The following is a 114,603-nucleotide window of genomic DNA, read 5'->3' as shown; positions in this document are numbered from 1 at the left end:
CGAGCGCTGCGTGCAGGCCCTGGGCATTGCGCCCGGCCAGGCCGAGAGCTATGGCAAGGCCGCCATCGTGGGCGAAGGCGGCGAGCTCGAGCATGCTGCGGCCATCCTGCACCCCAAGCTCGGCGCCCCGCTGCGCCTGGCGGTGGAAAAGGGCGCAGCCCTGGTGCCTTCAAGCAAGAAGATCGGCGGCCTGGGCGCTGCCATCGACGTGCCGCTGGGCCACAAGGACGCCGCCTACGTGCGCAGCCACTTCGATGCCATGGAGGCCCGTGTGGCCGATGCGCCACGCGCCAACGAGATCGTGGTGGCCGTGGTGGTCACGGCCGGCGGCCGCCCGCTGCCGCGCATAGGCGGGCTCACCACCGCAGAAGTCCAGGGCCAGGACGGCCTGCGCTGAGCGCACCGCCACACCCGTGACCCGCTGTCTCCCCCATACTGTTCGCCACCGCTGTTTCTCTCCCATCCAATCCATCAGGAGTGTTTCCATGACGATGCTTAAGACCCTCATGCGTGCTACGGCCGCTGCCGCGCTGGCCGCCACAATCGCTCCCGCGATGGCCCAGGATGTCATCAAGATCGGTGAGATCAACAGCTACAAGGCCCAGCCCGCCTTCCTGGAGCCCTACAAGAAGGGCATGGAGCTGGCAGTGGACGAGATCAACGCCGCAGGTGGCCTGCTGGGCAAGAAGGTCCAGCTCGTGATCCGCGACGACAACGGCAACCCCGGCGATGCCGTGCGCGCCGCCGAGGAACTGGTCTCGCGCGAGAAGGTGGATGTGCTCACCGGCTCCTTTCTCTCGCACGTGGGCCTGGCGCTGACCGACTTCGCCAAGCAAAAGAAGTTCTTCTTCCTGGCCGGCGAACCGCTGACCGACAAGATCGTCTGGCAGAACGGCAACCGCTACACCTACCGCCTGCGTCCCTCCACCTACATGCAGGTGTCGATGATGGTGCCCGAGGCCGTGGCCCTGAAGAAGAAGCGCTGGGCGCTGGTCTACCCCAACTACGAATACGGCCAGTCGGCCGTGGCCACCTTCAAGCAACTGCTCAAGGCCGCGCAGCCGGACGTGGAATTCGTCGTCGAGCAGGCGCCCCCGCTGGGCAAGGTCGACTCGGGCAGCGTGGTGCAGGCCCTGGCCGATGCCAAGCCCGATGCGATCTTCAACGTGCTGTTCGGCGCCGACCTGTCCAAGTTCGTGCGCGAAGGCAACACGCGTGGCCTGTTCAAGGACCGTGAAGTGGTCAGCCTGCTGACCGGCGAGCCCGAGTACATGGACCCGCTCAAGGACGAGGCCCCCAACGGCTGGATCGTGACCGGCTACCCCTGGTACGGCCTGCAGACGCCCGAGCACAAGGCCTTCCAAACGGCTTACCAAGGCAAGTTCAACGACTACCCGCGCCTGGGCTCGGTCGTGGGCTACAGCGCCATCAAGTCGCTGGCCGAGGGCATCAAGAAGGCCGGCTCCACCGACACCGAAAAGCTGGTCGTTGCCTTCAAGGGCCTGCAGGTGCCCACGCCGTTCGGCCGCATCACCTACCGCCCCGAGGACAACCAGTCCACCATGGGCGGCTACGTGGGCCGCACCAAGAACGAGGGTGGCAAGGGCGTGATGGTCGACTACCGCTACGTGGACGGCGCCAAGGTGCAGCCTACGAACGACGAAGTCAAGAAGATGCGCCCGGCCGACTGACGGCTGGTCCCCGGCCTGAGGCGGCTGCGGACACTTGCGTCCGCTAGCCCCTGAGGCCATATTGCTACCCCACATGCACGCGAACGGGCAGACGGACATGCCCGAGGGACAAGTGTTGCCGAAGGATCTGGAATGAGTTTATCGAGTTTTATCGTTCAGCTGCTCAATGGACTGGCGGGGGCCTCCTCGCTGTTCCTCGTGGGCGCCGGGCTTTCGCTGATCTTCGGCGTCACGCGCATCGTGAATTTCGCGCATGGCTCGTTCTTCATGGTGGGCATCTACGTCGCCTACTCCATGGTGGCCAAGCTGGGCACCGGCCTGGGCTTCTGGCCCGCGCTGCTGCTGTCGGCCGTGGTGGTCGGCGCGCTCGGTGCCCTGGTGGAGGTGGTGCTGCTGCGCCGCATCTACAAGGCACCCGAGCTGTTCCAGCTGCTGGCGACCTTTGCGCTGGTGCTGGTGATCAAGGACGCCGCGCTGTGGATCTGGGGCCCCGAGGAACTGCTCGGCCCGCGTGCGCCGGGCCTGTCGGGCTCGGTCAGCATCCTGGGGCGGCAATTCCCCTCGTACGACCTGTTCCTGATCGTCGTCGGCCCGGTGGTGCTGGGCCTGCTGTGGCTCTTGCTCACCCGCACCCGCTGGGGCACGCTGGTGCGTGCCGCCACGCAGGACCGCGAGATGGTCAGCGCCCTGGGCGTGAACCAGGCCTGGCTGTTCACAGCGGTGTTCGCCCTGGGCGCCTTGCTGGCGGGCCTGGGCGGTGCGCTGCAGCTGCCGCGCGAACCGGCCACGCTGGAGATGGATCTGAACACCATCGGCGCCGCCTTCGTGGTGGTGGTGGTGGGCGGCATGGGCTCCATCCCGGGCGCCTATGTGGCCGCGCTGCTGATCGCCGAGATCAAGGCCATCTGCATCTGGCTCGGCGTGGTCGAAATCTTCGGCTACAGCGTGTCGTTCTCCAAGCTCACGCTGGTGGTCGAGTTCCTGGTGATGGCCGTCGTGCTCGTGGTGCGCCCCTGGGGGCTGATGGGCAAGCCACAGGCTGCCAGCCGCAACACCGGTATTCCCGAAGCGCCTCTGCGCGCCTCGCCGCCCTGGTACAAGATCGGTGCGGCCGTGCTGGTGGCCGCGCTGGTGCTGCTGCCCTTCGTCACCACCGGTTCGCCCTATCTCACCGTGCTGATGATCGACCTCTTGATCGCGGCGCTGTTCGCGGCCAGCCTGCACTTCATCATGGGGCCGGCGGGCATGCATTCGTTCGGCCATGCCGCGTACTTCGGCCTTGGGGCCTATGCGGCTGCGCTGCTGGTGCGCTCGGCCGGCATCCCGATGGAAGCGGCGCTGTTGCTGGCCCCGCTGGCCGCGGCGGCCGGTGCGTTGATCTATGGCTGGTTCTGCGTGCGCCTGTCGGGCGTGTACCTGGCCATGCTGACGCTGGCCTTTGCGCAGATCACCTGGGCCATCTGCTACCAGTGGGATGGCTTCACCGGCGGCAGCAACGGCCTCACGGGCGTGTGGCCGGCCGAGTGGCTGTCGGACAAGCGCAACTACTACTTCCTCACGCTGGCCCTGGTGGTGGGCGGCGTGCTGGCGCTGCGCCGGGTGCTGTTCTCGCCCTTTGGCTATGCGCTGCGCGCCGGGCGCGACTCGGTGCTGCGCGCCGATGCCATCGGCATCGACGTCAAGCGCATGCAGTGGACGGCCTTTGTCATCGCCGGCCTGTTCGCGGGCCTGGGCGGTGCGCTGTTCGCCTTCTCCAAGGGCAGCATCTCGCCCGAGGCGCTGCACGTGGGCAAGTCGGTCGACGGCCTGGTGATGGTGCTGCTGGGCGGTATCCAGACGCTGGCCGGCCCGGTGGTGGGTGCGGTCACCTTCACCTGGCTGCACGACACCGTGGCACGCAACACCGACTACTGGCGCGCCATGCTGGGCGCCATCATCCTGATCCTGGTGCTGCTGTTCCCGCAGGGCATCGCGGGGGCCATCAAGCAACTCTTCGATAACAAGCGCGAAGCCAAGGAGGCAGCATGAGCCTGCTCAAAGTCACCGGCCTGGGCAAGTCCTTCGGTGGGGTCAAGGCCGTCGACGGCATCCACTTCGAGCTGGCGGCCGGCGAGCTGCTGGCCCTGATCGGCCCCAACGGCGCCGGCAAGTCCACCACCTTCAACATGGTCAACGGCCAACTGCCGGCCGACGTGGGCTCGATCCAGCTCAACGGCCAGGAGCTGGTGGGCCGCAAGCCGCGCGATATCTGGCGCATGGGCGTGGGCCGCACCTTCCAGATCGCCGAGACCTTCTCCTCGCTGACCGTGGTGGAAAACGTGCAGATGGCGCTGATCTCCAACGACAGCCGCCTGTTCTCGATGTTCCGCAAGGCCTCGGAGCACAAGCGTGATGAGGCCCTGGCCCTGCTTGAGCAGGTGGGCATGAAGGCCCAGGCCGACCGCCCCTGCAGCGTGCTGGCCTACGGCGACGTGAAGCGCGTGGAGCTGGCCATCGCCATGGCCAACGCGCCCAAGCTGCTGCTCATGGACGAACCCACGGCCGGCATGGCGCCCAAGGAGCGCAACGAGCTCATGGCGCTGACCAAGCAACTCGTGATCGACCGCGGCATGGCCGTGCTGTTCACCGAGCACAGCATGGACGTGGTGTTCGCCTACGCCGACCGCATGATCGTGCTGGCGCGCGGGCGCCTGATCGCCGAGGGCAAGCCCCTGGAGCTGCGCGACCACCCCAAGGTGCAGGAGGTGTACTTCGGCACCGGCAAGACCTTCGAGAAAAAGACGGCCGGTGCAGCGATTGCTGCTGGGCCTGCGGAGACCGCATGATGACGACGACGATTGATTCCAAGGACGTGTTGCTGGAGGCCAAGGGCCTGCAGGCTTGGTACGGCGCTGCGCAGATCCTGTACGACGTGGACCTCAACGTGCGCCGCGGCGAGGTCGTGGCGCTGATGGGCCGCAACGGCGCGGGCAAGTCCACCACGCTCAAGACGCTGATGGGCATGCTGGCCAAGCGCAAGGGGCAGATCCGCTTCATGGGCAAGGACATCTCCAAAAGCGACCCACACGATGCGGCGCGCCTGGGCCTGGGCTTCGTGCCCGAGGACCGCCGCGTGTTCACCGACCTCACGGTGATGGAGAACCTGGCCGTGGGCCGCCAGCCCGCGCGCCACTGGCCCGACGGCACGGCAGCGCCGCTGTGGACGCCCGAGGCCCTGTTCAAGCTGTTCCCCAACCTGGGCGAGATGCCCCAGCGCCCCGGCGGCCGCATGAGCGGCGGTGAGCAGCAGATGCTGACTGTGGCCCGCACGCTGATGGGCAACCCCTACCTGGTGCTGCTCGACGAACCCTCCGAAGGCGTGGCCCCGGTCATCGTCGAGCAGATGGCGCAGATGATCCTGGAGCTCAAGGCCCAGGGCGTGAGCATCCTGCTGTCCGAACAGAACATGCATTTCGCCGAACTCGTGTCCGACCGTGCCTACGTGCTCGAAAAGGGCCAGATCCGTTACCAGGCGTCCATGGCCGAGCTGGCCGCCAACGACGAGGTGCGCAGGTCCTACCTGAGCGTTTGAAGGATTTTCCCGGCGCGGGCCTGTTGGGCCCGTACCGATCTGCCAGTGCGTTCCCAACCGGAGTGTCCGCCATGATGATCCCTGCCCAGCGCCGTTTCTTCCTCCAATCCGCCGCCGCCCTCACCCTCGCGGGGGCCGGCATGCCCCTGGCCTTTGCAGCGGGCAAGATCAAGCCCGGCGAACGCGCAGCGCTGATCGTCGTGGACGTGCAGAACTGCTTCGTGCCCGGTGGCACGCTGCCCGTGGCCAAGGGCGACGAGGTGGTGCCGGTCATCAACCGCATCGCCACCGCGTTCGAGAACGTGGTCGTGACGCAGGACTGGCACACGCCGGGCCATGCCTCGTTCGCCAGCACGCATGCCGGCAAGAAGCCCTTCGAGAACACCAAGCTCAGCTACGGCCAGCAGGTGCTGTGGCCCGACCACTGCGTGCGCGGCACCGACGATGCGGCCCTGCACAAGGATTTGAAACTGCCCCAGGCCCAGGTGATTCTGCGCAAGGGCTTCCACGAGCATGTGGACAGCTACTCGGCCTTCGAGGAGGCGGATCGCAAGACCTCCACGGGCCTCGCGGGCTACCTCAAGCAGCGCGGCATCAAGACGGTGTTCGTGACCGGCCTGGCCACCGACTTCTGCGTGGCCTGGACGGCCCTGGACGCCAAGCGCCTGGGCTTCGAAACCTATGTGGTGGAAGACGCCTGCCGCGCCATCGACCTCAACGGCTCGCTGGAGGCGGCCTGGAAGCAGATGAAGGCCAAAGGCGTCAAGCGCATCCAGTCGAGCGACCTCGACATCGCCTGAGCCATGGGCACGGGACTTGCAAACCATCGGTGGCTGCCGCATGGCCGGCAGCGTGGGAATCCGTCTTTGACGGTTTCGCAACACCCCCTGTAAATGGTTGCACAGTCCCTCGTGTTGCGGGGAAACTGCCACCTTTGATGTAAGGAGCGTTTCATGAAGTACCGTGGGATGAGGGATGGGCGCACCGACCGCAGGGCCGTGCTGATGGCCATGGCGGCGACGGCCCTGGGCAGTTCGGCGACGACGGCCATGGCGGCAGAGACCGGGGTGACGGACAAGAGCATCAAAGTGGGGCAGTCCGCTGTTTTCACCGGGCCCGCCAAGGACTTCGGCGTGGACTACAAGGCCGGCATCTCCCTGTACTTCGACCGCACCAACAAGGCCGGCGGGGTGTTCGAGCGCAAGCTCGAACTCGTCTCGCTCGACGACGCCTACGAGCCCAAGAAGACCGCCGAGAACACGGCGCGCCTGATCGACGAGGAAAAGGTCTTCGCCCTGATCGGCTACGTGGCCACGGGCAACCTGATCGCCGCCATGCCGCTGGCCGAGAAGGCCGGCGTGCCCATGTTCGCGCCGCTGGTAGGCACTACCTCGTTCCGCACCACGCACAACCGCTACCTGTTCCACGTGCGCGCCAGCTACGAGACCGAGCTGCGCAAGATCGTGGGCCACCTGGCCACGCTGGGCATCACCAACATCGCGGTCGCCTACCAGAACAGCGCGTTCGGCAAGTCCAACCTTGAGACCTGCCTGCAGATCGCCCAGGGCCTGAAGGTCAAGGTGGTCGAGTCGGTGCCTCTGGAGATTGCCGCCACCGACGCCAAGGCCCAGGTGGCCCAGCTCACCAAGGCCCAGCCCGGCGCGGTGGTGATGATCATGGCCGGCAAGATGGTGGAGGTGTTCCTGCGCGACTACCGTGCCGGTGGCGGCGCCGCGCCGCTGTACACCATCTCGGTGGGCATCACCGATGCGCCGGGCTCGGCCCAGCGCCTCAATGGCGGCATCGAGGGCCTGGTCACGGCCAGCATCGTGCCCTCGCCGCAGGCCAGCCGCCTGCCCATCGTGGTCGACTACCGCAAGGACCGCACCGATGCCGGTGCCAAGATCGACAGCTACACCATGCTCGAAGGCTATATCGCCGCGCGCGTGTTCGTCGAAGGCCTCAGGCGCGCGGGGCGCAACCTCACGCGCGAGGCCTTCATCAAGGCCATGGAAGACATGGGTACCACCAAGTTCGGCGATTTCCCGGTGCAGTACGGTCCGAACAACCACAATGGGTCCAACTTCGTGGACCTGGAGATGTACACCCGCACCGGCAGCCTGCGCCGCTGACGTTTCATTCAGGATCCATGCAGACCCCAGCCACCGTTCTCACCCTTTCCGTCAATGGCCAGCCATGTGAGCTGCCAGCAGGTGCCCCGGGCGCGGGCGCCACGCTGCTGCATGTGCTGCGCAACGACCTCTCGCTCAACGGCCCCAAGTACGGCTGCGGCCTGGGCCAGTGCGGCGCCTGCACGGTGCTGGTGGACGGGGTGGCGGCACGCGCCTGCGTGATCCCTGCGCACGGCGTGGCGGGGCGGGAGGTGACGACGCTGGAGGGCCTGCCCGCGCGCCGCCATGGCGGCAGCTGTGAGGGAGGGCTGCATCCGGTACAGCAGGCCTTCGTGGACGAGCAGGCGGCCCAGTGCGGCTACTGCCTGAGCGGCATGGTGATGATGGCCGTGGCGCTGCTCGAACGCAACCCCGACCCCGACGAGGCCGCCATCCGCCGCGAGCTTTCGGGCAACCTGTGCCGCTGCGGCACGCATGTGGAAATCATCCGCGCCGTGCAGCGCGCGGCGGTGCTGGTGCGCGGGGTGGCCGCATGAACGCGCCCCTGGTACCGCTGCGCGCGCACAGCCCGCTCACACGCGCCGACTTCCATGCCGCACAGGGGGTGCTGCTGGTCGTGCGCAACCCGCCGCCCGCACCCCCGCCTGTGAAGGGCCAGCCCGCGCTGGTGGCCGGCAACCCGGCCGAGGGCGTGGAGATCCTGCTGGCCGTGTGGGACGATGGCAGCGTGACCGCCCTCAATGGCCACGTCGACCTGGGCACCGGCATCCGCACGGCGCTTGCGCAGATCGTGGCCGAGGAGCTGGACGTTCCCCTTGAGCGCGTGAACATGGTGCTGGGCGATACCACGCGCGCGCCCAACCAGGGCGCGACCATTGCCAGCGCCTCGATCCAGATACACGCCAAACCCCTGCGCACCGCCGCAGCGCAGGCGCGCCACTGGCTGGTGGCCCAGGCCGCCGAGCGCCTGGGCGTGGCGACCGATGCGCTGCAGGTGCAGGCCGGCGTGGTGCAGGTGGCGGCCGACCCAGCCCGCCGGGTGGCCTATGGCGAACTGCTGGCTGGCGCGCACACCGCGCTGGAGCTCGCCGAGGCCACGCCCACCAAGCCAACGGCCGACTACACCGTGGTCGGCCAGTCGGTGCCGCGCGTGGACATACCGGCCAAGGTCAGCGGCGAGCTGGTCTTCGTGCACGACATGCGCGTGCCCGGCATGCTGCACGGCCGCGTGGTGCGCCCGCCCTATGCCGGGGCCGACCATGGCGACTTCATCGGCAACACGCTCGAATCGGTGGACCAGTCGTCCATCGCGCACATCCCGGGCATCCGCGCGGTGGTGGTGGTGCGCGATTTCGTGGGCATCGTTGCCGAGCGCGAGGAACAGGCCGAGGAGGCGATGCGTGCGCTGCGCGTGCACTGGAAGCCCTGGCCCGGCTTCCCGCGGCAGGACAGCCCGGACGCCCTGGCCCAGGCCATCCGCGCCAACCCCTCCACGCAACGCCGCCTGGTGGACGAGGGCGACGTGGACGCCGCGCTGGCCGCAGCCGCGCAGTCCATGCCGCGCACCTATGTCTGGCCGTACCAGCTGCACGGCTCCATCGGCCCCTCGTGCGCGGTAGCCGAGTGGCGGCAGGACGAAACCTCGGGCCGCCCGCGCATGGCCGTCTGGGCCGGCACGCAGAACCCCCATGTGCTGCGCGCCGACCTGGCGCGCCTCATGGGCATGGCCGACGTGGACATCGACCTGGTGCGCATGGAGGCCGCGGGCTGCTACGGCCGCAATGGAGCCGACGACGTGGCGGCCGACGCCGCGCTGCTCTCGCGCGCCGTGGGTGCTCCCGTGCGCGTGCAGCTCACACGCGATCAGGAGCACCTGTGGGAGCCCAAGGGCACGGCCCAGCTCATGCAGGTGCGCGGCGGGCTCAATGCCGATGGCTCGGTAGCCGCCTACGACTTCGAGGCGTCCTACCCCTCCAACGGCGCGCCCACGCTGGCCCTGCTGCTCACGCGCACCATCGAGCCCGTGGCCCAGGCCTATGAGATGGGCGACCGCACCGCGCGCCCGCCCTACGATTACGACAACCTGCGCGTGGCCGTGAACGACATGGCACCCATCGTGCGCGCCTCCTGGCTGCGCGGCGTGTCGGCCCTGCCCAACTCGTTCGCGCACGAATCCTATGTGGACGAGTTGGCCACCGCGGCCGGCGTGGACCCGGTCGAGTTCCGCCTGCAGCTCTTGAGCGACCCGCGCGCGGCAGAACTCGTGAAGGCCACGGCCGAGAAGGCTGGCTGGTTGCCCCATACCGGCCCGCGCGTGCCCGGCCCCGGCGAGCTGCAGGGCGCCGACGGCGACTGGGTGCAGGGCCAGGGCTTTGCCTACGCGCGTTACATCCACAGCAAATGGCCCGGCTTCGGCGCCGCCTGGGCCGCCTGGGTGGCCGACGTGGACGTGAACCGGAAGACCGGCGAGGTGCATGTGCGCCGCGTCGTCGTGGGTCACGATGCGGGCATGATGGTCAACCCCGCAGGGGTGCAGCACCAGGTGCATGGCAACGTGGTGCAGACCACCAGCCGGGCCCTCAAGGAGCAGGTGCGCTTCGACCCGGTCACGCAGGCGGTGGACACACGCGAGTGGGGCAGCTACCCCATCCTGAGCTTTCGCGAGGTGCCGGTCATCGAGGTCATGCACATGCCCCGGCAGGACGAGGCGCCGCTGGGCTCGGGCGAGTCCTCGTCGGTGCCCGGCACGGCGGCCATTGCCAACGCCATCTTCGACGCCACGGGCGTGCGCTTCCGGGCGCCGCCCTTCACGCCCGAGGTGGTGCGCGCGGGGCTCAACCCGCTGGGCGCAGCAGCTGGGCAGGGCGGTGCCGCCCCTGCAGGGTCGCCGGCAGAGCCGGCCGACGTGCTGCCCACACTGGAGCTGCCCGCCCCGGCCGTTCCCGCCACGGCCACCTGGCCGCGCCGGCGCAGCCACTGGGCGCGTGCATTGGCCCTGGCTGCCGGCGGCCTGGCCATGGGGGCGGCGCTGCTGGGCTGGCGCCCGGCCATCGCACCGGTCGCACAGACGGCAGGTGCTTCGGTCTACAACGCCGCCACCATAGAACGTGGGCGCCTGGTGGCGGCTGCCGGCGACTGCGTGGTTTGCCACACGGCCCCGGGCGGAACGCCGAATGCCGGTGGGCGCGCCATGGACACGCCCTTCGGGACCGTCACCACCACCAACCTCACGCCCGACGCGCAGACCGGCCTGGGCCTGTGGTCCTTCAGCGCCTTCCAGCGCGCCATGCGCGAGGGCATCTCGCGCGACGGCAAGCACCTGTACCCGGCCTTTCCCTACACATCCTTCGCGAAGATGGACGACGACGACCTGACCGCGCTGTACGCCTGGCTCATGGCCCAGCCGCCGGTGCGCTCCGAAGTGCCGGCCACGCAGCTGGCCTTTCCGTTCAGCGTGCGCCCGCTCATGGCGGGCTGGAACGCGCTGTTCCACGACGCCACGCCCTGGAAGCCCGACCCCGCGCGCCCGCCCGAATGGAACCGCGGCGCCTACCTGGTGCAGGGCGTGGGCCACTGTGGCGCCTGCCACACACCGCGCAATGCGCTGGGTGCGGAGATGGGCGGCGCGGCATTCCTTTCGGGCGCGCTGGTCGATGGCTGGGAGGCGCCCGCCCTCACCGGGCTGTCGAAGGCGCCCGTGCCCTGGAGCAGCGAGGCCCTGTACAGCTACCTGCGCAAGGGCCACAGCCCGGAGCACGGCAGTGCCTCCGGCCCCATGGCGCCCGTGGTGCAGGAACTGGCAAAGCTGCCCGACGAGGACATCCGCGCCATGGCTACGTACCTGGCCTCGTTCAACGCGACCCCGGAGCCTGCTGCCGAAGCATTGACGAAGGCGCAGGCCGCTGTGGCACAGGCGGCCGCACTGGCGCCCCAGCCCGGCCAGGCGCAGCGCCTGTTCGACGGCGCCTGCGCCGCCTGCCACCATGACGGCAACGGCCCCAAGCTCCTGGGCGTGAACGTGCCGCTGGCGCTCAACAGCAACCTGCACAGCGACCGGCCAGACAACCTGCTGCAGGTCATCGTGCACGGCATCCGCGAGCCGGCTTCGCGCGAGCTGGGCTTCATGCCCGGCTTTGGCGACGCGCTCAGCGATGCGCAGATCGCAGAGCTCGCGGGCTATATGCGCCAGCGCTATGCGCCAGGGCGCCCCGCATGGAACGATGTGCCGGCCGCGCTGGCACGTGTGCGCGCCGGCCCGGCCCATCCATAGCCTTCAGAAATGCAATGAATCCGTGTCGGCGCCCATGGCATCGGCAATCAGCCGCATGTCATGGTCGCTGATGGCGAAGAGCCCGAAACGGAACGCATAGCCCCAGCGCGCGCGGTCCTGCACGAACTCGAAGTGATCGAGCAGCGGTGCGATGGCCGCCTCGCGGGCCGGCACGTAGTCCACGCCCTTGCGAAACGGCACGAACCCGCCGCCCATGTCGAAGGCATAGGGCTCGCCGGGCTTCACCAGCCCCAGCGAGACGAAGGCCTGCAGCTTGTCGCTGCCGCCCATGGTGACCGTGGGCGCGTAGTACGCGACCCTGTCGCCGGGCTTCACACGCCGCAGCGGGGCGACCTTGCCGTGGCACACCTGCATGTAGCCGGCTTCGGGCTCGACGCAGCCGCGGCGGGCGTGGTTGGCGCTGGCCACGGCGATCCAGTTGCCGCGTGGCGCGGCCATGGCGGGCTGTGGTGCGTCGGCCCACAGGGTCGGCTGAGCCAAGGCGCTTGCTGCTGCCATGCCCATGCTCCTCAGGCCTCGGCGTGCAGACCGACGCGGTTGCCATCCAGGTCATGGATGTGCGCGAAGAAGCCCATGCCCGGCGGCAGTGCCTGGCGCGGCAGGGCTACCTTGCCGCCTTGCGCCACCACCCGCTCCAGGGCCGCATCGAGCGAAGGCGAAGCATCGAGGTAGACGAGGGTGCCAGCGCCTGCTGCCAGCTGCGGCGCGGTCGGCCCCATCATCAGCGCACCACCCGCTCCGTCGGATTCCGGGTCGTACGAGAACACCGCGCCTTCGCTCGGGCCCATGGACTCGCGGCGCATGGCTTGGCCCAGCACGGCCTCGTAGAAAGCCTGGGCACGGTCCAGTTGGGTGGTGGGGATTTCGAACCAGCTGATGGCGTTTTTCATGAAGGGCTCCTGGTGTGCAAATGAAGAAGCCCCGATGGTGATGACCTGCTGCTGACAGCGGTTTGTCAGCAGGCTTGCAGCAGCGCCCTCATTCCCTGGCGCGGTTCATTTCCATCGAAAACTTGAACCGGTCCGCCGGGTGCAGCGAGACCGAGATCTCGAACACCTGGTCGGCCGGGTCGATGTAGTGCCGCGTGATCTTCAGGGCCGGCGCACCTGCCTCGGCGCGCAGGGCCTCGGCATGCTCGCGTGGTACCAGCACGGCCTCGATGTCCTGGCGGATGCGTACGATGCGCCGGCCGTAGCGCTCCTCGATGATGGAGCTGGCCAGCGTCTCGGGCGCATCACGCACGATGGGGCCGATGTCGGAATACGCCGGGTCGATGTACAGGTCCAGCCAGCAGATCGGGCGTGCCCGTGTGCTGCCTCCTTCCATGCGCAGGCAGGCGATGTGCAGCCAGCGCGTGCCGCCGGGGCAGGCCAGGTCCTTGGCGAGCGTCAGGTCCGCGACCACCGTGTTGATCGACTGCACCGTGCGCACATGTTCGGCACCGAAGCGTGCCAGTTCTTCCACCGTGGCGATGGACTGCGTGAAGCCGGCACGCGGCCGCATGGCCTCCACGCGCGTACCCACGTTCTTGCGCCGCGAGATCAGGCCCAGCTCCTGCAGTTCGTCCAGCGCTTTGCGCACGGCATAGCGGCTCAGGCCGTACTGGTCGCACAGCTCGAACTCGGTGGGCAGCAACGTGCCCACGGCGAAGCGGCCCGAGGCAATGCCCTCGGACAGGTCGCGGGCGAGGTCGGTGTTTTTGGCGGCGGTCATGCGGACAGGCTCCTGCTCAGGGAAAACCCCAAATCGAGTTTTGTTCGAACATATTTACAGTCTATTTGTTCGAACATTTATATATGTTCGTATTTTATCAACATATCCAGGCCGCCATGTCCTCCTCCTCGTTTTCCCCTGCCAGCACGGTGCTCGACTCGGTGCTGTTCCGCGACGCCTTCGGCACGCCCCGCATGCGCGAGGTGTTCTCCGACCACACCCTGATCGCCCGCTACATCGAGGTGGAGGTGGCGCTGGCGCGGGCCGAGGCGCGCTGCGGCGTGATCCCGGCCGAGGCGGCCGAGGCCATCGCGCGCGACTCGCGACTGGACCGCGTGGACTTCGACCACATGCGCCACGAGACCGACATCGTCGGCTACCCCATCCTGCCGCTGGTGCACCAGTTGGTAGAGATGTGCGGCGAGGCCGGGCGCTACGTGCACTGGGGCGCCACCACCCAGGACATCATGGACACGGCCAACGTGCTGCAACTGCGCGACGGGCTGGCGCTGGTGGAGGCCGACATCCGCGCGCTGCGCGGCATCCTCGCCGCGCTGGCCGCGAAGCACCGTGACACGCCCATGGCCGGCCGCACCCACCTGCAGCAGGCGCTGCCCGTGACCTTCGGCTACAAGGTGGCCATCTGGCTGGCCATGTTCGACCGCCACCAGGAGCGCCTGGCCGAACTGCGCAAGCGCGTGCTGGTGGTGCAGTTCGCCGGGGCTGCCGGCACGCTGGCATCGCTGGGTGACAAGGGCTTCGAAGTGCAGGCCGCGCTGGCCGACGAACTGGGCCTGGCCGTGCCCCTGACCACCTGGCATGTGGCGCGCGACGGCTTCGCCGAGGCCGTCAATCTGCTGGCCCTGGTCACCGGCTCGCTGGGCAAGATCGCGCTGGACATCATGATCATGGCCTCCACCGAGTTCGGCGAGGTCTACGAGCCCTTCGTGAAGGGCCGGGGCGCTAGCAGCACCATGCCGCAAAAGCGCAACCCGATCTCCAGCGAGCTGATGCTGGCGGCCTCCAAGGCCGTGCGCCAGCACGCGGGGCTGATGGTCGATGCCATGGTGCAGGACTTCGAGCGTGCCACCGGCCCCTGGCATGCCGAGTGGCTGGCGCTGCCCGAGAGCTTCATCCTCACCGCCGGCGCGCTGCACCAGGCGAAGTTCGCGCTCGGCGGCCTCATCGTGGACGAGGCGCGCATGCGCGGTAACCTGGGGATCAGCCGGGGCCTGATCGTGGCCGAGGCCGTGATGATGGGCCTGGCGCCGGCCATGGGTCGCCAGCAGGCGCACGACGTGGTCTACGACGCCTGCCGCACCGTCAACGAACATGGCGGCACGCTGGCCGAGGCGCTGGCCGCGCTGCCCGAGGTCATGCGCCACGTCGACCGCGCCACCATCGACCGGCTCACCGACCCCGCCAACTACCTGGGCCTGGCGCCCGCCATGGTGGACCGCGCCCTGGCCGCCTCGGCCGCGCTCGGCCACTGAGCCCCGCCTGATTCCCCGCTTGCGCTTTCCGTTCCATCCCACAACCATTGCAGGAGACAAGTCCATGAACACCGCCCAAGTCCTCGGTGCCGCCGCCGCATTGCTGTGCGCCGCCGCCTTCGCCCACGCCCAGCAGGCCTGGCCCGCCAAGCCGCTCACCTGGGTCGTGCCGTTCGCGGCGGGCGGGCCCACCGACGCCATGGCGCGCGACATCGCCGACAAGGTGGGCCGCCAGATCGGCCAGTCCATCGTCATCGAGAACGCGGCGGGCGCGGGCGGCACCATCGGCGCCGCCAAGGCGGCCAAGGCCACGCCCGACGGCTACACCTTCCTGGTCGGCCACATGGGCTACATGGGCGCGGCGCCGTCGCTCTACAAGAAGCTGGCCTACGATCCGGTCAAGGACTTCGATGCGGTGTTCCGCTTCCCGGACACACCGCTGGTGCTGCTGGTGCCCAAGAGCTCGCCCTACAAGACGGCGGCCGAGTTGATCGCGGCGGCCAAGGCCAATCCGCGCAAGATCAACTTCGGCAATGCCGGCGTGGGCTCCACCTCGCACCTGATCGCCGCGCTGTTCGAGTCGCGCGCCGGCATCGAGGTCACGTCCATCTCGTACAAGGGCGCGGCCCCGGCCATGAACGACCTGGTGGGCGGGCAGGTGGAGGCCATGTTCGACCAGAGCAACACGGCGCTGCCCCAGGTCACGGGCGGGCGGCTCAACGCGATTGCGCTGACCTCGCTCACCCCCATGCCGCAGCAGTACCCCAACGTGCCCGTGCTGGCCGACAAGACCCTGCCCGGCTTCGAGGCCGCCACCTGGTACGGCCTGTACGCACCCAAGGGTGTGCCCAAGGACATGGTGCAAAAGCTGCACCAGGCCTACATCAAGGCCCTGGCCGACAAGCCCTGGACGGCGCGCATGGTGGCGCAGGGCATCCACCTGCTGCCCGAGGCGCAGTACGCGCCCGAGGCCTTTGCCAAACACACGGCAGCCGAGGTGGAGAAATGGCGCAAGGTGGCGACCGACGCCAAGATCCAGATCGACTGAGCCATGACCCGCATCGCGCAGGAAGACTTGGCCACCAGCATCGCCCAGGCGCTGCAGTTCATCAGCCACCGGCATCCGCCCGACTTCGTGCGCGCACTGCGGCGCGCCCATGCGGCCGAAACCCATGCCCCGGCGCGCGCGGCCATGGGCCAGTTGCTGGTCAACAGCCGCATGGCGGCGCTGGGCCGCCGCCCGCTGTGCCAGGACACGGGCGTGGCCCAGGTGTTCCTGCGCCTGGGTGCCGGCGTGGCTTTCATCCGGCACGACGGCGCGCCGCTGCGCAGCCTGCAGGCCGTGGTCGACGACGCGGTGCGCACCGCCTATGGCGACCCTACGAACCCGCTGCGCGCCACCATGGTGGCCGACCCGCTGGGCGCACGCACCAACACGCGCGACAACACGCCCGCCATCGTGCATTGCGAACTCGTGGAGGGCGATGCGCTGGAGCTGCTGGTGGTGGCCAAGGGCGGCGGCGGCGACGTCAAGGCGCGCTTTGCCACGCTGAACCCCAGCGACAGCGTGGCCGACTGGGTGCTGGCGCAGCTGCCAGGCATGGGCGCCGGCTGGTGCCCACCAGGGGTGCTGGGCATCGGTATCGGCGGCAGCCCCGAGCAGGCCATGCTGCTGGCCAAGCGGTCGCTGTTCGATGCCATCGACATCGACGAACTGTGTGCGCGTGGCGCAGCCACGCCCGAAGAGGCACTGCGCCTGGACTTGCATGCGCGCAGCAATGCCCTGGGCATCGGCGCCCAGGGGCTCGGCGGCCTGTCGGCCGTGCTCGACGTGAAGGTACGCACCGCGCCCTGCCATGCGGCCACGATTCCCGTGGCGCTGATCCCCAACTGCGCCGCCACGCGCTACCTGCGCCTCACGCTCGATGGCACGGGGCCGGCACCCCTGCCGGAGCTGTCGCTCGATGCGTGGGACGGCATTCCCGATAGCTTCGTGGTGCAAGACGCGGTGCGCGTGGACCTCGATGCGCTGGACCGCGCCGAGGTCGGCCAATGGAAGGTCGGCCAGACCCTGTTGCTCACGGGCACCCTGCTCACCGCGCGCGACGCGGCGCACAAGCGCTTGGTGGACCTGCTGCAGCGTGGCGAGCCGTTGCCGGTGGACCTGCGCGGCCGCACCATCTACTACGTGGGCCCGGTGGATGCCGTGGCGGGCGAAGCCGTGGGCCCGGCCGGCCCGACCACCGCCACGCGCATGGACCGCTTCGTGGAGCCGCTGCTGGCGCAGACCGGGTTGCTGGCCATGGTGGGCAAGGCCGAGCGCGGGCCCGAGGCCATTGCCTCCATTCGCCGTCATGGGGGTGCCTACCTGGCGGCGACGGGCGGCGCGGCCTACCTGCTGTCGCGCTCCATCCGCAAGGCACGCGTGCTGGCCTTCGCCGACCTGGGCATGGAGGCCATCCATGAGTTCGAGGTGGTGGACTTTCCGGTGACCGTGGCGGTGGACTCACAGGGGCGGAGCATCCACCGCTTCATGCTGGTCTGAGGGCGCCAGGGCGTGTCATCATTCATTTCACCCCCGCGCTGCAGGCTTTCCCTTCGGGCTGGCCCCGGCATGCGGTGCCTGCCTTGTCGCACGGCTTGCCAATAGCCCGGCTATTGGCAAGTTACATCACCGGCAGCTGAAGCTGCTAGCGCTCTCCACATCTCCCGTGCCGTTGTAGCGCGCCACCTTGGGGTAGACGCACAGCGGGCGGGTGCGGTTGGCCGACCAACTGGCGGGCAATTCGGTGTTGACCACATTGGCACCGGCGCCGCGGGCCTGGGCCAGCACGGTATCGGGCGCCTTGCCCTGTTCCACCCACTGCACCAGCGGCGCCAGCATGTCGAACTGGTCGGTGGCGGGGCCACCCGAGCAGTGGTTCATGCCGGGCACCATGTACAGGCGTGCAAAGCTGGCGGCATCGCCCTTGTGGTTGGCCTGCAGCCGGTCCATCCAGTTGGCGGTGTCCACGGGCGAGAACACGCCGTCGGCCACACCGTGGTAGACCATCATCTTGGCACCGCGTTCCTTCAAGGCGCCCAGATCGGCCTCGTTGGGTGGCGTCATGAAGGACCAGGGCGACTCGGGGTAGAGCGCGCTGGTGGCGAACATCTTCGGGTAGTCGGTCTCCATGCTGAAGTTCAGCGCGTACTGCAGGCCCGTGGTGGCACCGAAGGCCGTCACGGAGGAGGGCGGCGAAGTGAAGATGAAGGCCACGGCGCCGGCATCGCGCGTGGCGGGCGAGCCCAGGTGCCACTGTGCGAAGTTGACGCCGCCCACGCCCGGGTCGAACCAGGTGCCGGTGTACAGCGCCTCGCCCTTGCTGTTCTTCGGGCCGGCGAAGATGTCGGCCAGCACGTTCTTCTGCGCTGGCGTCAGGCAGGTCCCGTCCCGCGCGGCACCGGCGCTGCAACTGGGCACGTCGGTTTGCAGGTTGAAGGCGCCCTGGCAGGCCGCCACGTCGTTCACCTGTCCGTCGGTGACACCGTCCAGCGCATCGCACTTGGCGAGGATGCGGCTACCCAGCAGCCTGTACTCGGCTGCGGTCACCGAAGTGTTCAGGTCGGGCTGGCCGCTGGCGTCCGGGGTGGAGACCTTGGCGTACTGCTGGGCCTTCCACAGCTGCGTGGTGGCGGCCTTGGGCAGGTGAAAGCCCGGGTTCCCGGCCAGGATGCCGTCGTACTGGTCCGCATAGCGTGATGCCGCCACCATGGCGTGGCGCCCGCCGTTGGAGCAGCCCGCAAAATACGAGCGGTCGGGTGCCTTGCCGTAGGCGCTCTTGATAAGGTCCTTGGCCATGGGCGTGAGGCTGCCCACGGCCTGGTAGCCATAGTCCAGCCGGGCCTGCGGGTCCACGCCGAAGAAGGGCGTGGGCGCGCTGTGGCCCGCGTCCGAGCTGAGCACCGCGAAGCCCTGGCTCAGCGCCGGCGCGACGGGTGCCGCGCCGCTGGTCGCGCCCAGGGCCGTGACCACGCTGCCATCGAGCCCGCCGTTGGCCTGGTAGAGGAAGCGGCCGTTCCAGGCCACGGGCATGCGCATCTCGAAGCCGATGGCATAGCTCGCGCCATCGACCGCGCTGGTGCGCTGGTTCATGGCCCCCTTGACCAGGCAGTGCGCCGGGATGGGGGTGTTCACGCCGGTGGCCTTGAGTTCGCCCTCGGCCACGGGCACGGCGGAGGCGATGCGCGTATTGGGCAGGGCCAGCGTGGTGGCCAGGTTCGCGCAGGACTGCAGCGTGCCTGGCGAGGCCGCCGAGAGCTGCCGCAGCCCCCCGTCGGATCCGCCGCAGCCGGCCAGCAGCAGCGATACCGCGGCGGGCAGGGCGGCCAGTGCCAGGGGGCGGCCCAGGCCACGGTGCATTCTCCAGATACCCTCATTCGTCTTCATGGTGTTGTCTCCTCGTGTGTTGTCGCAAGGCGCAGGCAGGCAGACCCGCAGCGCGGCCTCGAAGCGCTGTGGGATGGGGAAAGCAAAGAGAGAAAAGGCGTGGACCGTCAGGCGGCAGCCATGGCGGGCGCAGTATGTCGGTGAACGTCGGCAGCAGCGGTGGACAGGCGCTGGCGAATGATGGCCAGGCGCATGTCGAATTCGGGCAGCACCCAGGTCTTGCATGCCTGCGCCGGTTCAGTCCAGCGCGGCCCATGGCTGGCGGGTGCCGCGGCGACACGCGCCCAGGCCCACTCCAGCAGCACCAGGGCCACGGCCCGCAGGTAGTCGTCGGCCACCCAGTAGGGCAGCTCGGGGTGGGTGGCGGCGGCGGCGGCCAGCGCGCGCGTGGTGTCGGCCAGGGCATTGCGCCGGGTGTTGGCGGCTTCGTCGGGGGGCAGGCCGGCACGCAGGGATGCGAGCAGCGCACACAGGCCCTGGCCGCCATCGGCCAGCACCTTGCGGACCAGCAGGTCGATGGCCTGGATCTCGTTCGTGCCCTCGTAGATCATGGCCACGCGCGCATCGCGCACGATCTGCTCGATGCCCCATTCGCGCACGTAGCCGTGGCCGCCGAAGACCTGCAGGCAGGCGCTGGCGCCGTGGAAGGCCTGGTCGGTCAGCGCGGCCTTGAGCACGGGCGTGACCAGCGCGCACCAGCGATGGGCCACGGCGCGCTCGGTCGCGTCGGGGTGGTGGCGCGCCACGTCAAGCTGCAGGGCCGTGTGGTAGGCCAGCACGCGCCCGCCGTCGATCCAGGCGCGCTGTGTCTGCAGGATGCGGCGCATGGCCGGGTGTTCGGCAATCGGATCAGGGCCCGGCGATGCCGTTGTGCCCATGGGCCTGGGAGCGCGCATCTGCCGGCGCTCGTGCGCATAGGCGCTGGCCTTCTGCCAGGCCGCCTCGAGCAGGCCCAGGCCCTGCAGGCCCACGTGCAGGCGCGCGGCGTTCATCATCACGAACATGGCGGCCAGGCCCTTGTGGGGCTCGCCCAACAGCCAGCCCGTGGCGTCGTCGAAGCGCATCACGCAGGTGGGGCTGCCGTGCAGGCCCATCTTCTCTTCGATGCGTTCGCACACCACGGCATTGCGCTCGCCGCTCGGCAAGACCTTGGGCACGAGGAACAGCGACAGCCCCTTGGGGCCCGCCGGTGCATCGGGCAGGCGCGCCAGCACCAGGTGCACGATGTTGTCGGTCAGGTCGTGCTCGCCGCCCGAGATGAAGATCTTGCTGCCGTTGACGCGCACGCTGCCATCAGGCTGGGGCACGCCGCGCGTGCGCACCAGGCCCAGGTCGCTGCCCGCATGGGCCTCGGTCAGGCACATGGTGGCCAGCCACTCGCCGCTGGCGATCTTCGGCAGGTACTGCGCCTTCAAGGCCTCGCTGCCATGGTGGCGCAGGCACTCGTAGGCGCCGTGCAGCAGGCCGGGTGCCATGGTCCAGCCATGGTTGGCACCAGCCAGCCATTCGAACAGCACGCATTCGAGCACCGCGGGCAGGCCCTGGCCACCGTCTTCGGGCGCGCAGGCCAGCGAGGGCCAGCCGGCCTGCCAGAAGGCCTGGTAGGCCGCGCGAAAACCGGCGGGCGTGGTGACGGTGCCGGCCTCGAAGTGGCAGCCCTCTTCGTCGCCCGTGCGCTGCAGCGGGGCGATGGCGCTGTCCACGAACTTGGCGGCCTCCTCCAGCACCTGCGCCGCCAGCCCGCCATCGGTGTCGGCAAACGGCGCCAGCGCCTGCCACTGCGAAGGCGCCTGGAGCACTTCGGTCAGCAGGTGCTGGATATCGGCCAGGATCTGGTGTGCTTGCATGCTGATCGTGCGTCCTTGTCCGTCGTTAACCCATGGCCTTCGCAACTGGCGCGGCCAAAGGCCAGCGCCACCGTGGAACCGGCTTTGCCGGGCCACCGGGGGCGTCCCCCTCAGGGGGAAGGCGCGCCAGCGCCTCAGGGGGGAGCCAATCCAGAGTCAAGACTCTGAAGTGAACCCGATCTGTTTGACCAGCGGGCCCCAGCGCTCGAACTCGGCCTTCTGGTCGGCCAGCATCTCCTGCTGCGTGCTGCCGTGGGCCACCAGGCCAACGATGCCCAGCGCGTCGATCACGGTCTTGTCCTTGAGCGCGCCGGTGATGGCGGCATTGGCGCTGGCCAGCGTGGCGGCGGGCGTCTTGGCCGGCGCGTAGAAGCCGAACCATTCCTCGGACGTCACGTCGGGGTAGCCCAGTTCGATGAAGGTGGGCACATCGGGCAGGTAGGGCGAGCGCTTCTTGCCCGAGGTGGCCAGCACGCGCACGCGGCCGGTCTTCATGTACTGCAGGTAGTCGCCGCTGGGGTTCATGGCGGCAGCGATCTGGCCGCCCACCAGGTCGGTGATGCTGGGCACGGTGCCACGGTAGGGAACGTGCTTGAGCTCCACTGCCGCACGGATGCCCAGCAGCGCGCCCAGCAGGTGGGGCATGGAGCCCGCGCCGGGCGAGCCGTAGCTGGCCTTGTCCGGATTGGCCTTGGCCCAGGCCAGGAAGTCCTTGAGCGTCTTCACCTCGGCCGGCACGGCCGGGCCCACGGCCAGGCCGTGGTGCATGATCGCGCCGATGGAGACAGGCACCACGTCGTCGGGCTTGTAGCTGAGCTTGGGGTAGATGTGCGGATACACCGACAGGGCCGATACCGGTGCCAGGGTGAGCACCGAGCCATCGGCGGGGGAGTTCTTCAGCGTTTCCACCGCAATGCGGCCACCGGCGCCGGGCTTGTTCTCGACGAAGCCCGGGTTCTTGCTGTAGGCCGTGCCGCCCAGCTTCTCGGCCACGCGGCGGGCCACGCTGTCGCCCGCGCTGCCGGCCGGAAAGCCGTACATGATCTTGACCTGGTCCAGCGCCTGCGCGAAGGAGGACAGGGGATAAAGCGCTGCGAGGGCTGCGGCGCTGCCCAGGGTGTGAACAAAGTGGCGTCGTGTCGTCGTCATGGTTGTCTCCGGTATAGGTATGGTGTGTTGACGGGGCAGGGAACGGGGGCGCTATCTGGGTGCCATGCGCAGGGCACCGTCGAGGCGGATGACTTCGCCGTTGAGGTGTCCGTTGGTCACGATGTGGGCCGCCAGCTCGGCGAACTCCTCGGGCTTGCCCAGGCGCGGGGGGAAGGGGATGCTCGCCGCCAGCGACTGCTGCACGGCCTCGGGCAGCTCCTTCATGAGCGGCGTGGCGAACAGGCCCGGCGCCACGGTACACACGCGGATGCCGTGCTGCGCCAGGTCGCGCGCCATGGGCAGCGTCATGCCCACCAGGCCGCCCTTGGAGGCGCTGTAGGCCTGCTGGCCCACCTGGCCGTCGAAGGCGGCCACCGAAGCGGTGAACATCATCACGCCCCGCTCGCCGTTGTCGAGCGGCGCCAGCTTGGCGCAGGCGGCTGCGAACAGCCGGCTGATGTTGTAGCTGCCGATGAGGTTGATGCCCACCACGCGCGCAAAGTCTTCCAGCGGCGCCGCGCTGCCGTCGCGCTGTACCACGCGCTTGGCGCTGCCGATGCCGGCCACGTTCATCAGGATGCGCGCCGGGCCCAGGGCCGCCTCGGCCTGGGCCAGTGCGGCGGCCACGCTCTCGGTCTGGGTGATGTCGCAGGTGCAGGCCACGGCCGTTCCGGCGCCATGCTGTGCGTTGATGCTCTCGGCCACCTGGGTGGCCAGGGCGGTGTTCACGTCGAGCACCGCGACCTTGGCGCCCAGGCGGGCCAGCTCGCGGGCGGTGGCCTCGCCCAGGCCCGATGCGGCGCCGGTGACGAGGGCGGTCTGTCCTTGTATCTGCATGGATGGCTCCTTGGGTAGTGCGTTTCAGGCCGCGGGCACGATGGTGCCGGGGGCGTTGCCGTCGTGCAGGGCCTGCACCAGGGCATCCCGGTGCTTGAGCACGGCGCGTTGGTTGATCGAGCCCTTGTCGGTGATCTCGCCCTTGTCGAGCGAGGGCGGCTCTGCCATCAGCAGTGCGCGCGCCACGCGGCTGGCACTGCCCGTGGATTCGCGCGCCAGGTGGTCGATGACGGCCTGGATGCGCTGGCGCACCCCGGTGCTGGCGATGACCTCGGCCCAGGGGGCGTCGGCATCCAGCCCGCTCACCTCACGGCAGGCGGGTGAAAGAAACAGCAGGGCGCCCACTTCCTTGCGGTTCAGGCCGGTGAGCACCGCGTCCTGGATGTAGGGGGCGCCGGCCACGACGATCTTGGCGCGCATGGGGCCCACGCTCACGAAGGTGCCGGTGGAGAGTTTGAAGTCCTCTGCAATGCGGCCATCGAAGCGCAGGCCGCGGTGGATGTCGTGGTCGTCGATCCACAGCACCGCATCGCCGGTGCACAGGTAGCCCTCGTCGTCGAAGGCCTCGCGCGTGGCGGCGTCCGAGCGCCAGTAGCCGGGCGTCACGTTGGGGCCGCGGTAGCGCACCTCGGTCTTGCCGTCCACGTCCACCAGCTTGAGCGTCATGCCCGGCACGGGCGCGCCGATGTGGCCCGAGCGCACGTCAGGGCTGTTGCAGAACATGGCGGAGGGGGCCGACTCGGTCATCCCCAGGCCCGTGGACATGACGATGCGCTCGCCCAGCTCGGCTTCCTGCGTGGCGTGCAGGCTGTCCCAGATGGGCTGGGCCAGGCCTGCGCCCGAGTAGAAGAACATGCGCACCCGCGACAGCAGCGTGCGGCGCAGCACGGCATCGGTCTTCATCGCCTCGGCGATCATCTCGAAGCCGGTGGGCACGTTGAAGTACACCGTGGGCGCGATCTCGCGCAGGTTGCGCAGGGTCTCGCCGATCAGCGCTGCCGTGGGCTTGCCGTCGTCGATGTAGAGCGTGCCGCCGTGATGCAGCGTGATCCCGAAGTTGTGGTTGCTGCCGAAGGTGTGGTTCCACGGCAGCCAGTCCACCAGGATCGGCGGGGCTTCGGCCAGCACGGGCAGCGACAGGGTGATCTGCTGCAGGTTGGCGCACCACATGCGCTGGGTGTTGATCACCGGCTTTGGCATCTTGGTGGAGCCGCTGGTGAACAAGAACTTCACGATGGTGCCCGGCCCCGTGGCATGCATGGCCGCGTCCACTGCCGGCGTGGCCAAGGTATTGCGCAGGCTCTGGAAGGTGGTGGCCGGGCGGCCTTCGATGGCGCCCTGGGCCAGCACGACCTCCACGTCCGCCGCCACGGTGGCCTTGATGGCGCGGCCGAAGCGCGCGCCATCGGCCGCGAACACCAGGCCCGGCGTCAGTGTGTCCAGCACGTGGCGCAGCTTGTCGTAGTCCTGGCTCACCGTGGCGTAGGCGGGCGAGACGGGGCAGTAGGGCACACCCGCGTAGATGCAGCCCAGCGCCATCAGCGCGTGCTCCAGGCTGTTTTCGCTGAGCACCACCACCGGGCGTTCGGCGTTCAGCCCCCGGTCCAGCAGCGCCTGGCCGATGCTGCGCGCGGCGTCCAGCGCCTGGGCATACGTCACGTGCTGCCAATCGCCGGTATTGCCGGTGCTGCCGTCGGCATGCTGCACCCGGCGCGCGAGAAAGCTGCGCTCGGGCTCTACCTCCGCCCAGTGCACCAGGTAGTCCGTGACCCGGCGCGCGTATGCGCCCAGGGGCAGGTCGGCTTGCAGGTAGCGCACGCCGGGTGCGCCCTCGCGCAGGTTGACGCGGGTGACGCCAAAGGGCACCGGGCGGTAGCGCGGCGGGGCCAGGGGGGTGGAGAGATCGCTCATGGGTGGAGGTCCGGCGGTGTGGAAATGCGGGGCTCAGTCTTTGCGCACTTTGGCGGCGCGGCCTTCCAGGAAGTCCGCCAGGCGCGACTTGGCCTCGGGTGCGCTCTGGGCAATCGCGGCCATCATGGCTTCGGTGAAGAAGCCTTGGTCGGCCGGTTGCTCGGCAATGCGCGGCAGGGCGTGCATCAGCGCGTAGTTGGTCAGCGGCGCGTTCTGCGCCACGCGCTTGGCCAGCTCCAGTGCCTTGTCGAAGGCCTGGCCTTCGGGCACCAGGTACTGGGCAAAGCCGACCTTCTCGCCGTCTTGTGCGTTGTAGACGCGGCCGGTGAGCATCATGTCCGCCATGCGCGCAGCGCCGATCAGTTTGGGGATGCGCACGGCGCCGCCGCCGCCCACGAAGATGCCGCGCGAGCCCTCGGGCAGCGCGTAGAAGGTGGATTCATCGGCCACGCGGATGTGACAGGCGCTCGCCAGCTCCAGCCCGCCGCCCACCACGGCGCCGTGCAGCGCGGCAATCACGGGCACGGGGCCGTACTGCACGCGCTCCAGCGCGGCGTGCCACATGCGCGAGTGGTACAGGCCCTGGCCCGCATCGCGCTCCTTGAGCTCGGACAGGTCGAGCCCGGCGCAGAAGTGCGGGCCTTCGCCGTCGATCACGGCAGCGCGCACGCCGGCGGGCATTTTCTCGAACAGGTCGCGCAGGGCCAGGATCAGGCCGTCGTTCAGCGCATTGCGCTTGGCGCTGCGCGTCAGGCGGATCACGGCAACTTCCTGCTCGTCGCCGGCAAGCTCGAAATGGATGTCTGGATGGGTCATGGTGGCTTTCTTGATAGGTGAATTGTGGTTATAGTTCATAACCAATTCAAGCAAGCCAGACCGGTTTTTCATCAGTAGTTACCCTTGATCTGCGCCACGTGCCGTGGTGCATGCTGACAGGGATACCGTGAAAGACCGGCCACCATAGGAGACAGATATGGACCACGAGAACCTGATTGCCATCGACATCCACACGCACGCCGAGGTGAGCTGCTGGAACCCTTTCGACAACTACGGCGAGGAATACGACCGCGCCGCCGACAAATACTTCAAGAACGGCCGGCGGCCCACCATCGCCGAGACGGTGGCCTACTACCGCGAGCAGAAGATCGGGCTGGTGATGTTCACCGTAGACGCCGAGTCCAAGATGGGCCGCCGGCGCATCCCCAACGAGGAGATCGCCGAGGCCGCCAAGGCCAACAGCGACATGATGATGGCCTTTGCCAGCATCGACCCGCACAAGGGCAAGATGGGTGCGCGCGAGGCGCGCCGGCTGATCGAGGAGCATGGCGTCAAAGGCTTCAAGTTCCACCCCACAGTGCAGGGCTACCACCCCTACGACCAGATGGCCTGGCCGATCTACGAGGTGATCGCCGAGTACGGCATGCCGGCCATCTTCCACACCGGCCACAGCGGCATCGGCAGCGGCATGCGCTGCGGCGGCGGCCTGCGCCTGGAGTACAGCAACCCCATGCACCTGGATGACGTGGCCATCGACTTCCCGGACATGCAGATCGTCATGGCGCACCCGAGCTTCCCCTGGCAGGACGAGGCGCTCTCGGTCGCCACGCACAAGCCCAACGTCTGGATCGACCTGTCGGGCTGGAGCCCGAAATACTTCCCCAAGCAGCTGGTGCAGTACGCCAACACCCTGCTCAAGGACCGTATCCTGTTCGGCAGCGATTACCCGCTGATCACGCCCGAGCGCTGGATGAAGGACTTCCAGGAGGCCGGCTTCAAGCCCGAGGTGATGCCCGGCATCCTCAAGGGCAATGCGGTGCGTCTGCTGGGGCTGGACAAGGCGGCCAAGGCCACGCCTGCGGCAACCTGATCCAGACGGGCCGGCACGGGCCCGTCAGTCGTAGACTTTTTGCAGAAGCCGGATCAGCGTCTTGCGCTCGGTGGCGGTCAGGCGCGCGGTGGCGTCGATCTCCAGCGTGGCCGCAGTCTGCTCGGCCTGGGCGCACAGGTCTTCGCCGGCGGGCGTCAGGTGCAGGCCCATGGCGCGCCCGTCGCTCGGGTGCGGGCGGCGCTCTATCAGGCCGCGCCGGTCCAGCGCCGCGATCAGGCCCACCAGGTTGGGCGGCAGCACGCCCAGCGTGGCGCACAGTTGGCGCGAGGTGATGCCGGGGTTGTGCGCCACCAGCGAGAGCACCGAGAAATCCACCACCTTGAGCCCATAGACCGCCATGCGCTCCATGAACACCTCGATGATGGACAGCGAGGCCCGGCGCGCGTTGTAGCCCACCAGCGTGCGCAGGTAGCTGTTGTCGACCACGTCGGTGGCGGTGGGGGTGATGGTTGGGAGTGAAGCGCTGGCCATGGAGTGATGCTGCTGGAAGTGGCGAGACTATAGCGATGGGCGGGGGCTCAGGCCGGGCTGCGCAGCACGCGGCGGTACTGGACGGCCTCGGCCACATGGCCCACGGCAGTGGTCTGCGAACCCGCCAGATCGGCGATGGTGCGCGCCACCTTGAGCGCGCGGTGCGTGCTGCGGGCCGACCAGCCCAGGCGCGCGCCTGCCGTGTTGAGGAACTTGGCGGCCGCATCGTCGAGGTGCAGGTGTTCGTCGATCTCCTGGCCCTGCAGCGCCTGGTTGGTCTTGCCCTGGCGTGCCAGCGCCCGGGCCCGGGCCTGCATCACACGCTCGCGGATCGCGGCGCTGGATTCGCCAGGCGGTGTCTTGAGCAACTGCTCCGAGGGCACAGCAGGCACCTCCACATGCAGGTCGATGCGGTCCAGCAGCGGGCCGCTGAGCTTGCCCTGGTAGCGCGAGACCTGGTCGGGCGTGCAGCGGCAGGCGCGCTGGGTGGAGCCGAGAAAGCCGCAGGGGCAGGGGTTCATCGCCGCGATCATCTGGAAGCGTGCCGGAAATTCCGCACGCTGCGCCGCCCGCGAGATGGTGATGTGGCCGGTCTCCAGGGGTTCGCGCAGCGCCTCCAGCGCGGCCCTCGTGAATTCGGGCATTAGGTTGCGTGAGTTGTCTGTATGTGTTTTCATGCTCGTCTCCTCGCTAAGGTGCAGTGAACTAGGAGCATTGCATGCGAATCGAACTGATCCGACCGTCTCGATCCTTCCGTGATGCGGAAGAAGTGGTTGCTTTCGCCTCCGGACTTCCTGACGACCTGGCCCTGTTGCACTCGATCGACTTGCAGATTTTACCGGTCCTCTTGGATGAGACAGGACTTCCGCTTGATTTGCCAAATCAGTTCATCACCTCTGTAGCGATACTCCGACCCAGCACCACTGGTGACACGCCGCGAACTTACGCGGAATGTCTGCTCTGCTGGTTGAGATTTCTGGAATCGAAGTCTACCGAAATTAGGGATGTCACGGAGGAAACACTTGCCGCCTTCAGAAATTCTTTATCTGGTGAGGCTGGGCCTGGCGGAGTCCAAGTTTACTCGGTCAACACGATTAATTTGAGAGTCACAGTTGTAGAGAGTTTTTATGGATGGATGCATAGTAGAAAATTTCTATTTACTCCATTGGGTGAATTTGTCACCACAAGAAACCTACAACGTATGCCCTACAGGGGTGAAAATGGCAGCCGGAGAAGATCGCTCGAAAGTATTCTAGTTCCGAGGGCGGAAACACTTCCTAGACCACTTGGATTTGAAGAGATATCGCGGCTCTTCGCCATTACCCCACAGCCCTTTCGCTTAATGTTTCGCTGGGGATTGGCTACAGGCCTTCGTCGATTTGAGGTTGTAAATCTTAGAATCAGCCGTTTGATGTCACCTGAGCAGATCTCTTCAAGTGGGCTCGACCCAGTTCCAGTTGATATTGTTCGAAAAGGTGGAAAAACTGCAACAATTTACGCACCTGCAGCGTTGGTGGAAGAAACCCACTGGTATTGTTTAGTCGACCGACCAGTCGTGCAAGATGATAACTCCTTCGACTTCGTATTTTTGAATAGGAACGGCCGATCTTACAGTCCGGGAACTTTAAGCCGTACGTTTAGAAAATACGCCAACATAATTGGCTCGTCTGCCACGCTTCATCATTTGCGTCACTCGTTTGCAATTCTCACGTTAGGGTATCTCGAATCTCTTGAGAGCAAGGGAAAGAAGGTCAATCCCGTAAAGATTGTTCAAACGCTTCTGGGTCACTCTAATGTGACGACTACTGAGGTTTACCTGCGAACGCTGGAGGTGAGTTCGGATGAGGTACGTGAGGCATTGGCTTTCCTCTACGGGAGTACGCTGTGAGGAACTTGGCAGTTAAACATAAGTGCGTGGGGGCGACGGTAGAAATCTGGTTGGGGGATGGTCACAATCCTGCGCTAATTCGAGACTTCTCCGCTGCGGGGTTTTCGCCTGAAGTTGCTGAGGTGATGGCTCGAGCCTATGTTTCGCTTCAAGGTGGTAACACTCTGGAATCACAGAATGCAAATTGGATACTTATAAAGCGGTTTGGAAAATTCATCAGCGAGAATTATGGATATCTGAGAATATTTCCAGTGGATGTTTTATCAAAATACGCAGATCATTTAGAGGCCACGGTTGCGCTAAAAACGGCGGGAGCCGCTTACAACACTGCGCTTCGTATGCTCAAATGGCTGGTAAGAAACGCTCCAGAGCGAGTAGATAAAAAAATAAGATTGGATCGAGGGCATGCAGCTTCCCAAGCAATGGCGAGCCTAACCGCACGAGAGGATGCACCAGACGAGGTGCTGGTATCACAGATATTGAGATGCTGCTATGAGGAGATTGAAGCTGGCGAAGCTGCAAGGGAGAAGATCAGGCTTTTGCCACTCACGGAAAATCCGGATCGCTTTGCAGATTTTCTTCTATATCTTCTAATGGTTGGTGACGGGTCAATTCCAACCGTAAAGCAGATGGAGGCCTTTCCGAGTGGATATAATTTGAAAAGAGTTGCTCAAGAGTTTGGCGGGATTCGAGAGATATTCTGCCAGTACTATATTTCTATAAGAGAGCTCTTTCCATACTACCTAGCGATGTTGACACAAGCATCTGCCAATCCACAGTCCTTTCGCCAGGCCGATATGAATTGCATCATGAGTGTACCCTTTCGGGAAGATCTCGAACGCCTTGTATGGGATAAAAAGAGGTCTCGGCGCATGCAGATTCCCGATTTCCCAAAAAATAAAGAGTGGGCCGCGCCGAATATAGCTCGGAGATTGCTGGCGGCTAACTCTGAGATGAGACATTTGGCACCCCTGCGGTACAGGAATTCACTGTTTATCTGTCGAACTAACGGAATGAACGTTTCAGTTCCAAGCTGGCAATCTCTGCATAACTGCCTCAGCGCTTTTCGAGCAGAGCATCAACTGCCACACTTTAGCCTGACTGATCTTCGACGTGCCGGCGGCGTGCTGCATCATCGGGCGGGACGCAGTATTGCGAGCGCGCAATTACGCATGCAGCATCGTAGCTCGCGGGTAACTCAAGGCTATACGCCGTTAGAGGATTTGGCGGCTCATCATCAAGAAAAAATACGCATTTTTCAAGGATGGATGTTAGAAGAAGCAAAGAAAACTAAGCTGAAAAAAAGTGCATCCGATCCAGGACTGAAGACCTTCGAATCGAAAGCTGAAACTCTTTTTGGATTTCAATGCAAAGACCCTTTGGCGGGTATAGCAGAAGGAAGCCATATCGGAGTTCCGTGCCCAAAATTTCATCAATGCGCTGGATGTCCGGGGACGATAGTAATCATAGATGATCCACACAACGTGGCGAAACTAGTCGCTGCAGCCAAGCATCTTCACTCAGAGCGAGAGAGGTCGCTCAAAGAGGGGTGGAGCAAGCGGTTCGACCTTCTCTACAAGCCGTCATTGGATGTGCTTAGAAATGAGATTTTTCCAGTTATTTCAAAGCTTGTAATGGATAAGGCGCAGTCGATCCCCAACATTCCATTCCCATCGCTGGAGTGAAAAATGAGCACGGTGCTTGCGTTTGAAGGGAAATATATTTGGAAACTTCAGAGTCACGCATTGTACGATGCTGGGCTCGTCGAGATAAACTGGCTTAAATTTCTTCCGGAGGGTGTTGGTACCAAGTATCAACGTGCTCGACTATTGGAGGTCGGAAGGGTGTTTCTCAGGGAATATATAAATCATCCAGTTGGGAGGTGGCGCGTAGAGGTCAGTGCTCAAACCATAAATAATCAATACACAACGCTCCGTATCCTGTTTCGCTGGATGATTGAAAGAGGGATTTGGCGGCTATCGGACTTGTGCCCTGATGACGCTATCGAATTCATCGCCTCCCGAAGGGCTCGCCATACTGGGGGTATACCCGCGAAAGGAACAGTGCTAACTTACCTCAATGTTTTTAGATGCCTTTCTCGGATTCGTGCTATCTGTCCGTCGGGGCTGCGCTTCGACATAAATGACTACGAGGATGAGGTTTGGAAGAAATGCCCGACGCGTGAGAATGAGCGGTGGGTCGCCATAGATCAAGATGTGGCACTGGAGTTGATTGCCGACTCACTGGAATGGATTGAAAAATATGGTGAATTCTTTATAAATGCAGCCAAATACATTTTCGATGCACACAGCCAGTGGGTCGGAAAAACGCGATCGCAAAGGTGCTATTTGCTAAATTTGCTGTACAAAGAAATCTGTTCACAGAAGGTTTTTGCTGAAATTGCTGATAAGTTGGGCACCTCTAGAAATGGCACCGGCTTGAGGGTGGCGTTTACTGCCTCTGTAGGAGCTGCTATTAATCTGCTGCTCTTTATGGTCGGTCTTCGTGCGTCTGAATTGGTCAGGCTTGACGTGGATTGTCTTAAAGCTCGCACGGAAGAGCTGCTGCAAACTGCGTTCGTTATCGTCGGGATTGCAGCGAAGAAAAAAGGCGCGTCTCGAGAATGGGCAGTCTCTGATCCTATTCCCGATGTGATTAAGTGGCTTGAGGACTTGTTTGCGCCCGCCCGAAAAAGCACCGGCAATAAAGCTTTATTTGTGCTACGAACTAGCGGAGCTGCTATTCCCCTGCCAGGGCGCAAGTTGGGTCGGATGGCTGTTGTGTCTCCGGTCACAGCAATGAACGCCTTCGCCCGGGCTCCGTTTCGTAATTGCCCCACGAAGATGCGCCTGCATCCCCATGCAGCTCGCAAGACATTCGCGGCATTTGCGGTGCGTCGCGACAAATCTGGATTGGAGTCTGTATCACTTCACTATGGCCACGTCTACCGAGCATTTACAGATGGAGCCTACGCAAATAACTTGGATCTTCAAAAGCTCTTGGCCGAAGCTGATCGGCAAGAGCTTGCACGAGCGCTGACAAATTTGCTTTCCGCCAAGTATCTATCCGGTCGCGCAGCTGGCAACGTAAGAGATAGTCAACCACCGGCTTTGAAGTTCCGCGGAAAGGTTATGTTAAAGAAAAGGGTGGAAGAGCTAATTGCTGCTGGTGTGATCATTGCCCCTTGCAATTGGGGCTACTGCCTGTATTCACAACCGACCTCTGCTTGCCGAGGTGACAAGAATGGACCAAATGAAATCCAGCGCTCCCCAGATATCTGCAGCACATGTGCAAACTTTGCCGCGACTGAGGAACACGCTATCTGGTGGAATGATCGTGCAAAGAGAGACCAAAAGTATCTAGAGATTAAAGATATTCCAAGTCAAGCCCGAGAACTGGTTGAACATCGGCTCGAACGGACTGAGTCGATTTTGAAGAGTCTCTTGAAAGCGGTCAATGAGAAAAAGTAGTGATGACTTGAATGTAGCGGCCAGGATCAGCGCAGTTATCTCTCTTCACAATCAGGAGAACCCGGGGGTGCCGCTCTCCGTGAGCTCGCTAGCCAAGCAGGCTGGTGTAAGTAGGGCGAATCTTTATGTATCTCATCCCAGCGTGATCGAGAGTTTGAGGCGTCAAAAAGGCCGTGCAGTCGCTTTGAACGACGGTGAAAAAACCTTGGAGAAATATGAAGGCCTGAAAGCAGAAATTGAAATACTAAAGAAGACGAATGCGGCACTGCTCTTGGTCAATGGAGCACTACGAGATAGAGTTTGGGAGCTTCAGAAGCGTTTAAATGACCTCGATCACCGAAAGAATCGCCGGTAAATCAAAAAAATTTTCTACTAGCGTTACCATTGAAATGAAGGGAACGTGATGTCTGTTGCCATTTGAACGTGAGTAGCCCGACCATCTACCAAAATGCTCGTTTGTCAATGCGTGAAACAAACGACGCGAGCACAACCAGCGATTGGCCGTCGATGTACATCGATGTGATGCCAGCCTTCATGGGAACCGCGTCGCGTGCTCCATGCCCGCGCCATCACCTGAACGACCAAGCTGATCCTGGGAACGAGAACATATCGCACATCGCAGTTCAGCCCGTCGGCGATCTTGGTGAGAATGTTGAGGTAAATCGATCCTTCAGCTTCCGACTGCTCAAGCCTCCTGACCCCCTGCGGAGAGATACCAAGGCGCCGACCCAAGGTCTCAGAGTTCATACCAGGCGCCAGGCGCACAGTCTTCACCCAGCCGCCTCTGGGCGTGCCTGCACCTTGCATTTTGCTTTCTAGACCCCAATCCAGGAAGTTGCCATTTTTGAACAGTTTTCCTCTCTGAGCAGCGTTCGAACCTTGTGGATGTTTGGGCTATCGGCCCCCAGGTGCTTTGGGCTTCGCAGAAATCGCAAGGCAATCGCCGATATCTCGCGGCTCACAACGGTCCACTCATCTTTGTCTTCACGAGGCCAACCTCCAATCTAATGGTGACTCATTCGACGTCTTATCAACGTGCGCGATGGAGCCCACCGCATCGGGTTCATTGAGACTTCAACGAAGTTTTGATAGCTCTTGGCTCACAAGTGTTTGGATCTGCTGGACGTCCTCTACGGTCATTGATTTGGCGTACGCCATAGTCAACAGGGTGAGTGGATGCATGCCTAGCGTGTGCGCAAGCTGCTCAATTTTTGCAAGGGTCGGACTCTGAATGCCGCGTTCGAGAGTGCTCACGTATGTCCGGCTGGACACTACACCAAAATCTTCCTGCGTCAGGCCACGGGCCGTTCGAGCTGCCTTCAAGGCAGCCGGCAGCTTGTTGTGGATCTCTTTGGCAGGGGGCATCCCCCAATTACCAAAGAATGAACACCATAAGACTACAATCTATAGTGTTCATTTTCTCGCCTCCCTAGCCATGTTTCTCACGCACAGCTCGAATATTCACCCCATGTCACAGTGGATCAAGAGCAGCGAAATCTCCTACTGGTCAGCAGTCGAGTTGGCAATGTGCGTGCCGTGGTTCTTGGTGCAGCTACGCAAGAACTCGGCGCTTCGGGAGACCAGTGACATGCTTCTGCCGGGTGTTCAGGAACTGCTGCGCTTGGTGGAAATGCAATCCAGCGAGGAGTGTGAGTTGACTTCCGTGAGCTTGGTATCGCCGGCACATATGAACGGTGGGACCGGCTGGAAGCTTGAGCCTCTTGCTGCGCTCTGGGAGGCAGAAGAGCCAGATGCTGAAGGGCAAATGGCGGACGTCTACGAGCTGGCTTCGGGGGCCTGTTACGCACGCTCGGCCCTCGGGACGCCGTTGGACAGTCTGCGAAAGGTCCAGGTAGTTGCGGATTTTCGCTAGCCACCGAACGCGCTCAAACTCCCCTGCTCCACCAAAACGATGCCAGTGATGTTCCTGGATTTCGACGGGGTGCTCCACCCTGAGTTCTGCCATGAATCTCGGCATTTCGAGTGCAACGACCACCTGCTTGATGCGTGCCGAGGTCGGGATGACTTGGAGATCGTTATCAGCAGTACTTGGCGGAACAACATGGCTCTCTCGGCTCTGAAAGTCCGCCTGCCCGAGGCGCTAGCACGACGTGTGGTCGGAGTCACTGCGCCCTATGCAACGTTGCAGGACCTCCCAGCCAAGGTCATGCCTTTTGAACGGGAAGCGGAGTGCCTTGGCTGGATGCGGGCCAACAGGCCTGGGCATATCGCATGGGTTGCGGTCGACGATCGAGCATGGCTGTTCCGCCCCTTCTGCGTTGAACTATTTCTGGTAAGCGGTAAGACGGGACTAAATGCCGAAGCCGGCGGCAAGTTGTTCGAGCGGCTTCAACGTTTGTAGAATTGGCAGATCAGTTCGCGAGCGCTCTGTAGCCCAGGCCGCGCACAGGGCAACAATGCGCGTTCAATGATTCAGTGGTCAATCCACTGAGATGATCGCTTGTCCATGAAGCTTGATAGTGGGATCCCGGGCCGCCTTTCCAAGGCTCTCCCAGCGCTCCTTGGAAACGGTCGAAACCTTTGTCATGTCAATCGTGATCGAAGGCCTCTTCTCTAGTACGGCCCCTTCTGCGAGCCGGTACTCCACCTTTGCCAGGCTCTCAAGAAGTTGTGCAAGAACAGTCGAAGTCGGTTTCATGATGGGCTCCAGATGCTTTCGCCACGCCAACATTCAAGCAGCGCCTGGATGCGCGGCACTCACGCAGCGCCGAAGTCACTCAAGACCCCCAGAAAGCGGAAAGCCTCCTTGCGGAGGCCTTCACACTCTGTACACTGGGGCGCCCATTTCTGGGTGGGCCTGTCAGCGCTTCGCTGCAAATTGTAGAGGTTGCTGAACATGTTGTCGATCTCAAAGTGGCGGCGGAGCCGTGATGACAACATAGCGCGCGAGCACGGCAAGTTCTGCTGAACCATTCGCAAGGGCTTTACCTGCGGGATCGCGACCCTTGGCAGACCTACGTCAGCGGTGCTGCTAGGATACGCCTGAGCGTGCTTGAGCCTCCCCGCTCTCAAAACATATGAAGAGGCCCGCGTAGCGCCATCCATGGCCAGCTCGTAAAGAGCAGAACTTAGGACGGTTAGGCAGCGGCTAACCATTGGGCGACGATGTCGCCCGCCATATTTAAGGCCCACCATTGCGGTGGTCCTTTTGTCTGTGTCGTGTACTTTCACTAGTGCGTTTCTAGGCACAACTTGGCCCAGTTCCCCACCACAGCTTCAACACGCATCCATGCTGCCGTTTAGGCTTTGGTGTCGGTGAGACACCTACAGCGCTAAAATGAAACCAAGACGGTCCGAGGGCGAGTGAGGAAGCGGACCAGCTGCCTGGCGAGAGTCAGGTCCTGCACACCAGCAGGGGCAACAGAGTCTCGCATGGGTCTTCCGTTGGAGCGGCCCGGGAGAAGGGCCTAAGGGCCCGTTTTCTCTATTGGTCCAGCCAGATTTCACCCTTGATCCTTGCCCGAGCTGCTGGCGTCTACCTTTGGGTACTGCGCGACAGCACCATTGCGATGAAGGTGCTGCCGCCCAGCATGCCGCGGGCTTCAAGCGAGCCGCCACGAGCATTGCTCCTGCGCAGCGCTAAGCATCTTCGGATGCTGCGCATGTTTCGGCACGGACGAACTTCACGCTCACCGTAGACTAAGACCATGCTTTGCATACGGAGGTCCCATGACAGCATCGAAGCAACTCACAGAGACAGATAGGCGAAGACTTTCTCGCATGAAGCAAGAGAGCATCAATCGGTCGGTCCAGGCTCTAAACCAGGCGGTCTCGGAGGGACGACTTCAACCGCTAACCCGTCAAAGCGAATTCAGTCCCGCTGATCGCATTCGTAGGCCCAGGCCTTCGACTTTGGGCGTGACTGATGCACCCCAGGCGCGGAACGAGGGTGAGGCGTCGCCTTGAGGCTGCGTTTGGCAGGCATTCCAGTACGTGAGATTTCAACGATGAATACATTGGTCTTTGTGAATGAGCGGCCAGCACCAGATCTCCAAGCGCAGCCTGAAGTAGAGCTTCGTCATTGGCGAGTATTGCGGCGGGGCAATGGAGCACTCCACCTAGCGGCACAGATGGCCTCCGGGTCATTCAGGGTCACGTCTGCCCTCATGGCCATTGATCTTGCCCGCGGAATCATCAAAACAGACTCGGGTCGCAGCTATCGACTGTGCGCTCCACCAGAGGAAAACGAGCTTCTACGGGGCCTGATCACATTGAACGCCGCACGGGATCTTGTCGTGGTATCGGCAGACGTGAGTGAGATCGTCTGGAAGGCAGTCTCGTCCGGTGCTTGGTATGGCGCAGAGGGCAGCTTGCTGCCGCCTATTCAGTAGTGCCTGGGCCATAGGTCTGCATGGAATGTTCGCGGAGGAAGGCAAAAGTGGCGATTTGATCGCGCCAATCGGTGGTGTGCAGCTTGCCACTGACACAGTCCCGATGCCACATATGTTGGGCACTTCTTCGCAGAATGCCAAATATATGTGGCATTGAAGGGCGCGATGTCGCGCCAGTCGAATGGGCGCGGTCGGCATTTGGGACAATCGAGGCTCCCAACCTCCCAACGATGAAGCACTTCCAATTCAAATGGGTCCTTCGCGACCAACAGTACGAGTTCTCCGCCCTGGCCCAGACCAGCCGAGGCCAGCAGCCAGATGTCGAAGCCGAGCTGGTAGAAATCTGGACCTGGCTGCAGCGCCAGAAGCTGCGCCCCGGCCAGTTCGGCTGGGATGCGACCCGCAAGACCCTGACCAGCAAGATCGAGAACCTCTCCGTGAGCCATGGCGCAGTTGAGAGTGACGGCGAGACCATCTTCCATCCCCAGGAAACCCGCTTGGTGCTGACATTGCCCGACACGGCTGCAGTCAATTTCCGCTTCGAGTTCAACGTGGTGGACGATCGGGGGTAAAACAGCAGGCATGGAGTCCTCTCAACCATCTCCCAGGAACTGCTGTGGAATCTGCCGCGCGACCAGCTACCGCAAGGTGATCGCGCGCGACGCCAGCGGCGCCATGCGCACTACGGAGTGGCTGCGCTGCACCGGCTGCGAGCGGGAGTTCCTGGATGTGCAGTCATGGCGCCAGGGCGTGCCAAGGGTTGATGCGCCTCCCGAGGTCGACAAATGAGCGGTACGTACCTCGTCTCTTCGTACAAGGACAAGGACCGCGTCAAAACTTTGGGTGCCCGCTGGGACCCAGCGCGCAAGCAGTGGTATGTCCCGGATGGCCTCGTGCTCACGCCGTTCGCCGAATGGCTTCCCGCCGGCGGCGATGCGCCTCCATCCTCTTCCACCGCGCTTATCAACCCTGAGCTGGATCAGGGCGGCTCCAGGAGCCTCTCCGTCTCTCCACGGGGCATCCCCCTGTCCCAACTGCTGAGTGGTGTCGCCTCGGCCGTGGCACAGGCCTTCCGGGCCGGGGCGTCGTGTTCGGCGGGGTGCCCAAGCGGGGCATCTACGACTACATGCGCACCGCTGTGGACCGCGTGAAGAGGGGCAAGGAGCGCGACGTCAACGTGCGCTTTGCCGCCACGGTCAGCCACTTCCTGTTCGAGGCCGAGTTCTGCAACCCGGCGTCCGGCTGGGAGAAGGGCCAGGTGGAGAAGAACGTGCGCGACGCCCGCCACCGGCTCTGGCAATCGGTGCCCGCCTTCCCCGACCTTGGCGGGCCTCAATGCCTGGCTGCAGGAGCGCTGTACGGCCCTGTGGCACGAGATCGAGCACGGGGCACTACCAGGCACAGTCGGTGACGTGTGGGCCCAGGAACGGGCTTCCTTGATGCCCGTGCCCCGGCCCTTTGACGGGTTCGTGGAGCACACCAAGAGGGTCTCGCCCACCTGCCTGATCCACTTCGAGCGCAACCGCTACAGCGTGCCGGCATCGTTCGCCAACCGGCCCTTGAGCCTGCGGGTCTACGCCGACCGCCTGGTGGTCGCCGCGCAGGGGCGCATCGTCTGCGAGCACCAGCGCCTGATCGAGCGCAACCATCACAGCGCGGGGCAGACCGTCTACGACTGGCACCACTACCTGGCCGTGCTGCAGCGCAAGCCTGGGGCACTGCGCAACGGTGCCCCCTTCTTGGAGCTGCCGGCGGCCTTCAAGCGCCTGCAGGCCGCACTGCTCAAGCAGCTCGGCTGGAGATCCTGGCCCTGGTGCTGCACCACGACGAGCAGGCGGTGCTCTCTGCGGTGGAGATTGCCCTGGAGGCCGGCGCGCCCAGCAAGACCCACATCCTGAACGTCCTGCACAGGCTCATCGACAACAAGCCCGCGCCGGCGCCCGTCACCTCGCCCCAGGCGCTAAAGCTCGCGGTGGAACCCCAGGCCGACGTTCTGCGCTATGACCGACTGAGGGAGGTCCGTCATGCGTCATGACCCCGCCATCGGCTCCATCGTCATCATGCCGCGCGAACTCAAGATGCACGGCATGGCGTACGCCGTCAACGAGCTGGCCGAGCAAGGCGCCCCTGCCTTCGAGGCGGCACAGCCCATCCTGGCCCAACTGCTCAAGGCTGAGACCCCCGAGAGGGAGGTGCGCTCGCTGGCCTACCAGCTCAAGGTGGCCAGGTTCCCTGCGTACCGGGACCTGGCAGGCTTCGACTTCAACCACAGCGAAGTGGACGAAGCCCTGGTGCGCCAGCTGCACCGATGCGAGTTCCTGGGGGAAGCCAACAACGTGGAGCTGGTGGGTGGGCCGGGCACAGGCAAGACCCACATCGCCACGGCCCTGGGGGTGCAGGCCGTCGAGCACCATCACCGTCGAGTGCGGTTCTTCTCCACGGTCGAACTGGTGAACGCCCTGGAAGAGGAGAAGACACTGGGCAAGACAGGATAGATCGCACAGCGCCTGGCCCACGTCGATCTGGTGATCCTTGATGAGCTGGGTTACCTGCCGTTCAGCAGCTCAGGAGGAGCCCTGCTGTTCCACTTGCTCTCCAAGCTCTACGAGAGGACCAGCGTTGTGATCACCACCAACCTGAGCTTCAGCGAATGGGCCAGTGTCTTCGGAGATGCGAAGATGACCATGGCACTACTGGACCGGCTCACGTATCATTGCCACATTCTGGAGACGGGCAATCACAGCTACCGGTTCAAAAACAGCTCGGCGCAGCAACCAACAGAACCCACTAAAAGGAGATGACCACCAAACACTTATCCACAACGTGAGCATGAAGTTCATGCACAAGGGTGGGTCAGTATTCGATGGAAATGGTGGATCAGGTTTGCGCGGGAATCAACAGGATCGCGCTGTATCGGTCAGTGCGCACCCAACTCGCGCTGTAACCTCGGCAAAGCTTAAATCGGCCGTCGAGCGCTGCGCCTTCAGGGGCTAAAGCGTCGCTCCGGCAGCGGAATCCACTCCACCTCGCCTGGCACCCGGCCAATGGCCTGGGCTTCCCAGTCGTGCGCAGCCTTAACGATGCGCTCCTTGCGGCTTGAGACGAAGTTCCACCACATGTGGCGCGGGGCGTCCAGCGCCTCGCCTCCGATCACCATCAGCCGCGCCGCCGCCTCACCGGGCGCCGATAGCTGCAATGGTTCGCCCTCGTTCACCACCGCCAGCAGTTGGCTGCCGACCGTGTCGCCGTTGAGCTGCACTGGGCTGTCCACGGTGTAGACGGCCATTTCCTGCGCCAGCGCAGGAATGTCAAGCGACGCGCCAGTGGGCAGCTGGACGTCCAGATAAACCATTGGCGACAGGGTGGCCACCGGCGAGGTCTGGCCGAATGCGCTGCCTATGAGAACACGCACTATCGCATCGCCCACGCGCACCTGCGGGATCGCGGCTGCGGGCGTGTGCACGAACGAGGGATCGGCCTCCTCGTGCGCCAGTGGCAGTGCGGTCCACAGTTGGATGCCGTGGTTCACATAGGTAGAGTCCGCCAGCCTTTCGGGGCGCCGCTCCGAGTGCACGATGCCGCGGCCTGCGGTCATCCAGTTGATGGCACCGGGTTCGATCTGCTGGACACAGCCCAAACTGTCGCGGTGCATCATCGCTCCCGAGAACAGGTAGGTGACTGTGGCGAGGCCGATGTGCGGATGAGGACGCACGTCGGGGCTGTCGCCCGGCAGCACGGTCACGGGACCGAAATGGTCAAAGAAGATGAATGGCCCCACGGCTTGGCGCTGCACGGCCGGCAGCAGCCGTCGAACCGTGAAACCGCCGCCCAGGTCCTTGGCCTGACCCTTGAGGTGCATCGTAGCGCCGCTCATGCCGTACGCTCCACCAGGGTCTCGATCTCGGTGTTCACGCTGGTCATCAGCTTATGCACCGGGCACTTGTGGGCCACTGCCTGTAACTCGCCGAAGTGCGCGTCGGTCAGCTCGCCGCTGACCTGCAGGCGTGTGACCATCCGGTAGGTGCCAGCACGCTCGGTCGAGGCATCGCGCTCGACCACGGTCTGCAGATCCTGCACCGGCAGGCCCTTCTTGCGCGCGCACCACAGCACGGTGAGCGCCTTGCAAGCGCCCAGCGCCGCGTCATACGGATCGTGCCAGCTCGGGCCGCTGTCGGCACCGCCCTCCTGTATGCTGCCGTCGGCCACGAACTCGTGGGCGCGGATGTGCGTTGTATGAGACAGGGGGGCACCAGAAATGCTCTGCAGCTGAATGGACATGGCTTTTTCCCTAAGGGACGTTCGATATGGGGTTATTCAGGAGGCGCCAGGCCCGCACCCAAGCGCAGGCAGTGCACGATCAGCGCGCCCACCGCTGGGCCACGACGGCCACTCGCTGGCCGAACAGGCGACCTGTCTCCAGGTCGCCTGCAAACATCTCGGCGGCCGATGCGTCCGACGGCGACTGCGACATACTGCCGCTGAAAGAGCCCATCCAGTTCACATCGTTGCGCGTGGTCGCTTTGGCGTTGGCAGGCATCATGCCGTTGCCCACCCATAGGCCGCCATGCTGCATGGCCACGTGAAACAGATAGTCCAGTGTGATTTGCTTGTCGCCATTGATGCTGGCGCTGTTCGTGAATCCGGCAAAAACCTTGTCCTTCCACGCCTGGCTGAACCAGGGCTTGGACGATGCGTCGGCAAACTTCTTGAATTGCCAACTGGGGCCCGCCATGTAGGTCGGCGATCCGAAAATAATGGCGCTGGCGCCAGCCAGGGTCTCCCAGCCGCCTTCTGCCAGGTTGCCCTCCGCATCAATGGCTACAAGTTCTGCGCCCGCGCCCTCGGCCACCGCCTGCGCCAGGCGTCGGGTATGGCCGTAGCCGGAATGGTAGACAACCGCGATAGAGGTCATGTAAAAATCCTTCAGGGGTTGATTGAAAACTACATAGCAAAGCCAGCGCTAACCGGAGTTGCGCGGACAAGATCAGGGCTGGCCGCGGTGCGCGTCCAAGCTCCAGGCACCGGCACCAAACGCCGCCAGTGCCAGTAGGCCGCCACTTACCGCCACGTTCTTGTAGAACATGAGCTGGTGCATCATCTGTTGCTCAGCTGGGGCGCTCCAATACGCATGAAAGAAGAAGCTTGCTACCACGGTGAACACGGCTAGTACCACTGCAGCCAGACGCGTACCAAACCCGAAGATCAGCGCCAGACCCCCTAGCACCTCGACCGCGACCGCCGCGGCGGCGGCGACCACAGGTATGGGAAGACCGACCGAACTGATGTAGCCCACGGTCCCAGCGAAGCCGGTGATCTTGCTGACGCCGGCAGGAAGAAACAGCACAGCCAGTAGCAAGCGTGAGGCAAATGCAAAGGGGTTTTGTAGGGATGCGAGCATTGAGAACTCCTTAGGTTAAGAAACTTGGTAAGAATGAACTGAGCCCCATGTGTACCGAGAGAGATGAGCCGTCTGCAAGTGCATTCACCCGTTTAAGCCCGATCGCTCGTCTGCGTTGAGGCTTTAAGTGTCGGCGTGTAGGTCCATCGAAGCCCTGTCCAAAACTGCTATTGGCAGTCCGAATGTGCTCGGAAATATGCGCCACATGCTGTAAACCCAAGCTCAATTGCATATGGATTTGCACAAATTTTTCTTGGTCGAGCTTGACTACGGAAGGAGATTTTTTGTTGTCCGCGAGCAGGAAGGGAGGTCGTGCTGTGAGAGCCCGGCCACCCGCTGGCTAGAGGCCGTGCGCTCGCCTTGAGCCGAACACGCCTAGTTCCTGGCGAGTCCACTTCGTGACGCCACCCTTGTCATAAATCGCCCCGGCTGAACTAGATATCTTCGAGCCTCAAACCTGAGGCACCAATAGGAGGTGCCATGACAAAGCGGCCATATACCCAAGAATTCAAGATGGAAGCGGTCAAGCAGATCACTGCGCGAGGCCGCCGGGTGTCCGATGTAGCGGCCCGGATCGGCGTAAGCCAACACAGCCTGTACAAGTGGACCGAGGCCTATGCGGTGCCTGTGCAAGAGCGACAGATGGAGACATCCCAGACCGAGGAGTTGCGGCGGCTCAGGGCTGAACTCAACCACGTGAGGGAGGAACGTGACATCCAAAAAAAGTCGCCGCGCACTTTGCCAGCCAGTCCAGATGAGGTGCGCGTTCATCAATCAGCACGAGTAAGCACCAATGTTCGATGCATCTGCAAGGTGATGCAACTACACCCCAGCGGCTACTACGCGTGGAAGGCCGCGCCGCAAAGTCCACGGGCCGAAGACGACCAGAGGCTGCTGGGCTTGCTCATACAGGCATGGCTGGAGAGCGGCGGTGTCTATGGCTACCGGAAGCTCACGCTGGACATGCGAGATCTGGGTGAGCGCTGTGGCAAGCATCGCGTTGCGCGGTTGTTCAAAATAGAAGGTCTGTGCTTGCAGACAGGCTACGGCCTCAGGCCTGGACTGCGAGATGGTAAGCCCGCGGTGGGCGCGCCTAACCACCTGCAGCGTCAGTTCATTGTGGCTGAGCTCAATAAGTCCTGGGTCACCGACATCACCTACATTCGAACCCACGAAGGCTGGCTCTACCTGGCGGTTGTGCTCGATTTGTGCTCGCGCCAAGTAGTGGGCTTGTCTATGAGCCGCCGCCTTGACACGAGGCTGGTCCTCGATGCACCGCTGATGGCACTGTGGCGCCGCCAGCCGCATGGCATAACTCACAGCGCCGTCATTCATCGGCGGCGGGACTATCACCAGTAGAGTTCGAACAGCAACAATCCTAACGGCTCAAATGTGTCTGAGAATGCCGGGGCGATTCACTTGCGGATGACCAAATTATCTTAGACGTTTGCATACCCAACGGTACTGCATCGGCGTTTCCAAACCGAGCCTGAACTCGACGACTTGTCCAGGCCATTCAGGCTTCCACATTTGACACTCACGCTGCGCCTTATGCCCGTAGCCATCAAGCAGTTGCTGAGCCGGTCTTGAAAGCAACGGTACCTAGGCGCTATTCAGCTGAGACTAGAGAGGGATAGGTTCGCTTTCAGGGCCAATCCCGTTCACGCTCTCACTCGTATGGTCGGGGTCTGTAGGAGTGCAAACAAGGCCTGCGACTTTGGTGCAAGCCGGTGCGTGATGCTCATGACCGCCGCATTGAGCTTTTCACAACCCGTGTTGCTGGTAGCTCAGTGATAACTACTCTTTAACATCCGGCAGCTTTGCGATCACCTTGATCTCAAATTTAAATCCGTACAGCCAAGTCACGCCGATGGCGGTGAGGGTGGGGTGGGGTGCATTGCCCCAGTACTCGCCGACCACTTCCCATGCGGCTTCGAAGTGCTGTTCCGGGTCAACCATGAAGACCGTCACGTCGATAACGTCGTCAAAGGTGCAACCGGAGGCCTTCAAGATAGCGTTGAGGTTGTCGAATGCCAGCCGTACCTGGCTTTGGTAATCGGGCTCAGGGGAGCCATCTGGTCTGCTGCCTACTTGGCCGGAGACGAACAGAAAGCCGTTGGATCGGATGGCGGGCGAGTACTGGTTCTTCTCGTAGAGCGCCTGGCGTCCGGGCGGGAAAACCACGTCACGTGGGGAAGCAGAGGCAGTGTTTGAGGAAGACGCGGTCATGACTTGTCCTTTCTGGGGGGGGCCAGTATTGGCCCAGGGTTATTAATGAAAGGAATTTATCGGAGCCCGCACCGCAGATAAACGGGCAAGCTTGTCCATCACTGTTTGTAGAATCCAAACAATCTTTTGCAAGGGGGCACCACGGCCATGGACCGGTTCGATGCAATGCAGGCGTTCGTGCGGGTGGTCGAATCGGGCAGCTTCACCAAGGCGGCCGACACCATGCACGTGAGCAAGACCACGGTGACGCAGCTGATCCAGCAACTGGAGGCGCGGCTGCGCGTCAAACTGCTGCACCGCACGACACGACGGTTGAAGGTTACTGCGGATGGGGCCGCGTACTACGAGCGCGCGGTGCGGCTCTTAGCCGACATGGACGATGCCGAGACCAGCCTGTCGAGTGCGTCAGCCGCGCCCCGGGGCCGCTTGCGGGTGGATGTGCCCAGCCCGCTGGCCCGGCTGATCCTGGTGCCGGCCTTGCCGGACTTTCATGCTCGGTATCCCGACATCCAGCTCGACATGGGCGTCAGCGACCGCATTGTGGACCTGATCGGCGACAACGTCGATTGCGTCGTGCGCGGGGGTGAGATCGAGGACCAGTCCCTCGTCGCGCGGCGCGTGGGCGACCTGCAGCTGGGCGTGTACGCGTCGCCCAGCTATCTGAATCGCGCGGGAAGCCCAGCGCACCCACACGAGCTGGAGGATTCGCACCACCGCATCGTGGGCTTTTTGTGGTCGCGCACGGGCAAGACGTTTCCGTACACCATGCGGCGCGGCGCGGAGGAGGTCACGGTGCAGGGCCGCTACGTGCTGGCAGTTGACGACGGCAACGCCTACCTGGCGGCCGGCCTGGCCGGTATGGGGGTTCTTTGGCTGCCGCACTACATGGCCCGACCGCACCTGAGCAGTGGTGAGCTGGCGCCGCTGCTGCAGGACTGGGCGCTCTACCCAATGCCGATGTACGTGGCCTACCCGCCCAATCGCCACGTGAGCGCCAAGGCGCGGGTGTTCATCGATTGGGTGGCGGCGTTGTTAGAAAAGCATGCACCGCCGGTCAACTCATCGCATGAGCTGCCCTGAAGGTCGCTAGGCTGACCCGGCCGTGCAACAGACGGCCTCCACCATGAGCTGCGCAGAGATCACCGGTGCGTCGGCATCGTTTTCAGATCTGCGCAAGGTCAGAAACGCGGCCGCGTGCATCGCCAGACCAGTGATGCTAAGGCTGACGCCCTCCGCAAGGCCGAACTGGTGTTCCGGCTGTCAGCTGAGGCCGGCGAAGCGAAGACTCGTATCGCAGAGCTATGGTCAAGCGCCTGGTTGGTAGTCGCTAGATCCGCGTAGTCAATGCTAACGCCCAGCGGGAGTGGCTTAACCAATCCCTCACTGCGGATTGATGAACGCCAAAGCCTGCCTCTTGCCGAGTTTGAGCACCTCAACAATGCGCTGCAATTGCGCTGCTTGCGGCTGCACTTGGCCTGACTCCCACTTGCAGACCGATAGAGAGCAAACACCCAACAAGGCAGCCATCTGCTTTGGGGTGACGCTGAGCGCTGCACGCTTGTCGATCAATGTCTGCGCGCTCAAGCGGGTTTGTCTAAGGTTCTTTGGATTGGCACCCGCTGGCACAGGCACGGCCCTGGGGACGTCCGAAGCTTGGGCTGTCTTTGCAGTGCTTTGACCTCGGAGGTCGGCACTCTGAGGGTCCGCTTCAATGCGGCAATCGCGGAGCGGTGCCCAGCAATCGCCTAACGCATCACTTGGAGTTCTGGCTTGAGCTCTTTGCGCGCTATGTGAATTACTTCGGTGCGAAACGCAGTGCAAAAAAGTATTCATACATCCCATGGGACGGGATGCTCAATATGTGCCACAAAAAAGTAGAACTGCAATTCCCACCTCGGCGAGGCCGCATTTTCGAGACCAGATAGTTCGTCTCGCTGAAAAACAAATGCGCCCCATGTGTGGCCGAGACGGGGTTGGCTGGCCCAGGGGTGTGCTTACTGCGCTTCCCCAATCTAGCCTGGGGTCTCCCCCATCAGGAACGTCCTCAAGCATGAGTCTCCTTGTCCAGCGCGATAGCGATGCGTAGTTAGGGCGACTCATCGGCTTTCAGGGCCGCGGGCCCCGACCGCGGGAGCAATTTCAGTCAGTGGATGGCAAATTCCGTCAGTGCATCCAAGCCCCGGCAGAGACATAGTTGATGTACGACTTTGAAAGGCTGAAATGATTAGTGACCGTAGCGGCACGCACGAATTGATATCGACAGCGACTGAGTATCCCGTAGGGGTCACATTCGAACTCGATTTCGATCAATTCTCCGTGAAGCTGAGCTCCTTGCCTGGCAGCGAACTGCTTTTTGTGATTGCTGAAGGGCCATTTGCTAAGACTGAAAGGGTTCGATTCGACGCCGTAAACCTGCGCCCGGGCGTCTTCCTAGTTAGCTGGAAGGAAGCCAGCGGTGCAACCGTAGTGCACGTTGAAGATTTCGACGAGATGGTGGTGCATTCGTACGCCACGCTTCCTGACGGCGCTTTCCTTACGATGCGCGCGCCAATTCACATGACAAACTTCGACGGAGGTTCCGCAACATGAACAGCAATCTCAACGGAAACCGAGCACTAGTGCTTGAGGCTATGACAGCCTTGTTCCAACGCAGAGATGCCTCGGTCGTGGAAAAGCTTTACGCGGAGAATTATGTCCAGCACAACCCGGCCATGCCACAAGGCCGGGATGTACTGACCGAGTTGGTCGCGCAGCTGCCGCCCGACTTGCACTACGAACCCGGATTGATCGTCGCCGAGGGCGCTTATGTGGCCGTCCACGGCCGCATTCGCGGTTGGGCGCCGAAGCCCCAAGTTGTTATTGACATCTTTCGGATCGAGGATGGTCGACTAGCCGAGCATTGGGACGTTTTGCAAGACGAGGTGCCACCTTCGGACGGTAAGGCTGGGGTCGCCATGTTTTCGCCCGATGAATCAGCGATACAAGCCGCAAACAATCGGGCCCTTGAAGCCGGTGATGTCGACAGCGTCTCCGTGAACTACGAGGACCTCATGCAGGCCAATTTGGTGCGGGTATTCAGTGAGTCTGATGCACAGCGGCGATTGGCGGCAATTAAGGATATCTATGCGGCTGATGCGGTACTCCATGAGCCACATGGGTCTGTGACCGGGCCTGAAGCAATAAACCTGGCTGTTTCTTCGCTGCTCAAGAACCTCCCGGCGCATTTCAGGTTTGCAGCGTCGGGGCCTGCAGTCGGTCACCACGGCGTCGCACGGCTTCGCTGGCAAGGCGTTCAGCCAGATGGCATCACAACTGTCACAGGAACAGATGTAGCGCAATTTCAGCACGGAAAGATCAAAACGCTTTTCGTATTTCTCGACCCATCGGTTTCCCCTTAACTTTACTAACCCAAAGGAGTCTTTTCATGCCCGCAATTCCAAAGATCGCTAAGACAGGCCTCGACGCCTTGCTTCGCCCCGCGGACAGTTTTGTTGTGCTGATCGATCACCAACCTTACCAATTCGCCAATCTTCACAGCCATGAGCCGACGATGGTAATCAACAACGTAGTGGCATTGGCAAAGGCCGCAAAGGTCTTTAACGTGCCAACCATCCTCACTACTGTGATCAAGGACCGAGGGGGGAACATCCTCAAAGGTCTACAAGATGTGTTCCCTGAACAAACTCCGATTGACCGTACCTTCATCAACACGTGGGAAGACCCGAAAGTCACCGACATCGTGAAGCAAAGCGGTCGCAAGCAACTGCTGCTGGCGGGCCTATATACCGAGATTTGTCTCGCGATGCCCGCGATCCAGGCTCTGGCTGATGGATATGACGTCTTTGCTGTTACCGACGCTTCGGGTGGAGTTACGCTCGAAGCCCATGAAATGGCAGTCCGCCGAATGGTACAGGCCGGTGTAGTGCCGATCACCACAACGGCCGTCATGGGTGAGTGGCAGCGGGATTGGGCTCGCGAAGAGACGGCGGGGGGAATCGCAGGCGTAATTCTTGAGCACGGGGGAGCAGGAGCGGTCGCTCTTGCATGGGAAACACAGCTGCTCAACACCAGCAGAGCGGGGCACTAAGCATGCTTTCCACCGAGCCGATCCGCATCGGATACTGCCTGTCTCTGACTGGGCCTGTGGCGGGGAATACGCGGTCAGCGCAACTTGCGCACAGTATCTGGGCTGAAGACGTGAACCGCCGAGGTGGCCTACTTGGTCGGCCGGTGGAACTGGTGTGTTACGACGACAACGCGGATGCAGCTTCCGTTCCGGCTCTCTACAAGCGTCTTCTTGATGAAGATGGAGTGGAGTTGGTGGTGGGAGGGTACGGCACCAATAGTGTCGCACCTGCGCTGCCTCTCATGATCGAACGCCGGCGCTTCTTTGTCGGACTTCAGGGGCTGGGAGTCAACAGCGCCCTTGGTTATCCGAACTATTTCGCGATGATCCCCACTGGGCCAGACCCAAACGCAGCGTTGACTGAAGGGTTCTTTGCGCTGGCAGCCGAGCAAAGCCCCCGTCCTAAAACCGTCGCGCTGCTATCCGCAGACGCAGCCTTTGCGCGCAACCCCATCATCGGTGCAAAGAAGAATGCCGCTCGATACGGTTTTGAGGTGGTTCATGAGGAGGTCTACGCACTGTCCACAGAAGACTTCAGTGCAGCGTTAGATGCAGTGGCAGCAACCCACTGCGATCTGTTATTCATCTGCTCTTACTTGAATGATTCGATCGCGTTAGTTCGTGCAATCCACGCTCATTCGTTCAAGCCCAAAATGGTCGGTGCATCAATGATCGGGCCACAAAACACCGCGGTGAAGATGGCGCTGGGTCCGCTGCTTAATGGCTTTGTGAACTATGAGTACTGGGCACCTAGCCCGGCGCTCATGTTCCCAGGCGTACAGACCTTCCTCGCGACCTACCAAGAGCGCGCAACTGAGGCGCAAGTTGACCCTCTCGGGCACTACACTGCTCCTCTGGCATATGCACAGATGCAGGTTTTAGAGCAAGCGGTTGTGGCCACTCAAAGCCTTGACGACGAGCTCCTGGGTGGCTGCGCACGGAGCGCCACGTTCGACACCGTGATGGGTCCTATTAAGTTTGGGCCCGGGGGAGAATGGTCCGAGCCAAGAGTACTTCAAGTTCAATTTCAAGGAATTACAGGCCACGAGATAAGTCAATTTCAGCAAGGAGGGGGGCAGGCCGTTTTGTGGCCCTCGCCCCTGTCGTCAGGCACTTTGCTGTACCCCTATGCAAGCACTCGGCGGTTGTAAACGTCGCGGCGGGCGTCGGTGATATCTCGCAAGCCCGAGCATATAGAGATAGATGTGGAGGGCTGCGTAATCCGTCACCATGCCGCAGTCATCCAAGTGCGTATGGCGCAGTCAACCCCCTGTCGATGAGCGATCACTGCAAGATGCCAGAGTCAGCGCCGGATTTGCAGAAAGTTGCGCGAAATGGTAGCGCCAGGTGTGGTGCCGGTGACTGTTTCAGTCTGTTAACAGCAGGATCAGACAGTGACTTTTGCCTGTTGCACCAGCATGCTCAACACTCATCCCTGAGCACACCCACACTATGCCATGTACCACAACCAAGGCGTCATCCAGTTTCAATAGGAACACGGGCCTATTTGACGGAGCTACTTGGCAACGCGGCACTGTTCCACCGTCGCGAACCGCTGCTAGCGGTCAATACAGTCTTTCAAACTGCATGGCGTCCCAGCCACTCAGATGGACCGCGTGCTACTCCGTGGGCCTCCTTGGAAGCAGGTGAGTGAGTCGACGTAAGCAGTCGACACCAAGTACACAGGCTGAGGCGTGCCGGTACTCACGTCACGAGCGTTCACCCCTGATTGAGAGATGCACATTGAGAAAATTCTAAGGGCAGCTTCCATTCCAGTTTCTAAAATCAAAGTAGCTGAAATCAGATATGCACGACAACGAGAATGCTCCGTCGGCTTTGCGTCTCGAACCCACGAGTACACCTGCCTATCGTGCAGCCTCCGACGACATGGGATGCGTGAGTCCGCTGCAAGTGTTTAGTCAAGTGGAGAGCCTGGTGATTGAAAAGTCTCGACTCGCCAACGACGCTAGCGAACAGTTACGACAACAAACCTATAAATTGCAGCAGATCATCGATGGAATGCGAGACTCTCTGGTAGTTTTGGATGGAGCTGGCAAGATTGAGCAGTTCAATATGGCCTGGCGAAAGCTCGCGGTCGAGAACGGTAACCCTGGCCTCCAAGGATGCGATATCGGTGACTCCTATCTTGAGTTTTGTTTGAGTAAGTGCGAGTCCACTTACAGAGGCGTTTCAACCTCATTGGGAACAGCGCAGCCATTCGAATTTGAGTATGTATTTGCCGGGCCGTTAGAGAGCCGCCGCTACTTGCTTAGGGGCACGCCCCTACCTGCTGGCGGCGCAGTGCTTCTTCACATTGACATTACCGACCGCTACCGTGAAGCGATCAGCCAGAGGATGACCGAGGCAGTTTTTGAGAACGCAAATGACGTCATACTGATCTGTAAACCTGGAGGCGAGCTAATCATGGCTAATCCTCAGGCTGCGTCTGTTTTTGAACGTCCGGATCTGGCAGGTGTTCAACTGCACTCCCTGCTGTGCAAGGATTTCATGAAAGTGCGCGGACGCGAGGCGATACGTTTGCTGCGCCGAGGAGAGTCGTGGCGTGGCGAAGCACGAGCCAGGCTATCTGATGGAAGGCTAATTCCATTTTGGGGCAGCGCCTCCGTCGTTCGCAGTGAGCAGAGCGCCGAAAGCTATTGGATCGTGATCGCCTCAAACATCGCACCGCTCAAGGAGGCGCAGGCGCTGCTGAGCCGCCAAGCGTTCTACGATGAATTGACGGGGCTTCCAAACAGACGATTCTTTCAAGAGAACTTAATATCGGCGATCAGTCGATCAACGCGGCATGGTGAAGGCTTAGCACTCATCTACATAGATATCGACCAGTTCAAACTTGTCAACGACACCTATGGCCACGATGCAGGAGATGCGTTCCTCACCCAAGTGGCGCAGCGATTGCGCAGTCACGTTCGAGAGGTTGATCTCATCGCTCGAATGGGCGGTGATGAATTCACCATAATCTTAGAGGCGGTCAAACGCGATACCGACGTCGTGGGAGTTTGTCAGAAGCTCATTGAAGCTCTTAAGCCCGTAATCAAGGTTGGCCAATACGAATTGTTTGCGAGATGCAGCATAGGAATTTCGCGCTTCCCGCAAGATGCAAGTGACGAGGTGAGCTTGCTTCGGTGCGCCGATCTAGCAATGTACAAAGCCAAGCAAAGCGGTCGCAATCGTGTGTGCTTTTACTCGCTGGCAATGGACGCCGCCAACCGCCAACGCGCCGAAATTGAGAGAGGTATGAATTTGGGTCTCGCGAAGGGCGGTTTCTACACGGTGTTTCAACCGATTGTCTGCATCAACAGCGATAGGTTGGTGGCGGTGGAAGCACTGATGAGGTGGCGTTGCCCAGATGGCTCAATGATTGGTCCTGATGTCTTCATTCCAATCGCCGAAGAGTCCGGACTGATTCATGCGCTTGGAGAAAGCATACTGCGCGATGCTGTCAGGCTTGTGAGGCGATGGGAAAAGCAGAGCATCGAATCAATTCGGGTCAACGTTAATGTTTCTTCTGTACAGTTGCAAAAGAAATTCTCGGCAGTTTTAGCAAGGGTCATCGAAGAAGAGCGGATCACGCCGTCGCGAATTTCAGTTGAGATCACTGAGTCGGCCATCATGGAAAACTTCGACGCTTGCGTGGCAGAGCTACACAAGATCCGCAGCGTGGGAGTAAGTGTGGCGCTCGATGACTTCGGAACCGGCTACTCAAGCCTGTCATACCTGCGAAATTTGCCAATCAGCGCGTTGAAGATGGATCGTTCATTTGTAAGAGATGTGCATGAGAATAGTCGGGACCAAGCGATATTTCGCGCGGTGCTGACGATGGCGAGTGAACTCGGCATTGACGTGGTCGCGGAAGGTGTTGAACACTATCAGCACGTATCAGTTCTCTCTGGCCTTGGATGCCGCTTGATGCAGGGCTACTTCTTTAGTCCTGCGCTACCAGTCGGTGGTGCGCCTGATGGCAACATCAAAGCGGAATGGGCCGATCAAATGACGAAGGCCATGAAACATGAGTACTTGGACGACTAGATTGATGTCCCATGAAGAGCTAGCTTGGGCACCACCCAAGCACTGTTATTTTTGATTAGAGCCAGTTATTCTCAAGAGGCATGAGCTCAATTTCGAAACGCTGATGTAAGCGTGACGTGGATCGACGGCTCAATTGGGCATATTGTTAGCGCCAGTGCAATCGAGATCAGCAGTGCCACGGCACAACATCGCCGGGGCGCCTTGAGCCACTTCTTGACCGTGTTGCGTGACAGACCCGTACGCTTTGCGATCTCGCTGAGGGAGAGTTGGTTGCGCAGCCTCTTGCGCCTGACCTTGCCAATCATGTCCATGGTGATCACCTTGAATCCCTGCTGAAATTCTCAGCAGATCAGTGGAACACCCTGGTCAATATTGGATTGGCACTTTGCGGTATAGCTGGTCAAGATTGCGCTGGCACTAACATGCGACCGCTTGCCCAATCCCGCGGGCTGCTCCCGTGACGATGACGACGCGTCCGTCATGACTAAGCTTTGCTCCAGACACTAGTGGTTCCTTAGCTTGAAGCTCCAGATCCAGTCGGGATCAGAACAGCGATCAAAAGCGGGCGTCACCCATATTCTTAAGGAACGTCATCGGATCCCAATACTCGCGGTAGTTCACGATCAGCCCGTTCTCGACCGACACAAACGTCGCATAGCTCATTTCATAGGAGTTTCCATTTGGGATCACGTGGCCTGAGACGCTCCACTCGGCCACGGCCGTTTTGGGGTCGTCGGTGGCGCGGATTTTCATATGCGGAGCGCTGTGCAGGTCAATGACTTTCGGGTAGTCCTTGAGGTACTTGTAGACGGCCGCACGACCGATCATCTTCCTGGTCGCAGGATCCGGTGAGAAAGGGAACTCTACGACGACATGCTCGTCGCATAGTTCAGCCCAGGCTTTGATATCTTTTGCGAGGAAGGTTTCCAAGCTGCGCTTGAGGAGTTGCGCTGCAGTAGCTTCGTTGCTGAGATGAGCAGTTTTCATGGTTGTGTGTCCAGATTGATGATGCGGCACCCGGATTAATTCACTCCGGGCAAATCCCTGGGATGGATGTTGAGTCTGTGTGCAGGGATGCTGGCTGCTAGCGCGTAATTTTTTATGCCATCCGAGAGGCTATGCGCTCGGCCAACATCATGGTCGGGAACCCCGTCGCGACGGAGGGCACGTCCGGCCAGATCGATGCATCGACGACCCGCAGCCCCTTGATGGCGCGCACCCGTCCGTCGATGTCCACCACAGCGCGGTTGTCGCGCACACCACCCATGGGAACCGTGGAGGTCGGGTGCTGGTAAGTTTCGACGGTAGCCGTAATCGCCGCACTGATTGAAGTGCGATCTTGCACGGAGGTACCAGGCATAATTTCGGCACCCACAGCGTCCGCAAACGGGGATTGACGCGCGATGGCTCGAACCATCTCGATCCCATCGATCAATCGATCACGGTCTCCGCTGTCAGTAAGGAAACCAAGATCGATGACGGGCGCGACCATCGGGTCACGGCTCGCGATGATCAGTGATCCCGTCGAGCGCGGCCGCACGAGCGCCGCGAACAGAAGGAACATTGCTCCCTCCTTTGGCTGGCTGCCCTCGGGCATCGGTGCGGTGCTGATGTTCAGGTCCGCCACACCGTCCACTGCCTGGCGCGAACTTGTCCAGAGCATGGCACTGATGGGGGGAAAACCCAGTCCAAGAGCTTCCTTGCGGATGGACCAGACCGTGGGTACGAAAGGGTGATCCTGCAAGTGTTGCCCAACCGGCAAGTCAGACACCAGCGGGATGTTGAGGCGGCGCAATACCTCGTTCGGACCGATGCCAGATCGCATCAGGATCGCCGGACTGACGTAGGTGCCGGCGGACAGTACGACTTCACCCGCCAGGACGAGCGTACCGTCAGCGAGTCGAACACCCTTCGCACGCCCCTGCTCGACCACTACCGCATCTACGAGTGTCTGGTCACGAATGGTCAGATTCGGCCGTGCTCTCACCGCGTCGCTTAAGAACGTCATTCCCGTGTTGAGCCGCACGCCCATGCGTGTGTTCATCACGTAGGGGCCCACGCCCAGCGGCTGCTCTGTCGCGAAGCCTGCGGAGCGCTCGTGTCCGGCAGCAAGGGCCGACGAGATGAAATCACGGTGCTGATCGGAGACTTCTTCGTCGCCAAGCTGATGAATAGGGAAGGGCCCGTCGCGGCCCTCTCCACCGGCGCCGGACGTTCGCTCCAGGGAGCGATAGAACGACTTTGAGTCCTGCCAGCTCAATGCAGCGAGGTCATGTGCCTCGGCCCAACGGGTATGGTCAGCTTTTGGTAGCCGCATCGCCACGGCGCCATTGATCGCCGACGAGCCACCGAGGACCTTGCCCCGGTTGAGCCGCAGGCGTCTTCCCAGTACACCAGGCTCGCTCTGAAAGCCCCAATCATGTTGCGCGTCGCCACCCAATATGTCCTGGCGGCGGACGGAGTCTGGGTAAGAATTCGGCGCGTACGCCTTGCCTGCTTCGATCAGTAACACACGACGCGATGGATCGGCGCTTAGTCGGTTAGCCAGCACTGCGCCGGCTGATCCGCCACCGACAATGATGATGTCAAATCCTGAACGGGCTGAACTGAGCGATATGTTTGACTCGGACGTGACTGCACGGCCGTTTTCTTCCGCGTTGGTTTCTTGATTGCTGCTCATTTCATTGCTCCAAAGTGTTCTGTTGTGCGCGACCAGGCCGAGCGATGTGGGGTGTTCGTGATTGATCAGAGGTGCTGCACTGCTTGAGCTGCGTGGCTTGCGCTGCGCTGGCGATGTCGAACTTGAGGCTCGACTCGACTTCTGCCCTGTGCAGCGGGTGATTCGAGATCCCAAGCAGCAACTCGATCCGGCGGTTGCTGCATAGGAAGCTCTATTGAGATCGGTGGGCTGTGTGGCATGGCTGCCCGGCGTAGCGACGAGTGATGCCCCAGCAAGCCCCGTTGCGCGGCGATGACGGTGGCTTGTGTGCGACTGCGTGCGCCCAGCTTGTCAAGGATTGCTTTGGCGTGTGCCTTGACCGTACCCAGGGCGATGTTCAACTCCGAGGCAACCACCTTGTTCGACATGCCACTTCCAATCAGCTGCAGGATTTCGCTCTCGCGAACGGTCAGTGGAGTGCGTGTCAAGCTCGTCGCAACAAGCGATGCGGCAACATCGCAAAGGTAAGGCGAGCCTCGTCTCACTGCGCGCACCGCGTCTACCAGTTCATGCGGGTTGCAGCTGTTGAGCAGATAACCGCAAACGCCGGCCTGCAGCGCGTTTTGCACGTCCGCCTCGCTATCGCGCCAAGTCAAGACAACCACGCCGGGGAGACGTCGTCGCAGTGCCGAACTGCGCAGTCTCAGGTGATTTGCCCAGGCCATGCCACTCTCGTAGTCGCCAATCACGACATCGGCATCCGGGAACGACGACTTGTCGGAGACCATGACAACCTCGATCCCTGGCGCCGCCATCAGCGCAGCGTTAATGCCGGTAGCCATTAGAGGGTCGCTGTGGCGAGTGATTACGCGAAGAGGTTGGAAAAGCGTGGTCATGGGGGACTCCAAGGGGTTACTTGTTTGATGGGGAAATTTAGGGCGCAACGCCGTACAAGGGTGACAAGGACTGTTAATCGCCGTTAATGTGCTTTTCGAGGCTGCAGTCCCGCCCCACGTAGCGAGTGAACGAGCCACGGCACGTCGCAGAAGGGCGCCAGGCGCCGCGATATAAACGGCGTTCACTGCCCCTCCCCGTGTAGGCCCAGATGCAGAGGCGGATGCCGACGCGTTCGACTTCGATGCGGGACGGGGGAAAGAGGCCTGGTCGGCAGCTTGCTGGCTCTGTGGGCCGAAAGCAGCAGAAGGGTTGACGCCGAAGCTATGACAAGCGGGAGGTCCTGCCAATTTCACAAGCTGGTGGCCCAGCTTTTTTTACCCTTATTCGCGCTGGGGGTTACTTGCGCGATGGTCTTTTAGACTATGGGGCATTCATATTTGGGACCAAGCGTGGAACAGGCCGACGGCTGGCAATTTGGAGCGTTCAAACTCTTACCAAAGCAGCGCCTGCTGCTTGACGGAAACGTTCCGGTTCGGGTGGGTGGTCGCGCTTTGGATCTCCTGATCGTTCTGGTCGAATCCGCGGGCAAGGTCGTCGGCCGCGGCGAGCTGATGACTAGCGTGTGGAAGAAGGTGGTTGTCGACGATGGCAGCCTGCGCGTGCACGTCGCCGCGCTGCGTCGTGCGCTGGGCGACGACGGGGAGACGTGCCGCTACATCGTCAACGTCCCCGGGCGGGGCTACTCTTTCGTAGGGGAAGTCTCATTGGCCGTTCCATCCGGCTTGGACGGCACTGGGCCTAAACGGCATGAAGCGAGCAACCACATGCCGCTGCCGCTGATGAATGTGGTCGGCCGTGACGACGCGATTCGCGAAGTAGGACGTTTGGTCGCAGAGCATCGTCTAGTTACTGTCGTGGGTGCTGGAGGCGTCGGCAAGACCACGGTCGCCCTCGCCGCGGCAGCGCACCTGGCAGCTAACTATCGTGACGGCGCACGGTTCGTCGACCTCGCACCGCTTTGCGATGCGCGGCAGGTGGCCAGCGTGTGGGCGAACGCCATCGACGCGTCGCGAGCCATATCGGATGAGCGCGAACTGGGCGCCTTGCTGGCAGACCGGCACATGTTGGTTGTGCTCGACAACTGCGAGCATCTCGTGCATGCCGCGGCAACGGTGGCCGAGGCGGTGCTAGCTTTGGCGCCGGGCGTGCACGTCCTGGCCACCAGCCGCGAACCGTTGCGGGCAACGGGGGAGTGGGTCATCCGACTTCCCTCTCTGGAGCTGCCGCCCGCTTCGGAGCGACTGACGGCCGAGCAGGCGAAGGCATTCGCTGCGGTGGCGCTGTTCACGCAGCGCACTGCCGCAAACTTCTCGGGGTTTGCCTTCACCGATGATGATGTGGCCCATGTCACAGAGATCTGCGGGCGCCTCGACGGCATCCCGCTGGCACTCGAACTTGCCGCTAGCCGGGTCGCGCAACTGGGGCTTGGAGGCCTGTCGGCACGGCTGGAGGACCGGTTCGCGATCCTGACCAAAGGACGTCGGACTGCGCTGCCGCGTCAGCAGACACTGCGTGCTGCGATCAACTGGAGCTACGACCTGCTGTCCGAGGATCAGAAAACGGTGCTCAGAAGGCTTTCGATCTTTGCTGGCGCGTTCTCATTTGACTCCGCAGTCGCGGTCTGCGAGGAAGACCTGTCAGCTGACCCTCTCGATGCGATCGACGAGTTGGCTCTGAAATCCCTGATCACGATCGACACGGGCACGGACATTGCACACTACCGATTGCTCGAGACGACCCGCGCCTTTGCACTCGAGAAGCTCAAAGAGGCCGGGGAACTTGTCCTGGCGTCACGAAAACACGCGGAACATGTGTGTGACGTCTTCGAACGGCTAGAAGCGGACTCGCCGCCTTACGGGGCCGCGTGGGATGCGGGGCGCGGACGATGGATCGATGACATCCGAATCGCGGTGCAGGCAAGTTTCTCCACGCTGCGCGATCCGGGGCTGAGCATACGGTTGCTCGGTGCCACCGCTTCGGTGTGGTATCAGCGCTCGTTGATGGACGAGTATCGGACGCGGGCCGAGGAGGCGCTTGAAAAAGCGGGCGATCTGGCCGAGCAGCCAGAGGCCAGCTTGATGCGCCTGTTGTATTCACTCACCATGTGCTACTGGTACACCAGAGGCGCAGGCCCCGACATGGCTCGGACTGCAAAGGGGGCCTATGACATCGCACAGCGATCGCGAAACTTGGACTTCGAGCGCCGTGCTCTGTGGGGACTATGGCAGGAACGCAATGGATCGGGTGACTATGCGGCTGCGCTTGGCTTGGCATGGCAGTACGTGGCCTTGACAACCCCTGATACCGAAGCCGAGGCGGCAATCTTGGGCAGGCGCATGATGCAGTGGTCCTTGCATCTTGTGGGCGAGCAGGACTCGTCGCTAGGGGAGGGAACTGCCGCAAGGAGCCTGATCGGTCGGGTCGACCATCCGCGGACTTTAAACCAATATCAGCTCCATCCGCATGCGGCAATCAACGCGGCCTTGTCACGAGCATTGTGGGTGCGAGGCTTCCCAGATCAAGCACTTGCAGCGGCCGCACAGGCCGTACAGTACGCCACATCAGCGCAGCATGCCTTGACGTTGTGCTTTGCGCTGTTCTGCCAATGCACAGTTTTGCTGTGGTGCGGGCGCTTGGAAGATCTGAGTCGGCAGGCCGATGCACTGACGGAAGTGGCGACGGATCGGCGCCTCGACTTATGGAAAGGCTGGGGCCTGACCTTCAAGTATGCCCATACCTATTGCGTACAAGGCGTTGTCGTGCCGCAGTGGCGCAATCCGGTTTGCAGTCTGCTCCAGATCGAGTCGATGGCGACGGTCGGCTACGAATTCCTGGAAGAAGAAGCCCTTGCTCGCGCGGAAGCAGGCCACTGCCCCTGGTGTGCGCCGGAATTGATACGGGTGCAGGGCGAGAAGCTGCTGCGCCAAGGTTCCTCGCTGGAAGAGGCGGAAAAGTGGTTTATACGCTCCCTGGAACTGGCCAGTTCGTCGCAAGTCCTCTCCTGGGAGTTGCGCGCGGCCACAAGCTTAGCCCGATGCTGGTCGGACCAGGGCAGGCGGGACGAGGGCGTGACGTTGCTGAGCGGCGTGCTGGATCGCTACTCCGAAGGTTTTAATACGCTTGACGTGCGAAGAGCTCAGCAGATTTTGCAAGCGTGACGAGAATCTCGCGTTGAGGGGATTGACGGGGCGATTGCTTGTTTCAACCGCCTTGTGGTTAGATCACTCGAAAACAAGCTGTAGTGCAGATCGCTCAGGTCAGCGCCAGCAAGTTCAGCTTCAGAGGTGCTGGCTGAGGAAGCTGCGGACAATCTGAGCGACCTCTGCCGAATGGGTTTCCAATGCGAAGTGTCCAGTATCCAGCAGGTGGACATGTGCGTGCGGAAGGTCGCGCTTGTAGGCTTGTGCACCTGCAGGCAGGAACGCCGGATCGTGCCTCCCCCAGACAGCCAAGAACGGCGGAAGGTGTGTTCGGAAATATTGCTGAAACTCAGGGTACCGTTCCAGATTGCTTCGGTAATCCAGAATCAGATCGAGCTGGATCTCCTCGGCACCCGGTCGTGACATCAACGCGATATCCAACATAAATCCATCAGGATTCAATCGCTGTGGATCTGTGCCGGTGCGGTATTGCCAGTTCTCGATCACGTCGGCGGAGAGAGAAGACCGACAAGCATCCCGGTTCTTAAGGCTAGGATCGCGCCAGTAGGTCTGCCACGCATCCCACTTGTCGCTGAAGCCTTCCATATAGGCGTTACCGTTCTGGCTGATCAGAGCTGTCACTCGCTCAGGGTGAGCGGCCGCTAGACGGTATCCGGTCGGCGCACCATAGTCAAAGACGTAGATCGCATAGCGCTGCAGCGAGAGAGCCTGCGTGAACTCGTCCATGACCTTGGCTAGGTTGTCGAAGGTGTAATCGAATTCTCCGCGGTCGGGCGCATTTGTGTACCCGAACCCTGGAAGGTCTGGCGCGATCACGCGATACCGATCGGCCAGTTGCGGGATCAGCTCGCGGAACATATGGCTGGACGACGGAAATCCGTGCAGCAGCAGAAGAACAGGGGCGTTCTTTGGTCCGGCTTCGCGGTAGAACACTTCTACCTGACCCGCCTGTTGGGTCTTGTAGCTCACTGCCATCATGAGTTTCTTTCAGGATGTGTTGCCAACGAGCGGTGTCATCGGCATGCCTCGGACTGGTGAAGCCCGGAAGTGCTCGGAAGTTCTTTGCTGGGGTGCACGCCGCAGTCACGCGTTTGCAGAGATCCAAAAAAGAGCCTTCCATGGGCGCAACTCGGCGCCACGTCGAGCCGCTGCTGCTGCCTCCTCATGCGTGAACCGGAGTGCGGTTCCATTCGCTCGGGCTGCCAGGCCGCCGCGCGAGGCTATCTGCCGCCTCAGTTCGGGCGGCATCTGAGCGAATCCGCGCGTGGGTCGGAGGGTGGTATCCATGATGTTAGGGTGTCCTGGGAGAATGTACGACTCAGTGTCACTACATGGAGCGCATGTGGCATCTCTCAAACGAGCGAGCTGCGCATAGACCGAAAGAGGGGATTGAACTCTACAGACGCAGAGCTGTGACGAGACCTCTCATCCATAGAGAACCAGAACGCTTCCACGGCCCCTGCAACGATCGCCTTGCGGGAGCGTAGTACCTCTCCAGAAGCAGATCGTGGTCAGGGGAAACGGCTTATTCGAGCATGAGTATCGTCTTACCATCCGCCTATCTGACTATCCGCCAGCGACCCATCCTTTCAACGAATAGCTCAGTCAACATCAACGTGATGCCGCAACGGTGATCCCAACAGAACTCATCGAAGACCGAGCCGCTTACGCAGGCCGATTACGTCCATCGCATAGTTCATCTCGTAGAACTTCCCGTCTCGCACCTTATGAAAGGCGAACTCGAGCGTCTCCACTGTTTTTCCAGTGGGCTCAATTCCGAGCCATGACTTGGCTGGTGTTCCGATGTTGAACAAGCGCGCTGCAATAGTGTCACCTTCTACGACCACGTCCCTTACGCGCCACCTGAAGTCAGGGACAGCGTTGATATGCCCTTTCAAGTCGGATATGACATCTTCCCGCGATACGAGCTTCAGGTTTTGGACGACTTTGTCATGAACGAATTCCGTCATCCGATCCATCTGATGCGCGTTAAGCGCGGCGATATAGCGATCAAATATGTCACGAATTTTTTTCTCTGTCATTTGAGTGCTGCCTTTTCTCTCAGGTCTTTCTTCTAGGGCCAGGGAGTCACTTGTAGACATAGTTAAGAGTCCCAGGCCAAAACCTGCTACGACGAGTCGCCTCGAGGTTAAATCGGTCATCAATTGGTCCTTTCATCGTTTTCTGGTACCTGAGGAGGTTGATCGGCGAAGTGCTCCTATGCGCCAGGATCTTGGTAGGGCTCTCCTTCGACGGCTATTAACTGTCTCGACGTGAGAGAGCCGGATCATCACGGAAGCCAGTTCGATTGCCCCTCAGCCCATCCGCTCGTTCTTGGCGGCAGCAGAGTCTTCGATGCGAGCGATCAATTCGTGCAGCGCCAACCCATCGTCGAAGTTCGGCGCAGTCCGGCTGCCGGTGCGAATGTCCGTAGCGATGCACTTGTAAATCTCTGCCACGGCCTCAGCGGCCGGCGACAAACCCTCGCCTACTGCACGGCGGCGCCTCGGCGCGAGCGGTGCCAGTGCGCGATCGTCGAGCCGGCCGCCCGAAATCGAGAGTTCGACGATCTGGGGGTAGCCCATGTCGCCGGTGACCTGAATGTCTCCTTCAGTGCCATTAATCTCCCAAAGGAAATTTGTGCCGCGGGAGGCGCCTGCACGATAGTGGATTGAAATCGCAGCACCGCTCGTCATGTGGCCCTGCACCATTACTTGATCTGGTACGTCTTTGGGTAAAACCTCCGCCGTTTCGATGATCTTCACCGAATCGAAGTGGCGCCCAAAGGTCGCATCCAAGGCCGAGAAACCGCCGAGCACATGCTGAACGGCGACGAGTGTGTGGCCCAAAGCAATGGACTGCATTGAGGCGCCATTCGCGCTGTCCGACAGATAGTAGATCTCAGCGGAGGCTTGCCCGGCCCAGTTCCCGCCTGACGCGATGATGCTGGAGGAAAGAACCTTTCCGACGTAGCCGTCGGCAATCAGAGCCTTCAAAGCTTCGACGCCGGCTGCAAGTCGTCCCTGCGTGCCGATCACCGCAACGGACGCAGTTTCACGTGCCATAGCCGCCAGCTCACGGGCTTCATCAAGTCCCTTGCCGAGCGGCCACTCACAGTAAACGTGCTTCCCAGCTTTCAGCGCTGCGGAAACGAGTTCGAGGTGGTGGGGCACCTTAACGGTAACGACGACGAGATCGATATCTGGTGAAGAAATCAACTCTTCCGGACTCGCAAACGCCAGTCGAAGGTCAAGTTCACGTGCGGTACGTTGCGCGCTTTTCAAGGTCCGGTTGGCGACGCCTACGATCTCGAAATCACCTTCAAGTAGGCGCAGTGCTGGGATGTGTGCAGTGGCGGCCCATTTGCTATCGGGGTTGAGACCGATGAACCCCACTCTGATAGGCTGTTTGCCCATGAGAGCTCCTTAAACTCGGATATCTGCTGAATGGGGCTCCTGGCCGCTGGTATATGCAAGCAGACGCAGTTACCCCGCTCCCGCTGCGCGTTTTACTTTGCGGTGAGGAAGTTCACGACCAGCGAGTTGAGCTCGTTCGGGCACTCCTCTGGCAACCAGTGGCCACATCCCTGAATGGTCTCGGACTGCACGTTGACCGCGTACTTGCGCAGTTGTTCGCCTTGATATGCGCCCATACTGTTGCCCCCGCCAATGGCCAGCACCGGCATAGTGAGCTTTGTGGCGGCCAAGGGCTTGTTACGCTGGGCCGTCTCGTTCAGTGCGCGATAGTATTCCAGGCTCGCTATCAAGCTTGCCGGCTTGGCCCACGATTTCGCGTACATGTCGAGGACATCAGGCGGAAACGCCTTCTTGTTGACGGCACGAGTGAGGATAAAGTCTTCCAGGAAGACCCGCTCCTTGCCTGCAAGCATCATCTCCGGAAGCGGAGCTGCGAGATTGAAGAAGCTGAAATGCCAAGCGAGAGATGCGCCTTTGTCAGTAAAGGCGGGCCATCCGTAAAGGCCTTCATCCGGGATCGGAGCTTCCATGAAAGCCACCCGCCGGACATCATCCTGGTTCTGAACCACCATGGGATAGGTATTCCAGATGCCAATGTCGTGTGCCACGAGGTCGAAGGGTGCATCAGGGCTGAAGCTTTTAGCAAATTTATGAAGAAGCTTTGCCACATCCTGACCGGCATAGGACTTCGTGCTGCCCGATTGACCAAGAGCGGGTAGGTCAACGGCGACGACCGTGTGCGATTTGGCTAGTTCCGGCATCAGGTAACGCCATTCGTACCAGGTCTGGCCGTAGCCATGGACTAGGAGAACCAGCTTGCCCTTACCGCCCTTCAGATAGTGGAGGTTCACTCCATCTACGCTACGAAAGCCCGGAGCGAAGCCAGCTGGGGCGGGGAACTCCTCCCGCGCTGACTCGACCCGTTCGGCAGGAGTACCAGAAGCCCATACGCCGACGTTCGTCGTGGCCAGAGCCAATGCGAAAACGGCAGATTTAAACAGATGAGAGAGCATAGATTTTTCCTTCTTTCTTAAGTTAAAACAGCTTGGGCTGGTGGGCATGCTCCTGCGTCAACCCGCTGCCGGGATGGCTACCACGAACCACCAGCCCGGCGGTCCCTTGATCCCACGAACCGTGACCTTCTGCGTCATGAGATTGGTCTTGTTCGCCACTCCATGGTGATGGTCCAGCCGCGCGTGCGCCATACCCTTAAGGCGAAGGTAGTCATGCATCAAAGGTGATATGCGGGATGGGTTAGCGCAGGTACATGGGCTAAGCCTGCCCAGTGGGAAATTCGGCTTGAGACCGATAGCGCTAACTTTGATTTCGAGTTTCCAATTGGGCAATTCAGCCCAAACTAGTCGGCGTGGCGCAGGGATCGGAAAGGACAGCTGGGATAACGTGACAAAAAAGATGCTGGGTACGCACGAGGCTCAAGCAATCGAGGAGGGCGAACCACCTTAAGCAACAAAGTCTGCAACATCACCCCAGGCCTCAGAGCAACAGATCTGATGCGCGCTGTGTAGGCAATCTCAAGGGCTGGGAGGCGCGCATTCTGCGAGCACAAACCGTGCCCCCGATTTCATCAAATAGCTAGACCTCCCGCCACATCGATGACTCCTCCAGTCATATACCCGGCATCCGGACTTGCTAGAAATGACACTGCAGAAGCAACTTCTTCCAGTTTCGCGATACGGCGAATGGGATGCATATCAAGGAAGGTGTCAGGCGCGTTCGTACTGCCGAGTGCTTCAACCATCATGTCTGTAGGCATCGCCCCCGGTTGGACCACGTTTACCGTGATGTTGCGGCTGCCAAGGTCTCTAGCGACCCCCTTTGCATAGCCGATCAGAGCTGATTTGGTACCGGCGTAATCGGCAACGCCTGGGAAAAGTGCATGAGTTCCATTCAAGGAGCCGATGAAGATGATCCGCCCACCATCAGGTAGAACTTGAGCGGCTGCACGCGTGGTTGCCACCACGCCCATAACGTTGATTCGCCACTGTCGGTCCAACGCTTCCACGTTAAGTAAAGGATCGTCAACTGTTTGCCCCTTCGCCACGATGGCGGCGTTGTTCACCAAGATGTCAAGCTTTCCCAGCTGGGCGACCACTTCCTGGACAAGTGGCTTAGCGGCAGCCGTATCTTCTTGATCGCTCTTTATCGCGATCGCGCGTACACCCTTTTCCCGCAAAGTTTTGACAACAGCTTCCGCCTTCTCTGCAGACGCGACATAGCTGATCGCAACATCCGCCCCACGAGTAGCAAGAGACAGCGCGATCTGGGCGCCGAGTCCACGCGAGCCGCCAGTAACCAGGGCAACTTTGCCCTTGAGATCTAAATTAGTGTTCTGCAAAATCATTCCTATATCTAGCTGCACCCCGACATGCAGCCAATCAATAAACAGCGGATGTATCGGGATCCAAAGTTGTCTCTATGTAAGGGCTGAATCACTCGCTATGGACGGCTCAGATTCGTTACAACGCTAGTTTGAGCCTGGGTTCGAAAAAGCTTACTTAATCAGTGCCGTTCGTTAGAGTAGCCGCTTGTATGTGAACTTAGGGAACAGGCTTGAGTACTAGTAGGGAGCGAAGGTTGTCAGGCGCGCGGAAAACGGGGGCTGGTTGAGACAATCAGCGGCGTGCCCACGGGAACTGCGTTACCGCAGAACGAAGCGCTGCGCCTTCGAAATGTTCTCTATCAGTTCGTCGCGATTTTGATGGTTGAGGTCCCGCCAGGCTGGCTGCCCAGGTGCTGTCTTCCATGACTCACGCAATGGGCTGTTGTCGACTGTGTCGTAGCCGAGCCGATCGAACAGTGCCGCCACAAGCTCAATCGCCTCAGGGAAATTGCTGGAGATAGGAAACGCCAAGCGGCGACGCGCACCACGGGGCAGGCCTGCATTGGTGATACGAGGCGCTTGAATGTGTGTGAAGGCCTGAACGACCTTCGACGTCGGAAGATGCTCCTGGCGGAGTTCGTACACAGTCCTTTCACCCGAATCTATCATCGGGTAGTTGCCGTCGCGCCAGCTCATGTAGTTATTAGTATCAAGAACTATCTTGCCCGCCAACTCCATCACCGGCATGTCGTTTGCCAACTTAAGGGGCACAGCAATAACAACGAAGTCACCGGCTTCAGCAGCTTCTGCAGCGGTTGCCGCGCGGGCTGACGGGCCTAGGCTCTGTATGAGTTGTCTCAGGGTCTCAGGCCCGCGTGAGTTCGCTACTACGACGTTGTAGCCAATAGAGATGAGCGCGCGAGCAATATTGCTCCCAACCTCTCCTGCGCCGATGATGCCGACGGTATTCATATAGTTCCTCAAGCGGCCGCGCGGACCAGCTCTTCTGTCCGCGCCCACAACTGGGCCGCCTTGGCTGAATCCAATGCGTACGACCGGACACCATCGGCGAACGGGTTCACCATGTCGACAACTGTTGCGACCGCGCAGTCCTCAAGGTAACGGCCACCGATTTCGTCTTTGTTTGCTACGACCGCGGCCCAAACCGAGGTTGCAGCCGCCTGTGGGATCTCCTTAAGTTCCGGGGGCGGCAGGCCAGCATCGGCACGAGCTTTCCCCACTGTCGCAAACAGACCTTGGAGAGTTTCTTGCGACAGGTATTGGGGAAGGTTCGTCAATGAGTTGCCTGGCATGACGGAGGCGGCGCGAACGCCGCGGGCGCGATGACGCTTATCGAATTCCACTGCAAACAAAGCATTCGCGGTCTTGGACTGGCTGTATGCAGTCCAAGTGTTATAGGGATGGTCGTCGAAGTTTGGGTCAACAAGGTCTACGTCTGCGCCGCGATGGGCTTGCGACGACAGCACGACTAGGCGGCCTCCATCGATCAGCAGAGGCTCGATAGAGTTTACGAATACGAAGTGGCCGATGTGATTGATGCCGAATTGGAGCTCAAAGCCGTCAGCCGTGCGGCCAAATGGAGGCGCCATCACACCTGCATTCGCGACGATCGCGTCGAACTTCCTGCCGTCCTTAACAAGCTTCTCGGCTGCGAGGCGTACGTTGGCTAGTGACGAAAGATCGAGGTCAATTAGTTCCCAGATACCGCCGCCCAGCGCCGCAGCTTGGCGGATCTGAGCGGTCGCCTCTCCAGCTTTCGATGCATCTTTTGCAGTACCAATGACGTTAGCGCCGTGAGTCATCAGCGCGCGAGCTGTTTCGCGACCGATACCAGAAGTCGCACCAGTGACCAGAAAGCTCTTTCCCTTTAGATCAAAACCAGCCAGCACTTCTTCGGCGGTCGTTTTTGCACCAAAAATATTCATTTCGTTCATCTTTCAACTAGGCGAGCATACGCTCATTTCATAACGATCGATATCATAACGATCGATATCATAACGAACGAAATGAAATCGATATGGCATGTGCATTGAGAAGTCCGCACTAGCAGTCGGGGAATGAGTGGTTGGATCTGGTGCACCTTCGAGTGTTGTGATTAGTCGGCCAGCAGGCCGTAGAAATATCTATCGATCTAGGCCCGGTCGTCGCCGGCCATCGGTGCGTCCTCGAACAAGGATTGATCACAGCATGCTATGAGCAGACAGGTCAACAAGTCGCTGTTCACCTCGGTCAGGCTAGAGTGCCATTTGCGGCCCGACCAACTGCTGCGGCCGATTCGCCAGTGGGTTAACGATGCTCTGGTCGAAATGGGCGCCAGGTTCTCCGCGGTGTACGTGGCTGAGGTTAAGGGCGGGCGGCCCAGCATCGCACCGGAAAAGCTGATGCGCGCCATGATGCTGCTGGTTCTGTACAGCGTGCACCGCAAGCGGCAGTTGGTCGAGCAAATTCATTACAACCTAAGGTTTCGCTGGTTCGTCGGACTGGCCATCGAAGACAGCGTGTGGAATCACTCGGTCTTCAGTAAGAACTGCGACCGGCTCATCGAGCACGATGCCGTCACCGAATTGTTCAACGCGACCGTCGAGATGGCCGAGCAGCGCGGCCTGCAGTCGGGCGAACACTTCAGGTTGGACGACACGCTGTTCCATGCTTGAGCCAGCCACAGGACCAAGCGTCGCAAAGACGGTTCGGACGATGGCCGTCCGCCCGAGGACTGGCGTGGCGAGCCGCGCAGTAGCGCCACGCCCGAACCCAAGAGCGACCCTGAATCGCGGCTGTACCGCGAGAGCAATGCCGCCCCAGCGTTGCCCAGCTATGCGTGACACGTTCTGATCGACAACCGTCACGGTTTTTGTGGTCAACGTCATGGCCAGCACCTCCGAGGGAACGACCGAACACACGGTGGCCGCCCGGATGCTGGCCGACGTGGCAGCGCCCATCAAGCTCGTGACAGTCGGCGCCGAAAAGGCCTACGACACTAAACGTTCCGTCAAGGCGTGCCGCGACATTCACGTCCCGCCACACGTGGCGCAGAATACAGAACGTTTGGGAGGCAGCGCCATCGAAGCACGCACCACGCGACACGCTGGCTACGAACTCAGCCAGCGCAAGATAAAGCGCGTCAAGCAGTGCTTTGGCTGGGGACGGGGTCGGACGCGATGCGCCAGGTAATGGTCTAAAGTCGGGCCAAGGTCGATCAGTTGTTGACGCTGACCATGGCCGCCTACAACTTCTGGCGCTTGTGTACTTTGGCACAGGTGCCTCCGTAATCCGCCGGAGGAGCGACAAATGCGTCGAAGTTACCCCGTTGTAGCTCCAAGAAGACCGTGCTGGGGACTGCCTGCGGGCTCTCGGACTAGTTCTCTCGGCCGAATGACGACACCGGACCGATCTCCAAGGTCCGCAGGCAAAGTTATCGGCGGTACGTCTACGGCCTGCTAGGCTAGTGTGCTGTCCCGCTGATACGTGAGCAAAGTCGATGCAACTTTTCGAGGATCGAATCAGCGGTGGCGGTCCACTTGAAAGGCTGGCAGTCAACGTTGTGGGCTGCGACGAATTGATCGATGCGCTGCACAAGTTGTTTGACGCTGGTAAAGGAGCCGCGGCGGATTGCCTTGTCGGTGATCAATGCGAAGAAGCGCTCGACCTGATTGAGCCAGGAGTTGTAGGTCGGAATGAAGTGCATATGCCAGCGCGGCCGACTCACCAACCACGCCTTGATCTTCGGGTGGCTGTGGGTGGCGTAGTTGTCAACGATGCAGTGCACATCCAACTGGGCGGGAACAGCCTTGTCGATCTCACGCAGGAATGCGAGGAACTCCTGGTGCCGGTGGCGCGGCTTGCATGCGGCCAGCACCGCGCCGTTGAGCACGTTCAGCGCAGCGAACAGCGTGGTCGTGCCGTGGCGCTTGTAGTCGTGGGTGACCCCTTCGATGTAGCCGAACCCCATCGGAAGCATCGGCTGCGTGCGCTCCAGCGCCTGGCATTGGCTTTTCTCGTCCACGTAGATCACCAGCGCGCTGTCTGGCGGACTCAGGTACAGGCCGACCACGTCGCGCAGCTTCTCGATGAAGAACGGGTCATTGGACAGTTTGAAGCTCTCGGTGCGATGCGGCTGCAGCCCGAAGAGCTGCAAGTAGCGCTGCACGCTGGTCTTGGAGATGCCGGTTTCAGCGGCCACTGTGCGCACGCTCCAGTGCGTCGAGCCGTTGGCAGGCTTGGTGTGCAGCGTCGTCTTGATCAGGTGCGCCACCAGTTCGTCGTCGATCGTGCGCGCCGGGCCAGGGCGAACGTCGTCGTACAGGCCAGCGATACGACGCTCGATGAAGCGAGTGCGCCACTTGCCCACCGTTTGCTTCGTCAGCCCCAGTCGCGCGGCGATTGCGTTGTTGGCCTCGCCTTCGGCGCTGGCCAGCACAAGGCGCGCGCGGTTGCTCAATGCCGCCGACAGCGAGCGACTGCGCGCGAAAGACTGAAGCTGCAAACGCTCTTCGTCCGTCAGCACCAACTCGGCCTTGGGTCTGCCTGTTCTCATTGCGGTATCTCCGTTGCAAGGATACCCAAAAGGCATGCACGACTAATGCCAGTTATCTGCGGGACAGCACACTAGCTAAGCGATGAAATGAGGTGACCCGTCAGGCAAGGACTAAAAAGTGGCTTTGCGTTCACCCTGCGAATGCATCGCGGTGCGAATAACTGTGAGGGATACGAAGTCCGACTTGCATTTCATCTACTCAGCGTTCTCGGCGTTTTTTTGCGGAACACCTTGAGCAGGGCCTCGTATGCTATTGGTTGGACTGCCTGCAACCGCCGTCAATACGGCCGCTGCCAGCGGCGAAAATGACTACTTCGACGTGCCTGCGCGCCCAGCTCGTATCTTGCGCTCCCCTTTTGGCCAATTGGCAAGCGCTTGGTCTGCAACGGCCGTTAGAACATCCCGGCTGAATCCAGCCTTGGCTTGCACAGCGATGCCGTGGGCCACTGCGCACACGTAGGCTGCAAGAGAATGGGTATCTGTGCTTGGAGGCAAGTCGCCTTCTTCCCGAGCTTGATCAAGCCGCTCTCGAAGCGCCGACTGGCCTTTCACCCGCGCATCGATCAATGCGCGCTGAACTGTTGCGGCTTCGTCTGAGGCCGCCAAGGCCCCGTGGATTCCAAGACAACCGGTATGTTCAGGGTAGCGCGTGTTGAGTTCAACGGTGCCGTGCAAGATGTGGGCTGCAACCTCTCGACTTGTAGGGAGCTCAAAGGCTGCAGGGAAAAAGTCGAGGTAACTACTGTAGTAGAGCTCCAATGCTTTCAAGAAAAGTGCCTCCTTGTTACCAAACGCTGAATAGAGTGCAGGTCGTTCCACCCCCGTTGCTTGGGTCAGATCCTTATACGACGCGCCCTCATATCCCTTGCGCCAGAAAACACTAAGCGCTGCATCTAGCGCACAATCCACATCAAACTCGCGATGACGACCCATTACTCACCTGTCTTTCTTCCAGAGCAATGGTTATCATAACGATCATTTTTTTCAAGGATTAGCATCGTCGCGATGCTTCCAGTCAAGCGCACATGACAAGGTCGTTCTGAAAGCGCATCAACCGTTGTACAACCACCCGCGCGTTGTCCACGGCGAGACAGACGTCTCAGCCAAGAGAATGGGAACCTAAGCGGAAACGGATGCAAGCGCGATGTTCAATGCGAGTGCTGCATGCTCGTGCTCAAGAACGACTCGGCCAATGCTCAGTATCCGTCTGGCCAAGTCATATTGACCCTGGGCGAAGTGCGATTCAGGCCGACGGCTTCCAGTGATACGGCAGCAGTTCGGCCAGCGCCGACGCCGGCTGCGTGGGCAGGCGCTCCAGCACGTCCTTGAGGTACGCGTAGGGCTCATGCCCGTTGAGCCGGGCGGTGTGCAGCAGGCTCATGATGGCCGCAGCCCGCTGGCCCGCGCGCAAGCTGCCAGCGAACAGCCAGTTCTTCCTGCCCAGTGCAATCACGAGGTCATTCTGCCCATGTCGGGCAAGAGGTCGAAGTCTTCTACCGCTGGCACGCGCTGTACGGCCGTCGTGTGCGACGTCAGTACAGCGAGCAACGAGCGACGGGCGAGGTTGTTCACGTTGAGGTGAGTCCTGGCGCCGTCATCGTGGTGGCAGCTTGGATGCTCGACGCAGCCTCTTGCGCCGGCATGAGTCTTGGTGCTCCAGGCGCGTCGATCGCCGCCCTGACCGAACTGCATCAGTTGCTGTCGCAACGAGGGCTTCGGCGAAGCTCCTGCGGTGTCCATCACACCGATCGCGAGGAGCAAGATGACGAGTTCACCCAGACCCCACCTGCGCAGCCTGGTACCGGCTGCGCCGGCGTCGCCACGGCAATTGAGCATGGCGTTCGAGTCCCCTGTCCTTCAGGGGATATGCCCAAGCGAACGCGCCAACGCGATCGCGCAACTGGCGATCCTGCTGCTTCAGGCGGCTGGTGTGCAGCGGACTGGAGCTGACGATGGCGAACACTGATCTGCTGCCCGCCACGGTGCTGCGTCGCAAGGCCGTCGTCTACGTGCGGCAGTCCACCCAGACGCAGGTTCAGAACAACCTGGAGAGCAAGCGCCGCCAATACGACTTGGTCGAGGAGGCACGCCGCCGCGGATTCACGCAGGTCGAAGTCATCGACGATGACCTCGGTCGGTCCGGGAGTGGCATGGTGGCCAGACCCGGCTTCGATCGGCTCGTCGCGTGGCTCTGCGCCGGCGAGGTCGGTGCCGTGCTGTGTTTCGACGCGTCGCGGCTGGCGCGTAATGGTCGCGACTGGCATCACCTGCTGGAGCTTTGCGGCTTGTTCGAGGCTCGTGTGATCGACCTGGATGGCGTCTATGACCCGTGTCGTCCCAACGATCGGCTGCTACTGGGCATGAAGGGCAGCATCAGCGAGTTCGAGCTCGGCGTGCTTAGAGCACGCATGTTCGAAGCCGCCCGCGCCAAGGCCCAGCGCGGCGAACTGCGCATCAGCGTACCCATTGGCTACGTCTGGCATCGCGAGGTCGGTTTGGGGCTTGATCCCGATCTGCGCCTGCAGGAGGCGATCAGGTTGATCTTCGCTCGCTTTCGCAAGCTGGGCAGCGCGCGCCAGGTCTTTCTCTCGCTCGCAGCTGAACAGGTTCAATTCCCGCGTCCCTCTGATGGCAAGAAGATGGTGACGTTCGACTGGACCCCGATCCGCTATCGCAATGTGATCTCGGTGCTCAAGAACCCCTTCTATGCAGGCACGTACGCCTACGGCAAGAGCGAGAAGCGCACCACTCTCGTGGAGGGGCGGCTGCGCAAGAGCTACGGACACGGCAAGCCGGTCGAGCAGTGGGAGGTAATGCTCAAGGACCACCATGAGGCCTACATCGATGCGGCCGAGTTCGAGCGCAATCAGAAGCAGCTTGCCATCAATGCCTACGGTAAAGTCGGGGCGCGGTGGCCGAGCGCTGCTTGCGGGGATGCTCTGCTGCGCCCGCTGTGGCCGCCGTCTAACGGTGGCGTATACGGGCCGAGGGGCTGGTCAGCCCGTGTATCGATGCGACCGCCGCAGCGTGCAATTGGCGCTGCCGCAGTGCTTCGGCTTCGGAGGTCGTCGACCCGACGAGGCTGTCGCACGAGAGCTCCTGAGAGCGGTCGAGCCCTTGGCTATCGAAGCGGCATTGCAAGCTGAACGGAGGCACATGGAAGTCCAAGCGGAACAGCGGCGAATCGTGGACCTAGAACTGCAGCAAGCACGCTATGAAGCAACGCTGGCAGAGCGCCGCTATGCGGCATGCGACCCCGACAACCGTTTGATCGCCGCACAGCTCGAGAAGAGCTGGGAGTCGGCGCTGCAGCGTGTGCAGGCATGCCAGCGGCGCTTCGACGCTGTAGATCAAACACTGTCGGCCGTTGCGATGCCCGATCTCGGTGGACTCGCCCAAGATCTCTCTGCCGCATGGGATGCGCCCGGCGTGACAATGCGCACTCGCCAGCAATTGCTTCACACCTTAGTCCAGGAGATCTTTGCCGATCCCGATGAGAAGACACGAGAGATCGTGCTGACGATTCATTGGCGCGGAGGTCAGCATTCGTAGATCAGGCTCGCGAAGCCGAAGTCCGGCGAGCACGGCTGTCGAACTCCCGATGAAGCCCTGGCTGTGATCCGCAGCATGGCGGGCAAGTGGTCCGACGAGCATATCGCCGCTACCCTCAATCGCATGGGCCTTCCCACAGGTCAGGCGAAGACCTGGACCGCGCATCGCGTGAGCTCCGTGCGTAGGGTGAATGACATCCGCGCGTACTCTTCAGCGCACAAGGATGGGCAGTGGTTGACCATGTCAGAGGCCGCAACCGAACTCGGCGTCAACAATCACCGCATTCGGCGTCTGATCAAGGACGGCATACTGCCCGCCGAGCAGGTTGTGCCGCGGACGCCGTATCAGATTCGAGCCAGCGACCTGCTGGATCCGAAGGTCATCGACGCGGCAGCCCGGACCGATCGCCCGTGTCGGGCCGTCGGCGAGAACCAGATCCCAATGTTTTCAACTACTTAACGAAGTGGGGCACTATGAACAGGTCATTGTGATGGGCCGGATCAGGTTCTTGATGCGGTTGTTGTCTGCCGCCAAGTTGCCATCGTCAATGAAGCGCGTCAGCGCCGCCCAGCGCTTGAGGCTGTAATCGATGGCCTTGGCGGTCGTCGTGCCGTCAGGCACCTTCTGGCGGTTGGCGATCAGCCACGCATGCAGCAAGTCGGCCGCCGTCCTGGACTTGAGCTGGCGGATGCGCAGTCGCTCGTCGTGCGTCAAGTCCTTGGCCTCGCGCTCGATGTCGTAGAGGGTGCCGAACAGCTTGAGCGCTTGCTCGGCCAGCGTGCTGCTGTGATTGGCCCACAGTTCGTGGAACTTGCGCCGAGCGTGGGCCAAGCAACCGGCCTCGGTCACGCCGGTGTTCATGACCTGCTTGTAGCCGGCGTAGTCGTCGCAGATCAGCGTGCCGCGCCAGCCGCCTGTGCCGTCTTCGGCAATGCCCAGGAAGCGTCGTGCATTGTGACCCGCGCGGCTCTCGGCAAAGTCGAAGACCACTGCGCTGATGTCGTCCCAGGCCGTGCTGCAGTAGCTCCACAGGTAGGCACGGTGGGTTTTGCCATCGCGCATGCCTGCGGGCTTGAGCATGGCCGCCGGCGTCTCGTCGGCGTGCAGCACGCGGCGCTTGAGCAGGTCCTCGCGCATGGCCTGCACCAGCGGGTCCAGTTCCACACCGATGGCACCGATCCACTCGGCCTGCGTCGAGCGTGGCACGGCGAAGCCGGCGCGCCCGAGGATGCCCTCCTGGCGATACAGCGGCTGGTGGTGGATGTACTTGGCCACCACCACGTGCGCCATCAAGCCGGCAGTGGCGATGCCCTTGTCGATCACACACGCCGGTACAGGCGCTTGGACCAGCGTATGGCACTGGGCGCAAGCCCACTTGCCCCGCACATGCCGCTCCACGCTGAAGCGGCCCGGCTCGTAGTCGAGCTTCTCGGACACGTCCTCGCCGATGCGCCGCATCTGGCAGCCGCAGCCCGGCGTCGCGCAGGTACTGCTCTCGGGCTCGTGGTGGACGTCTCGGCGCGGCAGATGAGCCGGCAGCGCCTGGCGCTTGGGCGTCTGCTTCTCGCGCGGCTCTTTGGCCGGGTGCTTGAGCTTGCCGATCTCTCGGTCCAGCGCCGCCAGGTCCTCATCAATGGCCTCTTCCAGCAAGCTCTTCTGTTTGGGGCTGAAGCGCTCTGAGGTGGCGGCGAACTTCGGTCGCTTGAGCACGGCCATCTCGTGCGCCATTTTGGCGTTCACGGCGCTGATGTGCTTGATCTGGGCCTGCTGCTGCAGGGCCAGTGCGCACACCTCGGCGAAGCTCATGCCCGCAAAGGCTGGGTCGATGACGTGGGGGCTGTCCATCACTGCCGTGATGCTGCCAGCGCAAGCGGCAGCGCGCCATCAGCACAGTCAGCAATGGACGGCTCGGAACGAGATGATCAGAGCGAGGTGATCACACCCGCCTCCCCGATGCGCTGCCATGGCAGGCCCAGCACCAGCGCATCCAACTGTGGCCGGGTCAGTGCCAGCGTGCTGCCCTCCTGGGGCCAGACGAAGCGGCCGGCGTTCAGCCGCCTGGCTGCCAACCACACGCCGATGCCGTCGTGCACCAACGCCTTCATCCGGTTGGCGCGCCGATTGGCGAACAGGTAAGCGTGGTGCGGCCGAGCCTCACCGAAGACCTTGACCACGCGGCCCAGCGCCGTCTCGGTGCCGGCGCGCATGTCCAGCGGCTCGCAGGCCAGCCAGATCGCGTCCACCCGGATCACCGCAGCAGCTCGCGCGTCCACGCGGCAAAGTCCACCGCCGCACTGGCCGGCCAGGTGATGGTCATCGTGACGGCTCCGCGACGCAGTTCCACGCGGATGTCCGCTGGCGCCGCTGCAGACACTGTCGGCATGGCAAGCGGCAACGCGATGAACTCGCCTGTCTTGGCGGGCGTCGCACCCTTGCCCTCACGGGCCATTTGCCGCCAGCGGTGCACCACGTTGGCGTTGATGCCGTGGGCCATCGCCACCTTGGCTACCGACGCGCCAGGCTCGCCGCACTCGGCCACCACCTGCGCCTTCATCGACGCGCTGTACTGCCGCCGCATGTCTGTCTTCTCGCTTGTCATCGTGTCCACCTAAGTTACGTGGACACTATCCTTGCTGCTGCGCTCGACGACTTCAAGATGACTTGGCCGGACGGATACAATGCTCAAACAAGTTCAAAAGCTGCATTTTTGATCTGAACGGGACACCAGACAAGCAAGCGCTGAGACGCGATGCTAGTGCACACGGTCCCTAAGCGACGGTACGTAGCACTTGGTAGTCGGTTGCGCCCACGTATCTAGTGGCAGCTCCCGATCCGTTGCGCACTTTGGCTTCTCGCGGGTTCACTAGGTCGAGTGCTTCGCAACGTATTGTCAAACTGTCAACGGTATCGATGCATAGTTGAATGAATAACCATCTCCACCGCGTCGAGCTGCGTCAATTGTTCGGTAGAGTCTGCTGGCGCTCCTCGGATAGACCCCGTGCCACATGGATATGTGTGGACGCTCTCCCTACATAGGCGGAGGGGAACTGGTTGTTACGAACGCGTGTTTGGTTGTGCCGTCCGATTCGATCGTCTGGAAATACCGTTGTTAAGTGGGCCGACCGGTGATACACCGGTCTACTTGCCTTTCGGTTTGTCTACGTGAGTCGGTCCATACGCCACGCCGCAGGCGTGGCACCAGTCAGTTTGCGAAACGTTCGACCAAAGTGAACTGCGTCGGCAAAACCAGTGGCAATGGCAATGTCTTCCAAGCCGTCGTTCGTATTGAGTAAGAGGTTCCTGGCGCTCTCGATGCGTGATTGCAACTGCCACTGGTACGGCGCCAACCCAGTAGAGGCCTTGAAAGCGCGGCTGAAGTGAGATTGCGACAAACCAGCTATTTTTGCGAGCGTCTCAAGCTCCACCTTTTCCGGCATCTTCGACTCTAGATAGCCCAAAGCATCCTTAAGTTGAATGGCTGAAAGTCCGCTCTCGCTTCCTTTGGACTCCTTAGGTCGCTCGAAGAGCCGTGCTGCTATTGCAGCGGTCAACGAATCACCGTACAGCTGTGCTGTCGGGTCCGTGTCGCTAATCGAATCTGTGAGCAATTTGACCAATGTCCAGAGGCGATCGTCGAAGAGTCGCAGGTGAGGTGTATCGACAGGCCCCAATGATTCACAGATGCCCAGTCGGTCTTGAAGCATCGCCACGTCGAAACTGATAGCAGCGCACTTCACGTAGAGAGTGTCTGATGAATGGCCCCACAGCTCATGCCCCGCCGGAGCGAAATACATGTGCTTGGGCTTGTAAGCGATCGGATTGGGCTTGTTTGCGGCAGACCTGGTTTCCGCATGGTCTCGACCGACTTCCTCAAGTAGGGTGCCAAGTCGAGTGGATTCCTCATGGCTGTCCATTTGAAACAAAACCCTTCCCGTGCAAGTGAATTCATTTAGATCCACATTCACGCCATTCCAGTTGCGGCTGGACACCGTCAACATGGCCATGTTTTCAGGTAGTTCAGCGTCGGTTGACGTAGTAGTTTGATAAGCTGGACATGCACTCATGACGCATCTCTCTTCATGGACTGGCGCCTCTATGGAGGGCGGGAAGTTGGATGCGACGGATCTTCCCATTTTTTTTCTCGAGACGGTGATCGCAATTTTGCGTTTCTGTGTCGCACATTTAGGAACACCAAATGGGGATAGAAGATTTGCTAACCTTTGTGGAGGTCGCCGACTCAGGGTGCATCACATCCGCCGCCGATCGCCTCGGTATTGCCAAGTCTGTAGTGAGCCGCAGGCTGATCAAACTTGAGGCCGAGCTCGGTGTGCAATTGCTTGTGCGAAACACGCGTGGCGCGTTCGTAACAGAAGCTGGCGCCACTTTTCGCCAATACGCCGCTAGGATCTGCGCGGAGATTGACGCTGCAAAAGAGTCCATACTTCCCGATGGAGATTTGCGTGGCCGACTTAGGATCGCGGCACCTCTATCGTTTGGCCCGACCCACTTTGCTCCGTTGCTGGCGGAGTTGGCGCTACAACACCCGCAGCTCCAGATCCACACCACTTACAGCGACCGCACTGTGGATCTGGTCGCAGAAGGGTACGACTGCGCGATTCGGGTGGGTCACTTGGCAAGCTCCAACCTTGTCGCTCAACGAGTTGGGTCTGTAAACGGAGGGCTTGTCGCTAGCCCCACTTACATCATGGCCCATGGCCAGCCAGAATCACTAGATCAACTCACTGATCATGCATTGCTGGTGCAGGGGATGCATCCTTGGCAACTGATGAACGGAGACGAGGTCGTAACAATTAGGCCACAAGGCCGCTTCAGTGCGGACAACGGAATTGCGCTTGTCGCTGCCGCAGTGGCCGGTGCAGGGATAGGCTATTTTCCGTTTGGACTGATGCGCTCTCATTTAGCGTCTGGTGCTCTCGTCACAGTTCTTCCGCAGCACCCCAGCAAGCCCGCAGGAGCTTTCGTCGTTCGCCCTCCAGGCCAACATCCTTCTCGTAATCTTCGAGTGCTCACCCAGATGCTAAGGGACTACTTTGCCAAGTTTCCAGACTTTGACTCTGGTTCGATTCAGCCTTAAGGCAACGCTGAATAAGCCCTGGATGGTCTGAGATTTGCATGGCCTGAGGATCCCCAGATCCTGTGCCCGAACATGAAGCAGCAGACCCTATCCGTAGCAGCCGATCAGGCCGATGCTTTCGAGCAATACCGCAAGCCCACCCGGCGCGATACCTTCCTGGCAACCATGCAAGCCATCGTGCCTTGGCAGGAACTGTGCTCGGTCATCGAGCCGCACTATCCCAAGGCCGGCAATGGGCGCCCGCCTGTGGGTCTAGAGCGCATGCTGCGCATGTACTTCGTTCAGCATTGGTTCAATCTTGCTGATGAAGCCTGCGAGGACGCGCTGCTCGACAGTACGGCCTTGCGGCGCTTCGTAGGAATCGATCTGGGCTGTGAACGTGTACCGGATGCCACGACGCTGCTGAGGTTTCGCCGGTTGCTGGAGAGGCACGAGTTGGGCGAGGCTTTGTTTGCCAAGGTGGGCAGGTGCTGCAGGCCCAGGGGTTGAGAGTGGGAACGGGAACCATCGTAGATGCCACCATCATCGGTGCGCCCAGCTCCACCAAGAGTACCGACAAGCAGCGCGACCCCGAGATGCACCAGACGCGCAAGGGCCAGCAGTGGTACTTTGGCATGAAGATACACATCGGCGTGAACAGCCGTAGCGGACTGGCTCACGGCGCTGTGGTGACAGCGGCCAACACCCACGACAAGCATCCACTGCCCGATCTGCTACACGGCAACGAGCGGCGTGTGTATGGCGACAGCGCCTACGCCAGCCAAAAGGCATTGATTGCTTCCAAAGCACCGCAAGCACACGACTTCACCAACCAGCGGGTGCGCAAGACGGGCGAAGTCGATGAAGCCGAGCGCTCAAGAAACCGCAGCAAGTCCAGGGTAAGGGCCCGAGTGGAGCATGTCTTTGCGGTGGTCAAGCGGCTGTGGGGCTTTACCAAGGTGCGCTACCGTGGGCTGGCCAAGAACGCCACGCGCTCGTTTGTGGCCTTGGGCCTGGCCAACATCTACTTGGCGCGCAAGCATCTTGGGGCATGAGTGCGCCCGCAATGTGAGCGTCCAGTGGCCTCATCTTGAAGACAGACCGGCGGTATAGGAGCCTCGTGTCCACTAACTCTTGGTGGACACGTGAACACTATCTCAGATCAACAGGTCAGCCCGCGCCGGCGGCGTCGCCTTCACAGTGATGAATTCAAAGCCGATGCTGTAGCCAGCTGCATGCAGCCTGGCATGTCGATGGCTGCCGTTGCAATGGCCCATGGCGTCAATGCCAATCTACTGCGCCGTTGGGTGCGCGAGGCCGAGCTGAGGCCACCGGGCATCGCCCTAGGTAAGCCCACGGCCCGTGGCATGCAAGCTCCAGAGGCCAAGCCTTTGTTCGTCCCTGTGAGCCTGCCGCCACCGGTTGCAGCAGAACCGGTCGCCGACATCCGCATTGAGCTGCAGCGCGGTGCCACAGCGATCACCGTCACCTGGCCGGCCAGCGCCGCCAGCGAGTGCGCCGCGTGGATGCGTGAGCTGCTGCGATGATCCGCATTGACGCGATGTGGTTGGCTGTAGAGCCTATCGACATGCGTGCCGGTGCCGACCGGCTGCTGGCGCGCGTGGTGCAGGTATTCGGTGCTGCTCAGGCCCACCACGGCTACCTCTTCGCCAATTCCCGCGGCACTCGCATCAAACTGCTCGTGCACGACGGCTTCGGCGTGGGGTGTGCGGCGCGGCGCCTGAACGCCGCTCACTTCACCTGGGCCTCAGCTACTTTGGGCGGTCCAGCCTCGCTGGAACTCGGGCGTGCTCAGTTCGACGCCCTGGTGCTCGGCCTGCCCTGGCAGCGTCTGCTAGAGCTGCAGCGCATCTGCCGGGCATGAGCGCCGCACTCTGACAACGGCAGTTGTGCTGATGGTGCTGCCAGGCCGTGTCTGGCACGATGCCCCTATGCTCGACCTGCGCAACCTCACGGCCCATGACCTGCAAGGTCTGGCGCCGGATGCCGTTGCGGCGCTGGCCCGGCAGATGCTTGAACACATCGAGCAGCAGGCTGGCCAGTTGCAACAAAAGGATCGAGAGATTGAACGCAAGGACCGCGAGATCGCGCTGCGCGAGGCCTAGCTGGAGAAGGTGCAGTTCGAACTGGCGCGCCTGAAGCGCTGGAAGTTCGGCGCCAAGACCGAGGCCATGAGCGCCGACCAGCGGCGCCTGTTCGAGGAGACCTTGGCCGAGGACGAGGCAGGCCTGCAGGCCCAACTCGATGCACTGCGCGCCCAGGTCACGCAAACCGGCCAGGGCCCCCCCCCGAAGCCCCCGCCGCGCCGGCCGCGACGCCAAGCGCTACCCGAGCACTTGCGTCGTGTCGAACACCAGCACGAGCCTGCAGACACCACCTGCCCGAGCGAGGGCTGCGGCCGCGCCATGACCCGCATCGGCGAAGACGTCAGCGAGTGGCTGGACATCATCCCGGCCGAGTTCTTCGTGCACCGCTACATCTATGGCAAGTGGGCGTGCCGCTGCTGCCAAGTGTTGAAGCAGCAGCCCACCGTCCCTGAGATCATCGACGCGGGCCTGCCTGCCAGCGGGTTGCTGGCCCATACGCTCATCAGCCGCTTCGCCGACCACTTGCCGTACTACCGGCAGGAGGCGATCAATGCGAGGGCCGGCGTGCATACGCCACGCTCAACGCTCGCCAGTTGGGCTGGCCAGGCTGGAGCGGCCCTGCAGCCGCTGTACGAAGCGCAAAAGTGCTTCGTGCTCGCCAGCCGGGTTCTGCACGCCGACGAGACGCCGGTAGCGCTCTTGGACCCGGGCGCTGGCAAGACCCGCAAAGCCTATGTGTGGGCTTATGCCCGCAGCTACCACGACCCGACACCGGGCGTGGTCTACGAGTTCGCCCGCGGGCGTGGGGCGCAATACCCAATGGACTTCCTGGCTGGGGATGTGCGCGCAGGGCTGCCCGCCTGGCAAGGCACGCTGCTGACTGACCGCTACGGCGCCTACGACCCGGTGCTCGATGAGCGAGTGCACCCAGGTCGCAAGGCCGCAGCATGCGTGGCACACGCCCGGCGAAAGTTCGACGAGCTTGCCAAGGCCGGCACCAGCGCGGTGGGCGAGGATGCGATACAGCGCTTTGCAGGCATCTACGCGGTCGAACGTGAACTCGCTGGCTTGAGCGATGAGGGGCGGCGCAGCGGGCGGCAAGCACTGACCCGGCCGCTGTGGGACCAGCTCGGCGCCTGGCTGCAACTTGAGCGCCGGCGCGTTGCTCACGGCGGCTCGACGGCAGCTGCCATCGACTACACGCTCAAGCACTGGACGGCACTCACGCATCACCTCGAAGACGGCGCGGTACCCATCGACAACAACCACCTGGAGCGCCAGATCAAGCCATGGGCGATGGGGCGCAAGGCCTGGATGTTCGTGGGCAGTGAACTGGCCGGACAACGCGCGGCTGCGGTGATGAGCTTGGTGCAGTCGGCCCGCATGTGTGGCCACGAGCCTTGGGCCTACCTGCGCGATGTTCTGCTGCGGCTTCCGACGCAGCTCAACAGCCGCATTGAGGACCTACTGCCGCATCGTTGGCAGCCCGCCTAAAACCGCCGATCGCCTGCCGCAAGGTGGGTCGACTAGACGCTCACCCCGCAATGGGCACCAAGGGCGCTTGAGGCCGTAAACGGCCTCGGGATCTCCGGGACACCGGCGTATTGCCGAGGTTCCGTCACGCGAAATTCGATCAGAGCACAGGGGCTGGCGGAAACGGGGGCTTGTTGAGCGTTGCCTTACCGAAAAGGCCCTATCGACCATAGGCGCCAGGAGCTGGTAGACCCGACGGAAGCTTAGTCGTGGTTACCGTTAGGAGTTCGACATCATTGCCCGGGCGTAGACTCGGCTGGCTGCGCTCTATTGGCCGCCCTCCTAAGCAAAAGTGCCTTCCCGGCCATTTTGCCGCCCAACGTCTCGTGAACAAAGCGTTCGGAATCATGAGTCCTTACGGTCTTCATGATTTCGTCCGCTTCATTCTCGTCAGCTCCAGTGGCAAGCACCGCTTCTCGGCCCAGTTGCATAGCGGACTCAAAAGTTTCGCGTATCACATAGTCAGCACCTACCGCGTTCAAAGCCACAGCGTGTTCACGGTCATAAGCCCGGACCAAGAGCTTCGCTTGGGGAAACGCGACTCGCGCGATTTCCACGATCCGGATGCTTGCGGTCCGATCATTGATGCAAACCATGATGACGCTCGCAGTTTTCGCGCCGGCAGAGTGCAGGATGCTCAGGTAGCTCCCGTCTCCATAAAAAACTTTGAAGCCGTAGCTTTGTGCCTCTCGGATGACGCTTGTGTCGCTGTCAATGACAGTCAGCGATGCCCCGCGCGAAAGAACCCCTTGACTGGCGATTTGTCCCACGCGACCAAATCCGATGATTAGTACTCTTGCCGTCCGTTCAATCGCTGGTTCTTCGGCTTGCCCATTGCGCTGCACTCGTAAGCGGCTGTACAGCTTGTGAGTCATTACCGCTAAGGGCGTAAGAGCCATCGACAAAACTACGATGGCTGTGACGTTGGCGTGGATTGCAGGAGTGATGATGAGTGCTGAAGCCGCGGCCGAGAACAGGACGAAGGCGAACTCGCCACCTTGAGCCATTAGTACAGAGCGTTCGAGCGCTTCTTCGTGCGATGCCTTCGAGATCCGTGCCACTAGATAGATGCAGGCTGCTTTCGTAAGCATGAGTGAAGTGACGCTCGCGACGATAAGTCCCGCATTCTCCCGCACGACAGCGAAGTCAAGCGACATCCCCACCCCGAGAAAAAATAGCCCTAGCAATATTCCGCGGAATGGCTCAATGTCGGCTTCCAGTTGGTGACGGAAAGTCGATTCCGATAGAAGTACGCCGGCGAGGAAGGCTTCTAGTGCCATGGAGAGTCCTCCCATCTGCATCAACAGGGCTGCTCCGAGCACTACAAACAGAGCTGCTGCGGTCATGGCATCTTTCGCGTTTGCCTTCGCGAGAGCTTCGAACAAAGGATTCAGAAGCCAGATGCCCGCAACAACCAAAGCCGCGACTGAGCCGACAGCAGTTGCTACGGTAGTAAGCTTTGCTGCCGCCGAAGCTTCCAAGTGAACTGGCAGTGGTGCGAGAAAAGCGATGAGCGCAAGCAGCGGTACGATGAGGAGATCCTCGAACAGCAAAATCGCGACGATTCGTTGGCCACGAGGTGAAGCGACGTCGCCGCGCTCGGACAACGTTTGCATGACGATTGCGGTGGATGTGAGGACGAACCCCATTGCGCAGATGAATGCAGCAGGCGGGGTAAGACCAAACGTAATGCTAACCAGCGTGAGCAATGCGCCACAGACAACCATCTGCATACTACCCAATCCGAAAATGGCTTTGCGGAGACTCCAAAGATGCGACGGTCGCATCTCAAGTCCGACGACGAACAAAAACATTACAACGCCCAGTTCTGCCACGTGGACGATTGCCCCTGCGTCTTTGAACCAACCAAGCCCAGAGGGGCCTACCACTAGGCCAGCGCATAGATACGCCAACACGGTCCCTAACCCAAGTCGCTTGAATATTGGTACCGCTAAAACCGCGGTCCCGAGCAGAAGCACTGCCGGCATGAGGTCGCGCCCGAGGTTTTGATCGGCCATGCTCAATGTTCCTTTTGGAGATTGTTTGCTAGAAAAGCTTAGTCCTCGTGCGCATGAGTCGCCCGCTCAGAGTGCGCGAGCTGAGGCTGACATGCAGAGAGATCAACAGTGACCAATCAGATCCACGCAGAGGTCTGGTCGGAATGCGTTCTGCTGATCCTCAGCAGCGATCGTGTAGCTTTGAATCGAGTACTGGTTCATGAAGAGATTGTTGTTTGCAACGGGCGCGTAGGCACTGTCGGAAAGTGCGCTGCATAGTCAGAAAGCACCGGGAAAGAGACTGTCAAAAACTATGTGTTCAGGGCATAGCATGACGATAGGAGCATGTATGCCAAGCAAGTTGAACAAACCCAGGAAGGCTGCACCAGCACTGCCGACCATCCCCAAAGAGATCCTTGACCAGTTCGGGCAAGGAGCGATGACGGCCGATGCCATCAACGCCGCCTCCATGGCGTTCAAGAAGGCCTTGATCGAGCGGGCGCTGGGTGCCGAGCTGAGCCACCACCTGGGCTACCCGCACGGGGCCGACAAGCCCTCGCACAGCCCCAACCAGCGCAATGGAACGAGCGGCAAAACGGTGCTGACCGAGGACGGCCCATTGCAGATCGATGTTCCCCGTAACCGGGAAGGCTCCTTTGAGCCAATCCTGATCCCCAAGCACGAAAGGCGCTTCACTGGCTTTGATGACAAGGTCGTGGCCATGTACGCGCGTGGCATGACCGTGCGCGAGATCCAGGCCTTTCTGACAGAGCAATACGGCGTGGATGTCTCAGCGCAATTCATCAGCTCGGTCACCGACGAGGTGATGGCTGAGGTCACCTCCTGGCAAAGCCGCCCCCTGGAGCCCATGTACCCCGTGGTGTTCTTTGATGCGCTGCGCGTGAAGATCCGCGAGGACGCAGTGGTGCGCAACAAGGCGATCTACCTGGCGCTGGGCGTCTTAGCCGACGGCTCTCGCGATATCCTGGGACTGTGGATCGAGGGCACGGAGGGAGCCAAGTTCTGGATGAAGGTCTTCAATGACCTCAAGACACGCGGCGTCAACGACATCCTTGTCGCGGTGACCGATGGGCTCAAAGGCATGCCCGAGGCGCTGGCGGCTGTGTTCCCGGCCACGACGCTGCAAACGTGCATCGTGCACCTGATCCGCAACAGCCTGGACTTTGCCAGCTGGAAAGACCGCAGAGGGCTGGCGGCAGCGCTCAAACCGGTCTACACGGCGGCGACGATGGAGGCGGCCATGAAGGAGCTGGATGCCCTGGAGGCGGGAGCCTGGGGCCAAAAGTTCCCTACCGTCATAGCGGCCTGGCGCAGGGCGTGGGAGCGGGTCATTCCCTTCTTTGCCTTCCCACCAGCCATTCGCAAGGTGATCTACACGACCATGCCATCGAGAGCATCAATGCGCAGTTGCGCAAGATCATCAAGACCCGAGGCCACTTCCCCAACGATGAGGCGGCGAACAAGCTGATCTGGTTGGCGTTGCGCAACATCACGGCAGAGTGGGGGCGCGCTGCGCCAGATTGGAAGAGTGCGATGAACCAGTTTGCGATCCTCTACGAGGGTCGCTTCATCAAGTCCGCTGCTTAGACAAGCAGCTTCACCGCCTTGAACACAAGAAATCTGACACTCCCCCGGGAAATCCAAATCAACGGAGTGGCACATGAGCAAATTCAACTGGTCTTGCCAGGATTAGTCAGTGACGGCCTCATCGGCTGAGCGGAAACTTTCTCCCGTCAAAAGCAGGATTCGATGACGGGCCATTCAAAGCCCTGAAATCTACTGATTCACCAGTCGCGAGCTTGCATGGGCGACTGTGAAATTCTTGCTGGCGACTAACACCGCTCAACTCTACCAACCCACCATGAACAGCATCAGACGCCTTCTTATCGCATCGGTCACGGCAACCTGTGGCCTGATGTTCCATCCCATCACTACCGCAACCCCAGCAACTGCGAACGGAAAAAAGATGACCACAAGCCAATACATCACCGCCAACGATGGCACCCAACTCTATTTCAAAGACTGGGGTCCGAAGAACGGACAAGTTGTTGTGTTTAGCCACGGCTGGCCTCTCAACTCGGACAGTTGGGAGTCGCAGATGCAGTTCTTGGCAGAGAAGGGATACAGGGTTATCGCACATGACCGTCGAGGCCATGGCCGCTCCGGCCAGCCTTGGGAAGGCAACACAATGGACCAATACGCTGACGATTTAGATGCTGTTTTGCGCAAGCTCAATGTCAAAGGCGTTGTCTTGGTGGGCTTCTCTACTGGCGGGGGCGAAGTAGCGCGCTACGTCGGGCGTCATGGGACCGCCCGTGTATCCAAGGTTGCGCTCGTCAGCGCAATCACACCTATTATGGGAAGAACCACTACGCACCCTGAAGGCGTTCCAACAGAAGTCTTCGAAAGCCTGCGCAAGGGTTCGCTCGAAAACCGATCGCAGTTGTACAAAGATATCGCTAGTGGACCATTCTTCGGATTCAATCGTCCCGGGGCAAAGGTTTCGACAGGTCTGATCGATAGCTTCTGGACGCAAGGCATGCAGGCCAGCAGTAAAGCGACGTACGACTGCATTAACGCGTTTTTCTATTCAGACTTCCGTGATGACCTAAAGAAGTTCAATATTCCAACCCTGGTCGTTCATGGTACGGATGACCAGATTGTGCCGATCGAAACCACTGGCCGAGCAGTTGCCAAGCTGGTTCCAAATGCGAAGCTTATCGAATACGCTGGCGGCCCACACGGTATCACCGATACGCACAAGGACCAACTGAACAATGACCTGCTCGAATTTGTGAAGAAGTAAAGATGAGCCCGTGGTGCGTAGCGCCCGGGCGTTCTCTTGATAGCACGAAGGCGTAGAAACAATACCGAAGGGCCGACACATGAAGGCTGTGGTCTATAACAACGCGGAAGGGTTGGGTGTCCTGGAGTACAAAGACGTACCGGATCCTTCAGTCAGGTCTGATGATGTGCTGATAGAAGTGGAAGCTATATCCATTGAGAAAGGTGACGTAAGTGACCGCCGTCAAAGCGCTCCGCCTGATCTTTCGTGGACAGTTGGGCTAGCCGCTGCGGGTGTCGTGCGAGCCGTCGGATCCTGCATAGAAAATCGGAAGGTGGGCGACAGAGTCGCCGCATTCGACGTTCAGGGTTCACACGCGGAATTGTGGGCCGTGCCTGCAACGCGGACTTGGCTTCTTCCTGACCAGGTTGCTTCAAAAGACGCCGCTGTCATGACAATGTCTTTTGGCACCGCAAATCACTGTCTCTTCGTGAGATGCGGGTTGCTACGCGGAGAGACAGTCTTGATACAGGCGGCCGCCGGCGGGCTAGGGATTGCTGCGGTTCAGCTCGCTGTACTTGCGGGTGCAAACGTATTAGCAGTGGCTAGCGGAGCCCTTAGGTGCAAAATGTTGTACGCGCTAGGGGCCTACCATGTTATCGATAGAACGACGTGTGACGTGGTCAGTGAAGTGTTGCGCGTTACCGGCAACAGGGGGGTCGATGTCGCACTAGACCCAAATGAAACGACGTTGCGTGATTCGATGGCTGTGCTAGCGCCCGAGGGCCGCCTGGTGTTCGTGGGGAGTGCGGGCAGCACAGCCATAGAAGTTGATCTCAGAAAGTCAATGCAAGCCAATCAGACGCTTTTCGGCGTTTCTATGGGAGCAGTTCTTGAGAAGCCGAAGGTTTGGTCAACGGTGGATTCTTTGTTCAAGCAACTTGCCACGCAGCGAATAAAAGTCCTGATTGATAGGACATTCCCACTTTCAGACGCGGCAATTGCACACCGGTACGCGGAGAACACAGCATCGTTTGGTCCTGTCGTCTTGACGCCGTGATCGATGGCCCTGAGAAGGTATTGATCTCCGCAGTGTTATCGGCTTCACATGTGCGGCGTGAAGAGGGTCTCGGCGATGAGAAAAGCAATCACCGGTTGTCGCGTTAACTGGGCTGTGCCACATCAACAGTGAGTGGTTGGGTCGTAGCTTTGGGACTGCTTTGCATCGGCGGGTCGGAATCAACTCCAGAGGACGGCTTCGCAACTCTTTATTTGAGAAATCTGCTGTGAGGCCTTGACAGCTTAGTCCGGATATCTATCGGATCTCATAGGGCACCCCCGCTCAGGTATCGCCGTACGTCCATATCGTCCTGAGGATAGGCCACTGGATTCACAGCTTACGCCTCTGCATCTGGTGCGAATCTTTTTCGGATTCCCTTGTGAAGGTCTGCTCGCGAAGCTTACGCCCATTGTTTGAGTCTTGTTGGAGACGACATCTCTGGACTGCCCTGCGCAAATGAAATCGGCGATCAGCAGTAATTCTTTTGAACTGCTGCGCGCACGATTGGACAGTGACGGGCTCCGCTCTTCTCGGCAACATACGTCGCATGAAGTATGAGTTTTCGCGAAAGCATCCGAAGCAGCAATCGCTGTCGAACACTTGCTAGATGGATAGGTCTAGGCAGAAGTCGTTTTAACCCATCTCCTCTTTTCTGTGTTACGAGCTTCGGAAGTTTCTCCATCATCAATTCAAAAAGGCGGAGCGGTGTAGAGAATCCCCCAGATACATCGCGACATGCTGTTGGCTTGCAGAGGGAGGCAGCTATGTGCAAAACAGACCGCGCCATCGTCATTGATGCCGCGATAGACAAATGGTGAATTTATGAATGCGATCATTAGCCATCTACCTTCTGCCACCTACCGCACACGTCGCGTAGCCCTCCGAACGAACGGGATTAGACACGGGAAGGTGACCCGATTGATGAGCCCTGCAGACCTCGGCCAGATGCTGAAGCCTTTTGTATTCCTTGACATGTTTGACGTCGACTTTCACGACGCGCAAGTCAAGTTCCCTATTCATCCCCATTCTGGACTCGCAACCATCACAGTAATCACCGAGGGAAACTTACGATTCGACGATGACGCAGACGGGACTGGATATATCGGCTTTGGCGGTTTTGAGTGGATGCGCGCAGGCAATGGGGTGTGGCACGGCCAAGAGCTCTCAGCAGGCACCACCCCGAGAGCAAAAGGCTTTCAGCTATGGATAGCCTTGGCTCCGGAGCTCGAACATGAGTCTGTCGACAGTCAATATGTTGAGGCCGCTTCCGTTCCAACGGTCGGCCCGGCTCATGTGATTCTCGGACGCTATGAGGGGGCCCGGAGCCCGGCACGTGCTCCCCAAGGTGTTACGTACCTACTCGTCAGATTGGCTGCCGGCATGGAGTGGACATTCACTCCTCCGTCGGTTGAATCGCTCGCTTGGATTGCCGTCGCAAACGGCTCCTTGGCCGGTGAGACTCAAGTGAAAACAGGCGAAATGGTCATCTTTGAGGAGTCGAATGAACCAATCAGCTTGCGTGCAAGTTTTGAATCGGACGCGGTGTTTGTGATTGGGTCTGCTAGGCCCCATCCGCATGAACTTTACCTGGGACGATATTCCGTGCACACCTCGTCAGACTCGCTTGCTACGGGTGAGGCCAATATAGCGCGTTTGAGAAAGCTCCTAGTTGATTCAGGTGACCGCCGAGGTCCTGGTGGCTCAATCCCAATCTTCTCAGATTGAGGAAACAGCTTCTGTGGGGAGGCATGTCGCGACCCTCAGCTGCGCATCCGGTCCCATCGCCATTTCATTTAATCGATGAGCAGATTCTGAGTCGCTTTTTTGATCAACCGAGACCGCGAGTGTGGACGATCTGGCTTCCCATGGAGAAGAACCCATTTCGCCGGTCAGTATTGATATCTTAGGAGTTCGATCATGAGTTACGTGTCCTACATTGAGCGACTGTTGCGCTATGCTTGCACGACCGCGTTAATTGTGTTGGCGCTACCTGGCTGCTCGACGCTTCCGGCGGAAGGCCCTCGGACTTACAGCACGGCCATGATTGCTGAAAGCCCCGCTACAGCAATGCTCGAGCAGGTGGCGGAGGCGTCGATGCGAGATGCAGAGCCGGGACAGAGCGGCTTTCGCATGCTGCTAGGCCCCGCGGCTCTCGACTTGCGACTCGAACTCATGCGTAAGGCCGAAAGATCGATAGACATGCAGTACTACCATCTGCACGACGACATAACAGGCCGGCTCGTCATGCGTGAGCTGCGAGATGCCGCAAAGCGCGGCATACGCGTGCGGCTTCTGCTCGACGATCTCTACACCGATGGGCTAGAGCCGGTACTTCACGGACTCGAGTGCGATCGCAACGTTGAGGTGCGACTTTTCAATCCATTTCCCACACGTGGTGGAGTCGGTAAGCGAATTGCAGGTGCACTGTTCGACTTCGCACGGTTAAACCGTCGGATGCACAACAAGATGTTTGTGGTCGACGGGGCCTTGGCAATCGCTGGTGGCCGCAATCTTGGTGACGAGTACTTTCTGCGCAGCTTGAAGTTCAACTTTTTTGATTTCGACGTTCTGATCGCCGGGCCAGTAGTATCTCAAATGGGCAGTCTCTTCGATGAATACTGGAACTCGCCGCAGGTGCGGACACTTCGCTCGGTCCAGCTTCCAGAACAGACGCAGGAAGTGTTGCGCCAGAATCTAGACATACGGCTTAACGCTACAAAGCGACCCGATCTCAGGCTTGTCTCAAGTGTCGATCGCCAAGGTCGATCAGCGCCCGATACACAACTCGCCGCAGGTCGAGTCGAGATGGTGTACGGCCACGCTCAAGCTTTCGCTGACTCACCGGCCAAGGCTTGGGGCGACACTGAAGTCGCGCGACTTCGAACCGGCGCGCTGCTCGACAACAATCGCCTACTTCTGCGATCAGAATTCCAAAAAGCCCATTCTGAAATCGCAATCGCCTCTCCTTATCTGGTTCCGGACACGATTGCACTGGAGGGGGCGCGCGTCAACATCGCCCGGGGAGTAAAGATCAGCCTGCTAACCAATTCGTTGGCTGCATCAGACGAGCAAGTGGTTCATACCGGCTATCGGCGCTACCGAGATAGGATGCTGCGATCCGGCTTGACGATCTTCGAGCTGCATCCCTCATTGGGTCAGAAAATTCTCATGCCTGGCGAGATCTCTGGAACGCCGTTGCGCCTGCACAGTAAAGCGACCATCATCGACCGGGAGCGACTGTTTATCGGGTCGGCAAACTTCGATCCGAGGTCTGAGGCACTCAACACCGAGTTCGGCATTTTTATCAACAGCCCGGCGCTCGCTGTCGAAGCTTTTGACCTACTGCAGCTTCTTCAGCGTGAGGCGTCGTACCAGGTCGCGCTGAAAGGGCACAGCGAAGATGAGTTGCAGTGGATTCACACGAACTCGGAGCAGCAAACCATCGTGGTCGACAGCGAGCCCGGAGCTGACCCTTGGACTCGCTTGCGACTCTTCATCCAGTCGATAGTTATTCCGGAATCACTTCTCTAAGAACCGCTGGGCGCATGGCCGGAGTTATGGTGAACCGGGGCGGTACAGACATCTACGTTTAACTTCACTCGTCGCTCGCAACCGTAGGCTTGGCTGTCGCCTCATGGAAAACATCGCTAAGCCTCTGAGATTTCCATCGAAGTTGCAGCGCAATGCTTCATCACATCGTGCGCCACGTTGAATACGTGCCTATTCACGCGCGAATGGAGTTTCCGGGGTCAGCCTTGTGCAGGCGAAGGTGCGTAGCCCGAATTGGTTGAGAATTCTCAAGCGCCTAAAGGCGCCAGACGTGCTGTACCAATCCTAGATGCACGGCGGGGAGGTGCTCCATCGCCAGTGTTTCGATCTCTGCGGCGATGATTGCTTCGGAACCCCTAAGGCAATAGAAGGATGGCAGCGACTCTGCAGTCTACAAGTTGTGAAAGATATCTTCAGCGAGTCCATTGACCTAGTATTATACATCTGCCCCAGTTGCAAGACGCTGATTTCAACGTCGGGTCACTCTTGCAGCGGCGACACCATGCTACAGAGCTGAGTCCAATGTGACCCTGCAGTGCCAGCTTTTTTCAAACCACGTGGATTTCGTTGCGATGGAAAAAGCGGGGACAAGTGTTGAACCGAATTTATTGTTGCCATGACCCAGATGAGTTCGATGCATTGAGCGTTCTGACGGAAACTGTCTTCTTGCAGTTCATCTCTTTGCAGCGCTTTCAGTCGGTTCACCGCAAACTTCATCAGTGCGTTCCGAAGTGCTATCACGCATAGTTTGCTTGCGCTTAGAACAGGCGTGGCGCCAAAGAAGTAAGCGTCATTTTGGGGTTTGTTAGTTGTTGGATTGGATGACCGAACGCTGCAGTGCGCTAACTCTGGCGTGCTGATGATGCCGGTGGGTTCGAGCAACAACACGCAGATCTTCAATTCCTATCCATCCTTAAGTAATCGGAGAAACCAAGCCATGAACACCACCATCACCATCCCCGTCGCTGTCTTCACGCTGGCATTCAGTGCCCTGTCGGCAAATGCCCAAACCGTTTCGCGTGAGCAAGTAAAAGCTGAAACCAAGGCTGCCAATGCTGCAGGGAGCATTCCACGAGGAGAGAGCACTAACCAGCAGCCTAAACTGAGCACAGGAAAGACCCGGGCGGACCGCAAAGCCGAAACTGCATCAGCGAAGCAAACTGGTGAGATCGCGCGCGGAGGCGAGGCTCATCCACTCGACGGACGGATCAAGCCAACCGCCAACGGTCGCGACCGTTCGGATGTTAAGGCTGAGACGAAGGCCGCTGTAAAAGCCGGACAGATTTCCTCCGGCGAAAAGAACTAGCCTTGAGCCGTGCAACCGATGCACAGCATTGCTACAACTGTTTGCTCTGCGGAGGAGTGCGGCGTCGTGCCAATTGGTGGCAATGCGCAACCGCGCTCCTCACTGGGGCGACTGAGAGTGAGTGGTCGCTCTGGCGCTTATATGGGCGTGTCTGGCTGCTAACACCTCAATTGCCGCGCCGGCTGTCGTGTCGGTTCGCGGCGAGATCGAAGGCTTACTTTTCTCTTTCCGGAACTCCATATGTGAGTTTCGACGCAATGGAACGTGGCACTCGGTTGAGGAAGCGAATACACACTTGATCTATAAGCTGCACTATCTAGAAAAGCGAAAAACTCTGCGCAGTGCAGAGGAATGCATTGAGATGGTGGGGTCAGTAAGTAGTGTATTGCGACAGCCGTACCATGTTCGATGCGAAGGAGTTGTGCAGCCCAGCGCCGACTGATGCTCCGCATCAGTTGATGCAGATAAGGGCAGCCTCGCGCCACTAGTGACTCCGTGGGTGCTCGCCCATGTCAATACGTAAGTTGAGCCGCGTTGTGCCGCCAAGCGAGCGGACTTATTGAAGTTGTGGCTCGGATACAGCCAACCCAGCACATGGCAACTAAATAGCAGTCCCCCTTCCGCTTAAGTCAAACTAACATACCTAGATAAATAAAATGCAACAGATCAGTCATGTGAATGGAGCCCCGGTCGTAGACAACACCAACACGCAGACAGCCGGCCCCCGCGGCCCAGCTCTGTTGCAGGACATTTGGTTGTTAGAGAAGCTGGCTCACTTTGATCGAGAGGTGATACCAGAGCGGCGGATGCATGCTAAGGGCTCTGGTGCCTACGGTCATTTTACAATTACGCACGACATCAGTCGCTTCACGAAGGCGAAACTGTTCGAGAAAATCGGGAAGAAGACTGAGGTCTTTGTTCGGTTTTCAACTGTGGCAGGGGAGCGCGGAGCTGCGGACGCCGAAAGGGACATTCGGGGGTTCGCGGTCAAGTTCTATAGTGAAGAAGGTAACTGGGACTTAGTCGGAAACAACACTCCCGTGTTCTTCCTGCGCGACCCTCTACGGTTTCCTGATCTGAACCACGCAGTCAAGCGCGATCCACGAAGCAATCTGCGAAGTGCACAAAACAATTGGGATTTTTGGACGCTACTTCCGGAGGCGCTTCATCAGATCACCTATGTCATGGGTGATCGCGGACTGCCTGACGGTTATCGGTTCATGCACGGATTTGGCAGTCACACGTTCAGCTTCATAAATGCAGCAAATGAACGCACGTGGGTCAAGTTTCACCTCAAGAGCCTTCAGGGCATCCGGAATCTCAGCGACGAGGAAGCTGAGAATATCGTGGCTAAGGATCGTGAAAGCTCTCAGCGCGACCTCATCGCCGCTATCGAACGCGGTGACTATCCGCGTTGGAAGCTCGCCGTTCAACTGATGACAGAAGAACATGCTAACGAGTGCGATTTCAATCCCTTTGACCTCACCAAAGTCTGGCCACACAAGAGCTACCCTTTGATTGATGTGGGCGTGTTGGAACTGAATCGAAATCCTGAAAACTACTTTGCGGAGGTAGAGCAGTCGGCATTCTCGCCCGCAAACGTAGTGCCCGGCATCGGGTTCTCTCCTGACAAGATGCTGCAAGGACGTTTGTTTAGTTACGGCGACGCGCAGCGTTACCGGCTGGGTGTGAATGCGCACCAAATCCCTGTAAACGCACCCAAGTGCCCTTTCCACAATTACCACCGTGACGGGGCTATGAGAGTGGACGGCAATCAGGGCAGGGCAATAGGCTATCAACCTAATGGAGCCGGCGAGTGGTCCGACCAGCCGCATTTGAAGGAGCCCCCGCTGACAACTCGTGGCGACTCTACTAATTGGGACCATCGAGTCGATGAGGACTACTACTCGCAACCTGGCGCGCTGTTCCGCCTCATGAACATGAGTGAGCAAAGGCGCCTGTTTGAGAATACAGCTCGTTCGCTTACCGGTGCTAGCAAAGATGTTCAGCTGCGCCATGTTGAGAACTGCAGTCTTGCCGATCCGGCTTACGGGCGCGGAGTTCAGCAGGCGCTGGAACGATTGGCCCGGAATCTGCGCTGAGCTTAAGGTAAGCAGACGGCCCAGGACGCCGAGATAGCCATGCTGCGCAGGGAAGTGGCCAACCTCAAGATGGAGCGCGACATCTTGAAAACGCCGAGGCCTACTTTGCTAAGGAGTCGACGTGAAGCTCGGCTTCGTGGCGAAACACAGAGGGGCATGGCCGGTCGATCTAATGTGCGAGGCGCTCGGTGTCTCGCGAGACGGCTTCTTCGCTTGGTTGGCGCGCCCCAGGAGCCGGCGCAACCTTGATGACGAGAAGCTGGGCGCTCAGGTGCCAAGCGCACGCACTCAGACCAGCTGAAACGTAGCTACCGATTGCGAAAGCCGCATGGCTTGTTGCTTGAGGCTTTCAGCGGCAGCAGCGGCCTCCTCTACCAAAGCAGCATTGGCCTGAGTAACCTGATCGATCGCGGATATCGCCTGGTTGACCTGACCAATCCCCCCAGCTTGCTCTTTCGTAGCCGCGGCCAGCTCACTAATCAGTAAGGAGACATTCTGAACACGCTGAGTTATTGAGCCCATGGCTGTGCCGGCCGCTTGCGCCCTTGTACTTCCGGTTTGCACGGCGTCAGACGAAAGATCGATGATGGACTTGATCTCTTTGGCTGCTTGCGCGCTTCGATGGGCCAACGTTCGGACCTCAGTCGCAACCACAGCGAACCCTCTGCCCTGCTCGCCGGCGCGGGCAGCTTCCACAGCTGCATTGAGGGCGAGAATGTTTGTCTGAAAAGCAATGCCGTCGATCACCGAAATGATGTCTGAGATCTTGGTGGAGCTCGTGGCGATATCCGACATGGTGGACATGACGCTTTCCACAACGGTTGCGCCTTCCAGTGCTGCGGCCGAAGCACTTTCGACCAATTGCAGCGCCATGCGCGCGTTCTCAGCGCTGCTCAGAACTGTGCTGCTCAACTGCTCCATCGAGGCTGCTGTCTCCTCCAAGCTCGATGCCTGCTCTTCAGTGCGACCGCTGAGGTCGTTGTTGCCCATCGAGATCTGATGGCTGGCGCTTGCTACGTTATCGACCCCGGAACGCACTGTGCTCACCACATCCGATAGCGAGATACGCATCCTTTGCATCGCGTCCATGACGCTTCCGGGCGGCGCCGCGCGCACATGGGACTGGGCCAGGTTTCCGGCGGCGATCTCGTTGGAGATGCCAGCCAACTCATACGGCTCTGCGCCGAGCTGGCGCGTGAGCATGCGAGTGATGGCAAAGCCCGCTATGGCTGCGATCGCAAGGCCCGCCAAGCATACGCTGGCGAGCACCACCTTGAGGGATGCGAACGAAGACTGCGATTCGCCATAAATGTCCTTGGCAACGCGCACCTGTAGGTCCAGCAAATTTTCAAGAAGTTCGGTGTAGACCGGGGCCGCTTTGCTGATTTGTGCGCCTGCGACCTCATTGGCTCCAGCAACATCTTCCGCCTGCAACTTGCGCAACGCAACGTTGATGCCAAGCTCGATGTACTGCTCATTTGCGCGAGGGTATTGGTCTACCAAGACCTTCTCATCAGGCGTCAGGTAAGTGAGTGCGTATTCTTTCCAGAGTTTGCCCGCTTTCTCACGATTGGCCACAGCTTCGCGCACCCGTTTGGTAATGTTGGCGGGGTCAGGGTTTCGCACCGCGTCGGTTATCAATATCCGGTCGCGCAACGCGAGCCGCTGGATCTCGGCAAGCTGCCCCATCGGTACAACCCGGTCGTCGTACAAAGTCTGGATGAACGCGTTGCTGTTGCCCAAGCCTACCCACGCCAGCGCAGCCACTCCAGCAAGGACAGCGATCAGTATCCCGAACGCAATCGTCAAGATAACTCGGACTTTGAAAGGCCTGCGCATGGGTTTTCCTGAAATTTATTTGGTTGGGGTATTCGTGGTGTCGCTGGCGAGAATGCGAGCAACGGGTTGAGTTACCGCAAACGCGGATGCATCGTGTTTGTGTCATGCTGGTCGACCTTAAATACCGATACAGCCGACACGAGTTCCTGGGCCTGTCCATGAAGACTGCTTGCAGCTGCAGACATTTCTTCGACCAGCGCGGCGTTCTGCTGGGTTGTCTGGTCGAGCTGAGTGACCGCTTCACCTACCTGGCTTAATCCAGCACTTTGCTCGCGGCTGGCGGCACTGATCTCGGCGACGATGTCCGCGACGCGTTGAATCGAGCTGACGACTTCTTTCATGGTCTCACCCGCCCTGTCCACTAGCCCACTACCTTGCTCTACGCGCGAAACACTGGTGTTGATGAGCTCTTTGATTTCCTTGGCCGCGTCAGCGCTGCGTTGGGCCAGTCCCCTGACCTCTGACGCTACGACCGCGAATCCTCGGCCTTGCTCGCCAGCGCGAGCAGCTTCCACGGCGGCGTTCAACGCAAGGATGTTGGTCTGGAACGCGATTGCGTCGATCACACTTAGGATGTCGGCGATCTTTTTGCTGCTGTCGTTGATTCCAGCCATGGTGGTGACAACCTGCGCAACGACGTCGCCGCCCTTCAACGCCACTTCGGATGCCTTGAGCGCCAATTGATTCGCCTGCGCCGCGTTGTCTGCGTTGTGCCGCACCGTCGAGCCCAGTTCCTCCATCGATGCCGCGGTTTGCTCGAGTGCCGACGCTTGCTGTTCCGTACGTGCACTGAGGTCGTTGTTACCTGACGCAATTTGTGAACTGGCTGAAGCGACCGAATCGGCGTTATGCCTCACTCCGCTGACGACCCTGGACAGGTTTTGCTGCATTTCACGCAAGGAAAACATGACGCTGGACTCGTCTGCCTTGCGCAGAGGGATGGTGGTTGCCAGGTCCCCTCGCGCTACCGCCTGGGCGGCACGCTGTAGATCATCTGGCTCGCCTCCCAATCGCAGCACCACAGCTTTGCGCAAATAGGCGGCCAAGCCCAGCAACGACAAGCCAAGAACCATCACAGCGGCGATCATCAGATCACGCCCAGCGCTAGCTTGTCGGTTAATGTCGTCGATGCGGGATGACAGTCGTTTAGCCTGGCGCTCTTTCTCCAGCGCAAGGGGGACGAGCAGACGGTTGCGCGCCGGGATGGTCTTGTCCACCAAAAAGGCGAAGGCCTCGTCTTTTTTTCCTTCCTGGATCAGCTGGACGTTTTGCGTACCCACGGTCCAGAACTCGGTCATCAGTCCTGGGAGAGGAGCAAAGGCCCGGCGACCCTCCTCTTCAACCATCGAGCGACCCAGTTCTTCCAGTCGAGTAGTCAGCAGTGTCTTCTTCGCGCCGATGTCCTCGAGCGTGGTTTGGAGCTCTTGCGGGTTGCGAGCGAGAATGGCATGACGCAGCTGCAGGGACGTTCGCGTAACGTTTAGCTCAAGTTCGGCAATCGTTTGGAGCTGCGGCACATTGACCCCCAAAATCCCCTGCGCCGACTGCTTCGCCCGGGACATCATGATCCATACAGTGCAGGCAACGATGGCTATCAGACCTATTAACACGGCATTCAGCATCGCGAGTCGGCGGGAGAGCGTCCAAGCATTCTTGTTTTCTGATTGCACTGTTGTCTCCAGTCTTTGTTGATCTCGCATGATGCAATGCACCGCAGCCGTGGCAGTTCAGATTGCCAGATTGCTAAAGTGGCTGCAAGCAGGGTTGTACCGAGCCGTCGCGTTGAACGTGCCAATTGGGCGCTAGTGAACAATTGGGAGCGTGGCAATGAGCCGCTGTAGACGCCTTGCCTATACGGCGCCCGCAGGGCGATTTTCGCAAGCCTCGCTTTACGAACCGCTAATGTGGCATTGCAAATTCATGTGTAAGGGCAGTACTAAAAAGCGTGCCATACAGATAACAATTATTATCACAATAGCTGCATCTCGACCGAAAACTCCCCAAAGTCAAAAGTATGGCAAAGGCCGCCATCCCGCCCCAAAGCAACCAGTTCCCAAGTGCCGCTGAGCTCGCAGCGCTTCGGGGTTGGTATGCGGGCATGACTTCTCGAGCGTGCGTGATGCAGTACCTCCAGATCGAGGACGCAACGCGCCAGTCGTCCCGGCGGGTGCTGGGTGACATCCGCAGGCAACTGTCCCGATACGCCCTGGCCCGGCATCGGCAGGACCTCGCCGCCCTGCTGGAGCACGACGCGTCTGAACGGGACGCCCGGGCTCGGTCTGTTCTGGACGCCATCGAGACCATCCGCCGGCTTCCTGAACCGATGCCATTCATCACTGACGAGTTGGGGCGCTGGCTGCCGGCCCGGGCCGTGACGGCAATGAATGCGTACGGGCTCAAGACCCTCGCAGACCTCACGGTGCGCGTTCCGCGCCGGCGCCAATGGTGGAAGGCTGTGCCTGGCTTGGGCGCCATGAGCGCCAGGCAGGTCGAAGCGTTTTTTGCTTCCCACCCAGAGCTGACAGAAAAGGCGCGTTCGCTTCTGGCGGCTGCGCCGCGCCATGAGGTTGTGCCATGGGAGCAGATCCGCTTGCCTGCCGAGCTGGACGGGTCTCGCGGGAGATTCAGAGCGCCAGCTGACACGTCGACCCTGGATGCGCGCAACGACTACGAGGCCGTCCATGCGTGGCTCTCGCTGCATGAGTCGACTGCGACGCAGCGCGCCTATCGGAAAGAGGCCGAGCGTCTGTTGCTTTGGGCCGTCCTTGAGCGCGAAAAGGCCCTCAGCTCTTTGTCCTCCGAAGATGCCGTCGCCTACCGAGCGTTCCTGCGGCGGCCGACGCCCCGGGCGCGCTGGGTGGGCCCGGCGCGACCACGATCTTCAGCGGACTGGCGCCCGTTCGCTGGTGGCCTGTCTGCGCGTTCTGTCGCTCACTCCGTCGCGGTCATCAATGCGCTGTTTCGGTGGCTGATGCAGCAGCGGTACAGCCTGGCAAATCCATTTGCCGGAATCAAGGTACGGGGAGCCTCCCGCTCGGAGAGCACGGCGGCTCAGCGCTACTTCTCCCCAGGTGAATGGTCATTGCTACAGACCATCGCCGAAGGTTTGGAATGGCGCGAGGGGTGGTCGCCTGCCGCTGCCCAGAGACTTCGGTTCGTCCTGAACTTCACGTTTGCCACGGGTTTGCGTGTGAGCGAATTGGTGGGCGCCAGGCTGGCACAGATCGAGATCGACGGGCACGGCGATCGCTGGCTTCACGTACTGGGAAAAGGAGCCAAGAAGGCCAAGGTGGCCATGCCCTCTTTGGCTCGCAGCAGTCTGGACCAGTACCTCATGCACCGCAGGCTGCCAACGACGCCATCAAGGTGGCGTCCTGAGACGCCACTGGTAGGACAGATCGGCGGCGATGAAGGTGGCGGCATAACTGCCGCGAGGCTGTGGACCATTCTCCGGCGCTTCTTCAATCTTTGTGCCGATGTGCTCGAAGCTGAGAACCCGAGCATGGCCGAGAAACTGCGCAGGGCCAGCACCCATTGGGTGCGCCACAGCCACGCGACCCATGCCCTGGCCAACGGAGTCGACCTGATAGCGGTGAGGGACAACTTGCGCCATGCATCGGTGCAGACCACTTCGGTGTACTTGCATGTCGATCAGGTCACGCGTGCCAAACAGATAGAGACCGCGTTCCAGTTTCCGTCCTCTGCACCACTAGACGCCTGATGTTGCCCCTGAGACGCGGAGTTTTTAGCCCTTGCTGAAATCACCGGAAAGGAGCTGACACCTGAGTGAAAAGCAGTTGCATGCGCAGTACACGCGGGAGTTTAAGCAGGAGGCCCTTCGGAAGGTTCGAGCGGGTCAGGCGATTGCAGTTGTGGCCAAGGTCCTGGGCATTTCCAAGGCCAGTCTGGGTAGCTGGGCCAGGCAATGCAAGGGGCGAGCTTGCCAGTGTGCAAGACGATTGCAAGGTGCAAGGTTTGTGCCGAGTAGAAGGTAGTCTCGACTACGTGCCGAAGAAGACCGATCCCATTGAGCTGTCAGTGTCAATCACCAGTTTAGGCGATGCCCAACCCAGCAAATCTAAAGTGCGCATTTGCCTCCCTACCAGCTGCTGTAACGTTTCTTCTAAGAAGCGGTTTTTCTGTTTGCCTGCCGAACTGACGGGGTCCATAATCGAAACAAAATGTACAGAGGAGAGGGAATGAAAATTCGCAAGATTTGGGCGTTTGCCTGCGCTGCCGTGCTCGCCGCATCGACTACTTTTGCCAGTGCTCAAGAGGTTTTCACATCGACGGTCCTACCTGAGGCGACCGGGGGATATGCAATCATTTTGGGCACAGGCGCCTACACACAGGCGAAGGTGTGCACCGCCGGCAAGCCATGCGGAAACACCTGCATCAGCAAGACCTACACCTGCCATGTTGGGACGACGCCTGTGACGCCAGTACTGCCCGTCACACCGGTCCAGCCCGTGACACCTCCTGTGGTTGTCACTCCCCCCGTTACTCCTCCTGTTGCTGCAATCCCAGAGAAGGCCGTCAAGCCCAAGCCTGCGACTTGCGATTCTGCGCAGGTCCTGCGGGTCGTCGATGGTGACACCCTCGTCGTGGCTGGCTCCAAGGGCACCGAGAAGATCCGCATCGGCCAGATCGATGCACCGGAAAAGAGCCAAGCATACGGACCGCAAGCGACCGCTTGCCTCGTCGACCTGGTCGCCAACAAGCAGGTATCCGTCTGCCGCGATGGTAGTGACCGCTATGGGCGCACTATTGCCAATCTGCTGGTGGGCAACACAGACGTGGCATCGCAACTCGTCGCCAAAGGCTGCGCATGGGCCTACGACAAGTACCTGGAGGCGCAAAGCACGCTGCCCGCTCAGCAGGACCAAGCGAGGGCTAGTAGCCTTGGATTGTGGGCATCGAACAGCACGGCACCATGGGTCTACCGAGGAGGTTCGGCACCAGTACCTGTTCTCGCTAGCGGCAAGACGGCCGTGACAGTGACGACCACGACGTCCGCTCGTACACCTGATCGCGTGCTCGATTGGGCAGAGTTGAAGTTTGATGACCTGCTGCGCAACGGCAGCTCCAGCATTCCGCTAGGAACCAATGGCGCCTACCGTTGCTACGAGAGCGGGCTGTGTGTGGGCACCATGGATGGTTCGGTGCTGCTCTACGACGGGCGGGATGTCAAAGCTATGGGCAACGAAGCTGACCTTTTGAAAGCTGCGGAGGCTGAAGGCTTCTGACTTGGCTCGGAATGCTAGGCACATGCAGTTTTCATAGCGCATTGCGAAGCAAGTCATGTCGAGCCGACGAACAACGCAGATACGCCAGCTCCAACTTCTCTGAGGTTGGCGCTTTCTGGCTAGCCTTTGTTGACTCTCCCTATGTACCGGTCCCTGCGGGGCAGGTACTTGCCGGGCCTTCCTACCAGCGCAATCGTTCTGCAAGGGAAGCCGCTCAGAGCACCTTGTTCTGTTTCGCCGCATACGAGTTCACCACGTTTTCAACGTCTGAGTTCAGAGCTCATCCGCACACGGAAAAATCGACCAAGGAACAAAAAGACATGCTGATTGAAAGTGTTAGGTTGAGCAGCCACGAAGTCGAATTGATGGGTCTCGGCCCACCGTCGCTGCCACTAGAGAAGCCGCTGCAGCTAGGGCGCTTGGGGAAGTGCGTAGTCCTTGCTGGTAGAAATGGGGCTGGGAAAACGCGCCTGTTGACACTGATCAATGATGTCGCACAGAAGTATGTTTCCGCAGATCCCTATCTTCAAATCGAAGCCGAAATATCGCGAGACCTTCAGGCACAAAAGAAGCTTGAAGAACGGATAGCAATCATTGAAAAGAAGGACCTGCAAGATGGCACGCCCGCGAACTTGCCCTTGCTGGAATCTCTTCGCCAAGAACTCACAGGTTTGAAGTCGCATATCACGCAGAGTCGCAATTCGCTGCTGGCTACTGACGCCCTTGTCACAAGTGGCGGAGGAGAGCCCAAAATCGCCTTCTTTGTCCCCAAGTCGACCAGGCTTGAGGATCCAACGGATAGCATAGAGTCTTTGGCAATACAGCGGGCTAGAGAGTTTTCATGGCGTTTGGCTGCCGAGGGAGCCGAAGCCTCTGCCCCTGCATATGCGAGATCGGTCATGCGAGCAGCCGTGCAGGAAAGAGGGGCTCACCCCCCCACGCCGGGAACCCAAAAGCATGACGCGGAAGTCAGACTCCTTAACCTGCTCAAGGACTTACTTGGAAACGACGTTGGCTTCGAACTGTCTGAAAACCTCAATCTCAGGCTCAAGGGACTGACTGATAGCTACGATTCGCTCCTATCAGACGGGCAGAAGGTGCTCTTTCAGCTTGCGTGCATGCTCCACGCACGAGAGATTGCATTGAGCAGCTGCATTCTGCTGCTGGACGAGCCAGAGAATCATCTCCACCCGGCAGTCTTGAACCAAGTCGTCGACCGATTGCTCGACCTTTTGGAAGATGGCCAAATCTGGATCGCAACGCATTCAGTGCCGCTAATCGCACATCTTGTGGCGACGGATCCTGATTGCCTTTGGTACGCAGAGGACGGAAAGTTTAGCCGTGCGGGCCGCGCACCAGCGAAGGTATTGAATAGTCTGCTTGGCGGGCATTTGGGCGCTAGTCGCGTCAATGACCTCACGCTGATGGCATCTCGATACGCGTCTTTTCTGCTCTTACGCCAGTGCTTGCTGCCGCCAAACGTCATCGGCTATGGCGGCAGGGATCCACAGCTCAATCAAATTCAAGATGTGCTTGGGCGCTTGCGAATCCAAGGTCGGCCACTTACCCTACTAGACTTTGGTTCTGGCAAAGGAAGGTTGCTTGACGCGATTGCGGAAGGCGCGGGCGGCAAACATCTATCCGGGCTGGTCGACTATGTAGCCTATGAGCAGTGGAATGCTGACGCCGAGCACTGCCAAAAGCGATGTGTAGACCTATACGGGGCAGAGAGTGTCCCTCGCGCTTTTGATTCACTCGATACAGTTCGCCAGGCTCGAGGTGAGAAGTTTGCAGACATTGCCATCGTCTGCAATGTGCTGCATGAGGTCGACCCTGATGACTGGCTGAAGGAATTTGGAGAGGGCTCGGCTCTGGCCGAGCTTGTCAAAGATGAGGGGTTCGTGCTGTTTGTTGAAGACTACGCAATCCCGGTTGGCGAGCGAGCTCACAAATATGGCTTTCTTCTTCTTGATGAGCCAGAGCTGAAGCTACTGTTCGACATCTCAAACGAAGACATTGCGAAGAACAGATTTACCCGCAACGACCATGCGGAAGAAAAATACGGCGGGCGACTGATTGCTCACGCTGTCTCAGCCGATTGTTTGAAGCGACTCTCTGAAAAGTCCAGACAGAGCGCGATTCGTTCGTTGCACGAGAGGTCGTTGGATCGACTACAGCGCCTGCTTCAAGATCAGCACAACAATGAAGAGGCTGCCGAACTTGGCCGCGAAAGTGCTCTAGTAACGCAACTAGTTGCCAACTCAGCACTCTGGCTGCGGCGCAATTCATGAGCCATCAACCTAGGCGGCAAGCCCACGGACATTGGGCGCCGCGCCAATATCATCCGGGCATAGGGAGACCATCATGAAATTCGATTTGCGTGAAGGGGCACGCGACGCCATCAACCTCGCAATCGTCAAGGCTCGCCAGCTCGCTCAAGAGCATCCGGTCGAGCTAGGCGTCATCGAGATGGGCATGGGAGCGGCCCTCCTAGCTGTGGGAGTAAACACGGGACTGATCCTCGTTGGCACCGACGTCGTGGCTTCCGCTTTGCCCTCATTTGGGGCAGCCGGCGGCGCGGCGTTGGGGGTCATAGCAGCCAAGTACATTGGCTCGATTGGAGTGGCAGCCATGGGGACCGCCATTGCAGTCCCGGCGTCAATCTTGACCGTTGGCGCTGCGACGGTATTCGCTTCATTTGGTGTCAACGCTGGCAACTTGCTTGAGTCGCTACTCACCCCTTCCTGGACCAGCTACGTGCAACCTGGAGCGATGGCCCTGGTCGGCATTGCCCTATTCATAGATGGCGCGCGCCGTGTGATCGGCGATGAGAACCTTTCCCAGATGAAGGCGGCGGTCACCGACGCATGCATAGAACTTGGCAACGCGACCGTGGAAGTGATCGCAACCACACTGGAGCAACTGCGCGCAGTCGCCCCTCGGGACCTGAGCGACCCCAAGTCGGGCACCTTGATAACAGCAGCCTCTGTGGCTATTGGAGCAGGCGCAGGCAGCTCGATCGCCGCCAGCACTGTCACAGTCTTGGGTTCCAAGGCGCTCGGTGCAGCGGCATTGTCCATGGGACTGGTGTCGGCGCCAGTCTGGCCGGTTATCGCAGGAGGGGCTGCAGCAGGCGCTGTGGGTTACGCCCTTTGGAAGTCGTCTACCAAGTTTAGAAAATCAAAGTAGGCACCAGTTGCTTCCCCTGACTTCTTCTCCAGCAAACAGGACGCTGGTGAAGCCACGCACAACGACGAAACTCAAGAGTTCAACCATGGGTCAATCACCTATCTCTATCTCGTTCAATCCTTCGTTTCTCAGTGGCACTGCATCCTCTCATCGAGGCGGATCTCGACTTCTCAAAGTCAGTGTGCTGACTCTGGCCATAGCGGGGCTACAAGGCTGCGGCCCCAACATAGATGACGCAAGGCTCAAGAAAAGCCAGGATGAGAATGTCGAGCTCAAAAAGCAAATAGCGCTGTTGACTCAAGAGCGAGACTCAATCTCCAAAGAGCGCAATGACTTGAAGGATCAGGTCAAAAAGCTATCCCAGACTCCTGGCAATCTGATGGGTGAACTCACTGCCTTGGTCAATCAAGGGAAGATCGATGAGGCACAGAAAGCACTTGGCGTTCTTCAGTTCGAATTTCCCAAATCACCAGAGAGTGCCCAAGCCTATCGACTGGTGACCGAGCTTCGAGCGAAGATCGAAAAGCAGCAAGAGCAAGCGCGCCAGCTTGAGGCATTGGGCTTCAAGGCGTTGAAGCCCAGCTCTTTGACGGACACCAACGCCGTCAAAGTGACGATGTCTGCTCCGACCCTTGCAAAGCAGTTCGTTTTCGACAGGTACGACGGCTACTACCACTTCCGAACAGCTGACCGCGACACCAAATTCGTTGTGGCGAATCTCAGCGCAACGGCCAAGAAAGGCGTCACCGACCCCGAGCTTCCAGGCTATGCGATCTATCGCCCAGATGGGAAGACTCTTCGAAAGATAGCTGATTTCAGCGTCGAATTTTCTCGATGGGGGGACTACGGGTCGTACTTGGGAAACCACCACGACACAGGGAACGACTTCGCGAAGACTTCCACGATCACGTTCGCCATCGGGGCGCAAGTCACGGATGAGTACCTGGGCACCAAGCCACTCTACATAGTCAGCACTGCCGGTGGATGCATGAAGCGCAGGTACGACCGGTTCAGCAACCCTCCCGTGAGCTATTCGGGGTACTGCTCCGAGCTAGCGGACGTACTGAGCCAAGATGACCTTGCCAAACTCACCTTGGTTCGACGGATCGACTGAGCAGACCCTGTTGGGCCTTCTCACCACTGCATCTGCATCATCGTACCTGTCAGTACTCGGGAGACGAGAGTGCGAGGCGCGTTTGACCACTGCATCGTCAGACGAACGCCCTCGCCGTCGAGAAGGAAGGGGGCAATGTCGCGTGCCTTGCCGGGATCAACAACTAAGTATTTCTTACTGAGACCTTGAACGAAAGACACTCTGGGCAGCGCGTCCGACTCTATGGCGCCAAATCTCCGTAGGACCCGTGTCGAAGGATGACTCCTTAACGGATACTGAACATCCGGCATGGTTCGGGCGAGCGAAGCCCTGGCCGACAACTAGCATTTCTGGAGGGATTCTTGAATAATCTGCATGTGCTCCGCGTGATCGGTGCTGCTTTGATTCTGCTTGCCAACACCGCATGGAGCGACACCACCTACAAATGGGTGTTCGTAGTGCTTGATGGCCATAGCAAGGCCGAGGTGCCTGGTGTAGCGATCAACTTTTCACTGACGGACCCCAGAACCAAGCAGCAGCAGTTGCTGAACTGCGAGACAAATGATCGCGGCCGGTGTGAGATCACGGGAACGGTCAGCGGCGGCGGGCTCTTCACCAGGGGCGCAGTGAGTGGCACCTTCTCCATCTTGAAGGAGGGCTACCAGAAGGAGTTCAAGAGCTCAGGCAAGTTGACTGGCTCCAACACAGAGGTGCTCACGGTGCTTCTCGCTAAAAAGTCAGCCACTGACTTCAGCGTAGTGGGAACAGACGGTAAGCCAGTTGAAGACGCGCGCGTATTCTTTCTGCTCGGGGGCGCTCCGGCTACGAACTCTGCATGCACCACAAATTCAGCTGGCACATGCACAATCGAGTTCCCGGCCTTTGCCGCGGCGGATGGAAGTGTGATGAAGTCCGGCTACTACTCAGAGCCGGTGAAATCCACCGGTGGCCAAGTGACGCTCACCCGGAATCTGGACGCAGCGTTGCATGCAGCAGCCGCGCAAGCAAAGATCACATGCTCGGCCAAAGACGAATGCGACCGCGCGTACGCCCTCGCCCAGGTCTACTTGGCTCGCACTGCGACCTCCAAGACCCAGTTCTCCAATGACACCATCACCGAGACGTTCAATCCTTCCGGGGCTGGCAGCATCGGTGGGCGAATCACTCGCATGCCAATCTTTGGTGGGAAGTGGGAGGTGAGCCTGGAGTCCTATTGCGGGAGCGGTAGTGGACCTTCAGATGTGCAAACCTCCAGAAGCTGTGATGCCCAGCTGTTGAACGTGTACTTGGGATACGCCGACTTTGTTCAGAGCAAGGTGCGGTAGGTAAATCGCCTCAAAACGAATCACTTTCGCTTAGTCCGACACGCGGAATCGGTCGTCACGTTGGACCGCCCGGCGTATCCATACTGCAATCTCCCGGAACGGAGCTGCAGACGGTGACGGGTATGGATGCTTTAGCGGATGAGTTGACAAAGCTTGAGGTTGCCTTTGTGCTCAAGCAGAGCCGCCACTCCCACCCTTGCCTCGTGTATCAGCGATCTCGAGAGATAGAGGCTGCATACAAATTGATGAAGCGGTTCTGCTGCGGATGAACTCTTGTGGCGCGGAGTGTCATGTTCATCAAAGGCTATCCAATACCGAAAGATAGTAGGAGGGGTAGTCTTCCAAAATAGAGGTTACCTGAGACCTACTTTGGAGCAAAGCGCGCTTTGCAGCGTCTACCCCCAAAATTCCTTTGGGAATCGTGGCACATAGCTTCTTCGCGATGATTCGCTCCGAGAATCCTGCCTCGTAGACAGATATCTCCTCCCACCTCCCTAGCCCGTATTTCAGCATCTTTAAGAGACGATTGAAGAGGCCAAGCGTCTGGGCTTGAGACTCTGAACTTACCGTGATCGCTTCAAACGCAGAGGCGATAGACGCGAGCACTAAACTGGTGCGATAGCCGATCTGGTCTTGGCAAAGGTCTACGACCTGGTCAAACGTGAGTTCGCGAGTTCCCTGCCCCCACCTGATTTGCGTGCCAGAGCCAACCAAGGTGTCCATGATGACCTTGAATGGCTTTCCTTCAATCCACTCGTTTGCAAGTGTGCGAGTAGAAGTTGCAGGCTCGAGCCTGCGAAGCTTCTTCCCAGCTTCCGATTGAACGATAAATTCCCAAACTACATCCATCAGATCCTGAGATGTCTCCGCAAGTTGGAGCTCGAACAGCTTATCCTGCACAAAAAGGTCGATAGCGATAGCGTCTACGAGTCCAAGAATGCCTCTGCCATATCGAGCTTTGGTCTCCGGAGAGAGGTTCTTGCGGGCGATTCGGCCCCAGATTTTCAAGAACGCGTAGTGAAGGTCCTCCTGCTGTTTTGGCGTCGACAAGTGAAAAGCGAATGTGCTGATAGCAAGGCGTGAGACGCCGATGAGTGCTTCGCTGGCTTCCATGGCAGCGAGCTGAGCCATAAGGAAGCACTCCACCGCCTTTATGCACCCTAGCCTCTCGCCTAGTTGCCGCCTAAGATCCTCAGCGCTGAACCGATGGTCCTCGATGTCGAGGAGAAGCTCGTCAATGCGAGTAAAGAGATGCTCAGGCTGGTCGACGAGTCCGTCAAGAACTTCAACGACGCTTAGGTCGGTAAGCTCCTGAGTACCAAACCTGTCCTTCAACGGCCGAACCAGGTTGAGCAACGCGCTGGATGTCGGTGCTGCCTTCCTTGGGTCCAGCAGGGCCTTTGCTGATCTCCATGCGCCAGGCTTTGTGGCTCTTTCGTCGTATAGCCTAGGGTTTGTGAAGATCACGGTCCCCTCGCCATACATGCCGGCGCGTCCGGCGCGCCCAATGAGATTCTGAAAATCTCTGGTTTGGATAGGTCGCTCGCCTGTCTGTAACTGCGTCACCAGAAGGTACTTGATGGGGAGATTGACACCCTGAGAGAGCGTTGACGTACAAACGACGAAGCCGATGAGCGACTCACGCATGGCATGTTCGATGGCCAATCGAATTCCCTCGGGAGTATCGCCAGTGTGCGCATACAAACCAAGCCGCGCTGCCTTCGTTAAGAAGGACGCATCTCCGAAGTTCTCTTCATACAGCCTTGTCAGCGCGTTGACTTCGCGTTCATCAGCCCACGACCTGGGGGTAGGAAGTGAGCTAGCTCTCGGAAAGATTATCTCCACGGCGTCTCGGACGATCTTTGATGCGGAGTCCGGTGCACGAACGTAGATCGCCACGCCACCTTGACGCACAAGGTTGAGGCCAAGGTACAGCGCGATGGATCCGCTGTCGGCAGTCGGGAAATGCGTCGGGGTCTCATCACCCGAGAGGCGATGGTGTTGAACTAGGTTTGGAACAAAGAACTCTTGTTCGCCTCGAATGGCCGACTCGAATCTCAGTTGTCCGGCTGCCTGCTCTTGAAAGGTGGTGAAGGCGATATGGCGGGCCGTCTGGCTATTGCTATCGGACACAACCTTGGACTGGTCTGCGAGCAACCAACCCGCAAGCTGTGCCGCGTTGTTTACCACGGCTGAGATCAGTACTGTTTGAGAGCTTGAAGGCAACAACGCCTTGATTGACGTTAGCAGCAGTTCATAGGTCACTCCCCGTGTCGGAGAGTCGAATTGGTGTCCTTCGTCGTATACCACAAGACCGACGTTCTCCATAAAAGACTCTTCATGGCGGAGGACGTACAGCAACTTCTCTGGGGTGACTACGATGACATGGGGGGCGGTAACAATGCCCAGGCGCATGAAATCATCAAAGTCGACGAGGTAGTCCTGCTGAATTGCGTCGCTCAGCTGATTGACCTGATAGCCGTCACTTTCAAACTTGAGTTTGAGGTCGCGTGCGATCTCATAACAGAGCGCCCTGTACGGTGCGACTACGACTGCGATTGAAGTTCTCTCGGACACAAATGCAGCACGTATGACCATCTCCGTGGCGCGGGTCTTGCCCGTGCTGGTTGGCATCTGAACGACAGCAGACGCTCCTCGAAAAACTCCTACCTCGCCAAGCATTCTTTGAGCAGGCCAAAAGTCTCGAATGGCGTTCTCTCGTGCTAGATAGGCACGCCAAACATCGGCGCCTCGGTCGGTGTACGTTGGCAAACACGTTCTTGCTGAGTGCCGGATTCGCTGCACGGCCACAGCACTGAGAAGATCGCCAAGTAGAAGCTCTCGCGGAGATCCTGAGTCGTAGGTCCACCTTCGCAGTGACTGAATGAGGGGGCGCAGTGTCGCAGTACTCGTCAGGCCGGCATAGTGAGAGTGAAGCGCGGAGAGTACGGCAGAGGCCAGGGGCGGGGCCTTCTCATCGACAATATGCCTTTGCCACGGCTTACCTAGTGCCTTAAGAAGGCAGTTTTCCAAAGGATGATCCTGCGAATCATCAAATTTGATCTGCTTGCACAATGCGGCAGCGCGTCCGGGAGAGTTCGCAATAAAGAGCGTGCTTGCTGCAATTAGCCGAACCAATGGTGCCGCAGTGGAGGCCATTTTGGCATCCGCTACCGCAAGCAGAACTTGCACAGCGAACTGAACCTCATCAAGAGGGGTGGCAGTCTTTCCTGTATCGAGATGGGAGTTCACAATCTCGGCAGCGAAGTCCCCGACGGTACCAATCGCAAGTGGAAACTGTCGATCAAGATCGAGGCCTTCGGAAATTCGCAGATGGAGTTCTTCAGGAACTCCAAACTCATACATTTTTCCCTTTGCTAGGGTAACAGCTGCTGCATGCCGAGATCGCTTGCTAGGCTTCATTTGCTGCCCGATCGTATAGCTCATGAACGAACTTCATCATGTCCTGACCATGTACAACGATAAGCTTGAAGCGTGATCCTGGACGATGTTTCGAAGTCGAGACCTGCGCAACTTCAGTATCCTTGTAGAAAGTCGTGCAGAAGAGAGCGGATGCGCCAATGTCTTGAATGTACGGATTTTTGTGAGGGTGCTGGAACCGGGCAACAGACTTGGTTTCTTTGCCCTTGCCTTGTTCAATGAACCGCTGCTTCATAGCATTCAATGACTCAGCGACACGAAATTGGCCTAGTACATCATCCTTCTGGGCGTCGTCCACCGCGTCCTGAAGGCGGTTGCCTTTTGTTGACTTGCTCAGGTGAGCCTTCGTTTCGACCGTTATGAGTGCATCGTATGCGGAGGGCTTACTGGGGCCGCCACTGTGGAATTTAATCCCCACGACGTCAGTCCCTTTCGCGGATTCGTTCTTGACCTTCTTGTCCCTGTAGCGAGTCCTCGGAACCCAATAGCCCAGCAGGCTTTCTACGACATCGGACAGGAGAATTTCTGCGAAGTCTCCAGCGCGCGTCTGGGGACCGAAATTGGAATTTGCATCTGGAAATTTTTGCGCAATCAGATACTCCGCTCGAGTTTTCTGAGGTGTCCCGCTCATCAGTTCATCAATGTGATCATCGAGACAGTAGTGCTCCCGGAAGTGCTTGGCCCAGGCCTTGAGCATGAGCTTGTTGTTTGTGTCGATCTGAAGTTCGTAAACCTCGACCTGGTCCCCGCTCGCTGTTTGCAATGCGGGCTGCAGCTTGAGCCAGGCAACATGCTTGATTTTTCTCTTTGGAGGCATAAGTCCCTCGGTTTTTTGCAGACTCAGAGGGGATCTCCCTTGGTGGGGACCGTAGCCTCCGTCTGCTGCGATGCAATGCCGTACCAGTCCTTGCTGTAGACCTACTTCCAATGTACCGATCTGCAGGCGCGAGCTTGCTTGGGCTGCTCTACACATTCATCCCTCTATTTCCACTTCAGCCAGTTGGCGAAGATGCGTGTCCTGTCCGAGACCAACCCAGAGCCCATCAGTGATTCCCAACACGACGAACACAAGCGGTCCCGAATACTTCTTCAGCAGCACATGCCACTCCCGTATGTCCACCGATGAAGGGGTTGGCAGCGCTTGAGGGTGGGTATGCCACTCGCCGAGATAGTCAACGAGTCCTCCTGATTGATGCCACATCTCCAGTGCCCGCTTCTGGTGGTAAGCGGGATCTCGATGGAAGGCTACGGGGGTCCGGCGATCTCTGGGCCCCGGCTCAGTGAAGGCAGTGCAGGGATCGCAACAGCGTGCTTCGCGTCGTTCAACGTAGCGTCTCTGTCAATCAGGCGGATAATTGCTTCGCGAAGTGGTGCGGGAGAGTAGCGTGGTTTGCGAGCGTGTTTGAGAAGATCGCACCCCTTGCCCCACATCGATGTAGGGGGAGTACGCGGCGGAAAAATTGAAGGACCTAGCTCTTCGAAGACGGCAACAAGTCCTTTCATTGGGACTTCGAATGCGACTGCGAGGGCGACGATCCCGCCGATAGGTGTACCGCACGTCAGGTCGAAACGTTGGCCAATGGGAGCTTGAATGTGCTCTTCCATGACTGCCAAAGCGCGAGCGGTGAAGAGACCGCGGTATCCCCCGCCTGTAAGGCAAAGGGCTTGAAAGGGGCGGTCTAATGTCCAGCTCATCTGTCTTGCTATCTCCAAATTCTGCATGCCAGGGGTAGGCCCATTACAGGATAGCAAGAGGCGGCGATTTTGTTAATAAAAGTTTCGCCAGTTTCCAGAAGTGGATGAGCCTCGCCGAATTTGACGCGAAACTTCACCCCAGTCCGACACGCTCAATGCGTCGGACAGACAGAGGAATGACACCTAAGGTGGGGTTCGTCGAGGAAGAGAACCCCATGGTGCGCCAGCGAGATCTCGCCAGGCCGGGGTGGCGAGCCACCGCCCACCAGTGCGACGGCGCTGGCGGTGTGGTGCGGCTGGCCCGTGGGGCGCAAACCCCAGCGCTCCGGGCTGAAGCGCCCGGCCAGGCTGGAGATGGCGGCGCTCTCCAGGGCCTCCTGCACCGTCATTGCCGGCAGCAGGCCGGCAAAGCGCAGCGCCAGCATCGACTTGCCCGAGCCGGGCGGTCCGGCCATCAGTGCACTGTGGCCTCCTGCCGCTGCAATCTCCAGCGCGCGCTTGGCCACGGCCTGGCCCTTCACGTCGGCCATGTCGGGGCCCTGCAGCTCCGCGACCATGGGCGTGGGCTGCAGGCGGGTGAAGCCGTCGTCGTCCGCATCGGGCGGCGGGCTGCCCGGCGGCAAAAAGGCGCGCACCACGTCCAGCAGGTGGCGGGCACGCACCACCTGGGCATCGGGCACCAGGGCGGCTTCCTCGGCGCTGCCGGGCGGCAGCACCAGTTGCACGGCGATCTGCTGCGACTGCAGCGCCAGGCTGGTGGCCAGCGCGCCGCGCACCGGGCGCAGTTCGCCCGATAGAGACAGCTCGCCGGCGAACTCGTACCCGGCCAGGCGGCTGCCATCGATCTGCCCACTGGCGGCCAGGATACCCAGGGCAATGGGCAGGTCAAAGCGCCCCGAATCCTTGGGCAAGTCTGCTGGCGCCAGGTTCACGGTGATGCGCTTGTTGTGCGGAAACTCCAGCCCGGCGTTCTGCAGCGCCGAGCGCACGCGCTCGCGTGCTTCCTTCACCTCCACCTCGGCCAGGCCCACCAGGGTGAAGCTGGGCAGACCATTGGCCAGGTGCACTTCAACGGTGACGGCCGGTGCCTGTAGCCCCAGAAGGGCGCGGCTTTGCACCAAAGCAAGACTCATGGACGACTTTCTCCCCAGATGGGTGCGTTTTATGGTGGACTGGCGTGAACTGCTTCACGGTTGCACCATGGTGGTGCGGTCGCAAAGTCCCCTCAACCCTCACTTTAATAGGGAATCCCCATCTATCTCGCCCGCAGGTGCCACGGCTCGTTGGCGGCGCATGGCACGGTCCATGCTTAAAGCGCTTGTCCCTACTTTGTCCAACCGGAGGAAACATGACCCGCGCATCCATCAAGTTCCTGGGCGCTGCCCTTGTTGCAACCCTGCCCCTGCTGGCCAGTGCCCAGCTCACCGGCAACGTCAGCCTGACCACCAACTACAAGTTCCGTGGCCAGGACCAGGATGCCTCCAAGGTCAAGGCCGTCAAGCCCGCGATCCAGGGCGGCTTCGACTACGCCTTCGGCGAGTCCGGCTTCTACGTCGGCAACTGGAACTCCAGCGTCGACTGGCTCTCGGGCAACTCCATCGAA

At 60.4% G+C, this 114,603-nt stretch carries 96 protein-coding genes and 13 pseudogenes (1 of these 109 cut by a window edge); 60 read left to right on the top strand and 49 right to left on the bottom strand.

Going from position 1 to position 114,603, the window contains the following annotated elements:
- The 9 genes from ASE28_RS11860 to ASE28_RS11820 all read left to right on the top strand — a co-directional run.
- Window positions 1-397 carry the 3' portion of an amino acid synthesis family protein gene (locus ASE28_RS11860; RefSeq protein WP_057202713.1) on the top strand. 188 nt of this gene lie to the left of the window's left edge, so only the last 397 of its 585 coding nucleotides appear in the window; its start codon lies off the left edge, out of view; the stop codon is at window positions 395-397.
- A 94-nt stretch (window positions 398-491) separates the two neighbouring features.
- Window positions 492-1,691 (top strand): ABC transporter substrate-binding protein, encoded by a 1,200-nt coding sequence (locus ASE28_RS11855; protein WP_235514503.1) that lies wholly within the window; start codon window positions 492-494, stop codon window positions 1,689-1,691.
- A gap of 132 nt (window positions 1,692-1,823) precedes the next feature.
- Window positions 1,824-3,719 (top strand): ABC transporter permease, encoded by a 1,896-nt coding sequence (locus ASE28_RS11850; RefSeq protein ID WP_057266729.1) that lies wholly within the window; start codon window positions 1,824-1,826, stop codon window positions 3,717-3,719.
- On the top strand, window positions 3,716-4,516 hold the full coding sequence (locus ASE28_RS11845; protein ID WP_057266728.1) for an ABC transporter ATP-binding protein: 801 nt from the start codon (window positions 3,716-3,718) through the stop codon (window positions 4,514-4,516). The genes ASE28_RS11850 and ASE28_RS11845 overlap by 4 nt, the downstream gene beginning before the upstream one ends.
- Window positions 4,516-5,262 (top strand): ABC transporter ATP-binding protein, encoded by a 747-nt coding sequence (locus ASE28_RS11840; RefSeq protein WP_369818159.1) that lies wholly within the window; start codon window positions 4,516-4,518, stop codon window positions 5,260-5,262. Before ASE28_RS11845 ends, ASE28_RS11840 begins: the two co-directional genes overlap by 1 nt.
- Before the next feature lie 74 nt (window positions 5,263-5,336).
- On the top strand, window positions 5,337-6,062 hold the full coding sequence (gene pncA, locus ASE28_RS11835; protein ID WP_057267275.1) for a bifunctional nicotinamidase/pyrazinamidase: 726 nt from the start codon (window positions 5,337-5,339) through the stop codon (window positions 6,060-6,062).
- A 153-nt stretch (window positions 6,063-6,215) separates the two neighbouring features.
- Window positions 6,216-7,394: an ABC transporter substrate-binding protein gene (locus ASE28_RS11830; protein ID WP_200963937.1), complete on the top strand. Its 1,179-nt coding sequence runs from the start codon at window positions 6,216-6,218 to the stop codon at window positions 7,392-7,394.
- A 17-nt stretch (window positions 7,395-7,411) separates the two neighbouring features.
- The gene (locus ASE28_RS11825) at window positions 7,412-7,930 is read left to right on the top strand and encodes a (2Fe-2S)-binding protein (RefSeq protein ID WP_057266727.1); all 519 of its coding nucleotides are present in this window, start codon (window positions 7,412-7,414) and stop codon (window positions 7,928-7,930) included.
- Entirely contained in the window at window positions 7,927-11,664 is a 3,738-nt protein-coding gene (locus ASE28_RS11820) for a molybdopterin cofactor-binding domain-containing protein (RefSeq protein WP_057266726.1), read from the top strand. The genes ASE28_RS11825 and ASE28_RS11820 overlap by 4 nt, the downstream gene beginning before the upstream one ends.
- Window positions 11,665-11,667: 3 nt before the next feature.
- Here ASE28_RS11820 and ASE28_RS11815 read toward each other — a convergent pair whose 3' ends face one another.
- The 3 genes from ASE28_RS11815 to ASE28_RS11805 form a co-directional block, all read right to left on the bottom strand.
- Window positions 11,668-12,183 (bottom strand): EVE domain-containing protein, encoded by a 516-nt coding sequence (locus ASE28_RS11815; protein ID WP_082608070.1) that lies wholly within the window; start codon window positions 12,181-12,183, stop codon window positions 11,668-11,670.
- Between the two features lie 11 nt (window positions 12,184-12,194).
- Window positions 12,195-12,575 (bottom strand): VOC family protein, encoded by a 381-nt coding sequence (locus ASE28_RS11810; protein WP_057266725.1) that lies wholly within the window; start codon window positions 12,573-12,575, stop codon window positions 12,195-12,197.
- A gap of 88 nt (window positions 12,576-12,663) precedes the next feature.
- Window positions 12,664-13,398: a GntR family transcriptional regulator gene (locus tag ASE28_RS11805; protein ID WP_057266724.1), complete on the bottom strand. Its 735-nt coding sequence runs from the start codon at window positions 13,396-13,398 to the stop codon at window positions 12,664-12,666.
- Window positions 13,399-13,514: 116 nt separating this feature from the next.
- Between ASE28_RS11805 and pcaB the strand changes: the two genes are divergently transcribed.
- From pcaB to ASE28_RS11790, 3 genes are all read left to right on the top strand, one after another.
- A complete protein-coding gene (pcaB, locus tag ASE28_RS11800; RefSeq protein WP_057266723.1) occupies window positions 13,515-14,891 on the top strand; it encodes a 3-carboxy-cis,cis-muconate cycloisomerase in 1,377 nt (458 codons plus the stop codon).
- 64 nt (window positions 14,892-14,955) lie between these two features.
- A complete protein-coding gene (locus tag ASE28_RS11795) occupies window positions 14,956-15,939 on the top strand; it encodes a tripartite tricarboxylate transporter substrate-binding protein (RefSeq protein ID WP_057266722.1) in 984 nt (327 codons plus the stop codon).
- A 3-nt stretch (window positions 15,940-15,942) separates the two neighbouring features.
- Complete coding sequence (locus tag ASE28_RS11790; RefSeq protein ID WP_057266721.1) at window positions 15,943-17,436, top strand: fumarate hydratase; 1,494 nt, start codon at window positions 15,943-15,945, stop codon at window positions 17,434-17,436.
- Between the two features lie 126 nt (window positions 17,437-17,562).
- Here ASE28_RS11790 and ASE28_RS11785 read toward each other — a convergent pair whose 3' ends face one another.
- From ASE28_RS11785 to ASE28_RS11760, 6 genes are all read right to left on the bottom strand, one after another.
- A complete protein-coding gene (locus tag ASE28_RS11785) occupies window positions 17,563-19,320 on the bottom strand; it encodes a tannase/feruloyl esterase family alpha/beta hydrolase (RefSeq protein ID WP_082608050.1) in 1,758 nt (585 codons plus the stop codon).
- A 107-nt stretch (window positions 19,321-19,427) separates the two neighbouring features.
- Complete coding sequence (locus tag ASE28_RS11780) at window positions 19,428-21,167, bottom strand: acyl-CoA dehydrogenase family protein (RefSeq protein WP_057266719.1); 1,740 nt, start codon at window positions 21,165-21,167, stop codon at window positions 19,428-19,430.
- Window positions 21,168-21,323: 156 nt separating this feature from the next.
- Window positions 21,324-22,316: a Bug family tripartite tricarboxylate transporter substrate binding protein gene (locus ASE28_RS11775; RefSeq protein ID WP_057266718.1), complete on the bottom strand. Its 993-nt coding sequence runs from the start codon at window positions 22,314-22,316 to the stop codon at window positions 21,324-21,326.
- Between the two features lie 51 nt (window positions 22,317-22,367).
- Entirely contained in the window at window positions 22,368-23,153 is a 786-nt protein-coding gene (locus ASE28_RS11770; RefSeq protein WP_057266717.1) for an SDR family NAD(P)-dependent oxidoreductase, read from the bottom strand.
- A 24-nt stretch (window positions 23,154-23,177) separates the two neighbouring features.
- The gene (locus ASE28_RS11765) at window positions 23,178-25,064 is read right to left on the bottom strand and encodes a feruloyl-CoA synthase (RefSeq protein WP_057266716.1); all 1,887 of its coding nucleotides are present in this window, start codon (window positions 25,062-25,064) and stop codon (window positions 23,178-23,180) included.
- Window positions 25,065-25,097: 33 nt separating this feature from the next.
- On the bottom strand, window positions 25,098-25,880 hold the full coding sequence (locus tag ASE28_RS11760; RefSeq protein WP_057202697.1) for a crotonase/enoyl-CoA hydratase family protein: 783 nt from the start codon (window positions 25,878-25,880) through the stop codon (window positions 25,098-25,100).
- 157 nt (window positions 25,881-26,037) lie between these two features.
- Here ASE28_RS11760 and ASE28_RS11755 point away from each other — a divergent pair, with 157 nt between their 5' ends.
- Window positions 26,038-26,931 (top strand): amidohydrolase family protein, encoded by an 894-nt coding sequence (locus ASE28_RS11755; protein ID WP_057266715.1) that lies wholly within the window; start codon window positions 26,038-26,040, stop codon window positions 26,929-26,931.
- 24 nt (window positions 26,932-26,955) lie between these two features.
- Here the strand turns inward: ASE28_RS11755 and ASE28_RS11750 are convergent, their stop codons facing one another.
- Both ASE28_RS11750 and ASE28_RS11745 read right to left on the bottom strand, forming a co-directional pair.
- Window positions 26,956-27,423 carry a MarR family winged helix-turn-helix transcriptional regulator gene (locus ASE28_RS11750; protein WP_057202695.1) on the bottom strand — a complete coding sequence of 156 codons (468 nt, stop codon included), beginning with the start codon at window positions 27,421-27,423 and terminating at the stop codon, window positions 26,956-26,958.
- Between the two features lie 47 nt (window positions 27,424-27,470).
- A pseudogene (locus tag ASE28_RS11745) lies at window positions 27,471-28,064 on the bottom strand (ATP-binding protein); the annotation flags it as partial.
- A 77-nt stretch (window positions 28,065-28,141) separates the two neighbouring features.
- Here ASE28_RS11745 and ASE28_RS32000 point away from each other — a divergent pair.
- Genes ASE28_RS32000 through ASE28_RS31985 form a run of 4 tightly spaced genes read left to right on the top strand, consistent with a single transcriptional unit; the run spans window position 28,142 to window position 33,136 of the window.
- Window positions 28,142-29,311 carry a site-specific integrase gene (locus ASE28_RS32000; RefSeq protein ID WP_157421952.1) on the top strand — a complete coding sequence of 390 codons (1,170 nt, stop codon included), beginning with the start codon at window positions 28,142-28,144 and terminating at the stop codon, window positions 29,309-29,311.
- Window positions 29,308-30,996 (top strand): hypothetical protein, encoded by a 1,689-nt coding sequence (locus ASE28_RS31995; RefSeq protein ID WP_157421951.1) that lies wholly within the window; start codon window positions 29,308-29,310, stop codon window positions 30,994-30,996. The genes ASE28_RS32000 and ASE28_RS31995 overlap by 4 nt, the downstream gene beginning before the upstream one ends.
- A gap of 3 nt (window positions 30,997-30,999) precedes the next feature.
- Window positions 31,000-32,781, top strand: coding sequence for a tyrosine-type recombinase/integrase (locus ASE28_RS31990; protein ID WP_157421950.1), 1,782 nt, complete (start codon window positions 31,000-31,002; stop codon window positions 32,779-32,781).
- On the top strand, window positions 32,768-33,136 hold the full coding sequence (locus ASE28_RS31985) for a hypothetical protein (protein ID WP_157421949.1): 369 nt from the start codon (window positions 32,768-32,770) through the stop codon (window positions 33,134-33,136). Before ASE28_RS31990 ends, ASE28_RS31985 begins: the two co-directional genes overlap by 14 nt.
- 104 nt (window positions 33,137-33,240) lie before the next feature.
- Here ASE28_RS31985 and ASE28_RS31980 read toward each other — a convergent pair whose 3' ends face one another.
- Both ASE28_RS31980 and ASE28_RS11740 read right to left on the bottom strand, forming a co-directional pair.
- A complete protein-coding gene (locus ASE28_RS31980) occupies window positions 33,241-33,588 on the bottom strand; it encodes a helix-turn-helix domain-containing protein (protein WP_157421948.1) in 348 nt (115 codons plus the stop codon).
- Between the two features lie 267 nt (window positions 33,589-33,855).
- Window positions 33,856-34,146: a helix-turn-helix domain-containing protein gene (locus tag ASE28_RS11740; RefSeq protein ID WP_057266714.1), complete on the bottom strand. Its 291-nt coding sequence runs from the start codon at window positions 34,144-34,146 to the stop codon at window positions 33,856-33,858.
- A gap of 70 nt (window positions 34,147-34,216) precedes the next feature.
- On the opposite strand from ASE28_RS11740, the gene ASE28_RS11735 reads away from it, so the two are divergent.
- Both ASE28_RS11735 and ASE28_RS11730 read left to right on the top strand, forming a co-directional pair.
- Window positions 34,217-34,654, top strand: a complete 438-nt coding sequence (locus ASE28_RS11735; RefSeq protein WP_057266713.1) for a hypothetical protein — start codon at window positions 34,217-34,219, stop codon at window positions 34,652-34,654.
- Window positions 34,655-34,702: 48 nt separating this feature from the next.
- On the top strand, window positions 34,703-35,143 hold the full coding sequence (locus ASE28_RS11730; protein WP_082608048.1) for an HAD domain-containing protein: 441 nt from the start codon (window positions 34,703-34,705) through the stop codon (window positions 35,141-35,143).
- 78 nt (window positions 35,144-35,221) lie between these two features.
- Here ASE28_RS11730 and ASE28_RS11725 read toward each other — a convergent pair whose 3' ends face one another.
- Window positions 35,222-35,440: a hypothetical protein gene (locus tag ASE28_RS11725; protein ID WP_157421947.1), complete on the bottom strand. Its 219-nt coding sequence runs from the start codon at window positions 35,438-35,440 to the stop codon at window positions 35,222-35,224.
- A gap of 1,923 nt (window positions 35,441-37,363) precedes the next feature.
- Between ASE28_RS11725 and ASE28_RS11715 the strand changes: the two genes are divergently transcribed.
- From ASE28_RS11715 to istB, 5 genes and pseudogenes are all read left to right on the top strand, one after another.
- On the top strand, window positions 37,364-37,705 hold the full coding sequence (locus ASE28_RS11715; RefSeq protein WP_057266709.1) for a hypothetical protein: 342 nt from the start codon (window positions 37,364-37,366) through the stop codon (window positions 37,703-37,705).
- Window positions 37,706-37,715: 10 nt separating this feature from the next.
- A complete protein-coding gene (locus ASE28_RS33005) occupies window positions 37,716-37,922 on the top strand; it encodes a hypothetical protein (RefSeq protein ID WP_235516106.1) in 207 nt (68 codons plus the stop codon).
- Window positions 37,919-38,284, top strand: a complete 366-nt coding sequence (locus ASE28_RS33000; protein ID WP_235516105.1) for a DUF5710 domain-containing protein — start codon at window positions 37,919-37,921, stop codon at window positions 38,282-38,284. The genes ASE28_RS33005 and ASE28_RS33000 overlap by 4 nt, the downstream gene beginning before the upstream one ends.
- Window positions 38,221-39,168 (top strand): annotated as a pseudogene (locus tag ASE28_RS11710) (IS21 family transposase); the annotation flags it as partial. The gene ASE28_RS33000 and the pseudogene ASE28_RS11710, both read left to right, overlap by 64 nt.
- A pseudogene (gene istB / locus ASE28_RS11705) lies at window positions 39,158-39,934 on the top strand (IS21-like element helper ATPase IstB). The pseudogenes ASE28_RS11710 and istB, both read left to right, overlap by 11 nt.
- A 182-nt stretch (window positions 39,935-40,116) precedes the next feature.
- On the opposite strand, the gene ASE28_RS11700 reads toward istB, so the two are convergent.
- From ASE28_RS11700 to ASE28_RS11685, 4 genes are all read right to left on the bottom strand, one after another.
- A complete protein-coding gene (locus ASE28_RS11700; protein ID WP_057266708.1) occupies window positions 40,117-41,007 on the bottom strand; it encodes a pirin family protein in 891 nt (296 codons plus the stop codon).
- Window positions 41,004-41,411: an OsmC family protein gene (locus tag ASE28_RS11695; protein WP_057266707.1), complete on the bottom strand. Its 408-nt coding sequence runs from the start codon at window positions 41,409-41,411 to the stop codon at window positions 41,004-41,006. The genes ASE28_RS11700 and ASE28_RS11695 overlap by 4 nt, the downstream gene beginning before the upstream one ends.
- Before the next feature lie 79 nt (window positions 41,412-41,490).
- Window positions 41,491-42,045, bottom strand: a complete 555-nt coding sequence (locus ASE28_RS11690) for a flavodoxin family protein (protein ID WP_057266706.1) — start codon at window positions 42,043-42,045, stop codon at window positions 41,491-41,493.
- 72 nt (window positions 42,046-42,117) lie between these two features.
- A complete protein-coding gene (locus ASE28_RS11685) occupies window positions 42,118-42,531 on the bottom strand; it encodes a DoxX family protein (protein ID WP_057266705.1) in 414 nt (137 codons plus the stop codon).
- A 480-nt stretch (window positions 42,532-43,011) separates the two neighbouring features.
- Here ASE28_RS11685 and ASE28_RS31385 point away from each other — a divergent pair, with 480 nt between their 5' ends.
- Entirely contained in the window at window positions 43,012-43,890 is an 879-nt protein-coding gene (locus tag ASE28_RS31385) for an IS3 family transposase (protein WP_235516104.1), read from the top strand.
- A gap of 438 nt (window positions 43,891-44,328) precedes the next feature.
- On the opposite strand, the gene ASE28_RS11675 is transcribed toward ASE28_RS31385, so the two are convergent.
- Window positions 44,329-44,760 (bottom strand): RidA family protein, encoded by a 432-nt coding sequence (locus ASE28_RS11675; RefSeq protein WP_057266704.1) that lies wholly within the window; start codon window positions 44,758-44,760, stop codon window positions 44,329-44,331.
- Between the two features lie 147 nt (window positions 44,761-44,907).
- Here ASE28_RS11675 and ASE28_RS11670 point away from each other — a divergent pair, with 147 nt between their 5' ends.
- Window positions 44,908-45,840, top strand: a complete 933-nt coding sequence (locus ASE28_RS11670) for a LysR family transcriptional regulator (protein ID WP_057266703.1) — start codon at window positions 44,908-44,910, stop codon at window positions 45,838-45,840.
- 300 nt (window positions 45,841-46,140) lie between these two features.
- Here the strand turns inward: ASE28_RS11670 and ASE28_RS32995 are convergent, their stop codons facing one another.
- Complete coding sequence (locus ASE28_RS32995; protein ID WP_235516103.1) at window positions 46,141-46,344, bottom strand: hypothetical protein; 204 nt, start codon at window positions 46,342-46,344, stop codon at window positions 46,141-46,143.
- A gap of 732 nt (window positions 46,345-47,076) precedes the next feature.
- Between ASE28_RS32995 and ASE28_RS11660 the strand changes: the two genes are divergently transcribed.
- The 5 genes from ASE28_RS11660 (at window position 47,077) to ASE28_RS31375 (ending at window position 52,936) form a co-directional block, all read left to right on the top strand.
- On the top strand, window positions 47,077-47,349 hold the full coding sequence (locus ASE28_RS11660) for a hypothetical protein (protein WP_157421946.1): 273 nt from the start codon (window positions 47,077-47,079) through the stop codon (window positions 47,347-47,349).
- Window positions 47,346-48,158, top strand: coding sequence for a nuclear transport factor 2 family protein (locus tag ASE28_RS32690; RefSeq protein ID WP_200963936.1), 813 nt, complete (start codon window positions 47,346-47,348; stop codon window positions 48,156-48,158). Before ASE28_RS11660 ends, ASE28_RS32690 begins: the two co-directional genes overlap by 4 nt.
- A 26-nt stretch (window positions 48,159-48,184) precedes the next feature.
- Complete coding sequence (locus ASE28_RS11645) at window positions 48,185-48,847, top strand: hydrolase (RefSeq protein WP_057266699.1); 663 nt, start codon at window positions 48,185-48,187, stop codon at window positions 48,845-48,847.
- A gap of 2 nt (window positions 48,848-48,849) precedes the next feature.
- Complete coding sequence (locus tag ASE28_RS11640) at window positions 48,850-50,037, top strand: amino acid ABC transporter substrate-binding protein (protein WP_057266698.1); 1,188 nt, start codon at window positions 48,850-48,852, stop codon at window positions 50,035-50,037.
- Window positions 50,038-50,692: 655 nt separating this feature from the next.
- Window positions 50,693-52,936 (top strand): bifunctional diguanylate cyclase/phosphodiesterase, encoded by a 2,244-nt coding sequence (locus ASE28_RS31375; RefSeq protein WP_082608047.1) that lies wholly within the window; start codon window positions 50,693-50,695, stop codon window positions 52,934-52,936.
- 194 nt (window positions 52,937-53,130) lie between these two features.
- On the opposite strand, the pseudogene ASE28_RS31370 reads toward ASE28_RS31375, so the two are convergent.
- The 4 genes and pseudogenes from ASE28_RS31370 to ASE28_RS31365 all read right to left on the bottom strand — a co-directional run.
- A pseudogene (locus ASE28_RS31370) lies at window positions 53,131-53,247 on the bottom strand (helix-turn-helix domain-containing protein); the annotation flags it as partial.
- A gap of 244 nt (window positions 53,248-53,491) precedes the next feature.
- Window positions 53,492-53,923 (bottom strand): nuclear transport factor 2 family protein, encoded by a 432-nt coding sequence (locus ASE28_RS11625; RefSeq protein WP_057266695.1) that lies wholly within the window; start codon window positions 53,921-53,923, stop codon window positions 53,492-53,494.
- Between the two features lie 112 nt (window positions 53,924-54,035).
- Complete coding sequence (locus ASE28_RS11620; RefSeq protein ID WP_082608046.1) at window positions 54,036-55,616, bottom strand: GMC family oxidoreductase; 1,581 nt, start codon at window positions 55,614-55,616, stop codon at window positions 54,036-54,038.
- 65 nt (window positions 55,617-55,681) lie between these two features.
- Complete coding sequence (locus ASE28_RS31365; RefSeq protein ID WP_082608045.1) at window positions 55,682-56,491, bottom strand: response regulator transcription factor; 810 nt, start codon at window positions 56,489-56,491, stop codon at window positions 55,682-55,684.
- 450 nt (window positions 56,492-56,941) lie between these two features.
- On the opposite strand from ASE28_RS31365, the gene ASE28_RS11615 reads away from it, so the two are divergent.
- Window positions 56,942-59,710, top strand: coding sequence for a winged helix-turn-helix domain-containing protein (locus tag ASE28_RS11615; RefSeq protein WP_162262249.1), 2,769 nt, complete (start codon window positions 56,942-56,944; stop codon window positions 59,708-59,710).
- A gap of 120 nt (window positions 59,711-59,830) precedes the next feature.
- On the opposite strand, the gene ASE28_RS11610 is transcribed toward ASE28_RS11615, so the two are convergent.
- The 8 genes from ASE28_RS11610 to ASE28_RS11580 form a co-directional block, all read right to left on the bottom strand.
- Window positions 59,831-60,691, bottom strand: a complete 861-nt coding sequence (locus ASE28_RS11610) for an alpha/beta fold hydrolase (RefSeq protein ID WP_200963935.1) — start codon at window positions 60,689-60,691, stop codon at window positions 59,831-59,833.
- Between the two features lie 105 nt (window positions 60,692-60,796).
- Window positions 60,797-61,000 carry a KGG domain-containing protein gene (locus tag ASE28_RS32990; protein WP_082608043.1) on the bottom strand — a complete coding sequence of 68 codons (204 nt, stop codon included), beginning with the start codon at window positions 60,998-61,000 and terminating at the stop codon, window positions 60,797-60,799.
- Window positions 61,001-61,359: 359 nt separating this feature from the next.
- Window positions 61,360-61,875 (bottom strand): ester cyclase, encoded by a 516-nt coding sequence (locus tag ASE28_RS11605; protein WP_157421945.1) that lies wholly within the window; start codon window positions 61,873-61,875, stop codon window positions 61,360-61,362.
- 153 nt (window positions 61,876-62,028) lie between these two features.
- Complete coding sequence (locus ASE28_RS11600) at window positions 62,029-63,129, bottom strand: Gfo/Idh/MocA family protein (RefSeq protein WP_057266692.1); 1,101 nt, start codon at window positions 63,127-63,129, stop codon at window positions 62,029-62,031.
- Window positions 63,130-63,221: 92 nt separating this feature from the next.
- Complete coding sequence (locus ASE28_RS11595; protein ID WP_200963934.1) at window positions 63,222-64,250, bottom strand: alpha/beta fold hydrolase; 1,029 nt, start codon at window positions 64,248-64,250, stop codon at window positions 63,222-63,224.
- Window positions 64,251-64,774: 524 nt separating this feature from the next.
- Window positions 64,775-65,551 (bottom strand): SDR family NAD(P)-dependent oxidoreductase, encoded by a 777-nt coding sequence (locus tag ASE28_RS31355; RefSeq protein ID WP_082608041.1) that lies wholly within the window; start codon window positions 65,549-65,551, stop codon window positions 64,775-64,777.
- Between the two features lie 297 nt (window positions 65,552-65,848).
- Complete coding sequence (locus tag ASE28_RS11585; RefSeq protein WP_057266689.1) at window positions 65,849-66,502, bottom strand: NADPH-dependent F420 reductase; 654 nt, start codon at window positions 66,500-66,502, stop codon at window positions 65,849-65,851.
- A gap of 8 nt (window positions 66,503-66,510) precedes the next feature.
- Window positions 66,511-67,485 carry an SDR family NAD(P)-dependent oxidoreductase gene (locus ASE28_RS11580; RefSeq protein ID WP_057266688.1) on the bottom strand — a complete coding sequence of 325 codons (975 nt, stop codon included), beginning with the start codon at window positions 67,483-67,485 and terminating at the stop codon, window positions 66,511-66,513.
- 258 nt (window positions 67,486-67,743) lie between these two features.
- On the opposite strand from ASE28_RS11580, the pseudogene ASE28_RS11575 reads away from it, so the two are divergent.
- Window positions 67,744-68,820 (top strand): annotated as a pseudogene (locus tag ASE28_RS11575) (IS5 family transposase).
- 173 nt (window positions 68,821-68,993) lie between these two features.
- Here the strand turns inward: ASE28_RS11575 and ASE28_RS11570 are convergent.
- The 4 genes and pseudogenes from ASE28_RS11570 to ASE28_RS11560 all read right to left on the bottom strand — a co-directional run bounded on the left by ASE28_RS11570 (window position 68,994) and on the right by ASE28_RS11560 (window position 71,921).
- Window positions 68,994-70,085 carry an IS630 family transposase gene (locus ASE28_RS11570; RefSeq protein ID WP_057266687.1) on the bottom strand — a complete coding sequence of 364 codons (1,092 nt, stop codon included), beginning with the start codon at window positions 70,083-70,085 and terminating at the stop codon, window positions 68,994-68,996.
- A gap of 309 nt (window positions 70,086-70,394) precedes the next feature.
- On the bottom strand, window positions 70,395-71,018 hold the full coding sequence (locus ASE28_RS31350) for a TetR/AcrR family transcriptional regulator (protein WP_082608040.1): 624 nt from the start codon (window positions 71,016-71,018) through the stop codon (window positions 70,395-70,397).
- Between the two features lie 310 nt (window positions 71,019-71,328).
- Window positions 71,329-71,532: pseudogene (locus tag ASE28_RS11565) on the bottom strand (transposase domain-containing protein); the annotation flags it as partial.
- Window positions 71,533-71,534: 2 nt separating this feature from the next.
- Window positions 71,535-71,921, bottom strand: a complete 387-nt coding sequence (locus tag ASE28_RS11560) for a hypothetical protein (protein WP_057266686.1) — start codon at window positions 71,919-71,921, stop codon at window positions 71,535-71,537.
- Between the two features lie 116 nt (window positions 71,922-72,037).
- Here ASE28_RS11560 and ASE28_RS32685 point away from each other — a divergent pair.
- The 4 genes and pseudogenes from ASE28_RS32685 to ASE28_RS32975 form a co-directional block, all read left to right on the top strand.
- Window positions 72,038-72,907: pseudogene (locus tag ASE28_RS32685) on the top strand (recombinase family protein); the annotation flags it as partial.
- A 7-nt stretch (window positions 72,908-72,914) separates the two neighbouring features.
- Window positions 72,915-73,067 (top strand): annotated as a pseudogene (locus tag ASE28_RS33570) (hypothetical protein); the annotation flags it as partial.
- Window positions 73,068-73,241: 174 nt separating this feature from the next.
- Window positions 73,242-73,637: a hypothetical protein gene (locus ASE28_RS32980; protein WP_235516134.1), complete on the top strand. Its 396-nt coding sequence runs from the start codon at window positions 73,242-73,244 to the stop codon at window positions 73,635-73,637.
- A gap of 63 nt (window positions 73,638-73,700) precedes the next feature.
- Window positions 73,701-74,096, top strand: coding sequence for a helix-turn-helix domain-containing protein (locus tag ASE28_RS32975; RefSeq protein ID WP_235516102.1), 396 nt, complete (start codon window positions 73,701-73,703; stop codon window positions 74,094-74,096).
- Window positions 74,097-74,108: 12 nt separating this feature from the next.
- On the opposite strand, the gene ASE28_RS11550 is transcribed toward ASE28_RS32975, so the two are convergent.
- The 4 genes from ASE28_RS11550 to ASE28_RS11535 all read right to left on the bottom strand — a co-directional run bounded on the left by ASE28_RS11550 (window position 74,109) and on the right by ASE28_RS11535 (window position 77,701).
- Window positions 74,109-75,482, bottom strand: coding sequence for an IS66 family transposase (locus tag ASE28_RS11550; RefSeq protein ID WP_057266685.1), 1,374 nt, complete (start codon window positions 75,480-75,482; stop codon window positions 74,109-74,111).
- 77 nt (window positions 75,483-75,559) lie between these two features.
- Window positions 75,560-75,910 (bottom strand): IS66 family insertion sequence element accessory protein TnpB, encoded by a 351-nt coding sequence (tnpB, locus tag ASE28_RS11545; RefSeq protein WP_157421944.1) that lies wholly within the window; start codon window positions 75,908-75,910, stop codon window positions 75,560-75,562.
- Window positions 75,886-76,215: a transposase gene (locus ASE28_RS11540; RefSeq protein WP_235516101.1), complete on the bottom strand. Its 330-nt coding sequence runs from the start codon at window positions 76,213-76,215 to the stop codon at window positions 75,886-75,888. The genes tnpB (ASE28_RS11545) and ASE28_RS11540 overlap by 25 nt, the downstream gene beginning before the upstream one ends.
- Window positions 76,216-76,795: 580 nt before the next feature.
- The gene (locus ASE28_RS11535) at window positions 76,796-77,701 is read right to left on the bottom strand and encodes a helix-turn-helix domain-containing protein (RefSeq protein WP_082608039.1); all 906 of its coding nucleotides are present in this window, start codon (window positions 77,699-77,701) and stop codon (window positions 76,796-76,798) included.
- A 131-nt stretch (window positions 77,702-77,832) separates the two neighbouring features.
- Between ASE28_RS11535 and ASE28_RS31345 the strand changes: the two genes are divergently transcribed.
- The 6 genes from ASE28_RS31345 to ASE28_RS11515 all read left to right on the top strand — a co-directional run bounded on the left by ASE28_RS31345 (window position 77,833) and on the right by ASE28_RS11515 (window position 82,313).
- Window positions 77,833-78,732, top strand: coding sequence for a LysR family transcriptional regulator (locus ASE28_RS31345; RefSeq protein ID WP_082608038.1), 900 nt, complete (start codon window positions 77,833-77,835; stop codon window positions 78,730-78,732).
- Between the two features lie 72 nt (window positions 78,733-78,804).
- Window positions 78,805-79,766, top strand: a protein-coding gene (locus tag ASE28_RS11530; RefSeq protein WP_235516100.1) for an IS5 family transposase whose coding sequence is annotated in 2 segments (ribosomal slippage) — window positions 78,805-79,198 and window positions 79,198-79,766 — 963 coding nt in all. Because the reading frame shifts where the segments join, the coding sequence is not laid out codon by codon here.
- 90 nt (window positions 79,767-79,856) lie between these two features.
- Window positions 79,857-80,258 carry a transposase gene (locus ASE28_RS11525; RefSeq protein ID WP_057266682.1) on the top strand — a complete coding sequence of 134 codons (402 nt, stop codon included), beginning with the start codon at window positions 79,857-79,859 and terminating at the stop codon, window positions 80,256-80,258.
- The gene (gene tnpB, locus ASE28_RS11520) at window positions 80,255-80,596 is read left to right on the top strand and encodes an IS66 family insertion sequence element accessory protein TnpB (protein WP_057266681.1); all 342 of its coding nucleotides are present in this window, start codon (window positions 80,255-80,257) and stop codon (window positions 80,594-80,596) included. The genes ASE28_RS11525 and tnpB (ASE28_RS11520) overlap by 4 nt, the downstream gene beginning before the upstream one ends.
- Before the next feature lie 67 nt (window positions 80,597-80,663).
- Window positions 80,664-80,837, top strand: coding sequence for a hypothetical protein (locus tag ASE28_RS32970; protein WP_235516099.1), 174 nt, complete (start codon window positions 80,664-80,666; stop codon window positions 80,835-80,837).
- 9 nt (window positions 80,838-80,846) lie between these two features.
- Window positions 80,847-82,313, top strand: a complete 1,467-nt coding sequence (locus ASE28_RS11515; protein WP_235516098.1) for an IS66 family transposase — start codon at window positions 80,847-80,849, stop codon at window positions 82,311-82,313.
- A 272-nt stretch (window positions 82,314-82,585) separates the two neighbouring features.
- On the opposite strand, the gene ASE28_RS11510 is transcribed toward ASE28_RS11515, so the two are convergent.
- On the bottom strand, window positions 82,586-84,370 hold the full coding sequence (locus ASE28_RS11510) for a monovalent cation:proton antiporter-2 (CPA2) family protein (RefSeq protein ID WP_057266680.1): 1,785 nt from the start codon (window positions 84,368-84,370) through the stop codon (window positions 82,586-82,588).
- A gap of 328 nt (window positions 84,371-84,698) precedes the next feature.
- Between ASE28_RS11510 and ASE28_RS11505 the strand changes: the two are divergent.
- The 5 genes and pseudogenes from ASE28_RS11505 (at window position 84,699) to ASE28_RS11495 (ending at window position 91,746) form a co-directional block, all read left to right on the top strand.
- A pseudogene (locus ASE28_RS11505) lies at window positions 84,699-85,957 on the top strand (IS256 family transposase).
- Between the two features lie 274 nt (window positions 85,958-86,231).
- Window positions 86,232-87,176 carry an alpha/beta fold hydrolase gene (locus tag ASE28_RS11500; protein WP_082608068.1) on the top strand — a complete coding sequence of 315 codons (945 nt, stop codon included), beginning with the start codon at window positions 86,232-86,234 and terminating at the stop codon, window positions 87,174-87,176.
- A 79-nt stretch (window positions 87,177-87,255) separates the two neighbouring features.
- Window positions 87,256-88,215, top strand: a complete 960-nt coding sequence (locus ASE28_RS31340; protein WP_082608037.1) for a zinc-binding alcohol dehydrogenase family protein — start codon at window positions 87,256-87,258, stop codon at window positions 88,213-88,215.
- Between the two features lie 921 nt (window positions 88,216-89,136).
- Complete coding sequence (locus tag ASE28_RS31335) at window positions 89,137-89,940, top strand: pirin family protein (protein ID WP_233193701.1); 804 nt, start codon at window positions 89,137-89,139, stop codon at window positions 89,938-89,940.
- A gap of 192 nt (window positions 89,941-90,132) precedes the next feature.
- The gene (locus ASE28_RS11495) at window positions 90,133-91,746 is read left to right on the top strand and encodes a phospholipase D family protein (RefSeq protein WP_082608035.1); all 1,614 of its coding nucleotides are present in this window, start codon (window positions 90,133-90,135) and stop codon (window positions 91,744-91,746) included.
- A 498-nt stretch (window positions 91,747-92,244) separates the two neighbouring features.
- Here ASE28_RS11495 and ASE28_RS32485 read toward each other — a convergent pair whose 3' ends face one another.
- Window positions 92,245-92,652, bottom strand: coding sequence for a hypothetical protein (locus ASE28_RS32485; RefSeq protein ID WP_162262248.1), 408 nt, complete (start codon window positions 92,650-92,652; stop codon window positions 92,245-92,247).
- A 49-nt stretch (window positions 92,653-92,701) separates the two neighbouring features.
- Between ASE28_RS32485 and ASE28_RS31330 the strand changes: the two genes are divergently transcribed.
- The 4 genes and pseudogenes from ASE28_RS31330 to ASE28_RS32965 all read left to right on the top strand — a co-directional run.
- A complete protein-coding gene (locus ASE28_RS31330) occupies window positions 92,702-93,070 on the top strand; it encodes a DUF4148 domain-containing protein (protein ID WP_162262247.1) in 369 nt (122 codons plus the stop codon).
- 121 nt (window positions 93,071-93,191) lie between these two features.
- A complete protein-coding gene (locus ASE28_RS33565; RefSeq protein ID WP_162262246.1) occupies window positions 93,192-93,512 on the top strand; it encodes a DUF5329 family protein in 321 nt (106 codons plus the stop codon).
- A 214-nt stretch (window positions 93,513-93,726) separates the two neighbouring features.
- Entirely contained in the window at window positions 93,727-95,172 is a 1,446-nt protein-coding gene (locus ASE28_RS31325; RefSeq protein WP_082608033.1) for a catalase, read from the top strand.
- A 6-nt stretch (window positions 95,173-95,178) separates the two neighbouring features.
- Window positions 95,179-95,434, top strand: a pseudogene (locus ASE28_RS32965) (IS3 family transposase); the annotation flags it as partial.
- Between the two features lie 26 nt (window positions 95,435-95,460).
- On the opposite strand, the gene ASE28_RS33440 reads toward ASE28_RS32965, so the two are convergent.
- Together ASE28_RS33440 and ASE28_RS33435 are read right to left on the bottom strand one after the other, a co-directional pair.
- A complete protein-coding gene (locus ASE28_RS33440; protein WP_057266676.1) occupies window positions 95,461-97,011 on the bottom strand; it encodes a methyl-accepting chemotaxis protein in 1,551 nt (516 codons plus the stop codon).
- Between the two features lie 71 nt (window positions 97,012-97,082).
- A complete protein-coding gene (locus ASE28_RS33435; protein WP_304439360.1) occupies window positions 97,083-98,681 on the bottom strand; it encodes a methyl-accepting chemotaxis protein in 1,599 nt (532 codons plus the stop codon).
- A gap of 344 nt (window positions 98,682-99,025) precedes the next feature.
- Between ASE28_RS33435 and ASE28_RS11475 the strand changes: the two genes are divergently transcribed.
- The 7 genes and pseudogenes from ASE28_RS11475 to ASE28_RS11445 all read left to right on the top strand — a co-directional run bounded on the left by ASE28_RS11475 (window position 99,026) and on the right by ASE28_RS11445 (window position 107,864).
- On the top strand, window positions 99,026-100,732 hold the full coding sequence (locus ASE28_RS11475) for a site-specific integrase (protein WP_057266674.1): 1,707 nt from the start codon (window positions 99,026-99,028) through the stop codon (window positions 100,730-100,732).
- Window positions 100,733-100,793: 61 nt separating this feature from the next.
- Window positions 100,794-100,934: pseudogene (locus ASE28_RS31315) on the top strand (transposase); the annotation flags it as partial.
- A 276-nt stretch (window positions 100,935-101,210) separates the two neighbouring features.
- A complete protein-coding gene (locus ASE28_RS11470) occupies window positions 101,211-102,257 on the top strand; it encodes a thermonuclease family protein (protein WP_057266673.1) in 1,047 nt (348 codons plus the stop codon).
- A gap of 320 nt (window positions 102,258-102,577) precedes the next feature.
- Window positions 102,578-104,548 carry an AAA family ATPase gene (locus ASE28_RS31310; RefSeq protein ID WP_235516097.1) on the top strand — a complete coding sequence of 657 codons (1,971 nt, stop codon included), beginning with the start codon at window positions 102,578-102,580 and terminating at the stop codon, window positions 104,546-104,548.
- Between the two features lie 73 nt (window positions 104,549-104,621).
- Window positions 104,622-105,446 (top strand): hypothetical protein, encoded by an 825-nt coding sequence (locus tag ASE28_RS11455; RefSeq protein WP_157421940.1) that lies wholly within the window; start codon window positions 104,622-104,624, stop codon window positions 105,444-105,446.
- An 85-nt stretch (window positions 105,447-105,531) separates the two neighbouring features.
- On the top strand, window positions 105,532-106,560 hold the full coding sequence (locus tag ASE28_RS11450; RefSeq protein ID WP_157421939.1) for a hypothetical protein: 1,029 nt from the start codon (window positions 105,532-105,534) through the stop codon (window positions 106,558-106,560).
- 341 nt (window positions 106,561-106,901) lie between these two features.
- The gene (locus ASE28_RS11445; RefSeq protein ID WP_157421938.1) at window positions 106,902-107,864 is read left to right on the top strand and encodes a hypothetical protein; all 963 of its coding nucleotides are present in this window, start codon (window positions 106,902-106,904) and stop codon (window positions 107,862-107,864) included.
- Between the two features lie 297 nt (window positions 107,865-108,161).
- On the opposite strand, the gene ASE28_RS11440 is transcribed toward ASE28_RS11445, so the two are convergent.
- From ASE28_RS11440 to ASE28_RS11425, 5 genes and pseudogenes are all read right to left on the bottom strand, one after another.
- Window positions 108,162-111,311 (bottom strand): DEAD/DEAH box helicase, encoded by a 3,150-nt coding sequence (locus tag ASE28_RS11440; RefSeq protein ID WP_082608030.1) that lies wholly within the window; start codon window positions 111,309-111,311, stop codon window positions 108,162-108,164.
- Complete coding sequence (locus ASE28_RS11430) at window positions 111,277-112,122, bottom strand: Hachiman antiphage defense system protein HamA (RefSeq protein WP_057266665.1); 846 nt, start codon at window positions 112,120-112,122, stop codon at window positions 111,277-111,279. Before ASE28_RS11430 ends, ASE28_RS11440 begins: the two co-directional genes overlap by 35 nt.
- Window positions 112,123-112,278: 156 nt before the next feature.
- Window positions 112,279-112,554: pseudogene (locus ASE28_RS33560) on the bottom strand (Mov34/MPN/PAD-1 family protein); the annotation flags it as partial.
- Window positions 112,551-113,000: a patatin-like phospholipase family protein gene (locus ASE28_RS31300; protein ID WP_157421974.1), complete on the bottom strand. Its 450-nt coding sequence runs from the start codon at window positions 112,998-113,000 to the stop codon at window positions 112,551-112,553. The gene ASE28_RS31300 and the pseudogene ASE28_RS33560, both read right to left, overlap by 4 nt.
- Window positions 113,001-113,194: 194 nt before the next feature.
- A pseudogene (locus ASE28_RS11425) lies at window positions 113,195-114,133 on the bottom strand (YifB family Mg chelatase-like AAA ATPase); the annotation flags it as partial.
- 215 nt (window positions 114,134-114,348) lie between these two features.
- On the opposite strand from ASE28_RS11425, the gene ASE28_RS32940 reads away from it, so the two are divergent.
- Window positions 114,349-114,603: TorF family putative porin (locus ASE28_RS32940; RefSeq protein ID WP_235514496.1), on the top strand; the 255-nt coding region annotated here is incomplete at its 3' end.

The organism is Acidovorax sp. Root219 (genome assembly GCF_001428665.1).
Classification (GTDB): domain Bacteria; phylum Pseudomonadota; class Gammaproteobacteria; order Burkholderiales; family Burkholderiaceae_C; genus Acidovorax.
Note: the sequence above shows the minus strand (reverse complement) of the source record. Positions and strands in the feature narration are given on the sequence as shown.

Coding starts and splice junctions, on each gene's coding strand:
- ASE28_RS11620 (WP_082608046.1), bottom strand. CDS start 55,616: ATGAGCAGCAATCAAGAAACCAACGCGGAAGAAAACGGCCGTGCAGTC.
- ASE28_RS11640 (WP_057266698.1), top strand. CDS start 48,850: ATGCTTTCCACCGAGCCGATCCGCATCGGATACTGCCTGTCTCTGACT.
- ASE28_RS11750 (WP_057202695.1), bottom strand. CDS start 27,423: ATGGCCAGCGCTTCACTCCCAACCATCACCCCCACCGCCACCGACGTG.
- ASE28_RS31310 (WP_235516097.1), top strand. CDS start 102,578: ATGCTGATTGAAAGTGTTAGGTTGAGCAGCCACGAAGTCGAATTGATG.
- ASE28_RS32690 (WP_200963936.1), top strand. CDS start 47,346: ATGAACAGCAATCTCAACGGAAACCGAGCACTAGTGCTTGAGGCTATG.
- ASE28_RS11755 (WP_057266715.1), top strand. CDS start 26,038: ATGGACCACGAGAACCTGATTGCCATCGACATCCACACGCACGCCGAG.
- ASE28_RS11540 (WP_235516101.1), bottom strand. CDS start 76,215: ATGCGGCGGCAGTACAGCGCGTCGATGAAGGCGCAGGTGGTGGCCGAG.
- ASE28_RS11810 (WP_057266725.1), bottom strand. CDS start 12,575: ATGAAAAACGCCATCAGCTGGTTCGAAATCCCCACCACCCAACTGGAC.
- ASE28_RS11690 (WP_057266706.1), bottom strand. CDS start 42,045: ATGACCTCTATCGCGGTTGTCTACCATTCCGGCTACGGCCATACCCGA.
- ASE28_RS33005 (WP_235516106.1), top strand. CDS start 37,716: ATGGAGTCCTCTCAACCATCTCCCAGGAACTGCTGTGGAATCTGCCGC.
- ASE28_RS11470 (WP_057266673.1), top strand. CDS start 101,211: ATGAAAATTCGCAAGATTTGGGCGTTTGCCTGCGCTGCCGTGCTCGCC.
- ASE28_RS11815 (WP_082608070.1), bottom strand. CDS start 12,183: ATGGCAGCAGCAAGCGCCTTGGCTCAGCCGACCCTGTGGGCCGACGCA.
- ASE28_RS11450 (WP_157421939.1), top strand. CDS start 105,532: ATGGGTCAATCACCTATCTCTATCTCGTTCAATCCTTCGTTTCTCAGT.
- ASE28_RS33440 (WP_057266676.1), bottom strand. CDS start 97,011: ATGCGCAGGCCTTTCAAAGTCCGAGTTATCTTGACGATTGCGTTCGGG.
- ASE28_RS11840 (WP_369818159.1), top strand. CDS start 4,516: ATGACGACGACGATTGATTCCAAGGACGTGTTGCTGGAGGCCAAGGGC.
- ASE28_RS11775 (WP_057266718.1), bottom strand. CDS start 22,316: ATGACGACGACACGACGCCACTTTGTTCACACCCTGGGCAGCGCCGCA.
- ASE28_RS11760 (WP_057202697.1), bottom strand. CDS start 25,880: ATGACCCATCCAGACATCCATTTCGAGCTTGCCGGCGACGAGCAGGAA.
- ASE28_RS11735 (WP_057266713.1), top strand. CDS start 34,217: ATGTTTCTCACGCACAGCTCGAATATTCACCCCATGTCACAGTGGATC.
- ASE28_RS31980 (WP_157421948.1), bottom strand. CDS start 33,588: ATGCAAGGTGCAGGCACGCCCAGAGGCGGCTGGGTGAAGACTGTGCGC.
- ASE28_RS11715 (WP_057266709.1), top strand. CDS start 37,364: ATGAAGCACTTCCAATTCAAATGGGTCCTTCGCGACCAACAGTACGAG.
- tnpB (WP_057266681.1), top strand. CDS start 80,255: ATGATCCGCATTGACGCGATGTGGTTGGCTGTAGAGCCTATCGACATG.
- ASE28_RS31355 (WP_082608041.1), bottom strand. CDS start 65,551: ATGATTTTGCAGAACACTAATTTAGATCTCAAGGGCAAAGTTGCCCTG.
- ASE28_RS11550 (WP_057266685.1), bottom strand. CDS start 75,482: ATGGACAGCCCCCACGTCATCGACCCAGCCTTTGCGGGCATGAGCTTC.
- ASE28_RS11700 (WP_057266708.1), bottom strand. CDS start 41,007: ATGAGCGGCGCTACGATGCACCTCAAGGGTCAGGCCAAGGACCTGGGC.
- ASE28_RS11695 (WP_057266707.1), bottom strand. CDS start 41,411: ATGTCCATTCAGCTGCAGAGCATTTCTGGTGCCCCCCTGTCTCATACA.
- ASE28_RS32980 (WP_235516134.1), top strand. CDS start 73,242: ATGGAAGTCCAAGCGGAACAGCGGCGAATCGTGGACCTAGAACTGCAG.
- ASE28_RS11500 (WP_082608068.1), top strand. CDS start 86,232: ATGAACAGCATCAGACGCCTTCTTATCGCATCGGTCACGGCAACCTGT.
- ASE28_RS11740 (WP_057266714.1), bottom strand. CDS start 34,146: ATGCCCCCTGCCAAAGAGATCCACAACAAGCTGCCGGCTGCCTTGAAG.
- ASE28_RS11535 (WP_082608039.1), bottom strand. CDS start 77,701: ATGAGTGCATGTCCAGCTTATCAAACTACTACGTCAACCGACGCTGAA.
- ASE28_RS11570 (WP_057266687.1), bottom strand. CDS start 70,085: ATGAGAACAGGCAGACCCAAGGCCGAGTTGGTGCTGACGGACGAAGAG.
- ASE28_RS11780 (WP_057266719.1), bottom strand. CDS start 21,167: ATGCAAGCACACCAGATCCTGGCCGATATCCAGCACCTGCTGACCGAA.
- ASE28_RS31325 (WP_082608033.1), top strand. CDS start 93,727: ATGCAACAGATCAGTCATGTGAATGGAGCCCCGGTCGTAGACAACACC.
- ASE28_RS11595 (WP_200963934.1), bottom strand. CDS start 64,250: ATGCCCACCAGCCCAAGCTGTTTTAACTTAAGAAAGAAGGAAAAATCT.
- ASE28_RS11855 (WP_235514503.1), top strand. CDS start 492: ATGCTTAAGACCCTCATGCGTGCTACGGCCGCTGCCGCGCTGGCCGCC.
- ASE28_RS31375 (WP_082608047.1), top strand. CDS start 50,693: ATGCACGACAACGAGAATGCTCCGTCGGCTTTGCGTCTCGAACCCACG.
- ASE28_RS11795 (WP_057266722.1), top strand. CDS start 14,956: ATGAACACCGCCCAAGTCCTCGGTGCCGCCGCCGCATTGCTGTGCGCC.
- ASE28_RS31345 (WP_082608038.1), top strand. CDS start 77,833: ATGGGGATAGAAGATTTGCTAACCTTTGTGGAGGTCGCCGACTCAGGG.
- ASE28_RS11805 (WP_057266724.1), bottom strand. CDS start 13,398: ATGACCGCCGCCAAAAACACCGACCTCGCCCGCGACCTGTCCGAGGGC.
- pncA (WP_057267275.1), top strand. CDS start 5,337: ATGATCCCTGCCCAGCGCCGTTTCTTCCTCCAATCCGCCGCCGCCCTC.
- ASE28_RS31365 (WP_082608045.1), bottom strand. CDS start 56,491: ATGACCACGCTTTTCCAACCTCTTCGCGTAATCACTCGCCACAGCGAC.
- ASE28_RS11585 (WP_057266689.1), bottom strand. CDS start 66,502: ATGAATACCGTCGGCATCATCGGCGCAGGAGAGGTTGGGAGCAATATT.
- ASE28_RS11600 (WP_057266692.1), bottom strand. CDS start 63,129: ATGGGCAAACAGCCTATCAGAGTGGGGTTCATCGGTCTCAACCCCGAT.
- ASE28_RS31335 (WP_233193701.1), top strand. CDS start 89,137: ATGAGCCCTGCAGACCTCGGCCAGATGCTGAAGCCTTTTGTATTCCTT.
- ASE28_RS11765 (WP_057266716.1), bottom strand. CDS start 25,064: ATGAGCGATCTCTCCACCCCCCTGGCCCCGCCGCGCTACCGCCCGGTG.
- ASE28_RS11770 (WP_057266717.1), bottom strand. CDS start 23,153: ATGCAGATACAAGGACAGACCGCCCTCGTCACCGGCGCCGCATCGGGC.
- ASE28_RS31300 (WP_157421974.1), bottom strand. CDS start 113,000: ATGAGCTGGACATTAGACCGCCCCTTTCAAGCCCTTTGCCTTACAGGC.
- ASE28_RS11685 (WP_057266705.1), bottom strand. CDS start 42,531: ATGCTCGCATCCCTACAAAACCCCTTTGCATTTGCCTCACGCTTGCTA.
- ASE28_RS11790 (WP_057266721.1), top strand. CDS start 15,943: ATGACCCGCATCGCGCAGGAAGACTTGGCCACCAGCATCGCCCAGGCG.
- ASE28_RS31985 (WP_157421949.1), top strand. CDS start 32,768: ATGAGAAAAAGTAGTGATGACTTGAATGTAGCGGCCAGGATCAGCGCA.
- ASE28_RS11730 (WP_082608048.1), top strand. CDS start 34,703: ATGTTCCTGGATTTCGACGGGGTGCTCCACCCTGAGTTCTGCCATGAA.
- ASE28_RS11475 (WP_057266674.1), top strand. CDS start 99,026: ATGGCAAAGGCCGCCATCCCGCCCCAAAGCAACCAGTTCCCAAGTGCC.
- ASE28_RS11825 (WP_057266727.1), top strand. CDS start 7,412: ATGCAGACCCCAGCCACCGTTCTCACCCTTTCCGTCAATGGCCAGCCA.
- ASE28_RS11820 (WP_057266726.1), top strand. CDS start 7,927: ATGAACGCGCCCCTGGTACCGCTGCGCGCGCACAGCCCGCTCACACGC.
- ASE28_RS31990 (WP_157421950.1), top strand. CDS start 31,000: ATGAGCACGGTGCTTGCGTTTGAAGGGAAATATATTTGGAAACTTCAG.
- ASE28_RS11670 (WP_057266703.1), top strand. CDS start 44,908: ATGGACCGGTTCGATGCAATGCAGGCGTTCGTGCGGGTGGTCGAATCG.
- ASE28_RS11625 (WP_057266695.1), bottom strand. CDS start 53,923: ATGAAAACTGCTCATCTCAGCAACGAAGCTACTGCAGCGCAACTCCTC.
- ASE28_RS31330 (WP_162262247.1), top strand. CDS start 92,702: ATGAACACCACCATCACCATCCCCGTCGCTGTCTTCACGCTGGCATTC.
- ASE28_RS31385 (WP_235516104.1), top strand. CDS start 43,012: ATGACAAAGCGGCCATATACCCAAGAATTCAAGATGGAAGCGGTCAAG.
- ASE28_RS32970 (WP_235516099.1), top strand. CDS start 80,664: ATGCTCGACCTGCGCAACCTCACGGCCCATGACCTGCAAGGTCTGGCG.
- ASE28_RS11845 (WP_057266728.1), top strand. CDS start 3,716: ATGAGCCTGCTCAAAGTCACCGGCCTGGGCAAGTCCTTCGGTGGGGTC.
- ASE28_RS11455 (WP_157421940.1), top strand. CDS start 104,622: ATGAAATTCGATTTGCGTGAAGGGGCACGCGACGCCATCAACCTCGCA.
- ASE28_RS11610 (WP_200963935.1), bottom strand. CDS start 60,691: ATGATGGCAGTGAGCTACAAGACCCAACAGGCGGGTCAGGTAGAAGTG.
- ASE28_RS11605 (WP_157421945.1), bottom strand. CDS start 61,875: ATGACCGATTTAACCTCGAGGCGACTCGTCGTAGCAGGTTTTGGCCTG.
- ASE28_RS33000 (WP_235516105.1), top strand. CDS start 37,919: ATGAGCGGTACGTACCTCGTCTCTTCGTACAAGGACAAGGACCGCGTC.
- ASE28_RS32000 (WP_157421952.1), top strand. CDS start 28,142: ATGCGAATCGAACTGATCCGACCGTCTCGATCCTTCCGTGATGCGGAA.
- ASE28_RS11645 (WP_057266699.1), top strand. CDS start 48,185: ATGCCCGCAATTCCAAAGATCGCTAAGACAGGCCTCGACGCCTTGCTT.
- ASE28_RS11430 (WP_057266665.1), bottom strand. CDS start 112,122: ATGCCTCCAAAGAGAAAAATCAAGCATGTTGCCTGGCTCAAGCTGCAG.
- pcaB (WP_057266723.1), top strand. CDS start 13,515: ATGTCCTCCTCCTCGTTTTCCCCTGCCAGCACGGTGCTCGACTCGGTG.
- ASE28_RS11785 (WP_082608050.1), bottom strand. CDS start 19,320: ATGAAGACGAATGAGGGTATCTGGAGAATGCACCGTGGCCTGGGCCGC.
- ASE28_RS11510 (WP_057266680.1), bottom strand. CDS start 84,370: ATGGCCGATCAAAACCTCGGGCGCGACCTCATGCCGGCAGTGCTTCTG.
- ASE28_RS31350 (WP_082608040.1), bottom strand. CDS start 71,018: ATGGGTCGTCATCGCGAGTTTGATGTGGATTGTGCGCTAGATGCAGCG.
- ASE28_RS11495 (WP_082608035.1), top strand. CDS start 90,133: ATGAGTTACGTGTCCTACATTGAGCGACTGTTGCGCTATGCTTGCACG.
- ASE28_RS11850 (WP_057266729.1), top strand. CDS start 1,824: ATGAGTTTATCGAGTTTTATCGTTCAGCTGCTCAATGGACTGGCGGGG.
- ASE28_RS11580 (WP_057266688.1), bottom strand. CDS start 67,485: ATGAACGAAATGAATATTTTTGGTGCAAAAACGACCGCCGAAGAAGTG.
- ASE28_RS11440 (WP_082608030.1), bottom strand. CDS start 111,311: ATGAGCTATACGATCGGGCAGCAAATGAAGCCTAGCAAGCGATCTCGG.
- ASE28_RS11560 (WP_057266686.1), bottom strand. CDS start 71,921: ATGCTCAATTGCCGTGGCGACGCCGGCGCAGCCGGTACCAGGCTGCGC.
- ASE28_RS11725 (WP_157421947.1), bottom strand. CDS start 35,440: ATGAAACCGACTTCGACTGTTCTTGCACAACTTCTTGAGAGCCTGGCA.
- ASE28_RS32990 (WP_082608043.1), bottom strand. CDS start 61,000: ATGGATACCACCCTCCGACCCACGCGCGGATTCGCTCAGATGCCGCCC.
- ASE28_RS11675 (WP_057266704.1), bottom strand. CDS start 44,760: ATGACCGCGTCTTCCTCAAACACTGCCTCTGCTTCCCCACGTGACGTG.
- ASE28_RS31340 (WP_082608037.1), top strand. CDS start 87,256: ATGAAGGCTGTGGTCTATAACAACGCGGAAGGGTTGGGTGTCCTGGAG.
- ASE28_RS11830 (WP_200963937.1), top strand. CDS start 6,216: ATGAAGTACCGTGGGATGAGGGATGGGCGCACCGACCGCAGGGCCGTG.